Genomic DNA, 115,343 nt, shown 5'->3' on the forward strand with positions numbered 1-115,343 from the left:
TGCAACCTAATGTACTCCAGCATTATGGATTTGTTCCCTTGGTGGTAAACCTTGCTTCGGAATTTTTGGTAAATATTGTGCCGGAATGTCAGCTTAAAAAAGCACAGTTCCATCTTCAAAAACCCTAATCAATCAGAAAAAATGTAAATTTTTGCCCTGATTATTCTGGTAAACTATACTCAGGAATCAGTGGTAAACATTGCTTCGGAATCGGTGGTAAACATTGGCTCGGAATGGTGGTAAACTTTGGGTCGGAATATCCAATTGAAAGAGGGGGGTGGCTATTTCGGAGTGATGGTGCCACCTGTTTCGGTCAAACAGTGCCACTTTGAAAAATCTTTCAATTATACAAAAAAAATGTGTTAAGCGTTTTTTAAAATTCCCTTTCTTAAGCTTTCCCCCTCTTTATGTAAAGCTTTACATAAAGAGGGGGAAAGTCTAAGAAAAAAACTGTAATATTGTCATTGTCTTATCTTTTTGACCAAAATCCTTGAGGGGTCAGTATGCCCAGTACGAGGGGTCAGCATCACCAGTATATCCATATTAAGGGTAAATCGAATTACTTCTTTGACTTTAATAGAATGAAATAGAACAAATCAGCATCTTCATTTTTTAAGTGTGAACCCTGTATTTTTGGATTATGAATTTTCGCATCGGATATAATATACAACCTTTTGTTGGCGTTTAAATCAATACTTTTTGGATATCCATATAGCCAGTGATGTGAGGGCATTGGTCGGGCAATAGAAGTGTTTAGGGTATATGCTTTAGAATTCTTTAAAACCGATTTAACTGGTTGAGTATAGATTCTTATGCTGTTTTCTTCGTTCTTCTTAGTTTGGTATAGATACCGAGAATTTACTACAACTTCCAACATTTTATCAGATTCAGAATAGGTTAACGAAACTGGACTCCGAACCGAATATTCGAAATCATCAAATATGTTTGTTGGGCCATCGTATTTATAGTCTATTCCATTTTTTGAACTGAATTGAAAAAAGGAAGGCTCACCTTTTCCCCCCTTACCGTTTCTGCATAGAAGTATACTTTCGTTGTTGTCTAGTAAAACCTCAAAAGGTTCTTGAAGATTTTTGTCTGGCGAGTTGATTATGGTTTTCTCTAAGATGTTAGCAACGAAATTGTCATTTGAAAGGTATTTTTTTATGATACCGTTTCCATATGCCATTAAAAAAGAATTCGTTTTACCATTTTGGCTGATTATTCCAAATGGTTGGTTAAAGACGTCCTCAGTATTACTTATTGGTTTGTAATTGCCCCAATCAAGACCATTTTTACTTTTAATATAGCCAGCGTCTACGGTTTTTTGTGTTTGATCATCAAATCTTCTAAAAACAACTATAACTTCACCAGAATTTAATTGACCCACTACAAGGTTTCGGTCATCATACTTGCTATTATAGACAGCAAACTCATGTCCCCAGCTATTGCCATTGTCCCTAGACAATTTACCCATTATTTCTCCAGAATTGCTAACATGAGAAAAACTGGGGTCTTTTCTATACAAAACCAATATATTGCCATTGTGTAACCTTACAAGCCCTCCCTCTGCGGTATGCCCTTCAGAAACTAGATTTTTATGGTCGCTTATTTCGTATTTTCCGGTATTTTCTATGGCCTTATGATTTACCCTGTGACAAGAAAAAAAGAAGGCCATACAAAAAAGCATACAAAGACTATAATAATTCATTTAGGTATCTATTGCATTAGTGTAAATTGCTTTTAAGCACTTAAAGTTTTTCTGTTGATTAAATATCTGATTACATCGATCGACTGAATTCTTCCCCATTTCCAATAAAATATCTTTTTGGTGGCGAAGCAAGTTTAAATGCTTAATAAAACATTGTGCATCATCGCATAAAAAGCCGTTATAACCATTTGTAACTGCGTCCTTATTGCCAACCACATTTGTTGCAATTATTGGTTTGGATAGCGCCATAGATTCAATTATGGTAAATGGCAATCCTTCCCATAATGATGTTTGAATATAAACATCAAAGGTGTTGACCAACTTCATAGCCTCCTCATGAGTCTTCCAACCGGTTACAATGATATTTTTTGAAGTTAACTCACTCTGTAATTGCCCTGCACCAATCCATATAAATTCAATTTCTGGCAACTCCTTGGCAATTTCATTAAAAAGCGTGGGGTTTTTCTGTGGACTTAATCGCCCCATGGTACCCACCTTGAATTTCTTCTTTTCAATAACAGTGTTATACTTTAACAATTGCTTTGGTGAGACACCATTTCTTACTAATTTGGCTTTTCCAATTCTTTTGGCATGTTCATATTCTGTGTCTCCACAGGCAATGGTTGTGCCTCCGAACAATTTAGGGGTCCACTTTTCAACTAGATAGAAAAACCTTTTTTTCCCTTTCCCGATATCTTGGCGTAAAAAGGAATACCCATTGGGAGTATAGTAAACCTTGGCTTTTCTGTAAAAAACGGATGCTACCCGACCTAAGATGCTTGCCTTTGAAGAATGAAGGTGAATAACATCCGGTTGTATTTTTTTGATTTCCTTTATAAGGGAAACAATAGCCCGATAATCAGATTTAATATCTATTTCCCTGGACATGGGAACTTGCTTCAAAGTAGTACGCTGGGAAAAATCCCTCTTTATTTTTTCAAGGTCTGTCCCATTTCTGTTGGGACTATATATTACATAACTTTCAAATCTGGATTCCTCATCAAAAAAGCGGCATATTTCCTTAACATAATTATAGACACCTGCAGCAAAGGGTTCGGTTATATGTAAAACTCTAATTTTTTTCATATAGACAAAAATAAACTATTTTTAACCTCAAAATTCGAACATGAAAAGCAAAACGGCAATAATTATTGGAGGCTCTGGCTATATTGGAAGAAACCTGCTTAAATATCTACTGGCGAATAACAGATTTGAGCATTGCATAGTAATGGACATCAAGCCTTTAAAAGGGTTTGAAGGTGAAGTCAGTTCTGGTAGATTGGAGTATATGTTTGCCGATGTTAGGAAAGAACTACCAAATCCAGATAGGGTTTTTGATGGCAGGGAGTCGTGGATTTTCAATTTTGCGGCCGTTCATCGGGAACCGGGTCATGAATTTAGAGAATATTTCGACACCAATGTCCCAGGAGCGAATCATATAAATGCGCTTGCAGAACGATTGGGCATAAACAATATATTTTTTACAAGTAGTATAGCTCCTTATGGTAAGTCACCAAAACAAAGTACTGAAAAAACAAACCTTTATCCTGAAACTGGGTATGGGATTTCTAAGGCCTTGGCCGAACAGATACATCAAAAATGGCTTGAACGTAACAAGGAGAATAGAAGGTTAATCATTGTTAGACCAAGTGTGATATACGGTCCAAACGACCCTGGAAATGTTTATCGAATGATTAAGGCGCTGAAGAGAGGGGTCTTCATCTTACCTAATGGTGGAAATGTGATTAAGGCCTATGGTTATGTTCACGGTCTTGTGGAAAGTATGTTATTCACAATGGACACCATGAACGAGCCGCTGATTATTTATAATTATACAGAAAACCCACTTGTATCATTAAAGGAAATGACACAAGTAGTTAAAGGGAAGCTAGGCTATTCTAAACCTACACTTTCGGTTTCAACCACTATTTTGGCTTTTGTTGCTGGCATTTATCAAATACTCGTAAAACTTATAGGAAAAAAATCTGCTATTCATCCGGTTAGGGTCAAAAAGGCTGGTTTTCCCACTAACATAAAACCCCAGTATTTAATAGATAATGGCTTTGAATTTAAATATGGATTTGAAAAATCTTTGGAGCATTGGAAGTCAGTCGCCCCAGAGGATTTTTAATTATCCCTTATTTGAGTTAACCTCAAGTATTATGGTCTAATTTTATTGATATAAAACAACTTTTAATTTGTTCTTTAGCAACCATAGATATTCTGGACTAATAGTCCCTGTTTCCCTACTAATCGACTTGATGGTAATCAACCTATTGGCCTACTACCTACCGCTTCAATTTAAGTATCCCTTACTTTTTCACTCCTACATAATAATCGCCTGGACAATTATCGCATTAAAGGTTCAGTTTTATTCAATTTATAGATACAGCAAGGTTACTCATCTTTTGGTGCTTTTGTTTCGGCAATTTTTCTTCTTCTTTTTAATTCAATATGCGTTCATTGGATTTTTTAAACAACCCAGTATGAGTCGTTTGGCCATTGCCGAATACCTTTTGATTTCACTCGTTCTAGTTTCTATCATTAAGTTTTTGAACTATTACGTACTGATGAAATATCGGGAAAGAATAAAAGGCAATATTAGAAATGTGGTTGTCTTGGGCAAGAACAAAAAGACAGACCAACTGATTTCAGTATTCAAGGAACACCCTGAATATGGCTACAATTTTGTGAAACAGTTTTCCTTGAAAGATGAAGATTGTAATATTGAGACATGTTTTGGATATATTCTAAACAATAGAATTGATGAAATATACTGTTCGGTTTCAGAGGTTAGTAATAGTCTTACAATAAAAATCATCAATTTTGCTGATAACAATTTAAGAACAGTAAAGTTCTTGCCCGACAATAAAAACATATTCTCCAAAAAACTTAAATTCGAATATTACGATTATATTCCAGTTCTTTCCTTAAGGGATATTCCATTGGACAATCCAATAAACGCCTTTATTAAAAGGACATTTGACATTGTTTTTTCGTTATTGGTCATTTTGGGTTTATTGTCATGGTTGACCCCTATTTTGGCACTCCTGATTACACTGGAATCCAAAGGCCCCGTCTTTTTTAGACAGACAAGAAACGGAATCGATAATAGGGAATTTTATTGCTATAAATTCAGGTCGATGGCGCCCAACAAAATTGCCGATGATATTCAGGCCACCAAAAACGACATGCGGGTTACCAAGATTGGGAGGTTCATTAGAAAGACAAGTATCGACGAACTTCCCCAATTTTATAATGTATTGTTCGGAACCATGTCCGTAGTGGGCCCGCGCCCCCACATGGTAAAGCACACCAATGAATATGCCAGTAGTGTTGACAAATACATGGTCCGTCATTTTGTAAAGCCAGGTATAACGGGTTTGGCCCAAGTAAGGGGCTATAGGGGAGAGGTGGAAACAGAATCTGATATCCAAAATCGCATCAAATTTGATATATTCTATATTGAGAACTGGTCTATTTTCTTGGACTTCAAGATTATTGTACAAACAATTCTAAATGCCCTCAGAGGTGAAGAGAAAGCTTATTAAACCTGAAATCTTGTGTGCTTGACAATAAAAACTTTTATTCCGTGTTTGTAAAGACTATGTTTGTAAAGTTGAAGATTACAATTGACATTAAAATAAATGAAAAGAACTCTAATTACCGGAGCAGCAGGTTTTCTTGGTTCCCATCTTTGTGACAGATTTATTGCAGAAGGGCACGAGGTTATTGCAATGGATAACCTTATTACGGGAGACCTTAAAAACATAGAACACCTATTCCCCTTGGAACGCTTTACGTTCTATAATCACGATGTAACCAACTTTGTACATGTACCTGGAAATCTGGATTATATCCTTCATTTTGCTTCGCCTGCAAGTCCCATTGATTATTTAAAGATTCCCATTCAAACGTTAAAAGTAGGAGCATTGGGAACTCACAACTTGTTGGGCCTTGCCAAGGAAAAGAACGCTCGCTTCATGATAGCCTCTACATCGGAAATATATGGTGATCCCTTGGTGCACCCACAAACCGAGGAGTACTACGGTAACGTTAATACCATAGGACCAAGAGGCGTATACGATGAGGCCAAACGCTTTCAAGAATCCATCACCATGGCCTATCACCGGTTCCACGGGTTGGATACAAGGATTGTAAGGATATTCAACACCTACGGCCCTCGAATGCGGTTGAACGATGGTCGTGTAATCCCTGCTTTTATGGGACAGGCACTCCGTGGTGAGGACTTGACCGTTTTTGGAGATGGTTCACAAACCCGTTCTTTTTGCTTTGTAGATGATGAAATCGAAGGAATCTATCGCTTGCTGATGAGCGACTACACACTTCCTGTAAATATAGGCAACCCTAATGAAATCACCATTAAGGATTTTGCCGAGGAAATTATCAAGCTAACAGGCACCGACCAAAAAATCATTTACAAACCATTGCCCAAAGATGATCCCATGCAGCGCCAACCCGATATTACCAAAGCAAAGGAAATTCTGGGATGGGAACCCAAAGTGGGACGTGAGGAAGGCATGCGCAAAACGTTTGAATTTTTCAAAGGCTTATCCAAGGGCGAACTTGAAAAAACGGAACACAGGGACTTTTCAAACCATAACAAAAAGTAATTTTTTGTCATTTCTGTAAATGAGGGGCGAAGCTACGATTGAGAAATCCTACCTACGGATTCTTTTGGGCATTCGAAAATAAAGAATTAACATTCATGGGAACTGGTGATGTTCGTGCCCAAAGGATTACCTCGATAAGAGTATTGTGCCGATGGATGGACAAAAAAGTTTGTCGACGAATTAGTTGACCGTTACAATTTCGAAGTAGTGAAGCGAATGAAAAACCTACCTGAATTTCAGATTTCTCGCATACGCTCGAAATTGACAACTACGCTCCATAATGACTTAGTGGGAAATTGCGCAATCGGTGTCGAGCAGTAAACACAGATCATTTGCAAATAACGCCTAAATTATATTTGAATTGCGTTATTTTTGCCAAAACTTGAATCATGAACATCCTGGTCTTGGGTTCTGGTGGTCGCGAACATGCCATTTCCCTTAAAATTTCACAAAGCCCCAAAACATCCAAATTGTTTGTAGCGCCCGGTAATGCGGGAACTTCCCAAATCGCCACAAATGTTGAGGTAGGTGTGAACGATTTTGAAGCCATTAAACAATTGGTGTTGAAAGAAAGCATCAATTTGGTGGTAGTGGGACCAGAAGACCCCTTGGTAAAAGGGGTACACGATTTTTTCTTGAATGATGAGGCACTAAAATCTGTTCCTGTAATCGGACCAGAAAAAGCAGCGGCAGAACTCGAAGGAAGCAAGGAATTTGCCAAAGAGTTTATGATGCGGCACAATATTCCAACGGCAGCCTATCAAAGTTTTACCAGTGAGACCTTGGAAGAAGGGTATAGTTTTTTGGAAACCCTAAAACCGCCCTACGTCCTTAAGGCGGACGGACTTGCCGCTGGCAAAGGTGTGTTGATTCTTCAGGATTTGCAAGAAGCCAAAGACGAGTTAAAATCCATGTTGCTAGACTCCAAGTTTGGCAACGCAAGTGCCACGGTGGTCATCGAGGAATTCTTGGACGGCATTGAACTGAGCTGTTTTGTACTTACTGATGGTACCAACTATAAAATTCTTCCAACGGCCAAGGACTACAAAAGAATAGGCGAGGGCGATACTGGCCTCAACACGGGAGGTATGGGAGCCATTTCCCCGGTTCCATTTGCCGATTCCATCTTTATGGATAAGATAGAGCGTCAAATTGTAAAACCTACCGTAGACGGCCTTAAAATCGATAATCTGCCCTATGTCGGTTTTATTTTTATCGGCTTGATAAAAGTCGGTGACGAACCCAAGGTAATCGAGTATAACGTTAGAATGGGCGACCCCGAGACCGAAGTGGTAATCCCAAGACTGAAAACCGATTTGGTCGAGGTGCTTTTGGCCATGGCCAATGGAACCTTGGATCAAGTAAACCTTCAAATTGACGAAAGGGCGGCAACGACCGTGATGGCAGTATCGGGCGGTTATCCCGAAGCCTACGAAAAAGGCAAGGAAATTTCAGGAACCCAAAACATAACAGATTCCATTGTTTTCCATGCGGGAACAAAGCTGTCCAACGGAAAAGTGATAACCAATGGAGGGCGGGTAATAGCCATCACTTCCTTTGGAAAAGATTTTAGGGAAGCGTTACGGAAATCCTATCAAAATATGGAAAAACTCCATTTTGATGGCATGTACTACCGAAAGGATTTAGGGTTCGATCTATAGGTAGGAGTGAGAGCTGATACTCTTATCTTCCTCACCACTTTCATTGAAAATTTTCAATTGGCCCATCCAATAAACCATGGCCACAAAGCCAATGATCATAAAAATCCAGTTAATGGAGTTGGCACCCCACCAGCTGTCCATAAAACGGAAAAAATCCAATGGTGCGAAAAGGTAGTTTACAAATAAGTCCTCTATACCGTAAAAAAACTTGCTCATGTTGGCTATATTTACCTTACAAAAGTAGCAAAAGATAAGATGATTTCAAGCTTTTTCGGAAAAACTAAACCTATAAATCACATTGTCCTTGCCATCATTTTGTTTCTTTTTTACTTCACCAATGTCTTTTTTCAGTTAGGGGAACAAAGAATCAATGAGGTTATTGCCTTGGAAATCTTGTTGTTCGCAGCCTTGTTGTTGTCCATTTTTATTGTCAACCAGATTGTAAGGACCGAAAAGGCCACGGAATCCAACTCCTATGCCATGCTGTTTTTTTTGCTTTTGATTATCACTTTTTCTGATGAGTTCGTCCTTCAAAATGCGGTTTTCGCCAACTTTTTCTTGGTTTTGGCTTTTTGGAGGATACTGTCCATCAAATCCATAAAAAATGTAAAGCACAAAATCTTTGATGCCTCCCTGCTGATTGCCCTTGCAAGTTTATTTTACGATTGGGCCCTGGCATTTATGTTTCTTGTATTTCTTGTAATCTTGGTTTATGACAGAAAGACCCTGAAAAATTGGTTGATACCCTTATTAGGGCTTGCCGCTATTTTTATTTTGACATTTACCGTGCTAAAACTGAAGGGCTCTTTGGGCTTTTTTAAGGAACACTATCAGTTCTCATTGGGGCTTTTTACCACCAAATCATTCTTTCAGGTACTGAACATAAAGACCTTGGTTTACCTTATTTTAACGATTGTTGTTTCCATTTTGGTGTTTGTGCGCCTGCGCAATGTGAGCGGCGGTAAATTGCTTTTGCTCAGGATAGTATTCTTGATCTTTGTTTTGGGAACGGGCATTATTCTTTTTACCCCGGCCGATGCTTCTCCCGTGTTGATCACCTTTTTCCCCGTAACCGTTTTTTTTACCAACTATTTCGAGGGTATAAAAAAACGCAGGCTTCAAGAAATGGTCTTGATTCTAAGCATGGTCGTGGCCTGCTCGCTTTTTGCCATTCATCTTGAGTAAATATGGCATAAAGCAATATCTTTGAACAAATTTATTTGAATTATGTTCAGCGACTTTGCCTTCAAGATATTTCAGGAAAGTATAGATGCCTATCACATTAAGGACGATGTGTACCAAGAATTCATCAACCCTTATCCAAAGGATAAAGTAGAGCACCTGCTTTATAGAAAAAACTGGATCGATACCGTACAATGGCATTACGAGGACATTATCCGCGACCCAGGGATCGACCCGGCGGCGGCGCTGGACCTTAAACGGAAAATCGATGCGAGCAACCAAAACCGTACGGATTTGGTGGAATATATCGACAGTTATTTTTTGCATAAATACCAGTCGGTACAAGTAAAGGATGGCGCCACTATCAATACCGAGAGCCCTGCATGGGCCATTGATCGACTTTCCATTTTGGCATTGAAAATTTATCACATGCAAGAAGAGGTGAACCGAACGGATGCCTCACCACAGCACATCCAAAAATGCAATGATAAACTTACCGTGCTTTTGGAGCAGAGAAAGGACCTTTCCACAGCCATAGACCAATTATTGGCCGATATTGAAGCTGGAAACAAGTACATGAAAGTCTACAAACAGATGAAAATGTACAACGACAATGAACTAAACCCTGTGCTTCGTGGACAAAAAGGGTAAAGAAACCCATATTTTGTTGATTCGGTTGTCGGCCATGGGCGATGTGGCGATGACCGTACCCGTTATCCGTGCGCTGACCGAACAATATCCACAAATACAGCTTACCGTACTTACCAAAAAACCGTTCATGCCTATTTTTAATGGGTTGAGGAACGTTCAGGTAAAAGAAGCCGACGTAAAAAAACGGCACAAAGGCTTGATGGGGCTATGGCGACTCTACAAAGAGCTGAAATTGTTGCAATTTGATGCCGTTGCAGACCTTCACAACGTATTGCGAAGCCGTGTGCTCAAAAAGTATTTTGCTTTGGAAAGCACTCCATTTGCCCAGATTGACAAGGGACGAAAGGAGAAAAAGGCGCTCACCCGCCCCAAAAACAAAGTTTTTGGGCAATTAAAGAGCACCCACCAGCGATATGCTGATGTTTTTGCCGATCTCGGTTTTCCCATTGATTTAACCACTGCCAAACCATTGGAACGTGTCCAACTTTCAGAAAAAGTATTGGAACTTGTGCAGCAGGGCACCAAAAAATGGGTGGGAATAGCACCTTTTGCCGCCCACGAAGGCAAAATGTATCCGTTGGAATCCACGGAAGAGGTTATTAAAACCCTCAACGATACCGATAAGTATAAAATCTTGTTGTTTGGAGGCGGAACCCATGAGGTGGAGGTACTGGAACGGCTTGCAGCTACCTACAAAAATACCCTGTGCATGGCGGGCAAGTTAAATCTATCCGAAGAACTGCAGCTTATTTCCAATTTGGATGTGATGCTGTCCATGGACAGCGGTAACGCGCACATGGCCACCAACTATGGTATTCCAGTAGTTACCCTTTGGGGTGTAACCCACCCTTATGCCGGGTTTTATCCGTTTGGGCAGCCTTTGGAAAACGCAGTTATGGCCGACCGTGAAGCCTATCCTTTGATTCCAACCTCGGTATATGGCAACAAGGTACCCGAGGGTTACGAAAATGCCATGAAAACCATTCACCCTCAAGAGGTTTTGGAAAAGTTGTTGGGGGTTTTGGAGCCATCTGTCATTTCATAAGGGGCATTCATGGATTATCAAGTGCCAATGATCAAGTCTATCTTGTTCATGGCCTCTAAATCTACCATCTTTAAGTATTCGAAGCAAAAGCGCATATCAAACTCCATTTGGAAATATAAGTGAATCCATTTAAAAAATAAATCCGAAAATAGGATTGTTAAAAGATACAACGAGCCCTTTTTTTGGCCGATATCGCTTAGAGTTTAATCAAGTGTGTCCTTTTAGTGAACCTTTTGTATACTTCTTTGAAAAATGATTAAGAGTAGGGAGATACGAGCGTGACACTGACATAGGCAGGCTCGCACCAACGGCAAATCATTGGTACGCCCCGTACATTTAGTTAAAAAGTACGTGTTTAAGTACTTTTTTGGCATATTTGCACTATGGAAACAGTAAACTATACAGGCTTTAGATCAAACCTAAAACATTGGTTCGATAAGGTTGTCAACGATGTAAGCGAGGTCATCATCAAGCGCAAGGGCGGCAAGGATCTTGTTTTGATATCATTGGACGAATACAATTCATTAAAGGAAACCACCTATTTGTTGACGGGCAAAAACAGGGATATTCTCTTGAACTCCATCAAAGAACTGGAAGCGGGAAACGGTATTGAAAGAGATATGATGGAGTAGATGAAGCTGACCTGGTCCACATCTTCAAGGGAAGATTATCTGTATTGGCAGAAAGTCGACAAGAAAATAGTAAAACGAATAAACGAGCTTATCAAAAGCTATATGCGCACCCCTTTTGAGGGCATTGGAAAACCCGAAGCCTTAAAAGGGGATTTACAGGGCTATTGGTCAAGACGGATAACATCGGAACACCGATTGGTCTACAAATATGAAAATGATAGGTTATTGATTGCAGCTTGCCGATATCATTATGGAAAGTAAAGTCCCGCTCGTGCGAGCGCGGTCGTTCCTGCCGTAGAAGACGTCTTAAGCCACCGAACCTTGGCAACTACTTCCCGCTCCCGCGGTGCAGCCATAGCAATGTTGTGAGATAACGATGTCCCGATTGCTCAGCACATCATCATTGTAATCCTTAATGTGTCTTACTGGGCTTGCTACCTTTAGGTCCAGCATTTGGTTAAAGTCGCAATCGTAGAGCCAACCGTCCCAACTTACGGAAATGGTATTGGTACACATTACATTTTCTACCGCAGCCGGATTATAGGCTTCCACCAAGGAGTACATATAATCCTCATAATTGTCCGACGCGATGAGATAATCCAAAAACCTTGAAATCGGCAAATTGGTAATGGCAAAAAGGTTGTGGAAATCAATGTCAAAATCGGCTTTCAGTGCTTTTTTAAAATCGTGTTCCATAGCAGCTTGGTCGGCAGGCAAAAATGCCCCCGAAGGATTGTACACCAAATCCAAACGCAAACCGCTATCTGGCATCCCATAGCCCACTTCGTTGAGCATTTGCAAGGCTTTTATTGATTTATCAAAAACACCGTCCCCACGCTGTTTGTCGGTTTTTCCACGGGTATAGTGCGGCATGGACGATACAACGTGCACATTGTGCTTTTTAAAAAATTCAGGCAGGTTGTGGTACTTTTTGTTAGCCAAAATAATGGTGAGATTGGAACGCACAATAAAATCTTGGATGCCCGCTTTGGAGGCTTCCTCCACAAACCATCGAAAATCGGGGTTCATTTCAGGTGCACCGCCGGTAAGGTCCAAGGTGTGGGCCCCAGTATTCCGAATCACCTCCAGACATTGCTCCATGGTCTCCCGGGTCATGATTTCCTTCCGGTCCGGTCCGGCATCCACATGGCAGTGCCCACAAACCTGGTTGCACATGTACCCCACATTGATCTGGAGCACCTCCAGTGTTTTGGGCCGTAATGGAAAATGGCCTGTTTCTGCAATCTTATCTTTAAAGTAGGGCAGCTCACCATCCGCAAAAAGCTCCCCATTTAGAACCTCTAGCTGTGTTTGGGTATTGGCAAGTGCATCTTTCTGTGCCTTTAAGGATTTTTTCGCTGCTTTTTTTAGGTCTGTAAGTATGCTTTGTGCCATTAATCTAAAATAGGTTTACATGGAAAGTTTGTCGTACTTGTTCATCATCTGTACCCCATGTACCAAGGTGGCGCCACTTTCTATGGCGGCCCCTGCGTGTACGGCTTCCATCATTTCTTCTTTGGTGATTCCCCGTTGCAGGCCATCTTTGGTGTAGGCATCAATGCAGTACGGGCATTTAACCACGTGCGATACGGCCAGGGCGATTAAGGATTTTTCCCGGGCGCTCAGCGCTCCCTCCTCAAAAACCTTTCCGTAGTAGTCAAAAAACTTGTTGCCCAGTTCTTCGCTCCATTCGGTGATCTTACCGAATTTTCTCAAGTCTGCTGGGTCGTAATATGATTTGGCCATGTTTCTTTATTTAATGTTTCACCTAAACATACAACAAATATCACTATTCATTTTGGTCGAAAGGATATGGGATGGATTACATCTTTTGATCGATAAATTGTTGGTTTTCTAAAATAAGCAAGCTTACATCTGATTATGAGGCTTTTAAAATGAAAAAGAGCGACAAATGCCGCTCTTGTGCTCATTCAAATATAAACCGACCTAAACTATTTGGCCGAAGGAAGTACCACGGTGTCCACAACATGGATGACCCCATTGGATTGGTTCACATCGGCAATCGTTACGGTGGATACATTACCATTGCCATCCTTGATCATAATAGTGCCTTCACCCATCATTGCGGTCAATTTGTCCCCGTTTACCGTAGTAAGCTCTGTCCTTCCATTGCCTTTTTCGATCCATTCCATCAAATCACTGGCATTGTACTTTCCGGCCACTACGTGATAGGTAAGTACGCTTTGTAATTTTGACTTATTTTCTGGTTTGAGCAAGGTAGCCACGGTTCCTTCCGGTAATTTTTCAAATGCACTGTTGGTAGGTGCAAATACCGTAAAAGGTCCCTCTCCTTGCAATGTCCCTACCAGATCGGCGGCTTTTACCGCAGCTACCAAAGTAGTATGGTCCTTGGAGTTTACGGCATTGGAAACAATGTCCTTGCTCGGGTACATGGGGGCGCCCCCCACCATTTTGGTTTGGGAGAAGCCTGTTGTAATTGTCATAAATCCAACGCAGGATACTATCAGCATCAATGTTCTTAAAGATTTCATGTGATTTAAATTTTAGTTTATATAACCACTTACGGAGTTTTTGCGGGGAGGGTTTGGTTTTTGGTAAGATTGATGATCATTTGATCCAAATACAATCTAGGGGTAATGTATCCAAAGCTGCAATATGTTAACTTTGCAGCTTATTGATTTGCACAAATGCTTGAAAATAAATCCATAGGCCTCGTACTTTCTGGGGGAGGTGTCCGCGGAATGGCGCACATAGGCCTGATCAAGGCCATGCGCGAACACCATCTTGAGGCCAAAGTAGTGGCGGGCACAAGTGTCGGTGCCTTGGTGGGCGCACTTTACGCCAACGACAACTCTGTGGAGGAAATGCTCACCTTTTTTAAAGAAACACCTTTGTTCCAATATAGCTTCTTTGCCATAAAAAAGCCCGGCTTTATAGACACGGAACGCTATTTTGATATTTTCAAAGAATTTTTCCCGGAGAATAGTTTTAAAAGTTTGGAGCGGCCGCTTTTTGTGGTGGCCACGGATCTATTAAAAGGAAATGAAAAAGTGTTTTACGATGGAGAGCTCATAAAACCCCTTTTGGCATCGGCCGCCTTGCCACCCGTTTTCAGTCCGGTGGAGATTGATAATGTACTTTATGCAGATGGGGGCATCATGAACAATTTTCCAAAGGAATACGTCGATCACCTAACGGATTTTATTATAGGCAGCAATGTATCCATAACCGCACCCCTGGAAAAGAAAGATTTGCGAAATTCCTTTCAGCTTACGGCAAGGGTCACCAGTTTAATGATCCATGCTTCAAACAATGAAAAGTTGCACCAATGCGACCTTTTTATCGAACCAAAGGAATTGGATTCGATAGGGGTATTGGATAAAAAGGGTATCGAAAACGCCTTCAATATTGGCTATGAACATGGCAGCAGGGCCTTGGAGCAATTATTGTAAGCCACTAGTCCTGTTTTTTGTTGTTCACTTGCTTAGTTAATGGATTAGTTCATCCCGACATTTGAATACAGCCCACTAGGTTGTTGTCTTGTTCAGCGTTTCAGGTTTTAAGTTTGATGGCTGGACTTGAATTTGAACTTTCAACATCAAACATTGTCGTAATCCACCTTGATTTTTGATGTGATGGGATGCGACTGACAGGTCAAAACAAAACCTTCTTCGATTTCACCATCGGTAAGGATCTGGTTTTTTACCATTTCCACCTTTCCTTCCGTCAAGCGTGCAATACAACTACTGCAAACACCGCCCTGGCAAGAATAAGGAGCGTCTATATCCTGTTTTAAAACGGCATCGAGGACCAATTCTTTTTTATCCATTACAAAAGTGAAGGTCTCATCATCCAAGATTACCTCCACCTGGGTCTTGCCTTCCAATGTTCCGGCAAGTTCATCTTCGGTATCATCGCTGGTAAAAAGCTCAAAATGGATTTTATCCTCGGAAACACTGTTTTCTTTAAGTGTATCGGATACTTGTTGGATCATATCTTCGGGTCCGCAGAGGTAGAAGGCATCAAATTCAGTTCCCTTGAACTTGTTTTTGAGCACAAAGTTGACGGTGGATCGTTCAATCCTTCCAAAAAGGGCATCCTCCTCATTGGACCTACTGTACACATATTGTACAAAAAAACGTTCTCCGTATCGTTCTTTAAGAGACTGTATGGTTTTAAAATACATGGTCTCTTCAGGGGATTGATTTCCGAACACCAACACAAAGGTATTCTCCGGATTGTTTTCCAAAACGGTTTGGGCAATGCTCATGATCGGCGTAATACCACTGCCGGCAGCGAACGCGGCAATTTTTTTTGGGGAGGTTTCATCAAAGACAAAACGGCCCTCGGGAACCATTACCTCTATGGTATCACCGGCCTTTAGATTCTCATTGGCATAAACGGAAAAGGTACCACCTTCCATCTTTTTGATGCCAACCGTTAATTTACCCGAGGATGGCGGTGTGGAAATGGAATAGGCCCGGCGTAGTTCCTGTCCGTTCAATTTATGTTTTAAGGTAATGTATTGTCCAGCTTTGAAACGATAAGCTTCTTTAAGATTTTCTGGAACATCAAAAGTAAGGGCCACGGCATTGGGAGTCAATTGGTCCACCGCGGCTATGGTTAAAGCATGAAAATGGCTCATGTAATGAATTTTGCTGCAAAATTAAGCATTACACTCCTTTTGAGCAGCTATTTTTATAAAAAGCGTACCTCTTCTGTAACAAATCCAATAAATTGGACACCAACAAAAAAAACGCCAACCATGCTCAAGCATTTTATTGGACTCCAGTGGAAGTCATTTTTTAGGTCTGCAAGTTTTAAGACAGAGATTTGGTTTAAGATTTTGATGGCCTTGGGAGCGCTGTACTTTATTGTTGTGTTCCTGGGAATGGGCGTTGGGGCCTATTTTATTATCGAGGATATGGAAATTGGCGATCCGTTGCGGGTGGTCAACCGGTTTATGGTTTACTATTTTGCCTTTGACCTTGTATTTAGGTACATGTTGCAAAAAATGCCAGTAACCAATATTAAACCTTTGTTGTATTTGCCCATTGACAAAACCAAGGTGGTCAATTTTTCGCTGGGTAAAACTGTAATCTCGTTTTTTAACATGTCCCATGCGTTCTTTTTTATTCCCTTTAGTATTGTGTTGCTGGTTGAGGGATATCCACCCATACAGGTTATTGGATGGCATTTGGCTTTAATGGCCCTTTTTTACTGTAACAACTTCCTCAATGTTATGGTAAACAACAAAAATGCTGTTTTTTACGTATTTGCAGCACTTTTGATTCTAGCAGGGGCATCACAATATTATCAATGGTTTGATTTAACCCAATACACCCAACCCATATTCGATTTTTTCTATGACATGCCCTGGACGGCCATAATTCCTTGGTCGGTTTTGTTGGGAATGTACTACGGCGCTTTCTCCTATTTTAAAAAGCACATGTATCTGGACGGCGGGTTGGCCAAAAAACAGACCGAGGCCAAAACAGAGAACTTGGAATGGCTTGATCGCTTTGGCAATCTGGGCACCTTTTTAAAGAACGACATCAAACTCATTAAACGTAACAAAAGATCGCGAACGGCGGTGCTCATGGGCTTTTTCTTTATATTTTATGGATTGCTCTTTTTTACGGGCGCCCTGGAAGTATATGACGGGCCTTTTTGGAAAATTTTTGCGGGGATTTTTGTTACCGGAGGGTTCCTCTTCAGTTTTGGGCAGTATGTGCCCAGTTGGGACAGTAGCTATTACCCTTTGATGATGAGCCAGAACATTAAGTACCGCGAGTACCTATCATCCAAATGGTATTTGGTGATCATAGCTACCATCATCTCCACCATTTTGGCCACCTTTTATATCTATTTTGGATGGGAGGCCTATGCTGCTGTCTTGGTAGGTGCAATCTATAATATTGGAATAAACAGTTACTTGGTACTTTGGGGCGGTGCTTACGTAAAAACCCCGATAGACCTCACCTCCAACAAAAAGGCATTTGGAGACAAACAGGCATTCAATGCCAAGACACTCCTGCTCACTTTGCCCAAATTGGTATTGCCGATCGGGATTTATGCCATAGGCCATTTTTTGATCAACCCGACCGCAGGGTACATTTTTGTGGCCGTTTTCGGCTTACTTGGATTTGTTTTTAAGGAAAAGGTGTTCACCATGATCGAGGGCATTTACAAAAAGGAGAAGTACAAAACATTGCAAGCATACAAACAGAAATAACACACCATTAATAATAAGATACATGATCACAGTTCATAATTTAACCAAGATTTACGGAGAGCAGACCGTTTTGAACATTGAACATCTGGAAATACCAAAAGGCCAAAGTTTTGGTCTGGTCGGGAACAATGGGGCAGGAAAAACCACCTTGTTCAGCCTGTTGTTGGATTTGATCCAGCCCACGACCGGGCACATTATAAACAAAGATGTGCAAGTGGACCACAGCGAAGCCTGGAAACCGTTTACCTCTGCCTTTATTGATGAGACCTTTTTGATAGGCTACCTTACCCCCGAAGAGTATTTTTACTTTATAGGGGAACTGCGTGGCAGGAACAAGGCCGATGTGGATGCGCTACTGTCCAATTTTGATGATTTCTTCCACGGGGAAATTTTGGGCCAGAAAAAATATTTGAGAGATCTTTCCAAAGGAAACCAGAAGAAAGTGGGCATTGTGGCCAGCTTTATCGGAAATCCCGAAGTGGTGGTCTTGGACGAACCCTTTGCCAATTTGGATCCGACCGCCCAAATCCGGTTAAAGGGAATCATCAAGGATTTGGCCGCCAAAGAAGGCGTAACCGTATTGGTTTCCAGCCACGATCTGATTCACGTTACCGAGGTCTGCGAACGTATCGTAGTGCTGAACAAGGGTAAAATTGTGAAGGACATCCATACCTCTGCCGAAACCATGAAGGAGCTCGAAGCTTTCTTTGCGGGTTGATGTTTGAAAAAGCAGGTGTAAAAATTCTTGCATTTTATCGATAAGCCTTATAATAATCCGTTCTTTTTTGAGTTTAAGGTTACACAAGATTATCGATAATTTTGAAGCTTCATCACACATTTATAGGTGCCATGGTTTTGGGAGGACTTGTATTCAATGCATGTTCCACCCAAAAGGACAAGTTTATCAACAGAAATTGGCACGCCCTCAACACCGAGTACAACACTTTGTACAACGGCAATCTTGCCTTTCAAAAAGGATTGGAGGAAATCAACGCCAACTATCGTGATGATTATTGGGAAGTACTTCCCGTTGAGCGCCTTAAAGTTACGGATGAGGTAAAACTTGATTCTGAGGACAACAACCCCAACTTTTTAATTGCGGAGGAAAAGGCCACCAAGGCCATCCAAAAACATAGCATGGACATCAAGGACGAGGAACGCAATCCTCAAATTGATGAAGCATTTCTTTTGCTTGGAAAATCTCGTTATTTCGACCAGCGCTACATTCCAGCTTTGGAATCCTTCAACTATATCCTAAGGAAATATGTGGAGAGCGATAAGCTGAACGAGGCTACCATTTGGAGAGAAAAAATAAATATGCGTTTGGACAATCCCGAAGTGGCCATCAAAAACTTGAAGCGCCTGTTCAAGTACGAAAAGCTCAAGGACCAGGAGTATGCCGATGCCAATGCTGTTTTAGCACAGTGTTACATCAACCTGAATGCACCCGATACGGCCATACAGAAACTAAAAATATCACAGGCCTATACCAAAAAGAATCCCGAAAAGGGAAGGTATCTGTTCATCATCGGGCAGTTGTACGATCAATTGGGGCATAAGGATAGCGCCAACTACGCTTACAACAAGGTCATAGAGCTCAACCGTAAATCGCCTAGGGTGTACATGATCAATGCTCACCTAAAAAAAATCCAGAACACCGAACTTACTGAGGGCAACCGGGAAGAAATGCTGGAATACCTCACCGATTTGGAGGAAAACCGGGAGAATAGACCTTTCTTGGACAAAATTTACCGTCAAGTGGCCCAGTACCACATGGCCTACGAATCGGATAGTTTGGCCTTGGCCTATTACAACAAATCCATACAGGCAACGCAGGGAGAGCGCAAATTAAACGCCCTGAATTACCAAAGTTTGGCCGATTACCATTTTGATGGGGACGAATACAGAATTGCGGGCTCGTATTATGACAGTACCTTGACCAACCTGAATGAAAACACTAGAAAGTACCGAGATATCAAAAAGAGACTGGACAACCTCGAAGATGTTATCAAATACGAAGATATTGTACAGCATGCCGATAGCGTGATTACTTTATACCAGATGCCCGTAGCGGAACGCAAGGCCTATTTTGAGGATTTTATCGCTGAGATGAAGCGTAAGGAAGAGGCCGAAGCAGAGAAACAACAAGAACGCACCAATGCCGGGTTTGCTACGTTTGCTGACAGCAAGGGAGGAAAGGAAAATCAGGGCAAGTTCTATTTTTATAACATTACCAGTTTGGGCCATGGCAGAAACGATTTTAAAACCCGTTGGGGTACAAGGTCTCTTGAAGATGATTGGCGATGGAGCAATAGATCAAAAACCTTGGTTTCCGAGGCAACGGGCGAAGAGGTTGCAGGCAATGATGAGGTCTTGACGGAAGACCAAAAGTATTCCGTAGACTATTATTTGGAACAAGTACCGACTGATGTGACCGTTATTGACAGTTTAAAGGGAGAACGCAACTTTGCCAACTATCAATTAGGGTTGATCTATAAGGAGAAATTTAAGGACAATATGCTGGCCGCCGCCAAGTTGGAACGCGTACTTTCCTCAAAGCCCGAAGAACGTTTGATACTCCCATCAAAATACAACCTATACAAGATTTACGAAGAATCGGGCAGCCCTTTGGCTATGGATATGAAGCAGAACATCATCACCAACCACCCCGATACTCGCTATGCCGAGATTTTATTAAACCCGCAAGCTGTTCTCGACGGAGATTCGGACAGTCCCGATGCCAGATATGCAGCTTTGTTCAAACAATACCAAAAGCAAGAATTTTTAAGGGTGATCACGCAATCCGAGGAATACATCAACAAATTTACGGGCGACCCCATCGTACCCAAGTTCGAGATGCTAAAGGCCAACGCCATTGGTCGTTTACAGGGATTTGAGCCTTTTAAGGAAGCCTTGAACTATGTGGCGCTCACCTACCCCAACAAGCCCGAAGGGAAAAAGGCACAGCAAATGATCGATGAGCAACTGCCCAAACTGGAGAACAAGGAATTCTCACCAGAAACAGGTTCCACGGGCGCAGGAAACTGGAAGGTAGTCTTTCCCTTTACCATTGGAAATGATGAAAAGGCCACCAAACTTAAAGAGCGTTTGGCAGAAGTAATCAAAGAATTGAATTACAAGAACATTGTTTCCAAGGACATCTATAATCTGGAGGATCAATTTGTGGTGGTACACGGTTTTCCATCCAAAGATTTTGCTTTAGGCTTTGCGGAGCTTATAAAAAACAATAGGGACTACCTTATTAAAGATGAGAATTTTGTAATTTTATCCGATAATTATAAAATAATACAGGTCCACAAGAACCTAGAATCGTACAAAGCACAATTTTAATCCCCAAAACCCTAGAACACAATGTTTTCTGACAACAAAAAACCTCGACCCATGACTGAATTTGGCGGACAGCCCAATAGAATTGAAAAGAACACCAAGATCAAGGGCGAGATTACCTCCGAAGCCGATTTTAGGATAGATGGCAAATTGGAAGGCAACGTTACCACATCCGGCAAAGTGGTCATAGGAAAAGATGGCTACATCAACGGAAAGGTGGATTGTGTGAATGCGGATATTGAAGGGCGGTTCAATGGGGAACTTATTGTGAAGGATTTACTTTCCTTAAAATCCTCTGCAACCATTGAAGGCACCTTAAGGGCGGCCAAATTGTCCGTGGAGCCCGGAACTACATTAAATGCTTCCTGTATCATGGGCAAAGGAGGTGCTACAGCTACCAAACCGGAGTCCATAAAGAAAAATGAGCCAGCAAAAGCCTCTTAACAAACATAAAAAAACAATAAACACAGCAGCCCGTTTGTCTGGTTCGGCCATTCAAATGGGCATTGTTATTTATTTGGGCGTCTGGGGCGGAAAGTGGCTCGACGGCCATTTTGATACCGAAAAAGTGTTCTTGCCCATCTGTACAATAGTGGCCGTTGCGATTTCCATATATTTGGTGATTCAACAACTGAAAAAAATCAACGATTGAAAATCAGGTCTTACCCGATTGTTTTTATTTTAACCCTGTTTGTGGGGTTAATTGTTTCATTCTTTTCCCAATCTTGGCTTTTGGAAAACAAGGGTCACGACCCTTCTTCTTTTCAACTTGCAAAGAGCTATGTGCTCAACGCGATAATGGCCTTGATCGTTTTTTTTGCCATTTACATTTTTAGGAACAAATACCGGGATTTGCTTGGTTTCTTTTTTTTGGGAGGCAGCCTTTTAAAATTTGCGCTTTTCTTCATTTTTCTATACCCTGCCTTTAATCAAGATGGTGTATTGGAACGTTTGGAGTTCCTTGCGTTTTTTGTTCCGTACGGATATGCACTTGCCCTGGAAACCTTCTTTTTGGTGAAACTGCTTAATACTGTGTGACAAAGCGGTGAAATCAACCCGAAAAAACAAAGAAAAAAATAATACCTAAAAAAGCTTTTTTCTTTTGAAGGAGGAATGTATTTTTGCACCAATTTTTGAGGACCCATAGTTGGATCATATGCGATATTCTTTTTTCAGTAAAAAATTAGTTGCCGTAATTTTTTTGATTGCGGGATTTGTATCGGCCCAAAACCATGAGGGAGAAGAAGTTGAAACCGGTGCCCACGATTTAAAGACCCAGATCAAGGAATACATAGACCACCACCTTCTGGATTCCCATGACTTCAACCTTTATTCGTATACAACAGATCAGGGAGAGCATAAATATATTGGATTTCCGCTTCCTGTTATTCTTTGGGACAATGGGCTTAAGGTCTTTCTTTCTTCGGAGTTCGAGCACGGGGAAGCCGTGGCCGAGGTAGATGGAAATTACTACGCGCTTTATCACAATAAAATTTATAGGACGGATGCCGAGGGAACTATCAATTTTGGTGGGCACCACGGTGACGAAACCCACACTGAAGATGCTTTTGGAGAGGATTTGGTGGTGGATGACGCACACCCTGCCAATGAGAAACCATTGGATTTTTCGATTACCAAGAATGTGGTCTTTATTATTGCCGTATCACTTTTAATGTTTTTGGTGTTCCGTTCCATGGCCAAAAGGTATCAGAAGAGTACTATGCCAAGGGGCTTGGGAAGATTTTTGGAGCCTTTGGTGCTTTTTGTTCGGGATGAGATTGCAATTCCAAACATAGGTGAGCACAAATACAAAAAGTACATGAGTTACTTGTTGACGGTATTCTTTTTTGTGTGGATCATCAACCTGTTGGGTTTGACGCCGCTTGGGGTCAACGTAACCAATAACATTGCCGTTACCTTTGCCTTGGCAATGATCACCTATCTAATCACAACATTTACGGGGAACAAGAATTACTGGAAACACATTTTCTGGATGCCAGGTGTGCCCGTTCCCATGAAAATTATATTGGCGCCCATAGAATTGTTGGGAACGTTCATCAAGCCATTTTCATTGATGATTCGTTTGTACGCCAACATTACTGCGGGTCACGTGGTATTGATGAGTATTATCGGTCTTATGTTCATTTTTAAGAACTGGATAGGGAGCCCGTTGTCCTTTTTGTTGGCCTTTGCACTTTCCTTGTTGGAATTGTTGGTGGCCGCATTACAGGCATATATTTTTACCATGCTGTCCGCCCTTTATTTTGGTATGGCGGTAGAAGAAGATCATCATTAATTAGAACGTTTAATATTTAAATTCATATATCATGACAATTCCAAACATCGTAGGTGCTGGTTTGATCGTAATCGGAGCAGGATTGGGTATCGGTAGAATCGGTGGTCAGGCAATGGAAGCCATTGCCCGTCAACCAGAAGCTTCCGGTAAGATCCAAACTGCTATGCTTATTGCAGCAGCCCTTATTGAAGGTATCGGTTTCGCCGCTCTTTTTGCAGCTTAATAACCGTAAAAACATTGATGAAGGCCATAGCGGTTGGCTATGGCCCTTCATCGATTTAAAATGATATAGTTAAAAGATTTAATAGTTAAGATAAATGGAAAAGTTAATCGAACAGTTCTCCTTCGGGTTGTTTTTCTGGCAATTGTTGCTTTTTGTGGCCCTTTTGTTCTTGTTGAGGAAATATGCTTGGAAACCAATTCTCGGTGCTGTTGAAAAACGCGAAGAAGGCATTAAAGATGCTCTTGAAGCTGCCGAAGCTGCAAAAAAAGAAATGCAGAACGTTACTGCAGACAGTGAGAGACTTTTAAAAGAAGCCAGGGTAGAAAGAGATGCCTTGTTGAAAGAGGCCAGAGAAATCAAGGAAAGCATTGTTTCCGAAGCCAAAGAACAAGCGCAAGTCGAAGGCGATAAGATGATCAAGCAGGCACAAGCCACTATAGAAAGTGAAAAGAAAGCCGCCGTTGCCGAAATTAAGGCACAGGTAGCCAGCCTATCCCTTGAAATTGCAGAAAAAGTAATCAAAGAAGAACTTTCCCAAAAAGGCAGACAACAAAAGTTGGTTGAGGACATGTTGGGCGATATTAAACTGAACTAAGAGCATGAACCAGAACAGGGCAGCCATACGCTACGCAAAAGCAACCTTGGATTTCGCATTGGAAAAGAAAGCGGCAGAAGCCGTTGAAAAAGACATGCGGGAGATAGCTGGGACCATTTCCGGGAGTGAGGAGCTTCAGCACCTTTTGGAAAGCCCCATCATAAAATCAGAAGTGAAGAAGAACAGTTTGTTGGAAGTCTTTAAAGATGCCAACGAGATTACCAAAGGCCTTCTTCAAACCTTGATAAGCAACAAGCGTATTGCCATGCTACAGGAAGTTGCCTTCAAATACATCATTCTTCACGAGAAATTGAAGGGTGAGGAAGTAGCTTATGTGACCACGGCAGTTCCATTGACCGCTGAGCTGGAAAAGAAAATCTTGGCCACCGTTACCAAGGCAACGGGCAATACGATTACCCTGGAAAATAAAATCGATGAGAGCATCATCGGAGGATTTGTACTAAGGGTTGGAGATACCCAATACGATGCGAGCATCGCTAACAAATTGAACGGATTAAAAAGAGAATTTACAAATAGTCTATAAAAATGGCAGGAGTAAAAGCCGCTGAGGTATCAGCAATTTTGAAAAAACAGTTATCAGGTTTCGAAGCATCCGCTTCTTTGGATGAAGTAGGTACCGTATTACAAGTAGGTGATGGTATTGCCCGTGTGTATGGACTTGCCAATGTCCAATACGGGGAATTGGTGGAGTTTGACGGCGGAATGCAGGGAATCGTTTTGAACCTAGAGGAGGACAACGTGGGTGTTGTATTGTTGGGCCCATCGAAAGAGGTCGTGGAAGGCGCCACCGTTAAGAGGACCGAGCGTATAGCCTCCATCAACGTAGGTGAAGGAATTGTTGGCCGTGTGGTGGACACCTTGGGCAAACCTATCGATGGTAAAGGACCCATTTCTGGTGAAACCTACGAAATGCCCTTGGAACGAAAAGCTCCCGGAGTTATTTTTAGACAGCCTGTAAACGAGCCATTGCAAACAGGTATCAAGGCAATCGATGCCATGATTCCGGTCGGTCGTGGACAAAGGGAGTTGGTGATCGGTGATAAGCAAACCGGTAAAACCACCGTTTGTATCGATACCATCCTAAACCAAAAGGAATTTTACGATGCCGGTGAGCCCGTGTACTGTATCTATGTGGCCATAGGACAAAAAGCGTCTACCGTAGCCGCCATCGCCAATACTTTGGAAGAAAAAGGGGCATTGGCCTATACCACCATTGTGGCAGCCAACGCTTCCGACCCTGCTCCAATGCAGGTATATGCTCCGTTCGCCGGTGCAGCTATCGGGGAGTATTTTAGGGATACAGGGCGTCCGGCCTTGATCATCTATGATGATTTATCAAAACAAGCCGTTGCTTATCGTGAGGTATCCTTGTTGTTGAGAAGACCCCCGGGACGTGAAGCATATCCTGGTGACGTTTTCTTCTTGCACTCAAGATTATTGGAGCGCGCTGCCAAGGTCATTGCCGACGATGAAATCGCAAAGAACATGAACGACCTCCCAGAGGTGTTGAAGCCCATGGTAAAAGGAGGAGGTTCTTTGACAGCCCTACCAATTATTGAAACACAGGCAGGCGACGTATCCGCCTACATCCCGACCAACGTAATTTCCATTACAGATGGTCAGATATTCTTGGAGCAAGACTTGTTCAACCAAGGGGTTCGTCCTGCGATCAACGTAGGTATCTCCGTATCACGTGTTGGAGGTAATGCCCAAATCAAGTCGATGAAGAAAGTAGCAGGTACTTTGAAACTGGACCAAGCCCAGTTCCGTGAATTGGAAGCTTTTGCCAAGTTCGGTTCCGATTTGGATGCCGCTACCTTGAACGTCATTGAAAAGGGACGTAGGAACGTAGAGATCTTGAAACAAGGCCAGAACGACCCATTTACAGTTGAGGATCAGGTTGCCATCATCTTTGCAGGTTCCAAAAACCTGTTGCGCGATGTTCCTGTGAACAAGATAAAGGAGTTTGAAAAGGATTACTTGGAGTTCTTGAACGCAAAGCACAGAGATGTGTTGGATACCCTTAAAGCAGGTAAATTGACCGACGAGGTGACCGAAACATTGACGGCTGTTTGCAAGGATCTTTCAAGTAAATACAAGGCATAACAATTGTCATTCCCGTGAAAACGGGAATCCATAACCAAAAAGATTCCGCATCAAGTGCGGAATGACAAAGAAGCATATGGCGAATCTAAAGGAAATACGGAACAGGATAACATCCATCTCTTCAACGATGCAGATTACCAGTGCCATGAAAATGGTTTCCGCTGCAAAGTTGAAAAAAGCCCAGGATGCCATCACGGCCATGCGTCCCTATTCGGACAAGCTGACCGAGCTTTTGCAAGGGCTTAGTGCCAGCTTGGAAGGAGACGGAGGAAGCGAATACGCCGACAAAAGACCCGTGAACAAAGTTTTGGTGGTTGCCATCACTTCGAATAGAGGTCTTTGTGGTGGATTCAACTCCAACATCATCAAGCAGAGCAACAATTTGGTGTCCAACAAGTATCCGGGAAAACAAGTTGATTTCTACACCATTGGCAAAAAGGGAAACGACATCCTTCGTAAAAGGCATACCATATTGGGTGACCAAAGCAAGGTGTACGATGATTTGACCTTTGACAACGTTGCGGAAATCGCTGAATTGTTGATGCGTTTGTTCACCAAAGGTGATTACGACAAAATTGAATTGGTGTACAACAAGTTCAAGAATGCCGCTACGCAAATTGTGATGACCGAACAGTTTTTGCCCATTGTTGGAGCAGAAGGTGATCAGGCCATCGCAGCAGATTATATTTTTGAACCATCCAAAGTGGAAATCGTAAAGGAATTGATTCCTAAATCCTTGAAAACACAATTGTTCAAAGCGATCAGGGATTCCTTTGCAAGTGAGCACGGCGCCCGTATGACAGCGATGCACAAAGCAACCGATAATGCCGCTGAACTTAGGGATGAGTTAAAATTGACCTACAACAAAGCCCGTCAGGCTGCCATTACCAACGAAATCCTTGAAATTGTTGGTGGGGCGGAAGCGTTGAACAATTAGACCGAATGAAGATGAGGTCAAATTTTCCAACAGAGGCTCTGAACAATTAAGCCGAACCAAAGTGAGGCTAAATATTAAATAGCCGAGGCGTTGAACAGCTAAGATTCTACATTTAGATAATAGGAAAGGCTACCCATTCGGTGGCCTTTTTGTTTTTCTTGGGGCAATATGGTTTAGGTAATAATGGCTTTTGCGTAACTTGTAGCCACCTAATCAAGGTTTTTAAAGAAGCAACACCTATTGAATCCACTAAAGAGGCTTTTTAAACAAACATTTATCTATGGTTTGGCCACGGTATTGCCGAGGGTCATTTCGTTCTTCCTACTGCCGTTGTACACCGCAGTTTTCGAGAATGCATCAGGATATGGGCAGTACACCAACATATACGCTTGGATAGCCATTTTTAATGTGTTCTTGGCCTATGGAATGGAAACGGCCTTCTTTCGTTTCTATCATAAAAGCAAGGACAAGGCCAAAGTAATCTCCACATCGCTGATCTCTTTGTTGGGTTCTTCTTTGTTGTTTTTGATTTTGGCACTTTCCCTAAAAGATTGGCTTTCGGGAGTTACTAACATCAATGCGGATTATATAAAGTTCACCACCTATATTCTGGTGTTGGATGCCGTGGTGATTATCCCGTTTGCATTGCTCAGGGCTAATGAGAGACCCATGCGGTATGCCGTGCTAAAGACCATTAATGTGGCCATAAACTTGGCATTTAACGTGTTTTTCCTGCTTGTACTTCCACAGATGGTGAAAGGGTCAGGTTCAGGCTTCATGGCATCTATTTATAAGCCCAATTGGGAAATCCATTACGTTTTGATATCGAACGTTATTGCCAGCGGGCTAACATTGTTGATTTTGCTTCCCACCTATATCAAGGCGTCGTATAAATTCGACCTTGATATTTGGAAACAAATGATGAAATATGCAGGTCCCATCCTTGTGGCAGGAATAGCTTTTACCATAAACGAGGTATTGGATAAGATTTTGCTCACCGAACTACTCCCATCGGACATTGCAGAGAGCGAAGTGGGGAAATACGGAGCCTGCTATAAATTGGCACTCTTCATGACGCTGTTTGGAACCGCCTTCCGTATGGGAGTGGAACCCTTTTTCTTTAGTCATGCCAAGAGTGAAAAACCACAAAAAACCTATGCACAGATTACCAATTACTTTGTGATTCTGGGCAGCATCATTCTTTTGGGGGTTATCGTTTTTATCGATGTCTTGGGAAAATTGCTCCTCAATAACCCTGTGTATTGGGAAGCCTTGGATGTGGTGCCCATTATACTTTTGGCCAGTTTCTGTTTGGGCATCTACCACAACCTTTCCGTTTGGTACAAGGTAACGGACCGGACCAAGTTCGGGGCCTATATTTCATCCGTAGGGGCCATCATTACCTTGGTCATCAATATAAGCCTTATCCCCAAAATTGGATATATGGCATCCGCTCTGGCCACTTTGGCCGCTTATGGCAGTATGTTGCTCTTGTCCTATTACTTTGGGAGAAAATACTACCCCATACCCTACAACATGCGGAAGATAGTCTTCTACCTTTCCGTATCACTCATATTTTCAATACTATCATTCTATGTTTTTAATAGAAATTTAATAGCCGGTAGCATACTGTTTTTGTTATTTTTGGGGTTAGTGTATAAGATGGAAGGAGATAAATTACGAAGCATATTATTAAGACGTGAAGATTAAGATCATCAACAAATCGGGCCACAAGTTGCCACATTACGAGACGCTTGCTTCGGCAGGTATGGATTTACGGGCGGATTTGGAATCACCCATAACTTTAAAACCCTTGGAAAGGGCCATTGTACCAACAGGACTTTTTATGGAGCTCCCCGTAGGTTACGAAGCACAGGTACGGCCACGTAGCGGACTCGCCGCCAAAAAAGGCGTCACCGTTTTAAATGCTCCGGGGACCATTGATGCCGATTATCGTGGAAACGTTGGGGTAATCTTGGTGAACCTATCCAATGAAGACTTTACCATAGAAAACGGGGAACGTATCGCCCAATTGATCATCGCAAAGCACGAACGTGCCCAGTGGGAAGAAGTCGATACCCTTTCCGAAACCGACAGGGGCGAGGGCGGATTTGGGAGTACGGGGAGAAGATAAACATGAAAACGTTTTGTTGATAAAAAGCGGTCCAGCAAAACAGTTTTCAAGAAATAATCGGAATGTTCAAATTCCTTTTGCCCACCACCTTGAATCCAGAAAAAAAGTACGCAAAACAACCAAGGAGAAAGAAACCGTATTGAAAAAGTATTTGTAAGAAATGAAATTTTCCAAAGAGTTTAAGGAAGCACTGAGCAATTTGCCATCAAAAGAAAAGGACAAATTGATTTTTAGACTGTTAAGAAAAGACCTTGTCCTGGCAAATAGACTCTTTTTTGAATTGGTAAGCGACAAAACTGTTGATGAAGAGCGGGAAGTAGTAAAAAAAAGACTCTTTCACCAAATAAACCGGGTCACTGATGGATTTTATTCAATAGGCTATCTAAATATGGACGTTCGGTATATGAGCGGGGAAATCAATGATCATGTCAGGGTCACAAAGGATAAATTTGGAGAGGCATACCTAAATTTATATATGATCAACGAGGTATTGGATAGGAACAAGGAAAATATCCTTTCTGTCACATCTGGAAAAGCAAGGAAGTTTTGTACGGCCGTAATTGCAAGAGCCTTCAAAATTTTATTGTGCATTGAAAAATTACATGAAGATTACTTTATTGAGTTGAAGGAAGATTTGAAAAAACTGGGCCAATTGATAGGTGGAAACCCTTATTTAATGGATTGCGCCATCCACAACGGATTGGATGTGAATTGGTTGATTCTTGGAGAAATCCCTGAAGACATTGCGAAAATCCATAAGGATTTAAGGAAAAATGGATATCTGAAGTAAACCAATATGACCATTTTTTCAACTTTAAAAATGAAAACATGAAAATAATAGTTCCAATGGCGGGGAGAGGATCCCGTTTAAGACCACACACATTAACAGTTCCAAAACCTCTGATACCTGTTGCGGGCAAACCCATTGTTCACCGATTGGTGAGCGATATCGCCAAGGTATTGGGAGAACCCATTGAGGAGGTCGCCTTTATTCTCGGCGATCCGGCCTTTTTTGGGGATGATGTTGTGGAAAGCTTAATGGAACTGGCAAGTGAATTGGGGGCCAAAGGTTCCATTTACAGACAGGACAAACCGCTTGGAACGGGACACGCCATTATGAGCGCCAAAGAATCCTTGAGCGGGCCTGCCGTAATTGCCTATGCCGATACCTTGATTCGAGCCGACTTCGATTTGGATAAATCGGCCGACAGTGTTATTTGGGTAAAACAGGTGGAGCAGCCGGAAGCTTACGGAGTGGTAAAACTGAATGGCACCAATGAAATTGTTGAATTGGTCGAGAAACCTCAAGAGTATGTTTCCGACCTTGCTGTAATCGGTATTTATTACTTTAAGGACGTAGGTGTGCTAAAAAATGAATTACAGCATGTGTTGGACAACGACATTACCCATGGCGGCGAATACCAAATCAATGATGGCATAAAACGGATGATGGAAAAGGGCATGAAATTTGTTCCTGGTAAAGTGGATGAATGGATGGACTGTGGCAATAAAAATGTGACCGTGGAAACCAATCAGCGTATGTTGGGCTTTCTGGAAAATGAGGGTGAAAACATGATTGCCGATTCCGTAAAACAGGAAAATGCAAATATTATAGAGCCCTGTTTTATTGGCGAAAACGTAGTGCTTAAAAACACAACGGTCGGGCCCTATGTTTCGGTTGGTGCAAATACCGTTTTAGAGAATTCAACCGTAAAAAATAGTTTGATCCAGAGCAACAGTAAAATAAGCAACGCCAATTTGGACAATGCCATGATTGGCAACCACGTTGTTTATAATGGTAATTTTGAGACCATTAGTATTGGAGATTATTCCGTTTTGGAATAACTTTAGAATGGATTTTTAGTTTGGTGGGGACTTAGGATGTTAATATGAAAAAGAAACTTCTTGTTTATATGGTTTTGGGAGCATCAATAGTGATGCATTACGGTACCTATGCCCAAGAGGAACAGGAAAGTGCCGAAGTCTACCTCGAGGAATACACCGATGAGTTTCAAGAAAACTTCTTTGAGGCCTTAAAGCAAAAAGGTATCCAAAACTACGATAGGGCCGTGGATTTGTTTCTAAAATGCAAGCAACTGGAACCCAACAACAGCGTGGTGGACTATGAACTGGCCAAGGCCTATATGCACGACAAAAAATATGTGCAAGCGCAGAATTATGCCATTGAGGCCTTGCTTTCAGAACCTACGGATTATTGGTATTTGGACAATTTGCTCACTATTTTGGACAAGCAGGGGAGCCCTATCGAAAACGTAAAACAGCAAATACCTTACGGAAACAATAAACTCAAGCAAAATATGGCCGTCTCATTCTTTAAAATGAAGAAATACGGGGAAGCCTTAAAAGTGCTTGACGATCTGGAAAGCTCTCCATTGAAATCGGAATTGAACCAAAAAATAAACGACTCCCTCCAAAAAGGAAAACAGGAACAAATTACTTCAATTCCCCAGAAGGAAGTGGAAGTTTTGGATGACCCAGTAGCCCAGTTAAAATCACAGATGGAAAAACTGATTGCTGCAGCAGATTTTAAGGAGTTATTGAATGTTTCGAAAGAGGCTTTGGACAGGTATCCATTACAGCCCTATTTTTATTTTGCCTACGGGACAGCATTGAACAACACGGCAGATCCCAACAAAGGCATAGAGGTTTTGGAAAGTGGACTCGATTATCTATTGGATGATGAAGGGTTGAATAATAAAATCTACAAACAGCTTTCCGAGGGGTACTCCAAAATCGGAAATGCCCAAAAAGCAAACGAATATTTGAACAAAATCAATTCAGGATTATAATGCACCTACATAAAAACATAACTAAAATCGCCGTGTTGATGGCTTTCCTTCTCACCCTTGGATCCTGTAAGAGTACCAAGTCAATTACAGGAGGGGAAGTGGATTCAAGGATGTCGGCGAGGAATATCATCAATGCCCATTACTCCAATCAGCCGAAATTCAAGACCTTGAGGGGTAGGGTCAAGATTGATTATGCCAATGGAGATGAGTCTCAGGGCGTAAACGTGAGCCTCCGTATGGAAAAAGACAAGGTCATCTGGATGAGCGCGCCCTTGGGTGTGGTCAAAGCCCATATTACCCCGAACAGGGTTTCCTTTTACAACAAATTGCAAAACGAATACTTTGATGGGGATTTTAGTTACTTAAGTGACTTGCTGGGAACGGAACTCGATTTTGAAAAAGTACAGAACCTGCTTCTAGGAAATGCGGTCTTGGATTTAAGAAAGGAAAGATTCAATTCTGAAGTGTACAATGGCAACTACCAACTAAAGCCAAAAAAGGCTAGGGAGTTGTTCAAAATTTTATTTCAACTGGAGCCAAAAAACTTTAAAATAGCAACTCAAGAAATCTCCCAACCAGAAAAAATGAGACAATTGCAGGCAAATTATACCTATCAGAATATTTCTGGAAACGTGTTGCCCAATGAAGTGAAGATCGTAGCGGAAGAAGCAGGGGATTTGACCACGATAGATTTGAGCTTTCGCAACTTAGAAATCAATAAACCCATGAATTTCCCCTACAAAGTACCAAAGGGATATGATAAAATTACATTAAAGTAATATGAAAGATAGAATTTCATATTGTGTTTATTGTCTGATAGTTATATTATTCACTTCAGTAAGCTCCCATGCCCAAACCAGCGAGCAAAAGATGTTGGAGGCCAAACGGGAGCGATTGCAAAAGGAAATCAAGGAAATCAATAGGTTGCTCTTTGCCGAAAGGAAAGAAAAAGGTACTGTTTTGGACCAAATGGAAGCCTTGGACAATAAAATAAACGTTCGCCAAGAGCTCATTCAGGTCACCAATCAACAGTCGAATTTGCTCAATAGGCAGATCAATGTCAACATTAGAAACATCAGTAAGCTTCGGGAAGATTTAAAAATACTCAAAGAGGATTATGCCGAGCTCATTCAAAAAACCTATCAGAACAAATCGCAAAGCAACCGGTTAATGTTCCTGTTGTCCGCCGAGAATTTCTATCAGGCCTTTAAACGGCTTCAGTACATGCAGCAATATGCAAAGCATCGTAAAAAACAAGGAGAGGGAATCGTTGAAAAAACCGAAGAACTTAAAACCCTGAATCAAGATTTGGTGCGTCAACGAAAGGAAAAAGACCAGCTCATAGCCGAAAACCAAAAGGCAAAGGCCGAACTATCCAAAGAGATAGAGTCCCAAAGAAACCTTTTAAGGAGCATTAAACAAAACGAGGCCAAATACACCGCCGCCATAGCCGAAAAGCAAAAGGAGGCCCGTAAAATTGATCGTGAGATAGAAAGATTGATCAAAAGTGCTATCGCAAGTTCCAATAGAAGTTCAGGAAAATCGACCAGCAACGCAACCTTTGCCTTGACACCCGAGGCCAAGCTGTTGGCGGATAACTTTTCATCCAATAAAGGAAGGTTGATCTGGCCTGTGGAAAAGGGAGTGAAAAGCCAGGGATACGGGGTGTATGCGGATAAATTGTATCCCGGAATCAAGCACAGAAACAATGGGGTTACCATAACCACCGATGCGGGCAGCAAAGCAAGAGCCATTTTTGAGGGTGAGGTGATAGCCATTTTAACTGTGCCCGGTGGAAACAAAGGGGTGCAAATAAAACACGGAAACTACATCAGTACATATTATAACCTATCCAATCTCTACGTTAAAAAAGGGGATAGGGTCGCCGCCAAAGAAGTGCTCGGCGAAATAAATACCAATCGGTTGGATGGCACCACAAAATTGAAGTTTTATCTTTATAAGGACTCCAATCGCTTGAATCCCGAAGATTGGATCTATCAACTGTAACACTATGAAGCGAATAACAGATTTACAAGGATCCTTTGAACTGCACAACGGGGTCCAGATGCCCTATTTTGGATTGGGGGTATATCAATCCGAAGATGGAAGCGAAGTGATCAATGCCGTAAAAGTAGCATTGAACCATGGCTATAGGCATATTGATACCGCCGCCATTTACTACAATGAGGAGGGCGTTGGTACAGGAATCCGCGAAAGCAATGTGGACCGAAAAGACGTTTTTTTAACGAGCAAAGTCTGGAACACCGACCAAGGTTACGATGCCACCCTAAAAGCTTTCGAGGCCAGTTTGGAACGCTTGGGCACCGATTATTTGGACCTATATTTGATCCATTGGCCAAAAGGCGAAATTTCTAAACAAACTTGGAAGGCCCTTGAAAAACTGTATAAGGAAAAACGGGTGCGGGCCATTGGTGTGAGCAACTTTTTGCGGCATCATCTAGAAGATTTATTGAGCTCTGTGGAGATTGTTCCCATGGTGAACCAAATGGAGTTCCACCCCTATTTGGTACAACAGGATTTAGTGGATTTCTGCGACTCCAAAGGCATTCAATACGAAGCATGGTCCCCGTTGATGCAGGGTAACATCTTTGACCTCGATATCATGAAGGACCTGGCTTCAAAGTACAACAAAACAATCGCCCAGATTGTTTTGCGATGGGACCTTCAGAAAGGAGTGGTCACCATTCCAAAATCATCCAAAAAAGAGCGTATCATTGCCAATTCCGACCTTTTCGATTTTGAATTATCGGAAGAAGATGTAGAATTGCTTGATGGCTTGGACAAAGACAAACGATTTGGCCCAGACCCTGATAATTTTGATTTTTGATTCCTTCCAAACGGCGGCCTCTACTAATAGGATGGTTTTTAGCACGGGAATTTATTCAAATTAGAATTCCAAAGGCTCTTTTCTTGCATACCTCACCCTCAAAATATAGACTGTGTTTTCCTCAATAAGATAAGAGATTCGATAACGGTGTTTTTCATAGGCCCTGACATTTCCAGTATTGTTTTGCTTTAGCGCGTCTACTTTATAGATTTCGGGATCAGTTGCCAAAATATTGGTGGAAGCATGGATTTCTGTAATGACCCTAATGGTTGTTTCAATGGACTTTGACTCTTCCAGTAGAGATAAAAAGGCTTGGTTCAAGTCTGCTTCGGCCTTGTGTGTCCAGATTATTTTTCTGCCCATTTTTTGATGTGCTCTCCCACTTCCTTATGGGAGTATAGTTCCCCTTTCTCTATTTGGGCAATGGATTCGTTCAGTTCCTTGTTATATTGCTCCAGACCGATACGTTCGTCGTTATCGTCATTGTAGTTGTCGGCCATGGCCTTGACGAGTCTCAAGAACCTGTGATCGGCCTTCTTGACGTATTCCAGTACACTTTGTCTTAAATCCAAGGTTGCCATACTGTTCTGTGTTTGTTATAGTAAAGGTACAATTTTCATTCCACAGCTATCATGTTGACTGCAAAAAGGCTGGTTCCTAAGTAGTAAACAGCGCTTTAAGTTCCGTGGCATCGGCAGCTTTCATTTTGCCGGCAAGTACCAAACTCAGTTGCTTGCGGCGAAGCGCGGCAGCATAGCGTTCCTTTTCCAAATCGGTTTCAGGCTTCAATGGCGGAACTTCCGTTGGTTTTCCGGTATCATCTACCGCAACAAAGGTATAAATGGCCTCATTGGCCTTGGTACGCTCACCGGTAAAGCGATCCTCTATCCAAACATCTATAAAAATTTCCATGGAGGTATTGAATGCTCGGGAAACTGCCGCCTCCACAGTTACCACACTACCTAGCGGAACAGCCCTGTTAAAAGCTACGTGGTTTACCGAAGCGGTCACCGTAATCCTGCGGCTGTGCCTACGGGCAGCAATACTGGCAGCTCGGTCCATACGGGCCAAGAGTTCCCCACCAAAAAGATTGTTAAGGGGGTTGGTTTCACTGGGTAACACCAAATCGGTCATTACCGTGCGGGATTCACTAGGGGTTTTAGCGCGCATACCTTAAATTTTGCGCAAAGATATTGAAGTGTGGAATGGTTTTAAAGGAAAGCGTGATTATTTCTCGGAAAGTAACCAAGCATCTCTTGAATCCTCGGCTTTTACCTTCCTCAAAAAGGCAAGTGCTTCTTTGGGCTCGTCAAAGCTATCGTAGGCCACTTGGTGCAGCCCATATTTGTTTACACCCAAATAAAAAGCATTATATCCCTTTTCTTTGAGTTGATTTACCTTTTTATCCGCATTTTGCTCTTCGCGGAACGCCCCGGCGATTACATGGTGCTTGCCCAACTTTTTCTTGGTCACTTTTATGTTGATGGCGGGCAGTTCCAAGGGGGCACTTTCAAAAAAAGTAGCCTCTTGGATCAAGCGGGACACTTCTTGCTGGGCATCTTGTCGGGCTGCCACTTCCTTTTGTTGAAGGTCACCATAAGCGCGATATGATGTAACACCAAAGGAAACCGCCAATAAAATAACAGCGGCATACTTTAACCAAGGTCTAAAAGAAGTTTGTTCCCTTTTCTCAGGGGTGATGATAAACGGAATACGTTCTTCCAATTCTTCCACCTCTTCTTTGATTAGCTCACGCTGAATAGGGGTGGCAGCAAATGTGGACAGACCAAAGGAAGATGTTAAAAAATTGATTTTTTCCTCTGGTTGGAACTGGATGCGTTGTTCGCTATTGTGCCACAATTTTCCAATGCCAAAAAGTTCAATGCTATCGCCCTGAACCAACTTATTGTTCCATTCCTGTGCAATATTCTCCAATTCCCGAAGCATTTCCTCATATCCCAAATTCTTTTCTTTGGCAATATGGGACACCAACAGACCATCATTTTTGGAAAGTTGGGCGTTAAAGGAAATGACCTTGCTCGGCGGCATCAGAGTATTGGTGGTCAAATCGATTTCAGCGGACTTGCCTTGTGTCAAAAAAGCACCAAAACCAGGCACAACGACACAATTATAATCGAACAAGAGCTTTTCTATGTATGAATCAATCCGCATGAGCACAAATATTGCAAAAAAAGGGACAGCACAACATATGCAGGATAACTTTTTATCAACATTTGAAAAGCTGTATTTTGTGGACAACCTTGAGGCCCAGATCAAATGACTGAACCTGAAATTATTGCGGCTTTGCGGCTGCAAATACTCCCAATATAGGGGATGTTACGCCCAAAAAAATAATTGCCCATTGCGGAAGTCCAATGGGGTTTTTGTGGATAATCTGCACCAACTTCAAAAGATTGATGGCATTGGTAAGATGACCTTGAAAGGTCTTCATGATCCCATTCATCTTGAAGAGGCCAAAGAGAGATCTGGTTTTTGTCCCAAGAAGACATCGCGATATCCTTTTTTTTGGATGATGGGTATCCCAGCCGTTTGAAGCATTGCTTTGATGGGCCTATTTTGTTGTTCCAACAGGGCAACATCAATTTAGAACATCAAAAAATCATCAGTGCGGTCGGAACCAGAAACGTGACCAACTACGGAACCTCGTTTTGCAATCAATTTATTGAGGAATTGGCCCCTTTGAACCCAATGATTGTTAGTGGATTGGCCTAGGGTGTGGACATTGCCCTTCATAAGGTAGCAATGGACCATGTGCAGACCATCGCCTGTATGGCCCACGGACTCAATCAAATTTATCCCAAAGTGCAGGCTCCATACAATCCGAAGTAGAAGCAAATGGAGGTTTTATGACCGAATTATTGCCCGAATCAGTGAAGCCAGCATTGTAATGGAATCCGCCAAAAAAGGCGGTAGTTTGGTCACGGCGGATTTGGCCCATGGATATCACAGAGAGGTGTTTGCGGTTCCCGGAAGGACGACCGATAATTGGAGCAAGGGCTGTAACGGCCTTATCAAATACCAAAAAGCCCATTTGTTGACCTCAGCAGCCGAGCTTGTGTATCTTTTGGGATGGAAAATTCAGGGGAGGTAAAGCAAGAGGATGGCATGCTAACGCGGTGCTATTGATTCATTTTCCTTCGGAAAAGTCCATTTTCAGTGAACTTTTCGGAAATATTCATCTGCGGTATTTAAAGCATTTTTTTTACTGGAAAAGCCTCTCACCCCAGAGTGTAATCGTCGATCGGTTGTATATGCTGTTTGCATTTAGTGAGTGTCATTGACCCCACCTTATGGGTGTACAAGCACCCTCGAAAAATTTCTTGTTTGAGAACAAGGTCATCACCATTTCTCAGTTTTTTAAGCTTAATGTGTCAAAATCTTCACTCGCCCCTGCCCGAGGTTTGTCCGATCAAAAGGCGGACAGCACAAATACAAGAGCACTTGGGTGTATGCGTCAGCAAGTTGTATATGCTCTTTGCTTTTAGTGAGTGCCGTTGCCCCACCTTATGGGTGTACAAGCACCCTCAAATCAAATCACTAAGCTATGATCAGTTCAATGCCCGCTTTCTCGGCCTTATACTTTATTTTGGTCATCAAATCATAATAGCTCCAGTTCCTCAGCACGAATTTTTCTTCTTTGGCAATCTTGGTTTTATCTTCTTGATTTAATAAAATAAGGGTTCCCACTTGATGTTTTATGCAGAAATCAATGAGTTTTCTGCTATATACGTGTACACGTTGGCGAATATAATTGCTCTCCGTCGCGCGAAACCTCTCCACTGCCTTTAGTTTTCGATTGCGACCTTTTCCTGATTTGGTGTAGGTAGCACCAATCTGGGCCCGTTTTCGGGCCGCCTGAATCGCCAACCTTCGGTAGAAAAATTCTTCCTTGGTACCAATGGTGAGCTTAGTTTTACCAGTTTTGACCACAATGGGATATTCAAGGGACAATGATGCTTCAGCGACCTTATCCGGTTTTAGCGGATGTTCATCCTTTTCAATTTCAAAAGCTGCCAGCAAAAACGTTTTTCTGTCCGTTAATTTAATGTGCGAGGTGCGCAATTTGATATTCCCGTCGACCAAACGCTCCAAGAGCCTTCGTTTGTCGGTAAAATCTTTTCCCAAATATGTTTTAAATGGTATTGAGAATATGCGAAAGCAAAAGGCCTTTTTATCGGCAGTATGCGACAACCGGTACATACAATCCGGCGGGAACGGAATTGCCATGTCCTTTTTAAAATTGTCCAAGGAGCGTGCACCTTTCCAATATTCAGGCTTGTTTTTGTTGAAAGTAGCGCCTAAAGTATTATTCAGACTTGACAGGATATCGGTGGGAATCTCTCCCTTAAAGCGATTTGATAGCATTCGATATATGGTATTGACCTTGGAACATTTCAAAATACCATCTCCATCCTTTTTTTCGTCGGCCAGTTTATATTTGACCCCTTCCGAAAGATAAAGAAAGTCCTTGATCATTTCCTGTACATACATGTGGGATACAATAAGGTTCGATGCCCTAAAACATCTGTTCTGCCATCTGTAAAGAGTGTTCAGTGCTTCTTTCCGCTCTTCTTTAGTGGGCAGATCTATCAATATCTGGATCTTTCGGGTGAGTATGAGCGTTGATTTTTCCATGCTATGCGGATTCCAATTGTAGGTTATGTTTCTCTTGGATAAACTTATAAGCTGCAACAAATTCTTTGTGCACTTCCTTTTGGGACAAGTTCAGGATTTCGGCAATTTGCGTAAATGAGTACTTGTTGTACCTAAGTTCCAATACCTTTTCTTGTTCCTCGGTCATCAGATTCGGAGTTTTCATTTCATCAGAAAACTTTTGCTCAATTTCACGGTTGCCCCCTTGATGAATGATGGTTTTTATATCCTGAATGGCTTTTTTGATCTCGTTGGCGGTTTCGGTAGTGCTTGTTCCCATCACCTCGGCAATCGCTTTGTACTGGAATCCGTATTTCAAACAGAGTTCGATCAAATGCCTTTTTTTGGCATCCAATAAGGGCAATACACTTTTGACCATATCGAAGGATTTTTGTTCAGATTCCTGATCTTTTAGATTTTCTGATTCAAGTATGGGATCGTACCCTGCCATATAGTCCAGATAATTTTCGTAACTCTCCAAAGAATTGACCTTTCTAAAGAATTTATTTCTGGGCTTACCATAATATGAGATACATTCCCTTTTCATCACAAACCGTAGAAAAAAGAAAATATGCCTCGGTGATTCTATTGTGTCCCTATGGACCCATAATTTTAAAAAAGTATCCTGGACCAAGGATTCTATTACAAATTCATCATCAAGCCATCGCTTGCCCACCCAAAATATATTCCTGCTGAATTTGGCATGAATTTGTTCCATAGCGGAGGGGTCGCCTTTTTTTAAAAGTTCAAAATCATTGTATGACATGACAGACCTCGTTTAAGATGGTGATCGCACCATGATTAAAATTGATTATGCTTTATAGCTGATGCGAGTTCTTAAAGGGTATAAAGAGAAGATGGCTTTGAAAAGTTGAGCAGAACCCTTTTTATTTGATAAAGAGGGCGTGAAAACTTAACTTATAGCATCAAGGTACTGGTATACCGCACGACAATAAGTAAGCTCACGCCCGGGCCGTGAGCATTTGCACTTATCATCTCGTCGTTAAAAATTACCAGTTTTTGATGCGAGAATCAAAGCGAATGCTTCTAATATTATTAACTTAAGAAGTTTCGCAAATATGTTATTTCTGGGATAAATATAATAAAAAACCCAGAATGAGAGTGTACGCTCTCAAAAAAACTTCCCATAATTTTTTCATTTGTGTTAATGGCAAATAAGAGCACAAATAAAAGTAAAGTTTATTTTTCTGATAAATACGTATGCAAGTTTATCAGTGAGGAATGGTTGACCTTAAAAGACACGAGCACTAGAAAGTATGGAAAAATATATGGTGTCAACTATCATGTAATAGAAAAAATACAACAAGAAGATGGCTACAATATACCATTGTCCACTTTAAGCACTATCTGCTTCAATCATGGAATTAAATTATCGGATTTTTTTAAAATGGTAGAAAAAAAGTATGGTGAATTTTTGAACGATGGTTTTGAATACAAATAATCTGTAACTTAATTTTTTCTTAAGGCCAAAACACATCAATTGAAGGCCATTCCTGTTTCGCTCACTTGTCATTAAATTCTAGATTTGATTGGTTGAAAAACATCAAAATAAAGTGTGGCATATTTGATTTGACTTTCCAAAAGAGCGTACCAAACAACATAAAATTAAAAGACAGGTGATTTTCAAATCAGCATGTATTTATTCGGTCCCACTTTCTGGACTAAGGGAAAAGCAAGAGAAGACTGTGTCAAAACAGCTGTTCATCGAGTTGGATGAAACAGAACAGTCAATCTACCCTTACTTGCAGATGAACGGCTAACAATTGCTGGACACCGTTGCTTTGGAGTGCAATCCGCCCATTTTTAAGGTATCGTCCACACTTTTAAATATGGAAATAAAAGCTGTGATCCGACCATTGCCCGGTAAAGTGCTCGAGGCGATATAATAGATCAATAAGGGAAATCGCCAAGACAGCTCATACCGATTGGATTTTCCATCCAAACCCCCCTTTACGGCAATGGCATTTAACGTATTACTCAGTTGGTAAGGGTGGTGGCGTGTTGCCCCCCAAAAAGGATTTCAGTTCATCTACATCCTTTAATGCCGTCCATGTTGCCATGCCCTGTTTCCATACCAAACTATTGCGGTTAATGGTTCGCGAAGCAAATAGGGATTGCATTTGCTCAAAGGTAACGGGACCGTGTTGTGTACCATTTACTGCGTAAAAGTACATGGTTTGTTTTGGCATTGGGGGAGGGACGGCTCCAGGCGAGGGTTGGGCAGTTTGTTGTGGAGCAGTTTGGGGGTTTCCGCCCATCATGCTGCCCATTTGCTGGGCAAGTGCAAATCCCATACCCATGCCCATGCCTGCTCCGGCGGTACCCCCTTCATTTTGAGCAGCGGCCTCAATGGCTTTTGCAGTCTTGAATTTGGTCAATTTATCCAAATCCAGTTTATCGATTCGGCTATATTCAAAGATTTCCTTTTTAAGATCTTCGGGCATGGAAACGTTCTCGATATAGAATTTTTCCAAGGAAATGCCCACACTTTCAAACTCGGGGGCCATTACTTCCCGACAGGTGTCCGAAAGTTCGGTAGTGTTGGCCGCATAGAGTTCAATGGGCAGATTGGCTTGGCCGACCGTATTTGTAAATCGGGTGGCAATCAAGCTTTTTAAGTGCTCGTTGATTTCAAAATTGGTGAAGTTGCTGTCCGTGCCTACGATATCTTTGATGAACTTTCCGGCATCAGAAATTTTAAATGCGTATGTTCCGAACGCTCTTATCTCTACCAAACCAAAGCGATCATCACTTAAAGTGATGGGGCTTTTGGTGCCCCATTTCTCATCGGTGAACAAATGGGTGTTCACAAAATACACTTCGGCCTTAAAAGGGGAATTGAAGCCATATTTCCAACCCTTCAAGGTGGCCAAAATGGGCAGGTTTTGTGTGCTAAGGTCGTAAGTGCCGGGTCCGAATACATCGGCCAACTGCCCTTCGTTGATAAAAACGGCGGTCTGCCCTTCGCGAACAATGAGTTTGGCGCCGTTCTTTATTTCATTTTGATAACGCTCAAAGCGGTATGCAATGGTGTTGTCGGTGTAATCGAGCCACTCGACAATGTCGATAAACTCATTGCTGAGTTTTTCCTTGATCTTTCCAAAAATATCCATGGTAGTGTTTTTAGTTTTAATGATGTTTAATTTATGAAAAAAGAAGATTACTTCCGTTGGGTTAGTGTAAAATGCCAAGGGATTGTTACAGTTGGCTCACAATCAGTCCATTTTTTCAGCCTCTTTCAGCATTTTCAAGACTTGCTGCTTCGGAAGGGCCTCGATTTTGTGCCCATCCCGCCCAATCATCGTCTCCCCGGCAAAAAGGGAATTCAATATGGCTTCCTCGGTCGCTTCAATGGTAGCTAGAAACAAAGGCGTCATGGCGTTATTTCGCAAGGTTGTCATGGTTTGTGTCGGGTTTTCACTTTGATACGGTATTCGACATGCTTTTGCAGTGGAAACCGCAATCACATAATCACCGCTACCGTTACTGGCGATGCCCCCTGTTCGTGAAAGGCCCAACATGGCCCTTTTGGCCAAGCGCTCCAAGTTTCTGGAATCCAGCGGGGCATCTGTCAACACGACCATCATGCATGATCCATCCGCGGAATATTTAAGTGCCTCCGAATAGCGGTCGAGTTTCTTGTCCACCTCCACTCCGGCAATCTGCAAAACACCCCCAAAATTGGTTTGGACCATTACGCCCACGGTATAACCGCCCAATTTTTTGGGCAACACTCTGGATGATGTTCCCATGCCACCCTTGAACCCAAAACAGATGGTTCCTGTTCCGGCTCCTACATTACCTTCGGCAACAGGGCCCGATTTTGCATTTTCGATAGCTTCGAGCACATGTTCTTCCGTAATATGGCGCGCTCGGATATCGTTGAGGTAACCATCATTGGTTTCACCGACCACTGCATTTACGGAACGGACATTTTCGTTCCCGGGTTGGTTCAATGTATATCCAATGACAGCATTGACTGCCGTGGGAACGCTGAGCGTATTGGTTAGGATAATGGGGGTTTCCAAATTGCCCAATTCCCTTACTTGGGTGTAACCAGCGAGTTTGCCAAAACCATTGCCCACATAAATCGCGGCGGGCACTTTTTCCTGGAAAATGTTTCCGGGATGGGGAAGAATGGCGGTGACCCCTGTTCTAACGTTATCACCCTTAATTAGTGTGGAATGACCTACTTGTGCCCCGGGCACATCGGTGATGGCATTCAAGGCTCCGGGTTTTAAAACTCCGATTTCGACCCCATGGTCCCGAAGGCGGTTTTGGGATAGCATGAATAAAGGGACTATGAACAATAAAATACAAAAACTGTGATGCCGTTTATTCATATACCGATCCATTAACCTTTCAAAACACTTACCGTAACCAACAATTGCCCAACATGGCGCTGGCTGTGTTCGGCCGCATGGAAAAGTAATCCTATCACGGTGGTGGGGAGCTTCTTTCTTCCCACAAAGCGCTCGTTTGTAAGCGTTGTTTCCGGGATAGTTTTAAAACAGTCCAAAGCTTGGCCCACCTTTGTCTCAAAATCCGCTATCAGTTGCTGGGATGTTGGAGCATTTTCTCCATTCCCTTCGTTCTTTAAGTATTGGAACTGTGCATCTGTCAAGGTCTCCTCTTTTGCGTAGGTCAGTAACCGATCTAACACGCCTGTCAAATGTTTTAGGTGAAACCCGACCGAGGCCCTGCCAAATGGCTTTTCCCAAAGCTTGTTTTCGGGGAACCCGGACAAATACTCCTTTACTTCCCGCACAGATTGCAACAAGGCATGCGCTGCAGGTTGCAAAAGTGCGGGTACCTCTGGTATAGGACCACTTAGCCAATACTCTTGGGTGGATGACATAAAAATGTTACTTTTTAAAAATCCCTGTAATCACCGGCCAGATATTTGTTGGCCTTTTCTTCTTTGAATTGGGCGGTTTTTGCATCCCAATGCAAGGTTTCTCCCGGGAAGCGGCCTGCAATGGTGCCCAATAAAATGGTTTCGGTCAATCTTGCTGCATAATCAAAAGGTGCGGTAGTGGTACCCTTGCCCAAACAAGCATCTACAAATTGGTGGTAATGTTTAGGTCCTTCAGTGGCATAATTCCGGATGGGTTCCCCCAAGTTGTGTTCTTCGGAAACCTCGGCGATCTCTTTGGAGATGTCCACGTATTTTCCCCTTCTGATTTTCTTTGGCAATTGCATAAAGTGAGGTAGCAACAAACGTCCCTTTTCACCTACGAACATAGCTCCCTGTTCCGGTAATTCGTTCTCACCTGCTACTCCTGCATCCAAGGAAATACTGTTTTCATTATTCTTATCGGTGGACTTTTTGTTCTTTTTCATGTCCATGCCCGGCAACATAAGGTCTTCGTTCATTTCTGGAACGCCAGGCCCATCGTACCAAATCCATTTTAGGGATTTGCCCGTGTATTTGGTGCCGGGGAATTCATAGGTAACCGTATTTTTTTCTGGGAAACCAAATCCATTGGTAGGTCTACACTGTGTCATAATGGTTCTTGGAACATCCAGTTCCAAAGCGTTGTATGGGGTATCAAAAATATGCACACCCATGTCGCCCAAGGTGCCACAGCCATAATCCATGAGTTTCCTCCAATTTCCGGGATGGTACATTCCATCTTTATAAGGCCTTTCTTTGGAGGTGCCTAACCAAAGGTTCCAATCCAATTGGTCAGGAACGGGGTCTTTTCCTTCAGGTAATGGCCCATCATAGCCCCAGTTTTTGGGAGACCAGGCATGTACGGTGTGCACTTTACCGATAATACCGGACTGAATCAAAAGGGTGGCCAGTTTGTAATCGTAAAATGAATGTACCTGAATACCCATTTGCGTGACCAATCCTTTTTCGGCTGCCAATTTTTTCATTTCCCTGGATTCGGAAACGTAGTGTGTCAATGGTTTTTGACAGTAAACGGGCTTGTCCATGTTCATTGCCATTAACGAGGCTGGTGCATGGGTATGGTCGGGTGTTGAAACGATAACGGCATCAATTTCGTCGCCCATTTCTTCCAGCATGGCACGGTAATCAAAAAAGATACGTGCTCCCGGATGCATTTTATGGGCGGTGGATAGGTTGATGGCATCTACATCGCAAAGAGCGATTACCTCAACTGCTTCGTGGGATGAGACGGCCTTTAGGTCCTCCATCCCCATATTGCCGACTCCAATGTGGGCTGTTCTTAGTTTTTCTTTTGGGAAGCCTGCCTTTAAAATGGAAGGGGCAAACATGATTCCAAGTGCTCCCACACTACTTTTCTTGATAAATTCTCTTTTGTTCATGGTTGGAGGTTATAGTTTTTTAATTTTTATGTTTCTGAACCAAATAGGGCTCGCATGATCTTGAAGGGCAATGTAGCCCGTTTTGTATTTTCCGTAGTCGGGCGCGTTGTCCCATTTTCCAGAATTCTTTTTGGCTTTCCAGTCATCGGACCACGGTACAAATTCCAATAATTTTTTACCGTTGAGCCAGTGTTCCACCTTTTCGGGGGTGAACACGATTTTTGAAGAATTCCATTCACCTACCGGATTCAGTTGTTTTTGGGATTCGTCCGCGGTATGCATCGCGTAGTCGGCACCTGTTTTTTGCCAATCTTGAAGAAGTTCCGGGTGCTCTGCACCAAATTGCGAGTTGTACCCTGTCAAATCGTGTATGTCCGCATAGTTTTCATCGTCGATGATCTGATATTCCGGGGACACTACAGGAGGCCCATCATAACCTTCTTTTACATGGTAAAAAATTCCGCTGTTGGCCCCCTTGGGTATTTTCCATTCCAGATAGAGTTCAAAATTATCGAACTCTTCGGCTCCGTAAATAATATCTTTCCCGCCGGTATAATCCTGTTCCAGTCCCAGTTCGGTGTCAAAAGTGAGGATACTGTCCTTTATTGTCCATCCCGGAGGCAGGGAATCCATACCGTAACCGCGCCAACCTTCTAGACTGGTGCCGTCAAAAAGGTAGGTCCATTCAGATTTATTCTCTTCAGATGTGGGAGTTGTTGTTGTTTCGTTTTTTTTGTTTGATTGGTCTTTACAAGCAGCTATCGCCAAGATTAAAACGGCGAGCCTTAAAAATTTTAGCATGGTTTAGTTTTTGATTTTTTTATCTGCGAGGTTAAAGTACAAAATATTGGATAATTTTTTTGTGCCTTTTTCACTACTTTTAAGGCAGACTAACTCAACACTTTAAAAATGAAGACTTGCTTTTTCAAAATTGGTATGCTTTTGCTTACCGCAACATTGTTTATTGCCCCAATGCATTCCCAGCGCAGGAACAAAAAACAAAGCGCACCGGAATACCCCGAAAAATTATACTCAAGTTTGGAATATCGATTGATCGGTCCTTTCCGTGGAGGCCGTTCCGGAACAGTTGCCGGAGTACCGGGAGAACCTAATTTATATTATTTCGGAGCTACAGGTGGTGGTGTATGGAGAACTACCGATGGGGGTCGCTCTTGGGAAAACATTTCCGACGGTTATTTTGGAGGGAGTATCGGTGCCGTTGAAGTGGCGCAAAGCGACCACAATGTGATCTATGTAGGTGGAGGGGAGCAGACCGTTCGCGGCAACGTTTCCTCTGGCTATGGCGTTTGGAAAACCGAGGATGCCGGAAAGACATGGAAATCATTGGGCCTTGACAAAAGCCGGCATATTTCCCGAATGCGGGTACATCCCGAAAATGCCGATATTGTTTACGCCGCTGTAATGGGCAATTTGTACAAGCCCACCGAAGAAAGGGGCGTTTACAAAAGTACCGATGGTGGCGAGACATGGAAAAAAGTGCTTTTTGCCAACGATATGGCTGGAGCGGTTGATTTAACTTTTGACCCGAACAACCCACGGATTTTATATGCATCCACATGGAGAATTGAACGAACTCCCTATAGTTTGAACAGTGGCGGAGAAGGTTCTGCACTCTGGAAAAGTACCGATAGCGGGGAAACGTGGACAGAGATTTCCAACAACGAAGGTTTCGCGACCGATACTTTGGGAATTATCGGTGTGGCCGTTTCGCCCCAAAACAGCAATAGGGTCTGGGCCATGGTGGAAAACAAGGACAAAGGAGGGCTGTACCGCTCGGAAGATGCCGGTAAAACTTGGGCTCTTGTTAACAGCGACAGAAGTTTGAGACAGCGAGCCTGGTACTATACCCGGGTTTATGCCGATACCAATGATGAAGATGTGGTCTATGTGCTCAATGTAAGCTATCATAAAAGTACCGATGGAGGAAAGACCTTTGAATCTTCCAATGCCCCTCACGGTGATCACCACGACCTTTGGATCGCTCCGGAAGATTCCGATCGCATGATCATGGCCGATGATGGGGGTGCCCAGGTAAGTTATGATGGCGGGGAAACCTGGAGTACCTACCACAACCAACCTACGGCACAGTTTTACCGGGTTACCACGGATAATGCCTTTCCATACCGTATTTATGTGGCACAGCAAGATAATTCTACCCTTAGGATCAATTACAGAAGTGATGATGGTTCCATTGGGGAGGACGACTGGGAAGAAACGGCAGGAGGCGAGTCCGCCCACATTGCCGTGGATCCAACCAATGACGATATTGTTTATGGAGGTAGTTATGGCGGATTGTTGACCAGGGTGAACCATGCCAAAAAAACAACCAGGGCGGTGAATGTTTGGCCCGATAATCCCATGGGGCATGGTGCCGAAGGGATGAAGTACCGTTTTCAGTGGAACTTCCCCATCATGTTCAGCAAACATGATCCCAACAAATTGTACACCTTCTCCAACCATGTGCACATGACCACCAACGAGGGTCAGAGCTGGGAGTTGTTGAGTGGAGATTTAACTAGAAATGACCCTACAAAATTGGTGTCCAGTGGAGGACCGATCACACAGGACAATACCAGTGTGGAATATTACTGTACCATTTTTGCCGCCAACGAAAGTCCATTGAAAGAAGGATTATTGTGGGTGGGCAGTGACGATGGTTTGATTCACGTGACCAAAGACGGTGGTCAAACTTGGGAAAATGTTACACCCCCAAATATGCCCGAGTGGAACATGATCAACAGTATTGAGCCATCGGCTTTTGACGAAGGTACCTGCTACGTGGCCGCTACGCGCTACAAGTTGGGGGACTTTGCACCATATATCTATAAAACTACCGATTACGGAAAAACTTGGACCAAAATCACCAATGGAATCGAGGATGAGCACTTTACCCGTGTGGTAAGGGAAGACCCTAAAAGAAAAGGCTTGTTGTATGCAGGCACGGAAACCGGTATGTACATCTCCTTTAATGACGGAACCAATTGGGAGAAGTTTCAGTTGAACTTGCCCATTGTTCCCATTACGGATTTGACCATTAAAGACGATAACTTGATCGTAGCGACCCAAGGCAGAAGTATTTGGGTGATTGACGACCTTACCGTATTGCACCAATTGGATGCTGCCAAGAAATCGGCAGACGCTATTTTGTACAAGCCAAGAGATAGTTACAGAACCAAAGGTAGAGCAGCTAGAAAACCATCAAAAACAGAAGGTGAAAACCTGGCCAATGGTGTAATCACCCATTTTTACCTAAAGGATTTCTCCGAAAAAGACAGTGTGGCACTAACGTATACCAAAATGAACGGTGATACCTTGGCCACCTATAGCACTTATGCCAAGGAGAAGGACAAAAAACTGGAGGCCAAAAAAGGAGGAAACACCTATGTTTGGGATACCCGTGGCAAAGGTGCCGAAAAATTGGACGGCATGATTTTGTGGTGGGCCAACCTAAGCGGTCCCAAAGCGGTTCCTGGAACATACAAGGTTAGCCTGAATGTAAATGGGAACGACCAAACGGAGAACTTCACTATTCTTCCCGATCCAAGGGCAGAGGTTACGGTGGCCGATATGCAAAAACAGTACGATTTCATCACAGAGGTGAACCAAACCGTGGACAGAGCGCACCAATCCATCAAAAAGATCAGGGCGATCAATGGGAAGCTGGAGGAGTTCATCAAAAAGTATAAAGATGATGAAGCGACCAAAGCTTTGGTGGAAAAAGCCAAAAAGATGAAAGAGCAATTCAGTTCCATCGAAAAAGAACTGTATCAGACCAAGAACAGAAGTAACCAAGACCCATTGAACTTTCCAATCAAACTGACCAACAAACTGGCACACTTGAACAGTTTGGTTTCCATTGATGATTTCCCGCCGACGGAGCAGGACATCGCCGTCAAAAATGAAATGTCAGGCAAAATAAACGAGCAATTAAGGGCATTCGATAATTTGGTCGATGAAGGGATTTCCGCTTTCAATGCAGAGTTCAATCAGCTTAAATTGAATTATTTGAGTATCGAGGAATAAACGGAATGAGGGTGTATAAAAAGCAACAAAAGATTGAATTTGTCAGGTTGAGCGCAGTCGAAACCCATTGATTATCAAATTACTTTAGGTTCTCGACTACGATCGAACTGACAGATAAGGAGCTTTTCAGACACCCTCTTTTCATTGTGTACAGCACATATTCTATTATATAAACCAACCATCACCATGAAAAAAAGAGTATTTCTTCTGTTAGGCGCTTTATTTGGAACGCTGGCTTTTGCACAGACCGCCAACGATTATTTTGAACCCATGAAATTTAGGAACATTGGCCCTTTTAGGGGAGGACGTTCGGTAACCGCAAGTGGCGTCGTGGGCGACCCGCTTACCTATTATATGGGTACAACGGGCGGTGGACTTTGGAAAACCGGCAATGCAGGAGGCCAATGGGAAAACATTTCCGACGGATTTTTTGAAATGGGTTCCGTCGGGGCCGTTTCTGTATCACCATCCAACCCCAATATTGTGTATTGTGGTATGGGAGAGCATGCCCCCAGAGGCGTAATGACCTCTTACGGAGATGGCATGTACAAATCCAACGATGCAGGAAAAACATGGATCAAGCTAGGCTTGGAAAAAACGCAACATATTTCCCGTATCATTATCCACCCCACCAATCCCGATATTGTCTACGTAGCCGCCCAGGGAGCTTTATATGCCCCAAATGAGGAAAGAGGGGTGTACCGTTCCATGGATGGCGGTAAAACTTGGGAGAAGATCTTATATGTGGATAAAGGCACCGGAGCTGCCGAGCTTTCCATGGATGCAAATAATCCTCTGGTCTTGTATGCAGCAATGTGGGAGCACCAGCGCAAACCAAATAAGGTAATCAGTGGTGGACCTGGAAGCGGACTGTACAAGAGTACCGATGGCGGGGATACTTGGACGGAAATGACGAAGGGTCTTCCCGAGGAAAAAGGAAAAATGGCCATAGCGGTAAGTGCTGCCAATTCCGATAAAGTCTATGCCGTGATCGAAAGTGATTCCAATCAAGACAAGGGCGGTTTGTTCGTTTCCAATGATGCAGGTGATAGCTGGCAGATGGTAAGTGGCGATAACCGATTGGTGCAACGTGCCTGGTATTATATTGAAGTGTTTCCCGATCCCAATGATGAAGATACCGTGTATGTGCTGAGTGCTTCCATGTTTCGTTCCGAAGATGGGGGCAAAACATGGGAAACCATCTCAGTGCCCCATGGCGATACCCACGATTTGTGGATTAACCCTAACAACTCCAACAATATGGTTTTGGCAGATGATGGCGGGGCTACCATTACTTTTGATTACGGCGAAAACTGGACCTTACAGGACAATATGCCCACGGCACAGTTTTACCGAATCAGTACGGACAATCTCTTTCCTTATAATATTTATGGTGGCCAGCAGGACAATACTTCGGTCAAGATTGCAAGTCTTTCCATGGGTCGATGGAGCATCAACCAAGAGGATTGGCACTATTCCGCAGGTGGGGAGAGTGCTTTTTTGGCCTTTGATCCCGATAATCCCCGTTATGTGATGGGTGGAAGTTATTTGGGGACCATCGAACTGTTGGACATGGAATCCAAAATGTCGAGTAAGGTCATGGCGGCCCCTATCCAATATTTGGGTCGTGATGCACGGGATATGAAATACCTGTACAACTGGAATGCCCCCGTGATTTGGTCCAAGCACGAACCCGGTACGTTTTATCATGGAGCCCAATTGGTGCTTCGTACCCGGGACAATGGAGTGACTTGGGAAGAAATATCCCCGGACCTTACCAGAGACCAGGATGAATTGCAAGGAAAAGGCGGTGGCCCCTATACCAACGAGGCCGTAGGTGCTGAAAACTATGGTACCTTGGCCTACATTATTGAATCACCGCACGAAAAAGGAATTTTGATTACAGGCAGTGATGATGGTCTGGTGCATATCACCAAAAATGGAGGGGAATCATGGGAGAACATAACCCCAAAGGGCTTAAAGGAATGTTTGGTGAACGCCATCGAGGTATCGCCACATGACCCAGGCACCATCTACATTGCCACTACCCGATATAAATTCAATGATTATACCCCTGCCATATACAAAAGCAGCGACTATGGTAAATCGTGGACGAACATAAGTGAAGGGATTCCTTATGGAGCCTTTACAAGGGCAGTGCGGGAAGACGAAGAGCGAAAAGGACTGTTGTATGCCGGTACCGAGAAGGGGCTCTATGTTTCTTGGAACGATGGTAAAAAATGGGAACCCTTGCAACTGAATCTGCCCAAAACGCCGATTACGGACTTAAAGGTGCACCAAGGGGATTTGATCGTGGCGACATCCGGAAGAAGTTTCTGGATTTTGGACAACATTACCACACTATCACAGTACAAGGGAGTTGCCAAAGACCTGAAAATTTACAAGCCCGAAGAAGCCGTTCACGGTAATTGGGGAAGTCAGCTGAACAGTTCTTCCAAAAGTGTAACGGGAACCCATTCTTTTGAAGGAGTAAACCCGGCAAACGGTATGGTGATCTACTATAATCTTCCGGAAAAAATAGATTCCACCGAAGTAACCATGGAAATTTTCAACGGACAGGGCAAAGTGGTTCGCAGCTTCACTTCCCAAAAAGATGAAAGTTACATACCGCACAATGGCGGTGGTGCACCCCCAAAACCTGTTTTGGGAACCAACAAAGGGTTGAATCGCTTTGTCTGGGATTTAAAAACCCCAATAATGCCAGGTATCCCAGGGGTGTATATCGAAGCCAATTTCACAGGCCATAAAGTGCCGCCCGGAGAGTATACCATAAAATTAAAAGCAGGAGGGGAGACAGTTTCCACCGAGGGAACCATCATCGCCCCACCCAATACCAATGTTGACCAAGAACGTTTTGAGGAACACGATGCCATTATGACTGATTTTGAGGCCAAACTCACCGACATGCACAACAAGGTGAACAAGTTAAAAGAAGTGCAAGACCAACTGAAGAAGTTGTTGGAGGATTTGGACAATGATGAGCTGAAGAAAGAAGGTCAAGCCTTACTCGATAAATTAAAAACATGGGATGGCGAAATGGTGCAGCGCAAATCACAGGCGTATGACGATGTGGAGAACTTCCCAAACAAGTTTACCGCGGAATATCTTTTTGTAATGAACCACAGCAACAGTGCATTACCACAAATCAACCAACCGTCAAAAGATAGAAAGGCAGAACTGGATGCACAATGGATTGGACTAAAACAGCGTGCGGAGACCTTGATGAAAACAGAAATACCTAACTTTAACGCCAAACTATGGGAGCATGGCATTGGAGCCATTAGAATGTAACACTTAAAACGAAATAATTGCTGTACCCGTACATAAAATCGTTGCACTTAATATTTGTGGTGACCTGGTTTGCTGGTTTGTTCTATATTCCCCGGCTGTTCATCTACCATATTGAAGCATGGCAAAAACCATCACCCGATAGGGAAATCCTTTCCGATCAATTAAAGTTGATGACAAAACGATTATGGTACATCATTACATGGCCATCGGCAATCTTGTGTACCTTGTTCGCGATATGGTTGTTGATTTTGATGCCCGCATGGTTGCAGCAACCTTGGATGCACGTTAAACTGGCCTTTGTGGCGCTACTTTTTGTGTACCATTTTAAATGCCATCAAATTTTTAAGCAATTACAGCGCGATCAGGTAAAATACACTTCTAGATTTATGCGTATTTGGAACGAGGTGGCCACCCTTGTACTGTTTGCCGTGGTGTTTTTGGTCATACTTAAAAATGCTTTTAACTGGATCTATGGGGTGATAGGGATTTTTGTGCTTGCCCTATTGCTGATGCTGGGGATCAGGCTGTACAAACGTATCCGTGACAAGAACCCGAATGCTTAGAACACCCAATTTTAAGCTTAAATTGGTGTGTAAAGAGATGAGTGTAAGGCTGCATTTTTTTTGATTTAAACCTGTGTATATTACCGTATGCCCAAAAAATACCCGAAAGAGCGTATAAAAGTGCCCCGGTTCAACGAGGAATCAGGCTTCTACACTACTCCTGAGCGTTCCAAGATCATGGGAAAAATAAAGGGCAAGAACACCAAGCCAGAGCTTGCCTTCAGAAAGGCGTTGTGGCAATCGGGCTACCGCTACCGTATCGATTGCAAGAAGCTCATGGGTAGGCCGGATGTTGCCCTAAAAAAGTACAAGACCGTCATATTTATTGATGGCGAGTTTTGGCACGGACACAATTGGCAGGAGCGCAAAGAAAAAATCAAGACCAACCGGGAATTCTGGATTCCCAAAATTGAGCGTAACATACAACGAGATCAAGAGGTGAACCAAGCTTTAAAAGAAAAAGGGTACACTGTGTTTCGTTTTTGGGAAACAGAGGTGAAGAAAAACTTAGATGGGTGTTTGGAGAAAGTTTTAGTGCACTTGGACAAGGTCAAAGCTACTTTTTCAAGATCTTGAAGATTTGTAACACATCATCCAAAGGCAACCCAAAGTCCTGAAATTCGGGCGATGTATTCAAATTATGGCACAAAACCGTCTTATTTTCCCTGTTATACCCTGTAAGCTGTTTACAGATAATCCCATTCGCACAAACCAGTATAAATGATCGGTTTCAAAAGGTTTCATTATTGCAGGTTAACGATTCTCTTTTAATTTCCAACCCAAGTGCATAGGCCTCGTTTGGGATTGCCTCTAAGCTGGAATCGTTCATGGAATCGCCGGACACCTCAAATATGGGGTGGGCGATATTCTTTATCTGGGAAATTTATTGAAGCTCCAATCGCAACAACCAATCGGTTTGTTTATCGGTACCGATATAATAAGGGTGCTCGTTAAACTTTGTAAAACCATGTTTTTGATAAAAACGTATGGCTTTGGGATTGTGTTCCCATACCCCTAGCCAGATATAGTCTTTGTCCAGCCCCTTGGCTTTTGTGATGATCTCTTGGAGCATCCAAGCACCTATCTTTTTACCTTGATGCTCCCCAAGCACATAAATACGTTCAATTTCCAAGGCATTGGGGTCGTGCACATCGGTCTGGGCCGTTCCAATATTCAATTTAAAATACCCTACCAATGTCTCATCGTCATACACAAAATAAAAAAGGCAGTCCTTGTGGGCAAGTTCTTTGGCCAGTTTATCAGGATGGAACGCTTCTTGGATATAGGCTTCAAAATCCTTTGGGTCATTGTCTTTTTCAAAGGCGGCCCTAAAGGTCTCTTTGGATATGTGCACCAAAGTTTTTAAGTCCGCAGTAGTACATTTTAGATAGTGCAAGGCCATGGCGAAGAATTATGCCCAAAATTATCACAAAAAAAGAGCCTAACAAGATGTTGGCTCTATATTTTTCAGGGGGATAACTACTGATCTATAGCATGAAAAGCTTTTTGATCAAAAGCATAAAACCTGTGAAAAAATCGTTTCTGTAGACTTGGACACTTTCGTCCATCGTGGTTTTTGATTTTAGTGCCATGGTTAATTTGGTTTGTGGTGTTAATTTGGGTAAAAAATTCGATATAACCAAATATATAATCGATGAACGGTAATTTAAAACTATTGTTGTGTAATGGCTTGATTTTGTTGTAAAAATTGTATGGATATTTATCAAATGTTCATTTCGGGAATATCTCCTTCCACAATAAGTTTTCCTTCGGTTGCCTCTACGATTTCCTCAACGGTGGCCCCAGGTGCTCTTTCCATCAATTTGAATCCTTCGGATGTGACTTCCAATACGGCAAGGTTGGTGACAATTTTTTTTACGCAGCCTACACCGGTCAAGGGCAAGGTGCATCGTTTCAACAATTTTGACTCCCCGGCCCGGTTGGTATGCATCATGGCAACGATGATGTTTTCCGCAGAAGCCACCAAGTCCATGGCGCCCCCCATTCCCTTTACCATCTTTCCGGGTATCTTCCAGTTGGCGATATCCCCGTTCTCCGCTACTTCCATTGCCCCTAAAATGGTTAAATCCACATGTTGGCCCCTGATCATCCCAAAACTTAGGGCAGAGTCAAAAAAAGAAGCACCCGGCAAAGTGGTTATGGTTTGTTTGCCTGCATTGATGATGTCGGCATCCTCTTCCCCCTCGAAAGGGAAGGGCCCCATGCCCAAAACTCCGTTCTCGCTTTGGAATTCCACACTAATATCGTCCCGTACAAAATTGGCGACCAAAGTGGGGATGCCGATGCCCAGGTTTACGTAGTATCCGTCCTTGACCTCTTTTGCTATCCGTTTTGCTATTCCGTTCTTATCCAACATATCTATGCTTTCTGTCTAACTGTTCTTTGTTCAATTCGTTTTTCAAATTTTTCTCCTTGGAAAATGCGCTGTACAAATATGCCGGGAATATGGATCTGGTTGGGGTCCAGACTGCCCGCAGGAAGTAGTTCTTCGACTTCCGCTACGGTTATCGTGGCCGCTCCGCACATACAGGGGTTGAAATTCCGTGCCGTACCCTTAAAAATAAGGTTGCCGGCTTCGTCCCCTTTCCATGCCTTTACAAAAGCAAAATCGGCCTTGAACGCTGACTCCAACACATACATTTTCCCATCAAATTCGCGGGTCTCTTTTCCCTCGGCGACCTCGGTTCCGTATCCTGCCGGGGTATAGAATGCGGGAAATCCTGCCTGTGCCGCCCTGCATTTCTCGGCCAGGGTTCCTTGTGGTGTCAGCTCCACTTCCAGTTCCCCGCTCAGCATTTGGCGTTCAAACTCGTCGTTCTCACCTACATAGGAGGAAATCATTTTTTTTATCTGATGCTTCTGCAAAAGGAGTCCAAGACCAAAATCGTCGACCCCGGCATTATTGGATATACAGGTGATGTCCTTAACGCCTAACCGTACCAATTCATCAATGGCATTTTCGGGTATTCCGCATAGCCCAAATCCTCCCAGCATAAAGGTCATTCCATTCTTTACGCCCTCCAAGGCCTCTGTAACATTGGCAACTGTTTTATTGATCATGGCATTCGTATTTATATTGCCTGAAATTACGATTTAAATAAAAAAGCCCCAAGCAAATTACGATATGCTTGGGGCTTTATTTTGTCAAAGTGGGCTTGGACTAGAAATCCAGGTCGTCCAAATCGTCTTCTGTGTCAATATCTTCCTCTTCTTCCTGTTGTTGTTTGGAACAATCTATAATGATCGACATTTCCTCTGGCTCTTCAAAAGCATCCTTGGAAACGCCTATTTCCTCGTTGGCATAATTCTTCTTCATGTAAAGGGCCCATATGGGCAATGCCATGGATGCTCCCTGTCCATATAATAGGCGATTAAAGTGTATGGATCTATCTTCACCTCCTACCCATACACCTGTAACCAAGTTGGGGACCATGCCCATAAACCAGCCATCACTCTGGTTTTGTGTAGTACCTGTTTTACCAGCAATGGGATTGGTTAATTCATAAGGGTATCCCGTTATTATTTCCTTGTAAACAGCTTGGTTTTTGCCGTAGGTATGTCTTAATCTCCCCCCAGATCCGTATTCGGTAACCCCTTCCAAAAGGTTGATCATGGCATAGGCCACATCTTTGCTCAGTACATCCTTTGTTTTTGGTTTGTATTCAAAGAGCACGGTACCGTTTTTATCTTCGATACGGGTGACCATTACGGGTTTTACATATACCCCTTGGTTGGCATAGGTCCCAAAGGCTCCCACCATTTCATATACACTAACGTCGGGTGTGCCCAGGGCAATGGACGGCACTTCTGGAACATCCTTCGTAACCCCCATGCTTTTTGCTATGGAAGCTACGGAACCCGGACCTACCCTATCAATCAATTGTGCGGTGATGGTGTTTACGGAATTGGCCAACGCACTTTTCAGGGACATATCCTCTCCCGAGTACTTCCCATCCGAATTCTTTGGGCACCATGCCTCCATGTTCCCATGTTTTCCCGGTTCAATACAGTATTGGTTGTCTGGCAATGTGTAACATGGGGAGTAACGCAACTGGTCAATCGCCGCAGCATACACGAAAGGTTTAAACAATGAACCCGCTTGTCTTGATCCTTGAATTACATTGTCATATTGAAAATGCTTGTAATCTATTCCTCCGACCCATGCTTTTACATGACCAGTCTGTGGTTCCATGGACATCATGGCGGTACGTAGGAATGTTTTGTAGTACCGTATGGAATCCATAGGTGTCATAATGGTATCTTTTTCAAAGGAATCGCTGTTCCAATCAAAAACGGTCATTTCGGTTTTCTTGTGGAAAGTTGCTTCAATATCCTTTTCATCCAATCCTTCACGTTTAAGATGGCGCCATCTGGCCGATCGTTTCATGGCGCGCTCCATAATGGTATCAATAGCCCCGCTTGTCAAATCCAGAAATGGAGCTGTAGGGTTGCGCTCGGGCGTATTTTGGTGAAAGAACTCAGCTTGAAGGTTTTTCATGTGTTCCTGCACGGCCTCTTCTGCATTTTTTTGCATTCTGGAATCTATGGTGGTGTAGACCTTTAGCCCGTCCAAATAAATATTATACTTTTCGCCATCAGGTTTTGGGTTTTCACGCACCCAGTTGTTCAAATAGCGCTGCATGTACATTCTAAAATAGGTGGCCAACCCTTCCCGGTGGGATTCCGGGTTAAAATTGATCTTCATCTCCCTGCTTTGCAACGAATCTTTCTCCTTTTCAGAGATATAGCCATATTTGGCCATTTGACCGAGAACGGTGTTACGCCTGTTAAAAACCAACTCTTCACGGCGCATGGGATTGTAAAGGGACGAGTTTTTTAGCATGCCCACCAATACGGCGGACTCTTCGGTTTTAAGCTCTGCAGGCTCTTTTCCAAAGTAAATTCTAGATGCAGAACGGATACCGTCCGCATTGTACCCAAAATCATAAATATTGAGGTACATGGCGATGATCTCTTCCTTTGTGTAGTTGCGTTCCAAACGTGTGGCTATGACCCACTCCTTTATTTTTTGTGTAACTGCCTCCAAGAGGTTGCTCGATCGTACACCAACAAAAAGTTGGCGTGCCAGCTGTTGGGAAATGGTACTTGCCCCTCCCTTGGTTCCCAAATAGGCCAAGGCCCTTGCAAAGCCCCGGGCATCGATACCAGAATGGTCATAGTATCGTGCATCTTCTGTGGCTATTAAAGCATCAACAATGTTCTGCGGAAGCGCCTCATAATCCACCCAGGTTCTATTGTCATCTAAATAGAGTTTTCCCAATGTTTCCCCGTCCGAAGAGATAAACTCTGTTGCCAGATTGGTCTCTGGGTTTTCCAAACGTTCAAAGGTGGGCATTTCTCCAAGGGCTCCCCACGAAGCCAAAAGAAAGATCAGGGCAACGGAAAGTACCCCTGCTCCAAATAAGATCCAAAACCACTTAATGAAAGGAAGAAAATTTTGCTGCTGTTTTTTTTGACGCTTCTTTGCCATTATAATTTGGGTGCTTTTTCTATTTCCAAACCAACATCTGTTACTCCTTCTAAAATATGAAGGCCTTCCACATCGCCATTTTTGCGCATGGCGTGGGAAATATTCACTTTATATACGCCAGAATCGGGAAAATCGATCTTTTCCTTGTACCAAAGTTTGTTTTCCTTGACGCTTCCCATTCCTTTCCCGAGCCATTCGCCACTGGGTTTGGCCATTTTGTATTCCAATGTATCCTTAACGGTATTACCGCTTGGATATTCCATCTCGGTAATCAAAAATAAATTGCTAAAGGCAAAGGTATCATCATTTCTGATGTTGATGAACATATTGTATGTTTCCGTGGAATCCAGCTCGGAAAATTGAAAGTCGACCCCTTGGTCCATTTCCCACTTTCCTTCTTTGATGGGCTTATAGTCCGAATAGACCAACAGCTCATTGCAGGATGATAGGGCAAGTACCGCAAGAAGTGGAAACAAAAAATTATTTCGCATTGGGTGCTTTGGATTTTGGTTTTCTACGTTTTTTCTTTCTTCGCTTTTTGTTCTTGGGTCTATCAAAGCGGGTAAGGCTGTCTTGGCCCACTACATTTTCAAAGGTTGTTTTTTCCTCGTTCACATTATCGGCAGCATACTCCTCTAGGCTTGCAACCTTTTCGTTTTTCTTGTTCAGTTCCAAGATTTCCAGCACTTGGTCTTTGGACAAGGTATGCCATGTAGCGGGTTCATCTTTGTAAGAGAACCAAAGTGTTTCTTTAAAAATATCCGCTTTTTGACAAAAAGCTATTCCTTTCTGGGTTTTGAGCTTACAATCGGAGGGAGGAAAATTTTTGAGTGCTTCCAGATACATATCCAGCTCGTAATTGAGGCAGCACTTCAATTTACCGCACTGACCCGCCAATTTTTGAGGGTTCAGGGCCAATTGTTGATAACGGGCCGATGCTGTGCTCACGGACCTAAAATCCGTCAACCACGTAGAGCAACAGAGTTCACGACCACAAGAACCGATGCCGCCCAAGCGTTGGGCTTCTTGCCGGTAGCCGATTTGGCGCATTTCAATACGGATACCGAAAGCTTTGGCCATGTCCTTGATCAATTGCCTAAAATCCACGCGATCTTCGGCGGTATAGTAAAATGTGGCCTTGGAACCATCTCCTTGGAATTCGACGTCACTCAGTTTCATTTCAAGTTTTAGGGATATGGCGATTTCCCGGGAGCGCTTCTTTATTTCTTCTTCCCTATCCCTACATTTTTGCCAAATATCAATGTCCCGTTGGGTAGCTTTTCTGTAAATTTTAGGGATGGTCCTATCATCAGGTGCCACCTTTTTCTTTTTCATTTGTATCCGCACCAATTCACCGGTAAGGGTAACAACGCCGACATCATGGCCGGATTTGGCCTGGGTGGCCACGACATCGCCTATGGACAATGTGAGATTCTCCGTATTCCTAAAAAATTCCTTTCTACTATTTTTAAAACGTACCTCAACGCAATCAAAAGGTTTTTGACCGTTGGGCAACGACATATTGGAAAGCCAGTCAAAGACTGTTAGCTTGTTACAACCATCAGTGCCGCAAGTACCATTGTTCTTGCAACCACGCGGTTGTCCATCCTTGCCGGTTGAACAACTGCTACACGCCATATTTAATATCTTGATTGAGGTGCCGATAAAACGTGTCGGTTGGATTACAGTCACAAACTCCCTCAAGCATTGGGAAATTTAAAAACTCATCACGACTGTGCTCGATGTGACATGAAATTCCTTCCTATCCGTTTAAACAACCTCAATAGGGTTCATAAAAATTACTAATTGTAAATATAGTACAATTTGTTGCAGTAGTGAAATGCTACTTCTTGTATTTCAGCACGGGAGAACGTCCTTTTTTGAATATTTTGTTGCTGGCCCCCTTGCCTTTGCGCAAACGTTTTTGTTCTTCGTAGGGCAACGCGTGTATTTCCATGCAATCCACAGAGCAGCAATTGTTCATGGCCTCCGCACATTCATCACATTGGATAAACAACAAATGACATGCTTCATTGGCACAGTTTACATGCGTGTCACATGGTTTGCCGCATTGGTGGCAGTGTGCTATCACATCTTCGGAAATACGTTCGCCCCTCCTGTGGTCAAAGACAAAGTTTTTGCCCAAGAATTTATTCTCCAATTGCTTTTCGCGTACTTGTCGGGTGTATTCGATGATGCCTCCTTCCAGCTGGTACACATTTTTGAAGCCTTTGTGCTTGTAATAGGCGCTGGCTTTTTCGCAACGGATACCGCCGGTACAATACATTACCAGTTTTTTGTCTTCCTTGTGTTCGGCAAGGTCTTGTTCTATAATATCGAGTGAGTCGCGAAAAGTGTCCACATCGGGTGTAACTGCATTTTTAAAATGGCCTATCTCGCTTTCGTAATGGTTTCGCATATCCACCAAAACGGTGTTTTCGTCTTCAATAAGTTCGTTGAACTGTTCCGCACCTACGTGTATGCCTTTATTGGTGACATCAAAAGTGTTATCGTTCAGCCCATCCGCCACAATTTTTTTGCGGACCTTCACTTTTAATTTCAAAAATGATTTGTTGTCCTGTTCAATGGCGATGTTCAACCTCACATTTTCCAAAAATGTGATGCTGTCCAAATGTTCCTTAAAAGTATTGAAGTTTTCCGCGGGCACCGAAAGTTGGGCGTTTATGCCTTCGTGGGCCACATAAATCCGACCCAGAACCTCCATATCGTCCCAAGCCAAAAAAAGATGGTTCCTTAAAATCTGGGGATTGCCTATGTGTGCATATTTATAGAAAGAGATGGTGAGCCGTTCTTTACCGGCCTCCTCAATAAGGGCTTCCCTTTCTTTTGCACTTAATGTGTTGTACAGTTGCATGCTATACCTGATTAAGTTAAAGAATGGTTCTTAAAAATGTGGGGCAAAGATAAGAATTAAAGGACAAGTAAATCAAAAGGGCCTGTTAAGGGCCCCTTGATCCACTACTTCCTTTTCATAGCTAAATTTTCTTCCTCCTAGCAATGCGAGCTATAATTAGCTCTATGTAGATGAGTTAGTAACCTAAAGATGTATTGTTGTTAAAAAGGTTGCGTGGCCTTTGTGGCATGTTGAAAGAAATGGTATTTTAGCCTTCCTAACATTTTTTACCATGAGCAAAGAGAAAGAAGCAAAATTAAAGGCCTTAAAACTTACATTGGACAAGTTGGACAAGACCTACGGCAAAGGTGCTGTCATGAAAATGGGCGATAGTGTTGTTGAAGATGTGGAGGTAATTCCTTCCGGCTCGTTGGGATTGGACATCGCCCTCGGCGTAGGAGGATACCCGAGAGGGCGGGTGATCGAAATCTATGGTCCTGAATCTTCAGGTAAAACCACATTGACACTGCATGCCATTGCCGAAGCCCAAAAAGCTGGAGGCATTGCCGCTTTTATTGATGCTGAACATGCTTTTGACCGCTTTTATGCCAAAAAGTTAGGGGTTGATATTGACAATTTGATCATCTCCCAGCCCGATCACGGAGAGCAAGCCTTGGAAATAACCGAAAACTTGATTCGTTCCGGTGCTATTGACATTGTAATCGTGGATTCCGTAGCTGCCCTTACGCCAAAAAGTGAGATTGAGGGTGAAATGGGAGATTCCAAAATGGGATTGCATGCGCGTTTAATGTCACAGGCGCTGCGAAAACTGACTTCCACCATCAGCAAAACAAAATGTACCGTAATATTTATTAACCAGTTGCGGGAAAAAATCGGGGTAATGTTCGGAAATCCAGAAACAACCACCGGGGGCAACGCCCTTAAATTTTATGCATCCGTACGATTGGATATTAGGCGTTCCACACAGATCAAAAGCACCGATGGTGATGTCCAAGGAAACAAGACCCGTGTAAAAGTGGTGAAAAACAAAGTGGCACCGCCATTTAAAACTGCGGAATTTGACATTATGTACGGTGAGGGAATTTCCAAAATAGGAGAAATACTTGATTTGGGAGTCGCCTACGAAATTGTAAAAAAGAGTGGCTCTTGGTTCAGTTATGGCGACACCAAATTGGGACAGGGAAGGGATGCCGTAAAATCACTCCTCTTGGACAATCCTGAACTATCCGAAGAATTGGAAAGCAAAATCAGAGAGGCCATTGCAGCGGTAAGCGAATAACCCTTTTATCGATTTTTATGGGAGATTAACCTTTAGTTGTGAAAATCCTACGCAACCCTTGTATACACTGAACATCTAGGGAATAAAAGGATTTTTATTATGAAAAAAGCATTAGTGCCCTTTATGTTGATCGTGGCATGCTCATGGTTCGTCTCTTGTGAGGTGGATGATGATTCCCCCAATTTTTACTTTACAGCCTTAAAAACAGTTGAGGCCGATGTGCCCGAATCATTTGAGTATGGGAAAACCTACGACATTGAAGTAACCTACCAAAGACCAAACGGATGCACCTTTTTTGAAGGTTTTGATGTAACGGACACTGCGGAAACGGGCCGTGACATTGTTGTGGTCGGCTCTGTGCTAACCGATGAAGACCGAGCTTGCACCGAAGCCGTGGAAGAAGTTGTGGCCACGCTGAAATTCAATGTGATTTACACCAAGGATTATATCTTCCGATTTTATGCGGGTGATGATGCCGAAGGCAATGCAACTTATTTGGAATATACAATCCCGGTAGCAGAAGGGGAACAAACAAATTAAATAGCAACTATCCAAAATTGACCAACATTTGGATCTTGAAGAACTGATACATAACTGTAAAAACGGAAATCGAAAGGCCCAAGCCGAGCTATACCGGAGATACTCCGGTATTCTTTTCGGTATGTGCCTCAAATATTCCCGTAACAAAACGGAAGCGGAGGACAATCTGCACGACAGTTTTATGACCATATTCGACAAGGTCGACCAGTTCGGTTTCAAAGGGTCCTTTGAAGGTTGGATCAAACGGATAACGGTAAACACGGTACTCCAGAAATACAGAAAAGACCAATACCTCAACGTAGTTTCGGAAAATATTGAAGACGAGGTAGAAGTGGAAACGGAAGACACGGACATAGGCCTTTCAACCTTATTAGGTTACATACAAGAGCTGCCACATAAGTATAGGCTAACCTTTAACCTTTACGTATTGGACGGCTACAGTCACAAAGAAATCGGTGAGATGCTGGGGACATCCATCGGAACCTCAAAATCCAATTTAGCTAGGGCCAAGGCCATTTTGAGGGACAAAATAGAAAAAGCCAAAATAAACATTGCTTAAATAGAACTAACGATGGGGAAAAAGAATTTAGAGCAATTGTTCAAAGAAAGTTTTCAAGACTTTCAAGAAGTCCCGGACAAAAAGGTCTGGAACTCCATTGAAGCCTCTTTGGACAAAAAGAAACAAAAAAAGCGGGTCATACCTATTTGGTGGAGCCTGGGCGGGGTTGCCGCAGCCTTGGCAATACTCCTGTTGGCAATCAATCCGTTTGCCGAAGAACCAAAAGAAGAACAAATTATTACCGATCTGGAAAACATTGCTGTTCCGGATGAAACCGGTAATTCAGAAGAAAAGAGGAGTAAGGGCTTTAATAGTCCAGTGACTACTTCAGAAAAGCAAGGGGATGGTTTGGCAAATACATCCGATAGTGAAGACTTGGAGGAAGGGAACCATCAAACAACCGATAACGGCTTACATAAAAATAAGGTTTCGGCAATTGCCGAAAATGTTGCTTCCACCAATTCAAAAACAAATGACCCAGCGGGTAAAACTCAGGCCAAAAACAACGGTTTGATCGAATCTGAAGCACTTTCTTCTGAAAAAGACGGCGCAGAAAAAAACAGCGCCATTGCGATGAACGGTGATGAAGGCCAAAGACGAACCACCCAAACAGACGGGGATAACACCCAAGTTGCACAGCATACAGAAGAAAAAGCAGAGGCTGAAAAAAAATCCATTTACGATGCGATTGAAGAGCAAAAGGAAATAGAGGAAGCGGTGGCAGAAAACAAAACGGGAAAATGGTCCGTTGGTCCTTCTTTGGCACCTGTATATTTTGATGCTATTGGAGATGGCTCTCCTGTTGGAGCCGACTTTTCCTCCAACTCAAAATCGGGGAAGTTTAATTTAAGCTATGGTCTTACCGTAGCGTATGAAGTGGGTAAAAAATTAAAAATCCGCTCCGGAGTGCACAGGGTAAATTATGGTTACAATACCAACGATGTGGTTTTTTCCTCTACTTTACGGGCTGCTTCGGCCAATAGAATAGCAAATATTGATTATAACCCAAATTCCGAATCCATAATTGTACAAAGTAGGGAAAGTGCCAAAAATGCCCCTGCGATCAACTCCAAAGAGGTTCTGTTCAACGAAGCCCCCTCCCTTGATGGTAAAATGGTTCAACAATTGGGATATATCGAAGTCCCATTGGAAGTAAATTACGCCGTTTTGGACAAAAAGTTAGGCGTTGATCTTATAGGAGGTGTAAGCTCGCTTTTCCTTGTGGACAATTCAGTGTTGTTGGAATCCAATGAACTGGTTACCGAAATGGGCGAGGCGAACAACATAAACGCTTTAAACTTTAGCGCCAATGTGGGCATGGGCCTCAATTATAAATTTACGCCCAAGGTCAGGTTTAATATTGAACCTGTATTGAAGTATCAATTAAACACTTTTTCCAATGTGTCCGGCAATTTTAAACCTTATTCCATTGGAGTTTATAGCGGCATCAGTTTTAAGTTTTAATATGTAAGAAGTTGGTTAGGAAGATTGCTCCTTTAAGCAATCAATTAAGCGCCCCTTAAAACGGGCGCTTTTTTGTGCCAAAGACACTCACATATTCTCGTTATTTCCGGATTTATAAAACTAACCGGCCTTTTGACAATGTGAAAAATAATCAATTTGGGGATGTCCTCATTTACTTTTCAAAATCGCTTATGGGAAAGGAAAATGATATTCTCTGGGACGTGGCCAAGAACTGTCTTGGCCGATTCGGGTTAGTGGATTGTGTGATCTTCCACTAGACGATAATACTTGGTCCAAAGAGCTGCGTACGGCCCAAAAAACCCAAAGGACCAGACTATTGACAATCCAGTTCAAATTCCTATGGGCCAAGGAATATCGGGTTATGTGGCCCAAACGGCCCAAGCGGAAATTATTAACGATGCCTCTAAAGACCCAAGATATATTGAGGACGATGGCAAGACCATCGGAAATTTGTGTGCCCATTCCTGCTATGATATCGCCCTTTGGGCACCAAGGTGATTACAAAAATACCTATATGGGATTTTTACGGTTTGGTCAGTTCTTTTAAAATCACATCCCTTACCTCTTCCCTTAATGTAGAGGTATCCGAGGCACTCAAAATCCCAGTCTCGAAAAACTCGTGCACTTTGGCCCTTAGCCGTCCAGGTCCGCCACTAAAAAAGGTAAATGAAAAACGTGTTTTATTATCCAAAAAAGTCATCGGTACCACGGGGATTTTATGGGCAATAGCCATTTTAAAAGCCCCGTCCTTAAACTTGTCCAAAACAATGTCCTCCTCGGGTACGCCCCCTTCCGGAAAAATACAAATGCTCAGCCCTTGATCTAGTCTTCTTTGTGCACGACGGTAAACCCCGGTCCTACTACGAACGTTTTCCCTATCCACCATTATGCAGACCCTTTTATAGAAAAATCCAAAAATGGGAATGCCCTCCAATTCCTTTTTGCCTACAAAAACAAAAGGGTTTCCACTAATGACCAACATCAGCATAATATCAAGCATACTGGTGTGGTTGGCCACTAGCATATAGCTTTTTCCTTTCTTCATGCGCTGCTCTCGAACAATCTTGGGAAAACAGCCCATACCGTACAAAATAGGTCTGGCCCATAGATTCCGTGCCAACCAAAAAAAATGGGGGTAGGTTTTTTCGGAGATAGTAAAAATGAGCAAAATCGGAAAAAGTAATAGAATGGGAACGGTAACCAAGATATAGAACCAAACCCTATACACTACATGTCCCGCATTTCTGATTATTCCAAGCATCCATCAAAAGTAAAATTTTTGAATATCTTTATAGGACTAACCATTAAAATTTAGGACATGGGTATTTTATATGCTTTATTGATCGGTGCCCTAGCCGGATGGCTTGCGGGCAAAATCATGAAAGGGGGCGGCTTTGGCCTTCTTTTGAATATTATTTTGGGAATTGTTGGGGGCATTGTGGGCAATTGGCTTTTTGGCGCACTTGGGATCCACATAGGGTCGGGAATTATCGGCCATCTCATCACAGGTGTTATTGGTGCCGTAGTGATTCTTTTCATTGCCGGGCTGTTCAAGAAATAAAGCCTAATTAAATCAATTCCACGTTAAGCGGTACTGCCGCTTTTTTTATATGTACGGGATGCTTACTTTTACGGGCAAAAATTTAGCATGGCCCGAATTCTGACAGGAATACAAAGCACAGGCACACCCCACTTGGGTAACATTTTGGGAGCAATTGCGCCTGCCATTGAAATGGCGGAGGACCCCAGAAATGATTCCTTTCTGTTTATTGCCGATATGCACTCCCTTACACAGATCAAAAATGGGGAGCTGTTACGAAACAACACCTACGCCATAGCTGCGGCTTGGCTGGCCTTTGGCCTTGATATTGAAAAGACTGTTTTTTACAGACAGAGCGATATTCCACAAACGGCTGAATTGGCCTGGTACCTTAGCTGTTTTTTTCCGTACCAGCGATTAACATTGGCACATTCCTTTAAGGACAAGGCCGATAGGTTGGAAGATGTGAACGCAGGCTTGTTTACCTATCCCATGCTGATGGCCGCCGATATTTTACTTTATGATGCTGATATTGTTCCCGTAGGGAAAGACCAGCTCCAGCATTTGGAAATGACCCGAGATGTAGCCTCCCGCTTTCACAACCAGATGGGCGAAACCTTTGTGATGCCCGAAGCCAAAGTGCACGAGCAAACCATGTATGTGCCCGGTACGGATGGCGAAAAAATGAGCAAAAGCCGTGGCAATCTCATCAACCTGTTCCAACCGGACAAAAAACTCCGTAAGCAGATCATGGGCATTGTTACCGACAGCACGCCAATGGAGGATCCCAAAGACCCTAGCAAAGACAATGTATTCGCTTTATACAAATTATTGGCCTCTACGGAACAGATTGAGGAAATGAGCGCCAATTATTTGGCAGGTAATTATGGTTACGGACATGCTAAACAAGCCTTGTACGAACTTATTTTGGAAAAGTTTGAGGAACCCCGCGAAAAATTCGAATACTACATGCACCACAAGAACGAAGTAGACGAAGCCTTGGCCTTTGGTGCAGCAAAGGCCCGTAAAACAGCCGATGATGTGCTGACAAGGGTTCGTGAAAAGCTGGGGTATTGAGTTGTTTGATCAAAAAGAATTCCCCGTATGCTTGTATAGGGTTTCCATTGTAACCGTCATTCCCGTGAAAACGGGAATCCAATAATGGCATTTCGGTTTTTCGCCTTTGCTCAAAAAGGCAACAAGGTTTAACTGGGAAATTGCTGCAAGTCCCCGGGATATTAGCTCTGAATGAACGAACACTTATTGGAAGTTGTCAACTTTTCAATTGATGATGGGCAAATTGCAATTAAAACAATCCCATCTGTCCATCTTTGTATCGTTCATGAAGCTCCATGTTCAACCGCGGAAAGCTTTTATCTTTAAAGTATCGTTTCTTGGCCAAATGGGCCATTTCGTGTATTTGCTCCGCGATTTTGCCCTCTCCTTTTGTTCTTGTGCCAAATCGGCTATCATTTAACGTTCCCCCGTGGCAATCCTGTATTTGATGTAAGACTTTTTCAGCCCTATCTGGCATTGTTTTTTTTATCCAGTCCGAAAAAAGTTGCCCTATGGCCCCATTGAGTCGTACAACCGTTAAACCAAAGGAAAGGGCCCCATGGTCTGCCACTGCCTTGGCCAATGACAACAACTCGTGGGAATTTATTCCGGGAATCATGGGGGCCAGCATAGCATTAACGGGTATATTGTTCTCGGATAATGCCTGAATGGTCTTTAATCTTTTTTGGATGGATGCCGTTCTGGGCTCCAGTTTTCGTCTCGTTTTTTCTGATAATGAGGTAACAGAAATATTGACCCCGACCAATTGATGTTTGTTCAACTCCTTTAAAATATCGAGGTCGCGCAACACCAAAGCGTTTTTTGTGATAATGCCCACGGGATGCCGATACTTTAAAAAAACTTCCAGGCATTTTCGTGTAATCCCAAACCTTTGTTCTGCGGGTTGATAGCAATCGGTGTTTCCAGATAGAACAATGGTCTGTGCCTTCCATTTTTTATGTTTGATCTTGGTTTCTAAAAGCTTTGGAGCCGCTTCTTTGATCAATATGCGTCGTTCAAAATCCAAACCTGCACTATAGCCCCAATATTCGTGGGTGTTTCTGGCATAACAATAAATACAACCGTGCTCACAGCCTTGGTAAGGGTTCATGGAATATCCCATCCCTACATCGGGGCTATCCACTTTGTTGACAATCGTTTTTGGAAAAATAGGAATGTACTTCGTTTTGTTGCTTTCGGCTTCCTCTCCTTCCAAACGGCAGAATTCCAAAAAATCCTCCCGCATCTCATGCACATGCTGCAAAAACCGATTGCTCGTATTTTTCTGTGCTCCCCTTCCCCTTAAAAATTCTTTGGATGACATAATTGGATTTATTCCAAATATATGGATTATATCCTTTGTTTGAATATTTTGATTGATGAATTACTAGAGCGTTGGATAGCTTATAAATATTAATGGGGTTGGCACAAATGTCATGAATTTGTATCAAGGCACTCCGTCATTTCGAACGGGAACCCAACCTTGATTGGGTCTGGTGGGAGAAATACTAAAGTATCAGTATCGAATGGATTTCTCGATCGTCGTTACACCCCCCCATTTCGAAATGACATCACTTATCCTAACATTCCAAGGAAGATGAAGGATCGCTTCAAGGCCGTAAAGTTTGACAAGAATTGCACAGGTTCTCTCGAGTTTGTTTTTTTTCCCGACTGTTGTTATTCCGTACGGACAGACAGATGGCCATAAAGGGTACAATTGTTCTTGAGCTTGTCGGGAGTAGGATGCTCGAAGCACGAAGTCAGTTTGCAGTAAGCAGTAACTCCTGAACCTTGATACTTGAATTTGGACTTGTCAGAAGTCGGGAGTCAGTTGGTAGATTGCAGTAACTCAATAACTTGATCCGGTGCAAAAGTCTTGTCTCTTATGTCTTGGTTCTTGGCCCTCTTTTCTTTGAACTTGCGTTTGAGCTTGTACTTGGTGTTGATGAGTCTTGGTTCTTATTTAAAATCGACCTTTACCAATTGTTTTCTGCTTCCTTGCTTGGCGTAGAAGAGCATTTTGTCCTCCTCTTCGTCCTTAAGTGGTTTGGAGACCATGAGCGGTAATCTGGCCTCTTGCTGATCGATGATTTTCTCATAATCCATAACTCCGTTTTCATCCAAGGAAATCAGGAAAACGTTTCGGTTTCTGCTAAAACCTTGCTTAAATATCAATCGTTCGTTGTTTATGAGTTGTGGGTGTTCTGAAGAAGTACAGATAAAAAAATACGTTTTACCATTTTTGCAGTACGAACTGTAGGAGGCATAGGCTCCATCGCCTTGGGTAACTTCGGTCTTGTTGATATTTCTGGCCCATTTCATATCACCATTGGCCCCTAATTTAACGCTGACAATGTCATTATAATGATAGCGCTCGATTTTTACACGTTGTCCAGCTCCGGTAACTTCTAAGCCCGAAGTCACAAAATATTCTTCTGCATTGAACAAGATGTCTTGGTCATCGGTTATCTCAACTCCTTTAAAAACAAGGTTTTTGATATCGTGCTTTCCTGCACGTCCAAACTTGTCTTCCATAAATTGTTGCGAAAAGGGATTGTATTTTTGGGATTGGATGTCCAATGTGCCTTGGTTCATTTCAAAATAAGCAATACCGTTGTAACGGTTGTCCTTTCTATCGGCATAAAAGCCTAAACAGACCAGTTTGTTTTTAACCAAGATCGGATACAATGCTTCCGGATACTTGCCAGGATCTACAAAAGATTGTGTTTTGCTCCCGTATTGCGAGACTTTGATCAATTCGTATTGAAACTTTCTTTCATCAACCCTAAAACGTCTCTTTTTAAAGTAGGCCTTCCCTACAATATAGGCTGTTTGTAGGTCTGGCGAAAAAGCCACGTTCTCAAAAGCATAGTTTTTCTCCTCGATCTCATCGGAAAAATCATATTCGAACTTTTTGTTGAGCGCGGTATCGAACAAATGGATCATGTGTTTGTTGCTCTTCCCTTTTTTATGATGTGTGCTTATTACGAAGCCTGTCTTCTCCTCATTAAAAAGAACGGCAGTGGTAAAGCCACGGGAAAAGTCTCGGTTATAATAGTTTTTCCCTACGGGGTCTTTTACTTCTTCGGAAGCAATGGAGAGCAGTTTTTTGGGCCTGAAATTAAAATCGATTATGGGGCTGGTATGCACCCAGTATTCATATTCCCCTTTATTGGGATCATAATTTAGGAACAAAAGGTTCAACTGGCCATTTTTCAGGAATCCATTCACAAAGTCCAACCCTTTGAGTTTATAGTTGTACTCGGAAACCAGTTCCAAATCGCTGTTGTATTGCTCTATAAAGTATCCCTTGGGCTTAAGCACCAATCCTTGGTAATAGGCGCGCACCAAAACGTAACCTCCGGAATCATCTTCATCAATGGCCACGAGGTTGGAGTAGCGGTACTTGTCCCTGTATTTCTCACCAAAATCGTAGGAAACGGGCATTTTTTGGGCATTGACGGCGATGCCCGTCAATACAAGGCAAAATAATGGAAGTAGGTGTTTTTTCATGATCTGGCTTGGTTAGGCCAATGGTCACGATCCGGGGAAATCTGCTTTTCGTTTGTCCAAAAACGCGGAGGTTCCTTCTTTAAAGTCGTCCGTTCCAAAGCAATTGCCAAAGGCATCAATTTCCACCGAATAACCATCAGCGTCATATTTAAAACCAGCATTTATCGCTTTTATTGCATGCTTTATGGCGACACTGGAATTATTCGATATCCTGCTCGCAATTTTCATACAAAAAGGCAACAATTCTTCAGAGGATACCACATGGTTCACCAACCCATATCCAAATGCTTTGTCGGAATCGATCATTCCTGCGGTCATGATCATTTCCATGGCCCTTCCCTTGCCTACCAACTGTGGTAAGCGCTGGGTTCCGCCATATCCGGGAATTACTCCCAGCGATACTTCGGGCAAGCCCATTCTTGCATTGCTGCTGGCCACCCTAAAATGGCATGCCATGGCAAGCTCCAATCCGCCGCCAAGGGCAAAGCCATTAATTGCAGCTATTACCGGTGTGGACAGGTTTTCCACAAAATCGAACAGATGCTGCTGCCCGACTGCCGATAACTGGCGGCCTTCCTTTACCGAGAAATTGGCAAATTCGGAAATATCGGCACCCGCAACAAAGGCTTTTTCACCACTTCCAGTGATAATGATGACTTTTATGTCCCTGTCCTCGTCCAGCTCCTTAAAGGCCACGTGCAACTCTTCAATTGTTCTTTTGTTGAGGGCATTTAGCTTTTTGGGTCTGTTTATGGTTATGGTGGCCAAATTGTTCTCTTCTTCAATGTAAATGTTCTCGAAATCCATGTATACCTATGTTTGGGACGGGCTGTACAATGTCCGCCATTATTATTTATGTTCTTTTGGAAAATCAATGGTAAAAACGGTTCCTTTTCCAACTTTAGAAGTAAAGTTAATGGTTCCGCCATAGTTTTCCACAATGTTCTTTACCATACCTAGCCCCAAGCCCGTTCCGCTGGACTTGGTGGTAAACTTGGGCTCAAAAATTTGGTGTTTGTGCCCGTCCGCTATTCCAAGGCCGTTGTCGGCAATCGAAATTCTAACACGGTCGCCTACGGAGGCCACTGTTACCAAGATTCTCGGGGAGTCTACATCGGGCACAGCCTGAATGGCATTCTTTACCAAATTGGTGATTACCCTTATTAACTGGGTACGATCCAGCTTGGCCACAATTTCCTCTTCGTCGGCTATAAAATGAATATAGTCTTCATTAAAAATCTCCATGGCCAATTTTACCACCTTAACCACATTCAAAGTTTCGTTCTGCTGGGCGGGCATATCGGCAAAACTGGAAAATGCCGTGGCTATATTGCTCATGGTGTCTATTTGTTGTATCAAGGTTTTGGAAAACTCTTTGACCTTTTTCTGAATATCAGGGTCATTTGGGTCGAATTTGCGCTCAAAACTCTGCACAGTTAGCCGTAAAGGCGTTAGAGGATTTTTAATTTCGTGGGCTACCTGTTTCGCCATTTCACGCCATGCCTGTTCTCGTTCGCTACGTGCCAACTTTATGGCACTTTCTTCCAACTCATCGATCATTCGGTTGTAGGAGTCCACCAATTTTCCGATTTCCTCTCCAGGACCTTCCAAATAAATTTTTTCGTTTTGATGGGTCAAGTTGGTTCTGTTGATTTTGTCCGATATGGTCTGGAGTGATCTTGTAATGTATTTTGAAATAAAATATGCCAAGATAATGGCAACGACCAGCATTAAAACATAAACCATCCCCAGCCTGAAGAGAAATTCCCTCAATTCCATATTATTGAAGGTGTTATCTTCAAAATAAGGGAGGTTCATTATGCCTATGGGCTTAAATCTCAGGTCATAAATGTAGGTATAGGTGGATTGATAATTATCTCCGGCCGTCCTTTTTTCCTCCACAAACCGGGTTTCTCCGCTTTCCCTGAGAAAATTCAGCACTTCAGGGTCGAGACATGTGGCGATTGAGTTGGACTCAAAAGTTGGGCGAGAGCTTTTGATCAAATTGCCCTCCAGGTCGTAAATATTGAAGTTTACATTTTGTATGTTGGCTATCTCATAAATTTCCTCGCTGAATATAAGGTGAAGATTCTCTGTGGTTATGGGGTAGGTTGTCTCCTTAAGTGTGTAGTTAATGCTTTTAATGAGCTGCTCTTCCTTTCGCTCCAACCTTTCGTTATGATAGTCGTTGCCTTGTTCCTTGTACTGGTAAACCGTAACCCCGGCAATCAAGACAGAGGCGAGTACCACCAAGGTGATCATGGCAACAAATATGCGTGACCGTAAGGAAAATTTTCTTAACAAGCTCGCTTGATTTAGCCTTAAATTTAAGCAATTATCGAGCCAAATAAAGTGCAAGAGCAAAAATGAAGCTCGATAATTTCATTTACGTTGACGCTTTACGAAAAGTATTGTAGCTGTTTTATGAAATTCCTGCCTAAAGGAGGAAGGCGGGCATATTAAAAAATTGCATTTATTCTTTGTCAAAGAATATCCTTGGCCCAACAAAGAATGAATCTTTTGCATTGATTGTTATTCTAAGGGCCCAGAGCGAATAAAGGATATTTTGGTTTGTCCTGTACAAGGCAAGTGATCTTGACGCAAACCACACTGATTTTCACGAATATGTCACCCAGAATAGAATCAAAAGATAGCTAAGTTGTGGATGTGTCAGGTCGAGCGCAGTCGAGACCTCAAACATGGTCAGGATTGAACTTGTGGTGCAAAGCATTTCCGCATTATGATAATATTTGCAAAAGGTTTAGATTCCCACTTGCTAGGGCAAACCTCTTTTTGGCGCCCGACTTTTTGATTTTCTTTTCAAGATAGATGGCTTGCAATACATCATTTAATTCTTGTTGGAACATAAGTTGAAGGGGCCTTCTTCTTTAAGTAAAAGCTGATTGGTTTGTCCCGTTTTGATGTTCTGATAACCTACGGTTGATATTATCTGTAATGTCAGTTTAGGTTATTCCTTCGAAACATTTTAATATATAGGTTCATAGTTTGGTGGGTCTCGATTGCCCACTCTCTGGGCAAGGCAGGCGCTCGACCTAACACTACTTGGATTTCTTCCTAAAAACAAAAAACCCAAACTTCTATTGGAAATTTGGGTTTTGTATATTGAAATCCTATAAGATTTATCCCTTTAAAGAAGCGGATAAGTACTCGCGGTTCATACGGGCAATGTTGGTCAAGGAAATACCTTTTGGGCATTCAACCTCACATGCTCCCGTATTGGTACAATTGCCAAAACCTTCCAAATCCATTTGGCGAACCATATTTTGAACACGTTCTGTAGCTTCGATCCTTCCTTGTGGCAACAAGGCAAATTGGGAAACTTTGGCTGAGGTGAACAACATGGCACTTGCGTTTTTGCAAGCGGCCACACAAGCACCGCAACCAATACAGGTGGCGGCATCCATAGCTTCGTCCGCATCGTATTTGTTGATTGGAATTGAGTTGGCATCAATTGTGTTGCCAGATGTGTTTACCGAGATATACCCCCCAGCTTGCTGAATGCGGTCAAATGAGCTTCGGTCCACGATCAAATCCTTGATCACGGGGAATGCCTTGGCACGGAAAGGTTCAATTACAATGGTGTCCCCATCGTTGAATTTTCGCATGTGCAATTGGCAAGTGGTTACCAATCTATCCGGTCCGTGAGGTTCTCCATTGATTTGTAGGGAACAGGTTCCGCAAATACCTTCCCTACAATCGTGATCGAACTCAACAGGTTCTTCTCCTTTGGAGACCAATTCTTCATTTAAGATGTCCAGCATCTCTAGGAAAGACATATCCCCTTCTACACCATCAAGGGTATAATCAACTATTTTCCCGGGTGAGGATGCGTCCTTTTGACGCCAAATCTTTAGGTATAATTTCATAGTTATCTAGTTGTTAGTCGTTAGTTGCCAGTTGTTGGATCTTCCATTAACTGGCAACGTTCAACTATTTATAACTCCTTGTTTTTAATTCAATATTCTCGTACACCAAATCCTCTTTGTGCAATTCGGCATCTTTGGGCTCGCCCTTATATTCCCAAGCGGCCACATATTTAAAGTTTTCGTCATCACGTAGCGCTTCGCCTTCTTCCGTTTGGTACTCTTCACGGAAGTGTCCGCCGCAGGATTCGTTTCTGTGCAGTGCATCCTTTGCGAAAAGCTCGCCCAATTCCAGGAAATCGGCAACGCGTCCGGCTTTTTCCAGCTCTTGGTTTTTAGAATCGATGCTTCCGGGAATTTTTACGTTCTCCCAGAAATCTTTCCTTAGCGCCGAAATTTCCTTGATGGCTTCTTTCAGTTCCTTTTCGTTACGGGCCATACCACATTTGTTCCACATGATCTTGCCCAGTTTTTTGTGATAGTAGTCCACGGAATGGATTCCAGAGCCACCCATCAACTTTTCCATTCTATCACGGACCTGTTGTTCGGCTTCGTCGAATTCCTTGGTATCGGTTGGAATGGCCCCTGTTCTAATATCATGTGATAGGTAGTCGCCAATTGTGTATGGCAGTACAAAATATCCATCTGCCAGACCCTGCATCAAAGCGGAAGCGCCCAATCGGTTGGCACCGTGGTCGCTGAAGTTGGCCTCTCCGGCTGCGTAGCAACCAGGGATTGTGGTCTGCAGGTTATAATCCACCCAAAGGCCTCCCATGGTGTAGTGTACCGCAGGATAGATCATCATTGGGGTTTTATATGGATTTTGGTCTACGATTTTTTCGTACATCTGGAACAGGTTGCCATACTTGGCCTCCACAACCTCTTCACCTAATTTTGTGATAGTCGCTTTATCTGGATTTTTAAGTCCAGAGGTCAACGCCTTTTCTTTTCCGTAACGTTCAATGGCGGAGGCAAAATCCAAGAATACCGCTTCCCCGGTCTTGTTTACCCCATATCCGGCATCGCAACGTTCCTTGGCAGCTCTCGAAGCGACATCACGGGGCACTAGGTTACCAAAGGCAGGATACCTTCTTTCCAAATAATAGTCTCTATCCTCTTCAGCGATTTCCGTTGGCTTCAACTTGCCTTCGCGGATGGCGATGGCATCCTCTTTTTTCTTGGGAACCCAGATTCGACCATCGTTACGAAGTGATTCGGACATCAATGTCAATTTGGATTGATGGTCACCTGAAACAGGAATACAAGTTGGGTGGATCTGTGTGAAACATGGGTTGGCAAAGAAAGCTCCCTTACGGTGCGCTCTCCAAGCAGCCATTACGTTACTTCCCATGGCATTGGTGGAAAGGAAGAACACATTTCCGTACCCACCAGTGGCCAAAACAACGGCGTGTGCGCTGTGTCTTTCAATTTCCCCAGTCACCAAGTTTCTGGCGATTATTCCACGGGCCTTGCCGTCCACCAATACCAAATCCATCATTTCGTGGCGGTTAAAGGCCTGTATCTTGCCACGGTTTATCTGGCGGTTCATCGCGGAATATGCACCGAGCAACAATTGCTGACCGGTTTGTCCTTTGGCATAGAAGGTTCTGGATACCAGAACCCCGCCAAAGGAGCGGTTGTCCAACATTCCCCCATACTCACGGGCAAAGGGAACCCCTTGTGCCACACATTGGTCGATGATGTTGCCTGACACCTCCGCCAATCGGTACACGTTGGCTTCACGGGAACGGTAATCGCCTCCTTTTATAGTGTCGTAAAATAGGCGGTAGTTACTATCGCCATCTCCTTGATAGTTTTTTGCAGCGTTTATTCCCCCTTGGGCCGCAATGGAGTGCGCCCTACGCGGTGAATCTTGATAGCAGAATGTTTTTACGTTATAACCCAACTCGGCCAAAGTGGCTGCTGCGGCACCACCTGCAAGTCCTGTGCCTACAACAATGATGTCGATGTTCCTTTTGTTGGCAGGGTTAACCAGATTGATGTCGTTTTTATGCTTGGTCCATTTGTCGGCCAACGGCCCAGATGGAATTTTGGAATCCAATATGCCCATACTTAATGTGTTATTGGGTTAAGGTGGTGATATAGGGCGATAAAAGCAAAGCCCAATGGAATGACCACCGAAAATATTTTAGTGAAAGTCTTGATGGCTGGAGTGTACTTGTTGTTTACGCCCATGGTCTGGAAAGATGAGGCAAACCCGTGCCATAAGTGAAGACTCAGTAAGAAGAATGCCACCACATAAATGGCGGTTCTCCAAATGGGAGCGAACTTTTCTACGGTTTCTGCGTAGTAACGTGTCGGGTCCTCAGGGTTGGCCTCAATATATTTATAGGCCATTTCGTGTACCCAAAAATCGTAAAAGTGCAAGGCCAAAAAAGCAAGGATAACCAATCCGGAATAGATCATATTGCGGGACACCCATGGAGCATTGGCACTGCCCTTGTACTTTACATAGGCTGTGCCCCTGGCTTTTCTGTTCTGGATCTCCAAAACAAAGCCCATTACAAAGTGCACAATTACGCCAGCAATCAAAATAGGTTGTAGGACAAACTGTACCAAGGGGTTGTATCCCATAAAATGGGACCAGGAATTAAAAGTTTCGGGGTCTATTACCGAAGCAAGATTAATGGTAAAATGTTGTGTAAGAAAAACAACCAAAAAAAGACCCGAAAGTGCCATTATCACTTTTCGGGCAAGCGATGATTTTATCATTCCACTCATTAGTGCTGGTTTTTCAACAAATTTACGGCACGGATGAGTTTTTAACAAGCTTTCAATATCGTAAAACAGGTTATTTAGATTCATTTTAAGCTACTGGGATTTAATCCTTCAGGATTCTATTTTGGGAATTTTAACCGATATTACGATTGATTTTCAAACCAATGCAAAAAACATGGACATTGCCATTTTATCCGTAAGCCTCAATGTATATTCCACAGCTAGGATTGCAGAGGAATTTGAAAGGGCAGGCCATTATGTGGAGCATATTGACCATACCAAATGTTCGGTGCAGTTGGGCGATGATAAGCCGCAAATTTTTTTTGGAACGGAGAACATTACCGATGAGTTTGATGCCATTGTCCCGAGAATTGGCACAACGGTGACCCGCCACGGTGCGGCCATTGTAAAACAGTTTGAAATGAACCATATCTTCAGCACGGCGAAATCACTGGGGATCATCAGGGCCAGAAACAAGGTTTCTACCCTGCAAATGATGTCCAAAAAAGGAATACCTGTGCCAAAAACCCTGTTCTCCATCAACCCGAACAATGTAGCCGATCAAATAGAGTTGTTGGGCGGAGCCCCTGTTATTATTAAACTACAAGAGGGGACCCAGGGCAAAGGGGTCATTTTGGCGGAAAGCAAAAAATCGGCAAAATCCGTGATAGATACTTTGTATAATATGAACACGAGCATTTTGCTACAACAATATATAGAGGAGGCCAATGGGGAAGACCTTAGAATCATTGTTGTGGGCAACAAAATCGTGGCCAGTATGAAACGGACCAGCGGACTGGACGATTTTAGATCCAATGTGCACCGGGGAGCGGAAACCCAAAAAGTACAGTTAACGCCAAGGGAAAAATTTATAGCGGTAAATGCCACCAAACATTTGGGACTGGGTGTGGCCGGAGTGGATTTGATCCGATCCAAAAACGGCCCTTTGTTGATAGAGGTAAATGCATCGCCAGGGTTAAAGGGCATTGAGGCGGTAACGGGGGTAAATGTGGCCAAGCACATTGTTCAATATGTAGAAAAGCACAGTGGAAGGAACAGAAAATGAACCCGTCTGGAGTTGTTAAGTCCAAGCCGATAGGCCAATTTTTTCCATTGACCTAGGCCAAGCTCCACTTTATGGCATCTTCCAAGTTTGCAAATTGGCGTATTTCGTTTCTAAAGAACATTTTTTCCAGAACAAGGCTGGCCAAACCGCTTTTGTTGCAAGCGATAACCGAATAAAGCTCCAATTGGTGCCGATGTTCGTAAAACGTTGGCCAATCGGTGGGGACTACCGAGTAGTTATGAATGCGATTGCTGATGTAGGCGATAGGTTTGTCTTTTCCCAGGACCTCATAGGCCACGGATATTATTTTTTCGGCAATGGACCAGTTAAAAACTTCACCTTCTTTTATTTCCGATATGACCAATCCATCAAAAAAGCAGAAAATTCCAAATCCTTAACGCGCTGCATATATCCTTTCAGGAAGATGAGTCAAATTGTATGCATCAAAAGTAGAAGCAAGCAACGGTTATTTTTGAGCTGATTTTACCAATGCCCCTGTAGGATTGGTGCAACTGCCTTTTCAATTGACAACTCATTTTTTCGGATATCAACCAAAAAGAGGTATTCCTACATAAGCCGGTATAAAAACCGATTATTTTTCCATGTTCTTTAATTGGATTCCCAATGCCTTTGTGGATAATTGCACCTCCAATAGAGAGAGCACCAAGGAAACCATAAGGAACACCAAACTAATACCAAAAATAACATTGGCCCAGACACGCATTTCCACATAGATCAAGAACATGGTTACTGCTGCCAACAAAAAACTGATGATTGCAGTTGCCTGCATGTTTTTTATAATGCCCAAACGGGTGCGCAATTGGTTGATCTGTTGTTTTAAGGGCTGGGCGGCGGTTTCCTCAAACTGTTTGTGCAATTGCCTGATCAAAGCCGCAATGGCCAAATAACGTGCGTTATAGGCCAACATGGTCAATGAAATGGCAGGAAAAAGGAGTGCGGGAATACTTAGGTTGAGCTGCATGTTTTCAATTTGAAATTGAAGGTAAGGATTTGTCTTCGGTAACGCAATTGGCTACATTTGGGCAAATCAAATTAAATTTATGAAATACGCTCAAATAGACAGCAATCTTTTTGTAAAGAACCGTAAGAAATTCATGGCTCAAATGAAGCCGAAAAGCATTGCGGTTTTCAATTCCAACGATATTTATCCCATCGGTGCGGATAGTACTTTACCCTTTGAGCAGGACCGTGATATTTTTTACCTGAGCGGAGCGGACCAAGAAGAGACAATTTTATTGTTGTTCCCCGATGCCATTGATCCAAAGCATAGGGAAATCCTTTTTGTGAGGGAAACCAACGACCATATTGCGGTTTGGGAAGGAGCAAAGCTCACCAAGGAAAAAGCGACCGAAGTATCGGGCATCGAGACCGTTTATTGGCTCACGGAGTTTGATAAAACCTTTTTTGATTTGATGACGGAGGCGGACACGATTTATTTCAATACCAACGAGCATTACCGCCAAGCAGTGGAAACCCAAACACGGGAAGCACGGTTTATTGAAAAGTGCAAAAAAGAATACCCGGCGCACCAATGGGCCAAGAGCAACCCTATTTTGCAAAATATCCGTGGTGTTAAAGAACCGGAGGAAATCGAGTTGATGCAGAAAGCCTGCGATATTACCGAAAAAGGGTTCAGAAGAATCTTGGAGTTTGTAAAGCCAGGGGTTTGGGAGCACGAAATTGAAGCAGAATTTTTGCACGAATTTGTTCGCAACCGTTCCAGAGGTTTTGCATATCCCCCTATTATCGCAGCGGGCAGCAACGCCAATGTACTCCACTATTTGGAAAACGACAAAGAGGTAAAGGACGGTGACATGATTTTGTTGGACCTTGCTGCCGAGTACGCCAACTATTCCAGTGATATGACCCGCACCATTCCTGTAAACGGGAAGTTTACCCAGAGGCAGAAACAAGTGTACAGCGCGGTGCTTCGCGTTAAGAACGAGGCGACAAAAATGTTGGTGCCCGGAACCATCTGGGCCGAGTTCCATAAAGAAGTGGGCAAGCTCATGACCGCCGAACTTATAGGTTTGGGCTTGCTGGACAAAGCCGATGTGCAGAACGAAAACCCTGATTGGCCAGCATACAAAAAATACTTTATGCACGGAACCAGTCATCACATAGGCCTGAACACCCACGATTATGGTGAGTTGAAAAAACCGATGAAAGCCAATATGGTATTTACGGTAGAACCCGGGATTTATATTCCAGCCGAAGGAATGGGAGTTCGTTTGGAAGATGATGTGGTCATTCAAGAAAAAGGAGAGCCTTTCAATTTGATGCGCAACATTCCTATCGAAATTGAAGAGATCGAGGAATTGATGAACAAGTAAACTGTTGTGCTGAAGAGCAAAGTGGCGAAGTATCCCAGTGTCCCAAGCTCCTAAGAATGGCAGAAAAACATACACATGAACCTTATTTGGTTAATTCAACAATCCAATATTGAAAAAAAGATGGAGGAAGCTCCCGACAGTGCCTACGAAATTGGCGTGGTTATCGGGAGCTATCTCCCTTTTGTGGCATTGGCCGCCATCGCTTATGCCATTTTCTACTACACTAAAAAGAACAAGGGTTCGGAATAATTTCCTCGGACCGTGTAACCTGTTTCAATAAAGTACCGTCATACCTTACAAATCAAAAAATGTAAGGTAAAATGAAAAACGGACTAAACACGAGGCTTCGACGGTTTCTGTTGATTGCTTTTATAGTAGGGCTTCAACCCTTGCTGAAGGCACAGGACATAGAGGCCCGGATAAACGATAAGCTTAAGCAAAAAATAGCTGAAAACGGACCCGGTGCTGTTTTTTTGGTGGCAAAAAAGGGCAATGTCGTTTATAAAAAAGCGTTTGGTTTGGCCAATCTCGAACTTCAAGTGCCGATGGAATCCAACAATGTCTTCGAAATCGGTTCCATGACCAAACAATTTACTGCTGTCTCCATTTTAATGTTGATGGAAGAGGGAAAGTTGCAATTGGATGATGAGATAACCGAATACATTCCCGATTATCCCACACGCGGCCATGTAATCACCATTCACCACTTATTGAACCATACTTCAGGAATAAAAAGCTTTACAAGCGTGAAAGGACTCGACGCCATTGCGAACAATAACATGGAACCGTTGGAGATGATTGATTTTTTTAAGAACGAGCCCATGGACTTTCATCCCGGAGAAAAATTTAAATACAACAATTCGGGCTATATCATTTTAGGCTATATTATTGAAAGAGCATCGGGTATGGAGTATGCTGATTTTGTGGAAAAGCATATTTTCAAAAAACTGGGAATGTCGTCGTCCTATTATGCAAGACGTTCAAAAGTGATACCGAACAGAGCTTCCGGCTATCATGAAAGAGAAGACTATATCAACGCTAGGCATATCAATTATTCCATCCCTTTTGCATCGGGATCCTTAATGTCCACTGTGGATGATATGTTAAAGTGGGAACAAGCGATCAAGAACCATATATTGCTCGGTAAGGAAAGCACAAGAAAGGTTTTTACGAATTATACCTTGAACAATGGGGAACTTACCAATTATGGCTATGGGTGGCATGTCAAAACCATGAATGGCAGCAAGAGTCTTGAACACGGAGGGTCTATTTTTGGGTTTAAATCCATGGGGGTTTATTTGCCCGAAGAGGATATTTATGTGATAGGCCTAAGTAATTGCGATTGCAACTCCCCAACACAAATTACCCGGGAAATAGCTGAAATGGTCTTGAACAACAACGATTTTGGCGGATGATTGCCAATTTGTTTGATTTTTATCCCGAAATCTCGGAAATTGGAGAGGTCTAAAAAGAAAGCATGTCTAAGACGTTTTCAATGATTCAGGATAAAAAACTTTACCGGATTGCCTTTGCACTGGCCCTGTTCACCATCTTTTACAACATTGTCGAAGGGATTATTTCCACTTATTTGGGTTTTGAAGATGAAAGCCTTGCGCTATTTGGGTTTGGAACAGATAGCTTTATCGAGGTGATTTCTGGACTGGGCATTGCACACATGGTTTTGCGTATACAAAAGAACCCACATAGCAATCGCGACAATTTTGAGCGAACTGCCCTAAGGGTTACAGGAGTGGCTTTTTATCTTTTGGTGGTTGGATTGGTCATTTCCAGCAGTTATAATATTTGGACGGGGCACAAACCGCTGACGACCTTTTGGGGAGTGATCATTTCAGCAATATCCATACTTGTGATGTGGATTTTGGTCTGGTGGAAACGCAAAGTGGGTCGTAAACTGAATTCAGCACCAATATTGGCCGATGCCAATTGCACACTGGTCTGCGTGTATATGTCCATCATTTTACTGGTGAGCAGCGGGATCTACGAACTTTTTAAGATTCCTTATATAGATAGTATTGGTACTCTGGGATTGGCCTATTTTGCTTTTTCCGAAGGAAAGGAATGTTTTGAAAAGGCCAGGAGCAATAAACACTGTGGTTGTACAGAATAGATTGGAATATGGAGCAGGATAGAAAAAATCATTGGGAAACCGTTTACGGAACCAAGAATCCAGATCAGGTAAGTTGGACCCAGGAAGTGCCGCAGACCTCTCTGGATTTTATTCATTTTTTTAAACTGGACAAAACTGCCAAAATTATTGATGTGGGCGGTGGTGATAGTAAATTGGTGGATTTTCTGTTGGATGAAGGTTTCGAAAACATTACCGTGCTCGATATTTCGGGCAAAGCCATGGAAAGAGCCAAAAAAAGGTTGGGAAATAGGGCCCAAAAGGTAAAATGGATTGAAAGTGACATCACCGAATTTGAAACTAAAGAAACTTATGATGTTTGGCATGATCGCGCAGCGTTTCATTTTTTGACATCCCCTGAGCAGATACAAACCTATGTGGAATTGACCCAAAAAGCTGTTGACAGCTATATGATTCTGGGAACCTTCTCCGAAAATGGACCAAAAAAATGTAGCGGTCTCGACATCAAACAATATAATGAAGAGCAAATGGAAACTGTTTTCAAACATTTTGAGAAATTGGAATGTAGAACCGAAGACCATACTACTCCATTTGGTACTACACAGCATTTTATCTTTTGCAGCTTCAAAAGAAAACAAGATTAGCTTGAAGCAGCTGTTTCTTTACCATTGATGATGTTCGAAGCAATGAATGCGACCAATGCTGGAAGCACCCAGCCCATCTGATGCTGGCTCAACGGAACCCAATCGACATAGGGAGAAATTTGTTGGCCAAACCCAATGCTCCCCAAAAAATCGGGAATACTGAACAGAATGGTCACTCCAATTACCCGTTGAAACACCTTGGGCGAACCCCATTTTTCTGGAACCACATTCAGTAAAATCAAAATTATGGTGATGGGATAAATAAACATGAGCGACGGAACGGCTACGGTAATAATGTAGCCAACATCAAACTGACCCACCAACACACCCAATAGGCACCCCAAAAATGCTGTGATTCGGTATGCTGAAATTGAATCGTTGAACCTTCCTTTGATAAAATCGGAAGTTCCCGTCACGATTCCTACCGCTGTGGTAAAACAGGCCAAGCTCACCAAAATACTGAGCAATATATTGGCCGTTTGCCCCAAGGTTTTTGTGCTGACCCCCCTTAGAAGTGCGGTTCTGGAAATATCGGCATCAAAAGCATCCCCGAACAATGCGCCTGTGAGGATTAGGCCTCCGTACACCAATAACAGTCCTATTCCCGCCCACAGCCCTGCTTTTCCAATGAGCCTTCTTTTTTCTTCAAACGAGGCGTACTTTTCCTTTAGGTTGATGGATATGATGATTACCGCACCCACTACTACAGCTCCGATGGCATCAAACGTTTGATAACCTTCCAAAATCCCCGAACTAAAAGCTTGCCCCATTGCTGATGGTACAAAATCAAAGTCCAATGCAAAGACTGCCGTTGCCATCATTATGAATAAAATAATCAAGATGCCCGGGGTTAATAGCTTGCCCAATGCATCCAAAACTTTGGAACGATTGAGGACAAAGACAAATACCAACATAAAATAGATTAGGCTGGTCAGCAACGATGGGGAATCCCAAAAAGGCTGAATGGCCATTTCATGTGTTACCGATGCGGTCCTGGGCGATGGCAAAGCGATGGCGATGGCATAAATTAAATAACAGTACACCACACTAAATGTGGGAGAAACCTTTTTGGCAAAATCGAATAATGTACCCTGTAATTTGGCATGGGCAATAATGCCCAAAATTGGGATAAGAACACCCGAAATGCAAAATCCCAGGGTGACCAACCACCATAAATCCCCTGCTCTAAATCCCAATAATGGAGGCAAGACAAGGTTTCCCGCACCGAAAAAGAGCGAAAAAAGGGCAAAAGATGTAATTATTAAAGATTTCTTGCCGGTGGATTGTTGATAATTTGTTTTCAATATGGTATATTACAAAAGCGTTTTTGAGCGAAAAAAAATAGCTTTTTGTCGATTTTATTGCATTTCATCGAAAAAAATACTTTATCGGTGCAATCGTAAAATAAAAAGTTATCAACACCCGTTCCTATTAAAAGTTGAACCATTTAAAAATATTTTTATAACACAAAATTACTATTCACCAATTTAAGCATTTTCGAAGCTCCATATCGTAAATCATTGCTTTTCTCCAAACAAAACCAGCTTATGAAAACAACTACTACACAGCATGGCAACAAATTCTCTTCTTTCTTTTGCAGTCTGTTTGGGCACCACTACACGGTTTCCAAAAAAGTGACCCAGCACATAAAAGAATACAAATGTATTCATTGCCATAAACAGGTTACCACGGACGTTACTGGTAAACTTTCTGCGCTGACTCCGCAAATGCAAGAGATCAACAGTACATTGGAAGATATGTACCGAAAACGAAAAAGTAGGGTAGTGCACCAAGTGGCATAACCCTTTTTTATTTTAGAAAAGGCCCAAGTCTTATCCCGGAAACTTAAGTAATTGCCTACTGCCAATGGTTGCGTGCCCCAATACCATGACGTAGGGATGCCCTTGATTTTCGGGATTTTTTTATTATCCGGTGAAAGATTAAAACCCGGTTTCCGGGATTTTTGGGACTGTATTGTCATACCGCACTCGATACGGAAGCCATAAAAATATACCTGCGTTTAATGGATTCTTGCTTTCGCGGGAATGACAAGCCGTTTTTTGAAAACCGACAATTTCCAGCTATGGTGTTTCATTTTGGTTCATGGAATGAATTCCATCCCTGGGCCGTAATCGGAATTTTGGTCTCTGCCCGGGTGATAAGATGAATGCCTTCAGTCTTTTCGGTCATGTGGCCAATTACAGTTAAGTTCGGGTTCCCTTTTATTTTTGGAAAATCGGCCTGGTCAATTGTGAACAATAGTTCGTAGTCTTCACCGCCGCTCATGGCAATCATGGTGCTGTCCATCTTAAATTCTTCGGAAGCGGAAATCACCGTGGGGTCCAACGGGATCTTCTCCTCAAAAACATTGCACCCAATGGCGCTGTGCTTGCACAAATGCATTATTTCGGAAGAAAGCCCATCACTGATATCGATCATAGAGGTTGGTTTTACTTCCAGTTTTTTGAGCAGATCTACAATATCCTTTCGGGCTTCGGGCTTCAACTGTCGTTCCACGATATAGGAATAGGGTTCCAGGTCGGGTTGACTGTTGGGGTTGACCTTAAAGACCTCTTTTTCCCGTTCTAAAACCTGCAAGCCCAAGTAAGCGCCACCTAAATCGCCGGTAACTACCAGTAAATCATTGGGTTTGCTTCCTTTTCGGTAAACGATGTCGCTTTCATTGGCAGCTCCAAGGGCGGTAACGCTAACAATCATTCCCCGGGTGGAAGATGTAGTGTCGCCACCGACCAGATCAACATTGTACAGTTTGCAGGCCAAGGCCACACCTTCATAAAATTCTTCGAGCGCTTCCAAAGGGAACCTGTTGGAAATGGCCAGTGAAACGGTAAGCTGTGTGGCCAAGGCGTTCATGGCATAAATATCCGATAGGTTGACCATCACCGATTTGTATCCCAAATGCTTTAGGGGCATATAGCTCAAATCAAAATGAACACCCTCGACCAACATGTCGGTGGACACAATGGTTTTTTTGCCATGGTAGTCCATTACCGCAGCATCATCACCAACCCCGATCAAGGATGAGGGTTGATTGAGTTTGAAGTTTTTGGTAAGGTGGTCGATCAGGCCAAATTCACCCAATTCTTCCAACGATGTACGTTCTTGATTCTTGTCTTCTAGCATTTTGCAAAAATAATGAGGATAATCGTAAAATCCGGTGTCGAAAGGAACATAAAATTTTTTCATGGGAAACCAAGTTGGATAAACAAGGAAAACCATGGGATTTCAAGCTATACAGGCTTTGTGGCCAAACAGGTCGGTTTTCCATAAGAAACACCTATGGAATCATTCGTTATAATAATGTTAGTTGCCATGGTAAAACCCTACATATAGAGTATATTTGTGGGCTATTTAGATTAAATTCAAGTAAGATGATTAAGGTTTCAGAATCAGCAAGGCACAAGGTGGTGTCGCTCATGACCGAAGAAGGTTTTAACGCGACCACGGATTATGTGCGTGTTGGCGTAAAGAGCGGAGGGTGCAGTGGATTGTCTTATGAGTTGACGTTTGACAATGCTGCAACAGATACGGATAAAGTTTTTGAAGATAATGATGTGAGAATCATCGTGGACAAAAAAAGCTTTTTGTATTTGGTGGGCACCACATTGGAATATTCTGGAGGTTTGAACGGTAAGGGTTTTGTGTTCAACAACCCCAATGCGCAACGAACCTGCGGATGTGGAGAAAGTTTTTCACTATAAACATTGACAAAAAGCCTGTAATTGGCTAACTTAAAGATATATGGCTTATACAGAGGAAGAATTAAAAAAAGAACTGGAGACCAAAGAGTACGAGTATGGTTTCTATACGGATATTGAATCGGACACCCTTCCCAAAGGGTTGAACGAGGATATTGTTATTGCCATTTCCAAAAAGAAGGAAGAACCGGATTGGATGACGGAGTGGCGATTGGAGGCTTTTCGTGCCTGGAAGGAAATGGAAGAACCAGAGTGGGCAAACGTGACCTACAAAAAACCTGACTTTCAGGATATTTCTTATTACTCGGCTCCCAATAAAAAACCGAAGTACGATAGTTTGGACGAAGTGGATCCAGAATTACTGGATACGTTTAAAAAGTTGGGAATCTCGGTAGATGAGCAGAAAAAGTTGGCAGGTGTTGCGGTGGATATCGTAATGGATTCCGTATCCGTGGCCACCACTTTCAAAAAAACATTGGCCGAAAAAGGCATTATTTTCTGTTCCATTTCAGAGGCCATAAAGGAACATCCGGAATTGGTAAAAAAATATTTGGGAACCGTAGTTCCGCAAAAGGACAATTTTTACGCAGCATTGAACTCAGCGGTATTTTCCGATGGTTCTTTCTGCTACATTCCAAAAGGGGTAAGGTGTCCCATGGAACTTTCCACCTACTTCCGAATCAACCAAGCAGGAACGGGGCAGTTCGAAAGAACTTTGGTGGTTGCCGAAGAAGGCAGCTATGTAAGTTACTTGGAGGGGTGTACCGCGCCCATGCGTGATGAAAACCAATTGCACGCAGCCGTCGTGGAGTTGGTTGCCTTGGACAACGCGGAAATCAAATATTCCACAGTTCAGAACTGGTTCCCTGGCAACAAGGAAGGAAAAGGAGGCGTTTACAACTTTGTGACCAAACGTGGACTTTGCGAAAAGCACGCCAAAATTTCTTGGACACAGGTGGAGACAGGCTCGGCCGTAACATGGAAATATCCATCCTGTATTTTGAAAGGGGATTATTCCATTGGCGAGTTTTATTCCATAGCAGTGACCAACAATTTCCAGCAAGCCGATACAGGGACCAAAATGATCCACTTAGGGAAAAACACCAAGAGCACCATTATCTCCAAAGGTATTTCCGCAGGCCAGTCACAAAACAGTTACCGCGGATTGGTACAGGTGAACAGCCGTGCCGAAAACGCGAGGAATTTTTCCCAATGTGATTCCCTATTGATGGGTAACCGTTGCGGGGCGCACACGTTCCCTTACATAGAGGTCAAGAACAAAAGCGCACAGATAGAGCACGAAGCCACGACCAGTAAGATTGGTGAGGATCAGATTTTCTACTGTAACCAAAGAGGAATTGATACCGAAAAGGCCATTGCCTTGATCGTAAACGGATTTAGCAAGGAAGTATTGAACAAACTACCAATGGAATTTGCCGTAGAAGCTCAAAAACTATTGGAAATCAGTTTGGAAGGCTCCGTAGGCTAGAGATAAGACCAAACCTGACAATTTTTATGGACAAGTTCAAAACCAAGAATGGAAAGGCGCAACATCTTGCGCCTCAAAACAAGATAAAACAATGCTAGAAATCAAAAATTTACACGCAAGCGTAGACGATAAAGAAATCCTGAAAGGAATCAACCTAAAGGTAAACGCAGGAGAGGTACATGCCATTATGGGCCCCAACGGTTCGGGAAAAAGCACCTTGGCCGAAGTAATCGCAGGTCAAGAGGAATTTGAGGTAGGTGAAGGAAGCATCCTCTTGGAAGGAGAGGATTTGGAAGAACTTTCCCCAGAGGAAAGAGCTCACAAGGGTGTTTTTCTTTCGTTCCAATACCCTGTTGAGATCCCGGGGGTGTCGGTAACCAATTTTATGAAGACCGCCATCAACGAATCAAGAAAAGCACAAGGTCTGGAAGATATGCCGGCCAACGAAATGCTTAAAAAGATACGGGAGAAGTCCGAAATGTTGGAAATCGACAGAAAATTCCTTTCCCGTTCTTTGAACGAAGGCTTTTCTGGAGGGGAAAAGAAGCGTAACGAAATCTTCCAAATGGCAATGATGGAACCCAAATTGGCCATTTTGGACGAAACCGATTCAGGCTTGGATATTGATGCCCTTCGTATCGTGGCCAATGGTGTGAACAAATTGCGCGGCAAGGACAACGCCATCATCGTGATTACCCACTACCAGCGATTGCTGGAATACATTGTTCCCGATTTTGTTCACGTATTGCACGATGGCAAGATCGTAAAATCCGGAACCAAGGAATTGGCCTTGGAACTGGAGGAAAAGGGATACGACTGGTTAAAAGAAGAAACGGCGGTATAACCGGTTTTTTGTCATTCCCATGAAAATGGGAATCCAAATAAAAAGAATCATAAATTAGATTCCTGCCAGAGTTGATGCTGAGTTAAACCAAGCGCAGGAATGACAACGAAAAACAACGAATGGATTTAAAGGATAAATTAGTCTCCTCTTTCTTGGCTTTTGAAGATGGCTTGGATCTAGACCATCCAGTACATGAAGAACGAAATAATGCCATAAAGAACTTTGAGACAAAGGGCTTTCCCACCAAAAAGGACGAAGCTTGGAAATATACCTCGTTGAAAGGGTTGCAAAAGGTAGACTTCAGCATCTTTCCAAAGCAGGAAACCACATTGGAGTATAAGGACGTGAAGAAATACTTCCTTCACGAAATAGATACTTATAAAATTGTTTTTGTGGATGGTGTATACAGTTCATACCTTTCGGAAACTACCCACGATGGTGTAGATGTCTGTTTGATGAGCTCCGCTTTCAGCAAACCGATGTTCCAACCGGTCATTGAAGTATATTTCAACAAAGCGGCCTCTAAGGATGAGTCTTTGACCTCTTTGAACACCGCATTTTGCAAAGAAGGGGCATACATTTACATTCCAAAGAACAAAATGCCCAAAAAGCCTATTCAAATCCTGCATTTGGCCACGGGCAACGAGGCAGCCTTGATGCTACAGCCCCGTAACCTGATTGTTGCGGAAGACAACGCTGAGGTGCAAATTATAGAACGTCACCAAAGTTTGACCGGCAACGAAGTCTTCACCAACTCCGTGACCGAGATTTTTGCAGGCAAGGACGCCATTGTGGACTATTACAAGGTTCAGAACGATGAGCCTACCGCTTCTTTGGTGGACAACACCTATATTTCGCAAAAAGATAGCAGTGTTGTAAGGGTACATACCTTCTCCTTGGGCGGAAAACTGATTCGCAACAACCTGAACTTTTATCAGAACGGGGAGCGCATCGACTCTACCTTGAAAGGAATTACCATCCTTGGGGATAAACAGCACGTGGACCATCATACGTTGGTGCACCACGCGCAGCCCAATTGTGAGAGCCATCAAGATTACAAAGGAATTTTTGGCGACAGCTCCACGGGGGTTTTCAATGGTAAGATCATTGTGGACAAGATTGCCCAGAAAACGGATGCCTTTCAGCAGAACAACAATATTTTGTTGAGCGACAGGTCGACCATCAACTCAAAGCCCCAATTGGAGATCTTTGCGGATGATGTAAAGTGTTCGCACGGATGTACCATTGGTCAGTTGGATGAAGAAGCACTCTTTTACCTTAGATCAAGGGGAATTCCAAAGAAAGAGGCCAAGGCCCTATTGATGTACGCTTTTGCCAATAATGTGTTGGAAAGTGTTCGTATTCCCGAACTAAAGGCACGAATCAACAAAATCATAGCCAATAAACTCGGGGTTCGTATGGGTTTTGACCTGTAGTTTATGAGGTGTCATTTCGAGCTTCAGTCCTGAGAGGGAATCGAGGGAGGGGCGAGAAATCCCCCTTATAGTTTAGGTTTTTCACTTCGTTCAAAATGACAGAAAAAAGTATTCCAATAGAGAAGTTTGATGTAAATACCATTCGCAAAGACTTTCCCATCCTCCAAAGAGAGGTCAATGGGCATCCTTTGGTGTATTTGGACAACGCTGCCACCTCGCAGACACCACAGCAGGTAATTGATACGATCGTCGAGTATTACCAAGGCTACAACGCCAATATCCATCGAGGTGTGCACACCCTATCGCAAGAGGCCACCGACGCCTACGAAGCAGCACGGCATAAAATCCAAAAACACTTTGATATTGCCCATCCCCATGAGGTGATCTTTACTTCAGGTACCACGGACAGTATCAATTTGGTCGCCAATGGATTTACCTCGTTTTTGAAAGATGGGGACGAGATTCTGGTTTCCGCCATGGAACACCATTCCAATATTGTGCCTTGGCAAATGCTTTGTGAGCGAACTGGAGCGGTCCTCAAGGTAATTCCAATGAATCTGGAAGGCGAGTTGGTGATGGAGGAATATCACAAGCTGTTGTCCGATAAGACCAAGTTGGTGTTCTGCAACCACGTTTCCAATGCCTTGGGAACCATCAACCCAATAAAAGAAATCGTTGATGCCGCCCACAAAGTGGGAGCGGCTGTTTTAATAGATGGCGCACAGGCAGCGGCACATATCAAAGCTGACCTGCAAGCTTTGGATGTTGATTTTTACACCGTTTCTGCCCACAAAATGTGTGGGCCTACAGGTGTTGGAATGTTATACGGAAAGGAGGATTGGCTCAAAAAATTGCCGCCCTACCAAGGAGGTGGCGAAATGATAGCAGAGGTCACTTTTGAAAAGACCACCTACGCAGATTTACCGCATAAGTTTGAAGCAGGAACCCCGAACATCTGTGGAGGAATAGCCTTTGGTGCTGCTTTGGATTATATGAACAATATTGGTTTTGATGCCATCGCCCAATATGAAGATGAGCTGGTGGAATATGCCACCGAACAATTGCTCACCATTGATGGGCTAAAAATCTACGGAACTGCAGCGAACAAAACTTCGGTGATATCCTTCAATATTGATGGAATCCATCCCTACGACATCGGCACCATTGTGGATAAATTGGGCATCGCCGTGCGTACAGGGCACCATTGCGCGCAACCTATCATGGATTTTTACAGGATTCCGGGTACGGTAAGGGCCAGTTTTAGCTTTTACAATACCAAAGAAGAAGTGGATAAATTGGTCGGAGCCGTAAAGCGGGCCAGGAATATGTTACAGTAGCCGAAGCGTTATCTTTATCATAAAGACTTGAATTGCAGTCCGCCGAGTTGTACTTTTGAACAAAAACACAGCATGACCATAAAAGAAATACAGGAAGAGATAATAGATGAGTTTTCCATGTTCGACGACTGGATGCAGCGTTACGAATATATGATTGAACTCGGAAAATCACTTCCGTTGATAGCCAAACAATACAAAACGGATGACAACCTGATTAAAGGTTGCCAGAGCAAGGTATGGGTGCATGCCGAACTGGATGATGACAGATTGGTTTTTACTGCCGATAGCGATGCCATTATCACGAAAGGGATCATAGCCATTTTGGTCAGGGCGTTCAGCAATCAAAAACCACAGGACATTATTGATGCCGATACAGGTTTTATTGATGAAATTGGTCTTAAAGAACATTTGTCGCCAACCCGCGCCAACGGATTGGTAAGCATGATCAAGCAATTGAAATTGTACGCAGTTGCCTATCAAACACAGTTAAAATAGCATAAGATGAGCGAAGAAACCACAATAGATACACAAGAACTGGGCGAAAAGATCGTAAAGGTGCTCAAGACCATTTATGATCCAGAGATTCCTGTGGACATTTACGAACTGGGCTTGATCTACGATGTATTTGTCAATGAAGAATACGAAGTAAAAATTCTCATGACCCTTACATCGCCCAATTGCCCTGTTGCCGAAACCCTGCCCGTTGAGGTAGAAGAGAAAGTAAAATCCATTGATATGTTGAAGGATGTAGAGGTGGAAATCACTTTTGATCCCCCTTGGACCCAAGAGTTGATGAGCGAAGAGGCCAAATTGGAGCTGGGTCTCTTGTAAAAACCGGTCGTTCTGAACTTGCCTGCCTGCCGGCAAAGGCAGGTTTCTGAATCTCTGTAGTTACATATGGATTCCGCATCAAGTGCGGAATGACACTCTAAAGGTATTTTATCAAGAATTCTGTCATTCCTGCGAAAGCAGGAATCCATAAATGAATATTCTTATTTTGGTAGGAGCAATCCTGACTTGGTCAAGCACTTGGAACAAAAATATATATGATCTCAGACTTCTGGATATTATGGAAAAGGAAATCGTAAACAGAGTGGCCCAAAGCAAGTTGATTACCTTCAACCTAGAGGATTATTATCCAAAAGGGGAACGTTTGGTACTGGACATTAAAAATTGGCTGTACGAGGGCTTTATTTTGCGTGAAAAGGAGTTCCGTGCCCATGTGGAAGAACACGACTGGACAGGGTATCAAGATGCCTATGTGGCCCTGCAATGCTCTTCGGATGCCATTGTACCAGGTTGGGCCTTTATGTTGATTGCATCCAAGCTACAGCCTTATGCCAAAAAGGTGGTTCAGGGAAGTCTGGAAGATTTAGAAACCGCACTATATCAAACCATTTTAGAAAACTTGGATGTAGCTGGTTTTATCAATAAACCTGTTATCATAAAAGGCTGCTCCAACAAACCCGTTCCCGAAAATGCCTACCTTATGGCCGTTACAAAAATCCAAGAAGTGGCCAAAAGTGTCATGTACGGGGAGGCTTGTTCCTCGGTACCCTTGTATAAAAGGAAAAATTGATTTTTTGTTTGAAAAAAATACCTGTGGCGACTCTGTTGACAATGCTCTTCACCATAGCTCGTGGTCGTTGCCTACAATTTAAGAGATGCGGAAGTCTTTATAATTTTAGCTTTAATTGCAATTTCTTGCAAGGTACAAACCGAGAAATATAATCGGACTGAAAAGCCGAACCTGAAACTTTTTAAGGGCTTTTGTTTTTAGGACGGACTTTGCAACTGGAATTTTGGGTGGTTCACAAGGGCGACATTTCTTACATTTGCGCTTACTAAACAGTAAACTCCATACTATGAAAAAATTACTTTTTACCGCTATGGCTTTCTTTACTCTAATGTCAGCTACTGCGCAGACCGAGGAAGAATTAAAAGCACAGATTGCCCCAAAAAAAGATTCTATTGCCGCTATACAGTCGCGAGTCAATGCCCTTCAAGCAAAACTGGATGCGCTTCCAGGTTGGAAAATTGGCGCATTCGGAACCATTGGCGGAAGTATATCCCAGTTCAATAATTGGTTTGCCCAAGGAATTCCCAATAACTCATCGGGCAATATTGGATTTACCGTAAATGCTTTTGCCAATCTTCAAGAAGAAAAATTCTTTTGGAGAAACGCCGCCAATTTGAACCTGTCCTGGGTCAAACTGGACGATAAGGACGACCCTACAGACAATGATGGTTTTCGCCAAGCTACGGACGTGTTCAATATTTCATCCTTGTACGGTAGAAAGCTGAGCGAGAAATTTGCAATTTCTGCTTTGGCGGAATACAGGACCACCATTTTGAGCAATTTTAACGACCCAGGGTATCTCGATCTTGGTGTGGGAGCCACTTGGACACCCATACCCGATCTTGTGGTGGTGATGCACCCACTCAACTACAACTTTGTTTTCAGTAAAGAGGATACCATTTTTGAATCTTCCATGGGTGCGAAGATTGTGGCGGACTATACCAAGCAAATTGGTGCGATTAGCTTTAAAAGCAACCTATCCTTGTTCCAAAGCTATGAAAGTAGCAATTTGAGCAACTGGACATGGACCAACTCTTTTAGCTACAAGTTATGGAAAATGATCGGTGTAGGTTTTGACTTCGGATTGAGAAACAACAAGCAGGAAACCTTGAATTACATTGTAAACAACGCTCCAACTACAAACCCGGATGCTACGTTCGATACTATTGATAACGAGTTGCAAACATATTGGACCTTGGGATTGAGCTATAAGTTTTGATCGAGCAAGGTTACATAAACAAAAAAAAGCCCTCGATTCGAGGGCTTTTTTGTGGGGTGAAAAATGTTTTTCTGTGTTTTTAAGACCATGGTCTAAGTAGGTTAAGATCTGTAAAATCTGTGTGTGACACTAAAATGACTTAAAAACAATGTGAAAGTAGGCCTAATGTGGCGACCCCCTAAATTTTTGTTGTGAACTGTCCGAAAAATGTTGTGAGGCACTTGATTTTTTGCTGTATATCCAAGAAGAAAGCACTTAATTGGGACTGCTTTTAATACTCATCCAAATGTTCTGGATACAAAAAGTTGTTGTATGGGAAACGGGTGACATGGATATCGCGCACCGCATCGTAGACGCGCTTTCTGAATTCGTCCATGTTTTCCTTGTTCAATGCAGAGATAAATAGCGCTTTGTCCCCGAGCTTATTAAAATAGGTTTTCTTCCATTCCTCCAATGTAAAATGAGCGGTTGTGCGTTCGGTAACCAAATCGTCTTCATCAATAGTTTCTGGGCGGTATTGGTCTATTTTGTTGAAGACCATGATGCAGGGTTTTCCAGAACTATCAATTTCATCCAAAATTTGATTTACCGAGGCAATATGCTCTTCAAAATTAGGATGCGAAATATCTACCACATGCAGCAGTAGGTCAGCCTCGCGAACCTCGTCCAAGGTACTTTTAAAACTCTCAACCAATTGGGTCGGCAACTTTCTGATGAATCCCACTGTATCACTCAATAGAAAAGGAAGGTTTCCGAGTACCACTTTGCGAACAGTGGTGTCCAGCGTAGCAAAAAGTTTGTTCTCCGCAAACACATCGCTTTTGCTGATCACGTTCATTAAGGTAGATTTGCCAACGTTGGTATATCCCACCAAAGCAACCCGAACCAAAGAGCCACGGTTACCGCGCTGGGTTTCCATTTGGCGGTCTATTTTGGCAAGTTTCTTTTTGAGCAAGGCAATGCGGTCACGAACAATACGTCTATCCGTCTCAATTTCCGTTTCACCGGGACCACGCATACCAATACCACCCCGTTGCCGCTCCAAGTGCGTCCAAAGACCGGTCAATCTTGGTAAAAGATATTCGTATTGGGCAAGCTCTACTTGGGTTCTGGCATAACTTGTCTTGGCCCTTTGGGCAAATATGTCCAGAATCAAACTGGTTCTATCCAGCACTTTACAGCGCAGTAGTTTTTCAACATTGTTCTGTTGTGCAGGCGATAGTTCATCATCAAAGATTACGGAACCTATTTCATTTTCCTTTACAAATTGGCGTACCTCTTCCATTTTACCGCTTCCAATGTAAGTTTTGGGATTGGGCACATCAATGCGCTGCACAAATCTTTTCTCAACTTCGCCACCGGCAGTGTATGTCAAAAATTCAAGCTCGTCCAAGTACTCTTTTACCTTGGCTTCGTCTTGGTGCTGATTCATTACACCAATCAGTACCGCCTTTTCATATTCAATTGACTTCTTTTCTAGCATCGAACTGGTTTAGAGTACAAATTTACGCAATGTTTTGGAAGCTATTTTTGTACTTTGTCATTTCTATTGAATCATTGGAAAAAGAAACAGGGATCTTGCATAAAAAGAAAAACAGATATACGATAGCATTTTATAATCTCGAAAATTTCTTTGACACCAAAGATGATCCGTATCTGTTGGATGATGATTTTACCCCAAAGGGGTTTAAAAGGTGGAACAAATCCAAATTTTGGAACAAAACCAATAAAATTTCCAGGGCTATTTCTAGAATTGGATTGGAAGAAAGTAATCATCCCCCGGTTTTGGTAGGTATGGCCGAAGTTGAAAATAAAGGAGTAATTAAATCGCTTTTACGATCAAAACAATTACGGGATGTGGATTATGGAACCATACATTTTGATTCCCCCGATGAGCGGGGAATAGATACGGCCCTGATTTACCATAAAGAACATTTTGAGGTGCTCGATGCCGAGACCATTCCTTTGATGGTACAAAATACAAATGGCGATAGAGACCTTACCCGGGATATTTTATATGTACACGGCAAGTTGCATCAAGAAGAAATCCATGTTTTTGTGAACCATTGGCCATCCCGTAGGGAAGGAGCTGAGGAAACCAGCTATAAGCGCATCAAGGCAGCGGAAACCATTCTTCAAAAACTTGATGCCATACAAGGGAATGGTTCAAACATTATTGTTATGGGCGATTTTAATGACGACCCTAATTCAAAAAGTATCCAAACACTTATGGACACTGGAAAGTTCATTAACCCTATGAAGAAATTATTGTCCCCTGTATCGGGCAGTGCCAATTACAAAGGGGAATGGAGTTTGTTCGATCAAATATTGCTCTCGCACAGTTTTTTGAACTACGAAAAGGACACCCACAATTTTGTGGAAGCAAAAATATTTTCACCTAGATTTTTAAAACAATGGAAGGGCAAATACAAAGGAAATCCTTTCAGGACTTTTGCTGGAAAGAAATATTTGGGTGGCTATAGTGATCATTTTCCTGTATATGTTGTAATGGATGAAAGCAAGAAATGATTATCAGAAAAAAATTACACCACGTAAAAGTGAATTTTCACAACATAAAGAAGTAAAACGCTATGCATTTCATCGAATAAAGTAGGAATTTTATCGATAAATAGTACATATCAACATATATTCGTAGTCCAAATCTTACCATAAACTCAATTATGGACTATCGTTTTCCTACAGGGGTTAAGGGAGTGATTTTCTCCATTTTATTTTCGCTTTTAGGCGCAGTGTCCATATTTGCCCAATCCAAAAGTTCAAAAGAGCAAATTCGTTTTTCCTATGATCAAGGGAAAATATCCTCTTTTATTTCCGAAATGGAAATTGATCACCAGTCCAAGCTTAAAAAAATAGGCGAGCTGATAAAAACCAAAGGACTTATAGCTTCAAAAAGCAACAATGGTACACAAATAGCTTTAAAGGATATTGGTACCGATGGAACACCACTTTACTATACTACCTTAAACGATTACGCATCCCAAACTTCAAGGGCTCATACGCTTTATGATAAAGGGCTGCTGAATTTAGGTTTAACAGGTAGGGGCATGGAAGTAGGTGTTTGGGATTCCGGTGTGGCTTTGTCCTCTCACCAAGAGTTTGATACCAGGGCAAAGAATGCCGATAATGCAAATGAGATAAGTCTGCATGCCACTTTGGTGACAGGCAACCTTATATCTGCCGGTGTGGAACCCAGTGCCAAAGGTGCCGCCTATGGCGCAGAAGCCTTGACCCACGATTGGAGTCGCGATAAAATTGAAGTGGCAGAGGCCGCTGCCAATGGCCTTTTGTTGAGTAATCATTCCTACGGAATTTTGTCCGACAGGGTGCCTGATTGGTATTTTGGCGCCTATATTAAAGTAACCCAAGACTGGGACAGGATCATGTACAATGCTCCTTATTATTTAATGGTGACCGCAGCGGGGAACGCACAAAAATCTCACGACAACGAAACACCGAATTTTGGTAAAACCGCCGATGGCTTTGATCTTTTATTGGGGTTTACCACAACTAAAAACGGATTGACCATTGCCGGTGCCAACACGGAAATTGATGGCAGCGGTGATTTAAAAAAAGCTTCTGTTGCGGGATATAGCAGCTTTGGACCTGTAGATGATGGTCGCGTAAAACCCGATTTGGCAGGGGATGGTGGGGATATTCTTTCCACAAGTTCGGCCACCAACAGCAGTTACCAGGTTTCTGCGGGGACTTCCATGGCCGCACCTGGGGTTACTGGCTCACTTTTGTTATTGCAACAATATCACGAAGAGCTTTTTGGTTCCTATATGAAAGCGGCTACCTTAAAAGGACTTGCGCTTCATACTGCCGATGATGTGGATGCCAAAGGGCCGGATTATAAAATGGGGTGGGGTATAATGAATGCAAAATCCGCGGCAGAGGTGCTTCAGAATAAAGAGTATACCACTTTGATAAACGAAGAAACGCTATCAGACGGAGAAACCTACTCCATAACGGTTTTGGCCATGGAAAATGAACCATTGATGGCCTCCATATCTTGGACCGATCCAGAATCCGAATACATAAACCGGGGAGAGCTTAACAGTACCCGAGCCGCTTTGATAAACGATTTGGATATTAGAATAACCAAGGACGGAGAAACCTACTTTCCGTGGAAATTGAACCCTGCCAAGGCCAATGATGTCGCTACTAAAGGAGATAACACGGTTGATCCCTTTGAGCGTATTGAGGTAGCAAATGCAAGAGGTACTTACACCATTACCATTTCGCACAAGGGAGGGTTGAAAAATGGTCTTCAAGATTTTTCCTTGATTGTTTCCGGGGCACAAGTGTCCAATTGTTCCATAGCACCTCCTTCGGATGTGGATTTGGAAGGTTCCTCCAGCGAGGGCACAACCATTTCTTGGGACGATGCTGAAGAAACCTTATTTGAAGTGCAATACAAGAGCATTGATACGGACAATTGGGAAAGTGAATTGATCTGGGAAAACAACTTTGAGCTTACCGCTTTGGAAGAAGGCAAAGTGTACGAAGCCCGTGTTCGTTCTATCTGTACCGAGAATGTCGTATCCGAATTCTCCGAGACTATTGCCTTTGCGTTTAAAGGTGCAAAAACAGTGCTGATACAAAGTGCCCCGATGTTCGTCCCTCAAGAATTGAACATAACCATTTATCCGAATCCCGCTGTTGATTATTTAAACGTGGAGGCGGACTTGTCCAAAGATGCCGAGTTCTCCATCGTGACCACTTCTGGCAACGTGATTAAAAAAGGAAAGACCGAAGGTTCCATCAATGTGTCCTCTTTGTCTTCTGGATTATATGTACTGGTGGTTCAGGATTATTCGGGAATCAAAAGCACGAAGTTTTATAAGAACTAGTTATTGATGCCTTCCGCACGGATGCTGAGCATAGTCGAAGTACGATGCGGAATCCATTGGGCTTTTTAAAGTGGATTCCTGCTTTGGCAGGAATGACACGGCTGCCATGGCCAACTATGGATTGATAACTTCGACTCCTGATTAAACTTTCTTAATCTCTTCATCGGCCAGAAGTGCTTCATTTCGTAACCGTAAGAATACTTGTGCGGTCGTCACCACGTCCAATTCACAATACCTGATGATTCTATCAATATCGTTTTCCTTATAAAACACATCTTTTACCATACTGCCATCCATATCATCTTTAGGAGATGGAATGCCCAGTACATGTGCCAACAGTTTTAAGGAGGTGTAATGTTTGTAGTCGCCAAACTTCCAGAGTTCCATGGTATCCAAATGGGGGACCTCCCAAGGCTTTTTACCGAAGAGATCCAGTTTGTAGGGTAGATTGATGCCGTTTATCACCATTCTGCGGGCGATATAGGGGAAATCGAACTCCTTGCCATTATGGGCGCACAAAAGATGCTTAACTTGGCTAAAATGATCTTTAAGAAGTTGTTTGAATTGTTTAAGGATTTGTATTTCCTCACCATAAAAGGAAGTGACCCTAAAGGTTCTCAAATCGCCTTTACTATTAAAATACCCAACGGAAATGCAAACAATTTTCCCAAACTCGGCCCAAATCCCCGCACGGTCATAAAATTCCTCGGCGGTAAACTCGTCTTTGCGCTGGTACTGCGTTTTCTGTTCCCATAAAAGCTGGGCGGTTTCATCCAAGTCGGTGAAATGTTGCTGTTGGGGTACGGTCTCGATATCCAAAAAAAGGATATACTCCAGGTTAAGTTTATAAAGCATGGCAACTAATTAAAAAAGAGCCGTCTGCTTGGCAGGACTCTCGTGTTCCAATAACCATTTTTTTCTATGCAGTCCACCTGCATATCCTGTGAGGTCTCCGTTGGTTCCGATTACGCGGTGACAAGGAACCACAATCCAAAGTGGATTTTTACCATTGGCCGAGGCTACTGCACGAATGGCTTTTACATCACCGAGCTGCTTGGAAAGTTCCAAATAAGAAATGGTTTTTCCAAATGGGATTTCAAGAAGAGCGTTCCAAACTTTTTTCTGAAAATCCGTTCCGGTGGGGTTTAGTTTTAGGTCGAATACCTTTCGGTCTCCATCAAAATATTCTTGAAATTGCTTGGCGGCATCCTGTAAAGTCACGGGAATTGTACCATTTGGTTTATTATTGTCCAAGACAGTGATAGAGGCAAGGCCATTTGCATCACCTTTCAACTCTGCTGTTCCAATAGGAGTCTGTAAATAAGCAGTTTCCATTATTCTAGCTCATCTTCACCTTCAATGATTCCCAATCGTTTTGCACGGGCTTCCCAGTTTTTTCTGGCGAGTGTTTGTAGGTTTTCCACATTGTCGCTTTCGTCCATAATTTCCAATCCGAGCAGGGTTTCGATCACATCTTCCATGGTGACCAACCCGCTTACCGAGCCATACTCGTCCACTACCAAAGAAATGTGTTCTCTTTTCTGCACAAATTTTTTGAAAAGGTCATTTATGGACTTACTACGATTTGTTACCAGTATTTCCCTTCTGATCGTAGATAGGTTTTCATTGCCCTTTTTATTGATGATGGCCTCCAACAACTCATCCTTTAAAAAGAAGCCCGTAATGTTGTCCATCCGATCTTTGTACAACGGAATTCTTGAAAAGCGCAAGGGTCTGTTTTTTTCAAAAAATTTCTTTATGGTAGTGTCTTCGGATGCCACTTTCATTACAGTTCTCGGGGTCATTACATCGCGTGCCAAAATCTCATCAAAATAAAGCAGGTTTTTTATCATTTTGGATTCCGATTCCTTGAAAACACCCTCTTCATGGGCAATTTCGGTCATAGCGCTAAAATCCTCCCGATTCAACACACTGCCATGTTCGGCTTTTGCCCCCACCAATTTGGTGAAAAGCTGCAACAACCATAGCAATCCAGTCCATTTAAGCACAAATACCATAATGTTAAGTGCCTTACTGGTAAAGTTGGCCAACTGTTTCCAGAAAGTGGCGCCAATGGTCTTTGGAATGATTTCTGAGGCGACCAAAATCAATATGGTCATCAAGGTGGATACGATTCCGACCATAAGATCTTCGGTAAGGGAAAACCCAAAAAGGGTGCGCTTGGTGCTTCCATACATTTCTGCATAAGCTACTTTTGCCTGTACCCCTACCAAAATGGCACCGACGGTATGCGCAACGGTGTTTAGGGTGAGGATGGCGATCAAAGGTTTGTCCACATCCTTTTTAAGCTTTTCCAAAGAGCTTGCATAATCTTTGCCCTCTTGCTTTTTTATATTGATAAAGGTAGGTGTGACGCTCAACAATACTGCTTCCAAAATGGAGCACAGGAATGAGAAGAAAATGGAAATAAGGGCATAAAATATAAGTAGTCCCATAAAATGGTAGAATCTTTAGTACCAAGATAGGGATTTGGAATTAATTTTGAATGGCTAATCCCCCCGCTTTATAAAAAACATCCTGCAAGGCCGTTCGGATGTTCAGATCGTATAGTTGGCGATGGTCCCTGGACGGATACACCCGGTTGGATAGAAAAATAAAAGTGAGCTTGTTTTCAGGGTCGGCCCAGACAAAGGTTCCCGTAAAGCCGGAGTGGCCAAAACTTTTTGGGCTTGCCAAAGGGGAGGGGTAGGCCTCTTCCAATGGTAGTTCTGCGTTATTGAGCAAAGGTTTGTCGAAGCCCAACCCCCTGCGATTTTCGTTTTCTGGGTACTGCACTTCGGTAAACTCTTTTACGGTTTTGGTCGAAATAAGCTGTTGGTCATCTACCTCGCCATAATTTTGATAAAATAGCATCAATTTCGCCAAGTCATCTGCCGTTCCGAACAATCCCGCGTTGCCAGAAACCCCACCTTTGAGCGAAGCATTTTCATCGTGCACCCAACCTTTTACCAGCGTTTTCCGGAAAAGCGAATCCACTTCGGTGGGCACAATGGCGTTCACGTAGTTATTTTCTTTGGGCAGGTATCCCAAGGTATGACACCCCAAAGGTTGATAGAAGTTTTCATGCAAATAGGTTTGATAGTCGGTTCCTGAGAGCTGTTCAATCAATCTAGGGAAAATAAGAAAGGTGAGCCCGGAATACACGTATTTCTTCTGATCGGAAACTTTAGACCGGTTGATGATACGGCTCATTTTTCGCTCGAACCGATTGTTGATATAGAGCCCATCATACACTTGTCCTTGAAATCTTTTATGGGATGAATTCCGAACAAAGCGTTTTTTGATTTTACCATTCTTACGCAACACTTTCTGCAAAAAAACAATGTAGGGCACCAAACCGGCCTGATGCGCCAAAATTTCGCGTAAAGTGAGGTCTTTCTTGTCCTTTCGGTGTCTCCAAGGCTTCCAATAGTTGCTAAAAGGTTGGTCCAAATCGAGTTTGCCCTCGTCCACCAACTTCATCAGGGCAGGCAAGGGCCCGGAAATCTTGGTAATGGAAGCTAAATCGTACAGGTCGTTCAAGGCTACAGCTTGAACGCTATCGTAGGTATGGAATCCGTAGGCTTTGTGAAAAATTACGGTATCGTTCTTGGCGACCAAAAGTTGGGCGCCCGGGAAAGCCATGCTATCGATGCCCATTTCCATAATGGAATCCACTTTTTGGTTGATGAAAGCTTCATCAAAACCCAATTTGGACGGGTAGGCATGGATGAGCTCCCGCTGGGCAAATCCAAAGGGCATCACTAAAGTGATGAAGAGCAACGAAGCCGCAATTTTTTTCATTTTTGTCGGGGTTTAGCCCAAAGTTCTAATAAAATCCTTGGCAAAATAACTGGCGATAATATCCGCACCGGCCCGTTTTATGGCCGTCAATTGCTCCAAGACCACAGCATCATGGTCCAACCAGCCTTTCTCGGCGGCGGCTTTTACCATGGCGTATTCTCCAGAAACCTGATATACGGCAACGGGAACTTCCACTTCATTTTTGATTTCCCGAACAATGTCCAAATAGCACAAACCGGGTTTAACCATCACGATGTCGGCTCCTTCGTCAATGTCCATTTGGGTTTCTTTTATAGCTTCATGCCGATTGGCATAATCCATCTGATAGGTATTTTTGTCTTTGGGCACATTGGCAATATCAACAGGTGCAGAGTCCAGGGCATCGCGGAAGGGACCGTAAAATGCGCTTGCATATTTAGCGGAATATGCCATAATACCTGTATTGATTAAGCCCTCGTCCTCCAAAGCTTCTCGAATGGTCAAAATTCTACCGTCCATCATATCGCTGGGGGCCACAAAATCGGCTCCTGCCTTGGCGTGGGATACGCTCATTTCTGCCAGAACCTCAGCGGTTTCATCATTCAGGATTTGCCCTTCGGCCACAATGCCATCATGACCGTAGGACGAAAAGGGATCTAACGCGACATCCGTCATCACCAACATTTGTGGACAGGCGTTTTTCACCGTTTTTATGGCACGTTGCATCAGCCCGTTCGGGTTTAATGCCTCGGTTCCTTTATTATCTTTAAGCTTATCATCGACCTTCACAAAAAGGAGCACGGAACAAAGTCCCATTTTCCAAAGTTCCTTTACTTCTTTTTCAAGATTGTCCAAACTCAACCTAAAATAGTTGGGCATTGAAGCAATCCCTTCTTTCACTCCTTTGCCTTCCACTACAAAAAGAGGCACCAGAAAGTCATCTGGGGTCAAGGTGGTTTCCCGAACCAATCTTCTAACGGATTCGGATGCGCGGAGTCTTCTGTTTCGTATGAGTGGGTACATAGTTGATGGTTTTAGCTGATATTAAATATCAATTTCTCCTGTTAAATAAAGCGCGGCTTTTCCTGAAATCTTTACTCGTTCGCCCAAGTATTCACAGACCAAATCACCACCTCTTTTGGAAAGCTGTTTGGCGGTCATTTTGGATTTGCCCAAAACCTCTGACCAATATCGGCTAAGTGAAGTGTGCGCCGAACCTGTAACGGGGTCTTCGGGAATGCCACAAGCGGGAGCAAAAAAGCGGGATACAAAATCCACTTCGTCCCCCGGAGCAGTTACGATAACCCCCCGAACATCCAATTGCGCCAACAGATGGTGGTTGGGTTCAAGGGCCTCAATTTCCTTTTGGGATTGGTAGACCATCATGTAATCCGTTTTGCCCTTCAGGGTTTTAATCGGGCTTTGCCCTATGGCATTGTCCAACGCTTCCATATTTTGTATGGCTACGAGATTATCTGTCGGAAAATCCATGGTCAACCAACCATTGTCTGCCTTGTTCACGATTAGATTCCCGCTTCGGGGCGAATAGAATTGAATGGTATTTTTTTCAAATTCGTAAAAATGAAAGAGCACAAAGGCGGTTGCCAAAGTGGCGTGTCCGCAGAGATCGACCTCCACTTCCGGGGTGAACCATCGCAATTCGTACTGGTCATCTCTTTTGACGGCAAAAGCGGTCTCGGCCAAATTGTTCTCTTGGGCTATTTTTTGCATTAATTCTGGATTCAACCACGAATCCAAAATGCAGACCGCAGCGGGATTTCCGCCAAAAGTCTGGCTGGTAAATGCATCTATTTGGTAAATTTTCTGTCTCATAGGCTTGGTTTCAAGGCAAAACTACGCATTAAACCCAATCTTTTGGGCTTTGTAGTACTTCTATCAACTTATCTTCCTCACTTCCTTTTTCGGGATGATGGTCGTATCGCCATTGTACGTGTGGGGGCAGACTCATCAATATACTTTCAATACGGCCATTGGTTTTCAGCCCAAAAAGGGTGCCTTTGTCGTGCACTAGATTGAACTCCACATAACGTCCCCGTCTAATTTCTTGCCAATTGCGTTGATCTTCAGAGTAGGGTAGGTCTTTTCTTTTTTCTACAATGGGTGCGTAGGCCTCCAAAAAACTATCCCCGACCTCGGTTACAAAATTGTACCAGTCTTCCATGCTCGTTTCTTCGGTTGCTTTGCAATAATCGAAGAACAATCCACCTACCCCGCGAGCTTCATTCCGGTGGGTGTTCCAGAAATAATCGTCGCACTTCTTTTTGTAGTCCCGATAAAATTTTGGGTTATGGGCATCGCAGGCTTTTTTGCAAACTGCATGAAAATGGGCTGCATCTTCCTCGAACAAATAATAAGGGGTGAGGTCCTGTCCGCCACCAAACCATTGGTCCACGATCTTACCCTCCTTGTCGTACATCTCAAAATAGCGCCAATTGGCATGCACGGTGGGCACCATCGGACTTTTGGGGTGAATCACCAAGCTGAGGCCACAGGCAAAGAAATCGACATCATCGACACCAAAATAGTTTTGCATACTTTTTGGCAAGGGGCCGTGCACATTGGAAATGTTTACGCCACCTTTTTCAAAAACAGCTCCGTTTTCAATGACACGGGTTCTACCGCCACCGCCTTCTTCGCGTTCCCAAAGGTCTTGCTGAAACGTAGCGTTTCCGTCCAGTTCTTCCAGTTTTGAAGTGATGCTGTCCTGTAGTTGTTGAATGTATTGGTAAAACTTATCCTTCATTGTGCTAAAATATGTACCATTCGGTTTTTATGGTCAGAAAGGGTTGAACTCCCATCAATTTTGATGGATTCCAAAGCCATTAGCTTTAATACCTCGATGACCTCTTGTTCTGATTTTTCTCTGTTTTGCTCAAAAATGAAACGACCCACTTTGTTATTGTGCAAGTCCATTGCCTTTGGCAAACTTTTATTCGGAAATGAAGCCTCGTGCCAATCCGTCACCTTTTTTGCCCAAGCTAATACGACTTCCTCATTTTCTTGCCATTTAAAACACCGTTTTGCAATCAGATAATTCCAAAAAGCGTGTCTGAACGCATTGGCAGGGCCATTTTTATGGTGGAGTTTGCCGTAGTTTTTGGTCGATATGGATATGCAATCCTTGGTAGCTTTTATGGTTGGCCAAATAAAATGGGGACGGCTTAATCCAATACCTATAACTTTCAGTATATTTTTAAAATCAACCCGTTTTAGTACTGCAAAAAGGTTCACTCCTTGTATTCTTTTACGGCATCAATAAATGCTTTTGCATTCTCTACGGGAATATGTGGCAAAATACCGTGACCAAGGTTAACGATGTACTTGTCCTTTCCAAAATCCCGGATCATTTGGGTGACCATTTCCTTGATTGTAGCAGGAGGAGAAAGCAAGCGGGCCGGATCAAAATTACCTTGCAGCGTGACGTTTCCTCCGGTTAAATATCTTGCATTTTGAGGGGAACAGGTCCAATCGACCCCAACGGCCGAAGCTCCAGAGTTTGCCATTTCTTTTAAAGCGAACCAGCATCCTTTTCCAAAAACGATTACGGGCGTTTCATCTTTTAAGGCATCCACAATCTGTTGCATATATTTCCAAGAAAATTCTTGATAATCCTGAGGTGAAAGCATTCCGCCCCAAGAATCAAAAACCTGAACAGCATTTACTCCAGCTTTGACCTTTGCTTTAAGGTAGGCGATGGTGGTGTCCGTTATTTTTTGAAGCAATTCGTGGGCAGCTTCGGGTTGTGTAAAACAAAATCCCCTGGCTTTGTCAAAACTTTTACTACCCTGACCTTCCACACAATAGCAAAGTAAGGTCCAAGGGGAGCCTGCAAAACCGATCAATGGAACTTCATCGTTCAACTTTTCCTTGGTCATGGCAATGGCACCCATCACATAACCCAATGAATCCTGGATATCGGGAACAATCACCTTGTCCAAATCAGCTTGGGAGCGGATAGGGTTGGGCAAATAGGGCCCAAAGTTGGGTTTCATCTGTACCTCGATGTCCATGGCCTGCGGAATCACCAAAATATCACTGAACAAAATGGCGGCATCCATTCCGTATCGGCGAATGGGCTGTACAGTGATTTCGGAAGCCAGTTCTGGGGTCTGGCATCGGGTGAAGAAATCGTATTTTTTACGGAGTTCCATAAACTCGGGCAAATAGCGTCCTGCCTGTCGCATCATCCACACGGGTGGACGTTCAACAGTTTCACCTTTTAAAGCTTTTAGGAACAAGTCGTTTTTAATCATAGATTTTAATTTGTCATTCCTGTACTTCGTTTAAGTCAGCATAAACTCCATCAGGAATCTTTTTAAGGTTTTTTTTGATTTCGCATTGTACTTCGACTACGCTCAGCATCCGGGCGGAATGACAGTTCTTTTATCGCCTGTGCCAACACATTTTCCACTGTTGGTTTGTTGGCTACAATGATATGGTTTGAGTGTTTTTGGGCTTCAGCAGCAGTTGTTTCTCCAATACAGAACAAAGTGCTGTTTCCAATACTGTTTTCCAAAAGATAACTTCTAATCCCACTGGGACTAAAGAACAGAATGCCATCAAAATCCCTTTGAAATGCCTTTGGGTTTAGATGGGTATGATACAGCTCCACTTCTTTATACTGAACGTTATTTTTTGTGAGCATATCAGGAAGTTCATCTCTCCTTTTGTTGCCACAAAGGAATACAAATGTCTCATTTTGATATCGCTCTACAATATTTTTGGCCAATGCTGATGCATATTCGGCCATTTCAGCAATTTTCAGCCCATTTTCTACCAAAAGAGACGTTGTCTTTTCACCAACACAAAAGGCATTGAACTTGGATTTGTTCAAATGTTCAACTTGCCTTAAAAAGGCATTTACGGCATTCTTGCTCGTGAAAATGTAGTTAACGTAGTCCAAGGGAATTTTCACCTCTAAAAATTCAATTTTCAGGGCATCGTACTCCACCAATCCCAAACCGGAATTTAGAAAGAGCTCCTTTTGTGAAGGGGTCAGTATTTTAGTGGAGAGCACTGTTTTCATTTCTGATTTCCTGCATCAACTTATCGCCTCCTTTTTGCAAAACCTCTTCTGCAGAAATTTTCCCAAGGTCTTTGGCTTCGGACAGTCTTACTTCTTTTTTGATGTCGATTTTCTGTTTTCCGTCCAACGAGAAAACAACCCCTTCAAAATAAACCGTTTGATCTTTTATTTGGGCCAACGCACCAATTGGGGCGGTACACCCCCCTTCCAAAGTGCGTAAAAAATCACGTTCGATGGTAGTGGCGGTTTGCGAACTTGGGTGATTGAGTTTTACCAATGCTTCTTTGGTAAAGTCATCTTCTTCTTTGGCCACGACCAGCATGGCCCCTTGCGCTGGAGCGGGAACCATCCAATCCAGATACAGGGCATCTTTGGGCAACAATTTGATCCGCTGCAACCCTGCTTGGGCAAAAATGGCCCCTTGCCAATCGTTTTCGATTAATTTGAGCAGTCGGGTATTCACATTTCCCCTTAAATCGACCACTTTGTGGTTGGGATATTTGTTCAGCCATTGCGCTTTTCTTCGCAAACTACCCGTGGCAATGGTGGCGGGTTGGTCAGCATTTAAAAAAGCCAAACTTTTATGGACCAAAACATCATGGCTAACGGCCCGTTCCAAAACGGCAACCTGTACTATTCCTTTAGGGAGTTGCGTGGGCACATCCTTCATGGAGTGGACAGCAATATCAATTTGGTCTTTTAGTAAAGCAACATCCAAGGTTTTGGTAAAAATTCCCGTCACACCAAGTTCGTACAAGGGTTTGTCCAACACTTGGTCACCTATGGATTTAGTGGGGACCAAAATGGTGTCATACCCCAGTCCCTCCAGCTTTTGTTGCACGGTGGTAGCTTGCCACAGCGCGAGTTCGCTGTCGCGGGTTCCAATTCGGATGATTTTGCTCATTTGGAATGTAGTTCTAGCTGAAAAACTTTTTGTATAAGCTCCAGACTGTCTTCGGTATCTACCTCGTTGCTCTTTAGGTGGTTGGCAAACTGCTTGGTGATTTTTTGGATGATCCGGTCCGAGATGATTTCCGCTTGTATTTGGTCGAATCCCTCAATTTTCTTGGTCTGAAAATCGATTTCCTCGGTCTTCATGGTGTTCAGTTTGTCCTTAAGGGCATTGATCACCGGGGCAAACTTTCGGGTCTCCAACCATTTCAAGAAATCCTTTTTCACCCTTTCTATGATTGCTTCCGCTTTGGGGACATATTCCTTTCTTTTGGACAAGGTCTCGTCCGTGATTTGTGAAAGTTGGTCCAAATGCACCAAGGTCACATTGTCCAATTCCTTCACATCGTCCGACACGTTTTTGGGAACGGATAAATCCAAGACCAACAACGGTTTTTTGGTATAGATCAAGGCCTTGGAAACCGTGGGCAACTGCGCTCCGGTAGCCACTACAAGAATATCGGCCTTTCTAATCTCGGTTTGCAGGTCGCCATAGTCCTTTACGGTCAATTGGAACTTGCCCGCAATGTCCTCTGCTTTTTCCCTGGTCCTGTTGATCAAGGTGATGTGGGAATTGTCGGAGTGCTTCACCAGATTCTCGCAAGTGTTCCTTCCAATTTTTCCCGTTCCGAACAATAATATATTCTTGTTGGAAATATCATCAACATTGTCCAGAATATATTTTACCGAAGCAAATGCCACCGATGTGGCGCCAGATGATAGTTCCGTTTCGTTTTTGATGCGTTTGCTGGCCTGAATCACAGCATTGCATAAACGCTCCAAGAACGGATTGGCCATCTCAAGCTTTTTGGATCGATAAAACCCTTGCTTAATTTGGCTAATGATTTCAAAATCCCCCAAAATCTGACTATCAAGACCGGTACCTACTTTAAACATGTGCGAAATGGCATCATGGTTTTTGTACACATAGGCTACTTCTTGAAATTCTTCGACGGTACCATTGGTTTGGTCGCAAAGTAGTTTGATCAATTGATAGGGATGCTGTGCAAAACCGTAAAGCTCGGTTCTATTGCAGGTGGAAATGGCCAAAAGACCATCAATGCCGATTTCCTTGGCCTTGCCCAAGATATGGTCAATGGCGGGAACATCCAGACTGAACTTTCCTCTCACCTCTGCATCCGCCTTCTTATAGCTCAACCCAATGGCGTAGAAGGAATTATGTTTTGAAATATGGTAGTTCCTCATAAAGGATATAAATCGCAGGACAAAAATAATAGGGTTGTAGGCCAAAAAATAACGCTAGCGGAACTATAAATAACCGTCGCTGTAATTTTATGTTATTTTTTTGATGAAAATGATGGAAAGCATTGTTATTATTGATAAATTTGATGGTAATAAACACAATTTAGAGCGATTCTAAATTAAGTAAAAAGCAATACCGGATTGAAAACAAATATGAAAAATATCGCTAGAGGTTCGTATGACGAAATTTTGGTCGAGGACGGGATTTACATACTCAAGATCCAAAACGATGCCCAAGAACCAAAGCTTATTGAACGGGATATCGACAGTTCGTACATACAATTCCACTTTTGTTTAAAGGGGAGGTCAAAATTTAATTTTAACGAGGGCAACTATTATTTGGAGGTGAACGAGGAAAACTCCTTGCTCCTATACAATACCCAAAAGAATCTGCCTTTGGACCTGATTGTTTCGCCTGGTTCTTGGTTGCTTTCCGTTGTGATGACCATTAGAAAATTTCACTCCTTGTTTTCGGACGAAGCGGATTACATTCCTTTTTTAAGTGATGATAACAAGGAAAAGAAATATTATTCCCAAGAAATAGTGTCACCTGCAACCGCGGTTGTATTGAGTCAGTTGATGAATTTCAACCTTCACCCATCCATCAAAAAATTGTACTTGAAAGGCAAGGTATACGAATTGATTTCCCTGTATTTCAACAAAACCGAAGATGCAGATTTGGAACAATGCCCTTATTTGGCCGATGAGGACAATGTGCGCCGGATTCGGATGGCCAAGGAAATCATGATTTCCCGAATGGCAGAGCCACCCACTTTGGCCGAACTTTCCCAAGAAGTTGGGTTGGGCCTCAAAAAGTTGAAAGAGGGGTTCAAACAGATTTACGGCGATTCCGTTTTTGGCTTCTTGTTCGATTATAAAATGGAATATGCCCGAAAAATGTTGGAAACGGGCAAACACAATGTGAACGAAGTAGGATTGAAAGTGGGGTACAGTACCGCCAGTCATTTTATTGCTTCCTTTAAAAAGAAGTTCGGCACTACACCAAAAAAATACTTAACTTCAAACGTCTAAAACTATGACTATGAGATTTACCGTCCTGTTACTAACCTTTTGTTTTGTAGTTTGTGCTTGTGCCCAAGAGGAACCCGCAAAAGAAAACGAAGATGTAAAAATGCCGGAATTGGTGATGGTATTTACCAAAACCGAAGGCTGGAGACATAAATCCATTGAAAAAGGAGTGCAAACCCTTAGGGAACTTGGCAGGCAGAATGGCTTTGTTGCCTTGCAAACCGAGTCAGGTGAAGACTTTACATCCCAAAACCTTCAAAACTATAAATTGGTGGTTTTTTTGAATACAACCTTGGATGTGTTGAACGATGCACAGCAACGTGCATTTGAATCGTACATCAAAGGAGGGGGTTCGTTCCTAGGTGTCCATGCAGCCGCCGATACCGAATACGATTGGCCTTGGTACGGGAAACTGGTTGGCGGTTATTTTGTGAGCCATCCCAACGATCCCAATGTCCGAAAAGCAACCATTGATGTGGTAAGCAAAGCCCATCCATCAACAGCGCACTTACCAGATTCGTGGATAAGAACGGATGAGTGGTATAACTTCAAAAACCTGGGTTCCAGTACCACGGTTTTGCTCAATTTGGATGAGAGTACCTACGAAGGCGGAACCAACGGCTCCAATCATCCTATTGCGTGGTATCACGAATTTGACGGGGGAAGAGCTTTTTACACAGGCGGAGGGCATACCGAAGACTCTTATGACGAGCCCATGTTCCGAAATCATTTGCTGGGGGCCATTGAATGGTGCCTAAAGCGAAAGTAAAGTGGGCCTGGCCACAATAATACCAATATTGCTTTTGATGTTTTTGAGATAATCCGCCAAGGGCAAATCGGAGATTTCCACTTCGCCATTTTTACTGGAGGCATGCAATAAATGCAACCTTCCATCAGGTTGATGGATGGCAATTCCAGTGTGGGTCACATCCAACCCTTTTATAGAGGTGGCCAAGGCAAGAATATCACCTGATTTGATAAGATGTTCCCTGCTTTCAATTTGGTCTTGTGGCAAGTAGCAAAGCGCTTCTTTGGCAATTTCTTTTTCTACTGCCAACATCGCTTCAAAATTCTCGTCGCTGGCCAAAAAAGGATACAAGTTTCGGTGGGTACCCATAAAATTAATGGGTTTTTCTAGCTCAACACCATCCAATTCGGCAGTTATGTCCTTGACCAATCCTTTTTTCTCGTTGTTACGAATCCATTCCGTAAAATAATGTAAGCGAGAAGGATACCCATCCAACTTCCCATTTCTATACCGAACGGTCTCCAAGTTTTGAGTGAAGCTTTCAAAGTCTTTCTGTTGGTTTTGAAGCATCAAGCTCAAGGCCAGCACATTTTCCACAAAGGTGGTACAGTCCAGCCCTCCAAAATTCACGACCAGTGTTTCGGTATCACCAACTTCAAGGGTTTTTTCCACATAGGGCGTTCCCAAAAAAGATTGGCCCACCAAGGCTATGGTATCGCCTAGGTTGGAGGCTTTTGTTTGCTCTAAATCATTGATTTTGGTTTTAAAAAGGGATTTGTCCCCAGGCGAGCAAGTGATTTGTTGTGCATTGGCATGGATCGCCAAAATCAAAAGGGCAATTAAGGTTCTATTTCTCATTAAAATCGTTTTTATGTTCAACGGATAATCGGGTGGTCCTTGCAATACTTTCAGG

General features: G+C 42.9%; 117 protein-coding genes and 1 pseudogene (1 of these 118 running past the window's edge). 64 read left to right on the forward strand and 54 right to left on the reverse strand.

Annotated elements, in window-relative coordinates; translation table 11 throughout:
* Positions 1–559: 559 nt before the first annotated feature.
* Positions 560–1,708, reverse strand: a complete 1,149-nt coding sequence (locus AC13CC_RS12010; protein ID WP_482876649.1) for a sialidase family protein — start codon at positions 1,706–1,708, stop codon at positions 560–562.
* Positions 1,709–2,794: a glycosyltransferase gene (locus AC13CC_RS12015; protein WP_482876650.1), complete on the reverse strand. Its 1,086-nt coding sequence runs from the start codon at positions 2,792–2,794 to the stop codon at positions 1,709–1,711.
* Positions 2,795–2,834: 40 nt separating this feature from the next.
* On the opposite strand from AC13CC_RS12015, the gene AC13CC_RS12020 reads away from it, so the two are divergent.
* From AC13CC_RS12020 to purD, 4 genes are all read left to right on the forward strand, one after another.
* Positions 2,835–3,839 (forward strand): NAD-dependent epimerase/dehydratase family protein, encoded by a 1,005-nt coding sequence (locus AC13CC_RS12020; RefSeq protein WP_482876651.1) that lies wholly within the window; start codon positions 2,835–2,837, stop codon positions 3,837–3,839.
* 130 nt (positions 3,840–3,969) lie between these two features.
* On the forward strand, positions 3,970–5,259 hold the full coding sequence (locus AC13CC_RS12025; protein ID WP_482876652.1) for an undecaprenyl-phosphate glucose phosphotransferase: 1,290 nt from the start codon (positions 3,970–3,972) through the stop codon (positions 5,257–5,259).
* A 96-nt stretch (positions 5,260–5,355) separates the two neighbouring features.
* The gene (locus AC13CC_RS12030) at positions 5,356–6,342 is read left to right on the forward strand and encodes a UDP-glucuronic acid decarboxylase family protein (RefSeq protein ID WP_482876653.1); all 987 of its coding nucleotides are present in this window, start codon (positions 5,356–5,358) and stop codon (positions 6,340–6,342) included.
* A 389-nt stretch (positions 6,343–6,731) separates the two neighbouring features.
* Positions 6,732–8,003: a phosphoribosylamine--glycine ligase gene (purD, locus tag AC13CC_RS12035; RefSeq protein ID WP_482876654.1), complete on the forward strand. Its 1,272-nt coding sequence runs from the start codon at positions 6,732–6,734 to the stop codon at positions 8,001–8,003.
* Here the strand turns inward: purD and AC13CC_RS12040 are convergent.
* Complete coding sequence (locus AC13CC_RS12040) at positions 7,998–8,219, reverse strand: DUF6341 family protein (protein WP_293166338.1); 222 nt, start codon at positions 8,217–8,219, stop codon at positions 7,998–8,000. The genes purD and AC13CC_RS12040 overlap by 6 nt on opposite strands.
* 39 nt (positions 8,220–8,258) lie before the next feature.
* On the opposite strand from AC13CC_RS12040, the gene AC13CC_RS12045 reads away from it, so the two are divergent.
* From AC13CC_RS12045 to AC13CC_RS12065, 5 genes are all read left to right on the forward strand, one after another.
* Positions 8,259–9,188, forward strand: coding sequence for a DUF6427 family protein (locus tag AC13CC_RS12045; protein ID WP_482876655.1), 930 nt, complete (start codon positions 8,259–8,261; stop codon positions 9,186–9,188).
* Between the two features lie 42 nt (positions 9,189–9,230).
* Positions 9,231–9,836: a DUF4254 domain-containing protein gene (locus AC13CC_RS12050; protein ID WP_482876656.1), complete on the forward strand. Its 606-nt coding sequence runs from the start codon at positions 9,231–9,233 to the stop codon at positions 9,834–9,836.
* Positions 9,820–10,881 (forward strand): glycosyltransferase family 9 protein, encoded by a 1,062-nt coding sequence (locus tag AC13CC_RS12055; protein ID WP_482876657.1) that lies wholly within the window; start codon positions 9,820–9,822, stop codon positions 10,879–10,881. Before AC13CC_RS12050 ends, AC13CC_RS12055 begins: the two co-directional genes overlap by 17 nt.
* A 383-nt stretch (positions 10,882–11,264) precedes the next feature.
* A complete protein-coding gene (locus tag AC13CC_RS12060) occupies positions 11,265–11,513 on the forward strand; it encodes a type II toxin-antitoxin system Phd/YefM family antitoxin (protein ID WP_482876658.1) in 249 nt (82 codons plus the stop codon).
* Positions 11,514–11,774: a Txe/YoeB family addiction module toxin gene (locus AC13CC_RS12065; protein WP_326276665.1), complete on the forward strand. Its 261-nt coding sequence runs from the start codon at positions 11,514–11,516 to the stop codon at positions 11,772–11,774. It begins immediately after the preceding gene.
* A 45-nt stretch (positions 11,775–11,819) separates the two neighbouring features.
* On the opposite strand, the gene arsS is transcribed toward AC13CC_RS12065, so the two are convergent.
* The 3 genes from arsS to AC13CC_RS12080 form a co-directional block, all read right to left on the reverse strand.
* Entirely contained in the window at positions 11,820–12,908 is a 1,089-nt protein-coding gene (arsS, locus tag AC13CC_RS12070; protein ID WP_482876660.1) for an arsenosugar biosynthesis radical SAM (seleno)protein ArsS, read from the reverse strand.
* A 15-nt stretch (positions 12,909–12,923) separates the two neighbouring features.
* Positions 12,924–13,259, reverse strand: coding sequence for an arsenosugar biosynthesis-associated peroxidase-like protein (locus AC13CC_RS12075; protein ID WP_119607732.1), 336 nt, complete (start codon positions 13,257–13,259; stop codon positions 12,924–12,926).
* Between the two features lie 206 nt (positions 13,260–13,465).
* Positions 13,466–14,026 carry a fasciclin domain-containing protein gene (locus AC13CC_RS12080; protein WP_482876661.1) on the reverse strand — a complete coding sequence of 187 codons (561 nt, stop codon included), beginning with the start codon at positions 14,024–14,026 and terminating at the stop codon, positions 13,466–13,468.
* A 156-nt stretch (positions 14,027–14,182) separates the two neighbouring features.
* Between AC13CC_RS12080 and AC13CC_RS12085 the strand changes: the two genes are divergently transcribed.
* Entirely contained in the window at positions 14,183–14,947 is a 765-nt protein-coding gene (locus tag AC13CC_RS12085) for a patatin-like phospholipase family protein (protein ID WP_326276669.1), read from the forward strand.
* Between the two features lie 146 nt (positions 14,948–15,093).
* On the opposite strand, the gene AC13CC_RS12090 is transcribed toward AC13CC_RS12085, so the two are convergent.
* A complete protein-coding gene (locus AC13CC_RS12090; protein WP_326276671.1) occupies positions 15,094–16,140 on the reverse strand; it encodes a ferredoxin--NADP reductase in 1,047 nt (348 codons plus the stop codon).
* Between the two features lie 120 nt (positions 16,141–16,260).
* Between AC13CC_RS12090 and AC13CC_RS12095 the strand changes: the two genes are divergently transcribed.
* From AC13CC_RS12095 to AC13CC_RS12190, 20 genes are all read left to right on the forward strand, one after another.
* Positions 16,261–17,730, forward strand: coding sequence for a DUF5687 family protein (locus tag AC13CC_RS12095; protein ID WP_482876662.1), 1,470 nt, complete (start codon positions 16,261–16,263; stop codon positions 17,728–17,730).
* A gap of 22 nt (positions 17,731–17,752) precedes the next feature.
* Positions 17,753–18,448: an ABC transporter ATP-binding protein gene (locus tag AC13CC_RS12100; protein ID WP_482876664.1), complete on the forward strand. Its 696-nt coding sequence runs from the start codon at positions 17,753–17,755 to the stop codon at positions 18,446–18,448.
* A 101-nt stretch (positions 18,449–18,549) separates the two neighbouring features.
* Positions 18,550–21,081, forward strand: coding sequence for a type IX secretion system periplasmic lipoprotein PorW/SprE (gene porW, locus AC13CC_RS12105; protein WP_482876665.1), 2,532 nt, complete (start codon positions 18,550–18,552; stop codon positions 21,079–21,081).
* A gap of 21 nt (positions 21,082–21,102) precedes the next feature.
* On the forward strand, positions 21,103–21,522 hold the full coding sequence (locus AC13CC_RS12110; RefSeq protein ID WP_326276674.1) for a bactofilin family protein: 420 nt from the start codon (positions 21,103–21,105) through the stop codon (positions 21,520–21,522).
* Entirely contained in the window at positions 21,500–21,730 is a 231-nt protein-coding gene (locus AC13CC_RS12115; protein WP_482876666.1) for an AtpZ/AtpI family protein, read from the forward strand. The genes AC13CC_RS12110 and AC13CC_RS12115 overlap by 23 nt, the downstream gene beginning before the upstream one ends.
* A complete protein-coding gene (locus AC13CC_RS12120) occupies positions 21,727–22,116 on the forward strand; it encodes a DUF6168 family protein (RefSeq protein WP_482876667.1) in 390 nt (129 codons plus the stop codon). The genes AC13CC_RS12115 and AC13CC_RS12120 overlap by 4 nt, the downstream gene beginning before the upstream one ends.
* Before the next feature lie 118 nt (positions 22,117–22,234).
* Entirely contained in the window at positions 22,235–23,374 is a 1,140-nt protein-coding gene (atpB, locus tag AC13CC_RS12125) for a F0F1 ATP synthase subunit A (RefSeq protein WP_482876668.1), read from the forward strand.
* Positions 23,375–23,405: 31 nt separating this feature from the next.
* Positions 23,406–23,597, forward strand: a complete 192-nt coding sequence (gene atpE / locus AC13CC_RS12130) for an ATP synthase F0 subunit C (protein ID WP_053970734.1) — start codon at positions 23,406–23,408, stop codon at positions 23,595–23,597.
* Between the two features lie 94 nt (positions 23,598–23,691).
* Positions 23,692–24,192, forward strand: a complete 501-nt coding sequence (locus AC13CC_RS12135; RefSeq protein ID WP_326276680.1) for a F0F1 ATP synthase subunit B — start codon at positions 23,692–23,694, stop codon at positions 24,190–24,192.
* Positions 24,193–24,196: 4 nt separating this feature from the next.
* Complete coding sequence (gene atpH / locus AC13CC_RS12140; protein ID WP_326276681.1) at positions 24,197–24,736, forward strand: ATP synthase F1 subunit delta; 540 nt, start codon at positions 24,197–24,199, stop codon at positions 24,734–24,736.
* 2 nt (positions 24,737–24,738) lie between these two features.
* Positions 24,739–26,319, forward strand: a complete 1,581-nt coding sequence (gene atpA, locus AC13CC_RS12145; RefSeq protein WP_293166391.1) for a F0F1 ATP synthase subunit alpha — start codon at positions 24,739–24,741, stop codon at positions 26,317–26,319.
* 76 nt (positions 26,320–26,395) lie between these two features.
* On the forward strand, positions 26,396–27,256 hold the full coding sequence (atpG, locus tag AC13CC_RS12150; protein ID WP_326277114.1) for an ATP synthase F1 subunit gamma: 861 nt from the start codon (positions 26,396–26,398) through the stop codon (positions 27,254–27,256).
* A 240-nt stretch (positions 27,257–27,496) separates the two neighbouring features.
* Entirely contained in the window at positions 27,497–28,966 is a 1,470-nt protein-coding gene (locus AC13CC_RS12155) for a lipopolysaccharide biosynthesis protein (RefSeq protein ID WP_482876669.1), read from the forward strand.
* A complete protein-coding gene (gene dut, locus AC13CC_RS12160; RefSeq protein ID WP_482876671.1) occupies positions 28,956–29,390 on the forward strand; it encodes a dUTP diphosphatase in 435 nt (144 codons plus the stop codon). Before AC13CC_RS12155 ends, dut begins: the two co-directional genes overlap by 11 nt.
* Positions 29,391–29,550: 160 nt before the next feature.
* On the forward strand, positions 29,551–30,180 hold the full coding sequence (locus AC13CC_RS12165) for a hypothetical protein (protein ID WP_482876672.1): 630 nt from the start codon (positions 29,551–29,553) through the stop codon (positions 30,178–30,180).
* A 38-nt stretch (positions 30,181–30,218) separates the two neighbouring features.
* Positions 30,219–31,235: a sugar phosphate nucleotidyltransferase gene (locus tag AC13CC_RS12170; protein WP_326276684.1), complete on the forward strand. Its 1,017-nt coding sequence runs from the start codon at positions 30,219–30,221 to the stop codon at positions 31,233–31,235.
* Between the two features lie 44 nt (positions 31,236–31,279).
* Entirely contained in the window at positions 31,280–32,200 is a 921-nt protein-coding gene (locus AC13CC_RS12175) for a tetratricopeptide repeat protein (RefSeq protein WP_482876673.1), read from the forward strand.
* On the forward strand, positions 32,200–32,979 hold the full coding sequence (lolB1, locus tag AC13CC_RS12180; RefSeq protein WP_482876675.1) for a lipoprotein insertase outer membrane protein LolB1: 780 nt from the start codon (positions 32,200–32,202) through the stop codon (positions 32,977–32,979). Before AC13CC_RS12175 ends, lolB1 begins: the two co-directional genes overlap by 1 nt.
* Position 32,980: 1 nt before the next feature.
* Positions 32,981–34,207, forward strand: coding sequence for a murein hydrolase activator EnvC family protein (locus tag AC13CC_RS12185; RefSeq protein WP_326276688.1), 1,227 nt, complete (start codon positions 32,981–32,983; stop codon positions 34,205–34,207).
* 4 nt (positions 34,208–34,211) lie between these two features.
* Positions 34,212–35,048, forward strand: coding sequence for an aldo/keto reductase (locus AC13CC_RS12190; protein WP_326276689.1), 837 nt, complete (start codon positions 34,212–34,214; stop codon positions 35,046–35,048).
* Positions 35,049–35,108: 60 nt separating this feature from the next.
* Here AC13CC_RS12190 and AC13CC_RS12195 read toward each other — a convergent pair whose 3' ends face one another.
* The 5 genes from AC13CC_RS12195 to AC13CC_RS12215 form a co-directional block, all read right to left on the reverse strand.
* Positions 35,109–35,411: a type II toxin-antitoxin system RelE/ParE family toxin gene (locus tag AC13CC_RS12195; protein WP_326276690.1), complete on the reverse strand. Its 303-nt coding sequence runs from the start codon at positions 35,409–35,411 to the stop codon at positions 35,109–35,111.
* On the reverse strand, positions 35,396–35,629 hold the full coding sequence (locus tag AC13CC_RS12200; protein WP_326276691.1) for a hypothetical protein: 234 nt from the start codon (positions 35,627–35,629) through the stop codon (positions 35,396–35,398). The genes AC13CC_RS12195 and AC13CC_RS12200 overlap by 16 nt, the downstream gene beginning before the upstream one ends.
* A gap of 76 nt (positions 35,630–35,705) precedes the next feature.
* Positions 35,706–36,218: an acyl-CoA thioesterase gene (locus AC13CC_RS12205; protein WP_326276692.1), complete on the reverse strand. Its 513-nt coding sequence runs from the start codon at positions 36,216–36,218 to the stop codon at positions 35,706–35,708.
* A gap of 57 nt (positions 36,219–36,275) precedes the next feature.
* Positions 36,276–37,220 carry an HU domain-containing protein gene (locus AC13CC_RS12210; RefSeq protein WP_482876677.1) on the reverse strand — a complete coding sequence of 315 codons (945 nt, stop codon included), beginning with the start codon at positions 37,218–37,220 and terminating at the stop codon, positions 36,276–36,278.
* 121 nt (positions 37,221–37,341) lie between these two features.
* Positions 37,342–37,500 carry a hypothetical protein gene (locus AC13CC_RS12215; protein ID WP_482876678.1) on the reverse strand — a complete coding sequence of 53 codons (159 nt, stop codon included), beginning with the start codon at positions 37,498–37,500 and terminating at the stop codon, positions 37,342–37,344.
* A 128-nt stretch (positions 37,501–37,628) separates the two neighbouring features.
* Here AC13CC_RS12215 and AC13CC_RS12220 point away from each other — a divergent pair.
* Both AC13CC_RS12220 and AC13CC_RS12225 read left to right on the forward strand, forming a co-directional pair.
* Positions 37,629–37,898: pseudogene (locus tag AC13CC_RS12220) on the forward strand (DNA-processing protein DprA).
* Positions 37,819–38,160, forward strand: a complete 342-nt coding sequence (locus tag AC13CC_RS12225; RefSeq protein ID WP_482876679.1) for a DNA-processing protein DprA — start codon at positions 37,819–37,821, stop codon at positions 38,158–38,160. Before AC13CC_RS12220 ends, AC13CC_RS12225 begins: the two are co-directional and overlap by 80 nt.
* Positions 38,161–38,606: 446 nt before the next feature.
* Here AC13CC_RS12225 and AC13CC_RS12230 read toward each other — a convergent pair whose 3' ends face one another.
* A complete protein-coding gene (locus AC13CC_RS12230) occupies positions 38,607–39,704 on the reverse strand; it encodes a nuclease/transposase family protein (RefSeq protein ID WP_482876681.1) in 1,098 nt (365 codons plus the stop codon).
* A 1-nt stretch (position 39,705) separates the two neighbouring features.
* Positions 39,706–40,488 carry an RNA polymerase sigma factor gene (locus tag AC13CC_RS12235; protein WP_482876683.1) on the reverse strand — a complete coding sequence of 261 codons (783 nt, stop codon included), beginning with the start codon at positions 40,486–40,488 and terminating at the stop codon, positions 39,706–39,708.
* A gap of 402 nt (positions 40,489–40,890) precedes the next feature.
* Here AC13CC_RS12235 and AC13CC_RS12240 point away from each other — a divergent pair, with 402 nt between their 5' ends.
* Entirely contained in the window at positions 40,891–41,184 is a 294-nt protein-coding gene (locus AC13CC_RS12240) for a hypothetical protein (protein ID WP_326276699.1), read from the forward strand.
* A gap of 315 nt (positions 41,185–41,499) precedes the next feature.
* On the opposite strand, the gene AC13CC_RS12245 is transcribed toward AC13CC_RS12240, so the two are convergent.
* The 6 genes from AC13CC_RS12245 to AC13CC_RS12270 form a co-directional block, all read right to left on the reverse strand.
* Entirely contained in the window at positions 41,500–41,685 is a 186-nt protein-coding gene (locus tag AC13CC_RS12245; RefSeq protein WP_482876685.1) for a hypothetical protein, read from the reverse strand.
* A gap of 31 nt (positions 41,686–41,716) precedes the next feature.
* Positions 41,717–42,856: an SPFH domain-containing protein gene (locus AC13CC_RS12250; protein ID WP_326276701.1), complete on the reverse strand. Its 1,140-nt coding sequence runs from the start codon at positions 42,854–42,856 to the stop codon at positions 41,717–41,719.
* A gap of 102 nt (positions 42,857–42,958) precedes the next feature.
* Complete coding sequence (locus AC13CC_RS12255; RefSeq protein ID WP_482876686.1) at positions 42,959–44,032, reverse strand: DmpA family aminopeptidase; 1,074 nt, start codon at positions 44,030–44,032, stop codon at positions 42,959–42,961.
* Positions 44,033–44,097: 65 nt separating this feature from the next.
* On the reverse strand, positions 44,098–44,601 hold the full coding sequence (locus AC13CC_RS12260) for a DinB family protein (RefSeq protein WP_326276703.1): 504 nt from the start codon (positions 44,599–44,601) through the stop codon (positions 44,098–44,100).
* A gap of 14 nt (positions 44,602–44,615) precedes the next feature.
* Complete coding sequence (locus tag AC13CC_RS12265; protein ID WP_482876687.1) at positions 44,616–46,040, reverse strand: Gfo/Idh/MocA family protein; 1,425 nt, start codon at positions 46,038–46,040, stop codon at positions 44,616–44,618.
* A gap of 9 nt (positions 46,041–46,049) precedes the next feature.
* The gene (locus tag AC13CC_RS12270) at positions 46,050–46,841 is read right to left on the reverse strand and encodes a 3-keto-disaccharide hydrolase (protein ID WP_326276706.1); all 792 of its coding nucleotides are present in this window, start codon (positions 46,839–46,841) and stop codon (positions 46,050–46,052) included.
* 108 nt (positions 46,842–46,949) lie between these two features.
* Here AC13CC_RS12270 and AC13CC_RS12275 point away from each other — a divergent pair, with 108 nt between their 5' ends.
* From AC13CC_RS12275 to AC13CC_RS12290, 4 genes are all read left to right on the forward strand, one after another.
* The gene (locus AC13CC_RS12275; protein ID WP_482876689.1) at positions 46,950–50,084 is read left to right on the forward strand and encodes a VPS10 domain-containing protein; all 3,135 of its coding nucleotides are present in this window, start codon (positions 46,950–46,952) and stop codon (positions 50,082–50,084) included.
* Between the two features lie 186 nt (positions 50,085–50,270).
* On the forward strand, positions 50,271–53,396 hold the full coding sequence (locus AC13CC_RS12280) for a VPS10 domain-containing protein (RefSeq protein WP_482876691.1): 3,126 nt from the start codon (positions 50,271–50,273) through the stop codon (positions 53,394–53,396).
* Between the two features lie 17 nt (positions 53,397–53,413).
* On the forward strand, positions 53,414–53,959 hold the full coding sequence (locus AC13CC_RS12285) for a CopD family protein (RefSeq protein ID WP_482876692.1): 546 nt from the start codon (positions 53,414–53,416) through the stop codon (positions 53,957–53,959).
* Between the two features lie 87 nt (positions 53,960–54,046).
* Complete coding sequence (locus AC13CC_RS12290; RefSeq protein ID WP_482876693.1) at positions 54,047–54,535, forward strand: very short patch repair endonuclease; 489 nt, start codon at positions 54,047–54,049, stop codon at positions 54,533–54,535.
* Between the two features lie 307 nt (positions 54,536–54,842).
* On the opposite strand, the gene AC13CC_RS12295 is transcribed toward AC13CC_RS12290, so the two are convergent.
* From AC13CC_RS12295 to trhO, 7 genes are all read right to left on the reverse strand, one after another.
* The gene (locus AC13CC_RS12295) at positions 54,843–55,361 is read right to left on the reverse strand and encodes a GNAT family N-acetyltransferase (RefSeq protein WP_482876694.1); all 519 of its coding nucleotides are present in this window, start codon (positions 55,359–55,361) and stop codon (positions 54,843–54,845) included.
* A 321-nt stretch (positions 55,362–55,682) separates the two neighbouring features.
* The gene (locus AC13CC_RS12300; protein ID WP_482876696.1) at positions 55,683–56,336 is read right to left on the reverse strand and encodes a 3-oxoacid CoA-transferase subunit B; all 654 of its coding nucleotides are present in this window, start codon (positions 56,334–56,336) and stop codon (positions 55,683–55,685) included.
* Between the two features lie 2 nt (positions 56,337–56,338).
* Positions 56,339–57,040 (reverse strand): CoA transferase subunit A, encoded by a 702-nt coding sequence (locus tag AC13CC_RS12305; protein WP_482876697.1) that lies wholly within the window; start codon positions 57,038–57,040, stop codon positions 56,339–56,341.
* A 100-nt stretch (positions 57,041–57,140) separates the two neighbouring features.
* Complete coding sequence (locus AC13CC_RS12310) at positions 57,141–59,471, reverse strand: penicillin-binding protein 1A (protein WP_482876699.1); 2,331 nt, start codon at positions 59,469–59,471, stop codon at positions 57,141–57,143.
* Positions 59,471–59,962, reverse strand: a complete 492-nt coding sequence (locus AC13CC_RS12315) for a gliding motility lipoprotein GldH (RefSeq protein ID WP_482876701.1) — start codon at positions 59,960–59,962, stop codon at positions 59,471–59,473. Before AC13CC_RS12315 ends, AC13CC_RS12310 begins: the two co-directional genes overlap by 1 nt.
* The gene (locus tag AC13CC_RS12320; protein WP_326276716.1) at positions 59,952–61,109 is read right to left on the reverse strand and encodes a PSP1 domain-containing protein; all 1,158 of its coding nucleotides are present in this window, start codon (positions 61,107–61,109) and stop codon (positions 59,952–59,954) included. The genes AC13CC_RS12315 and AC13CC_RS12320 overlap by 11 nt, the downstream gene beginning before the upstream one ends.
* Before the next feature lie 205 nt (positions 61,110–61,314).
* The gene (gene trhO, locus AC13CC_RS12325; RefSeq protein WP_326276717.1) at positions 61,315–62,346 is read right to left on the reverse strand and encodes an oxygen-dependent tRNA uridine(34) hydroxylase TrhO; all 1,032 of its coding nucleotides are present in this window, start codon (positions 62,344–62,346) and stop codon (positions 61,315–61,317) included.
* Between the two features lie 271 nt (positions 62,347–62,617).
* On the opposite strand from trhO, the gene recA reads away from it, so the two are divergent.
* From recA to AC13CC_RS12350, 5 genes are all read left to right on the forward strand, one after another.
* Positions 62,618–63,625 (forward strand): recombinase RecA, encoded by a 1,008-nt coding sequence (gene recA, locus AC13CC_RS12330; protein WP_326276718.1) that lies wholly within the window; start codon positions 62,618–62,620, stop codon positions 63,623–63,625.
* A 99-nt stretch (positions 63,626–63,724) separates the two neighbouring features.
* On the forward strand, positions 63,725–64,165 hold the full coding sequence (locus AC13CC_RS12335) for a hypothetical protein (protein WP_482876703.1): 441 nt from the start codon (positions 63,725–63,727) through the stop codon (positions 64,163–64,165).
* A gap of 28 nt (positions 64,166–64,193) precedes the next feature.
* Positions 64,194–64,724: an RNA polymerase sigma factor gene (locus AC13CC_RS12340; protein WP_482876704.1), complete on the forward strand. Its 531-nt coding sequence runs from the start codon at positions 64,194–64,196 to the stop codon at positions 64,722–64,724.
* Positions 64,725–64,736: 12 nt separating this feature from the next.
* Complete coding sequence (locus AC13CC_RS12345; protein WP_482876705.1) at positions 64,737–66,188, forward strand: hypothetical protein; 1,452 nt, start codon at positions 64,737–64,739, stop codon at positions 66,186–66,188.
* 360 nt (positions 66,189–66,548) lie between these two features.
* Positions 66,549–66,707, forward strand: a complete 159-nt coding sequence (locus AC13CC_RS12350) for a hypothetical protein (protein ID WP_326276723.1) — start codon at positions 66,549–66,551, stop codon at positions 66,705–66,707.
* Between the two features lie 25 nt (positions 66,708–66,732).
* Here AC13CC_RS12350 and AC13CC_RS12355 read toward each other — a convergent pair whose 3' ends face one another.
* The gene (locus tag AC13CC_RS12355; RefSeq protein WP_482876707.1) at positions 66,733–67,470 is read right to left on the reverse strand and encodes a lysophospholipid acyltransferase family protein; all 738 of its coding nucleotides are present in this window, start codon (positions 67,468–67,470) and stop codon (positions 66,733–66,735) included.
* Positions 67,471–67,527: 57 nt separating this feature from the next.
* Here AC13CC_RS12355 and AC13CC_RS12360 point away from each other — a divergent pair, with 57 nt between their 5' ends.
* Together AC13CC_RS12360 and trpS are read left to right on the forward strand one after the other, a co-directional pair.
* Entirely contained in the window at positions 67,528–67,770 is a 243-nt protein-coding gene (locus AC13CC_RS12360) for a GlsB/YeaQ/YmgE family stress response membrane protein (RefSeq protein ID WP_326276725.1), read from the forward strand.
* A gap of 87 nt (positions 67,771–67,857) precedes the next feature.
* Positions 67,858–68,826, forward strand: coding sequence for a tryptophan--tRNA ligase (gene trpS, locus AC13CC_RS12365; protein WP_482876708.1), 969 nt, complete (start codon positions 67,858–67,860; stop codon positions 68,824–68,826).
* A 229-nt stretch (positions 68,827–69,055) separates the two neighbouring features.
* On the opposite strand, the gene AC13CC_RS12370 is transcribed toward trpS, so the two are convergent.
* From AC13CC_RS12370 to AC13CC_RS12400, 7 genes are all read right to left on the reverse strand, one after another.
* Positions 69,056–70,129 carry a PA0069 family radical SAM protein gene (locus AC13CC_RS12370; RefSeq protein ID WP_482876709.1) on the reverse strand — a complete coding sequence of 358 codons (1,074 nt, stop codon included), beginning with the start codon at positions 70,127–70,129 and terminating at the stop codon, positions 69,056–69,058.
* Between the two features lie 635 nt (positions 70,130–70,764).
* A complete protein-coding gene (locus tag AC13CC_RS12375) occupies positions 70,765–72,318 on the reverse strand; it encodes a hypothetical protein (RefSeq protein WP_482876710.1) in 1,554 nt (517 codons plus the stop codon).
* 24 nt (positions 72,319–72,342) lie between these two features.
* Positions 72,343–73,125 carry an enoyl-CoA hydratase/isomerase family protein gene (locus AC13CC_RS12380; RefSeq protein ID WP_326276730.1) on the reverse strand — a complete coding sequence of 261 codons (783 nt, stop codon included), beginning with the start codon at positions 73,123–73,125 and terminating at the stop codon, positions 72,343–72,345.
* A gap of 42 nt (positions 73,126–73,167) precedes the next feature.
* A complete protein-coding gene (locus AC13CC_RS12385; protein ID WP_482878275.1) occupies positions 73,168–74,580 on the reverse strand; it encodes a sensor histidine kinase in 1,413 nt (470 codons plus the stop codon).
* An 878-nt stretch (positions 74,581–75,458) separates the two neighbouring features.
* On the reverse strand, positions 75,459–76,205 hold the full coding sequence (locus tag AC13CC_RS12390) for a succinate dehydrogenase/fumarate reductase iron-sulfur subunit (RefSeq protein WP_326276731.1): 747 nt from the start codon (positions 76,203–76,205) through the stop codon (positions 75,459–75,461).
* Positions 76,206–76,269: 64 nt separating this feature from the next.
* Complete coding sequence (locus tag AC13CC_RS12395) at positions 76,270–78,273, reverse strand: fumarate reductase/succinate dehydrogenase flavoprotein subunit (RefSeq protein ID WP_326276733.1); 2,004 nt, start codon at positions 78,271–78,273, stop codon at positions 76,270–76,272.
* Positions 78,274–78,275: 2 nt separating this feature from the next.
* The gene (locus AC13CC_RS12400) at positions 78,276–78,944 is read right to left on the reverse strand and encodes a succinate dehydrogenase cytochrome b subunit (protein ID WP_326276734.1); all 669 of its coding nucleotides are present in this window, start codon (positions 78,942–78,944) and stop codon (positions 78,276–78,278) included.
* Positions 78,945–79,116: 172 nt separating this feature from the next.
* On the opposite strand from AC13CC_RS12400, the gene AC13CC_RS12405 reads away from it, so the two are divergent.
* Positions 79,117–80,007, forward strand: a complete 891-nt coding sequence (locus tag AC13CC_RS12405; RefSeq protein ID WP_326276735.1) for a RimK family alpha-L-glutamate ligase — start codon at positions 79,117–79,119, stop codon at positions 80,005–80,007.
* 52 nt (positions 80,008–80,059) lie between these two features.
* On the opposite strand, the gene AC13CC_RS12410 is transcribed toward AC13CC_RS12405, so the two are convergent.
* On the reverse strand, positions 80,060–80,371 hold the full coding sequence (locus AC13CC_RS12410; RefSeq protein WP_326276736.1) for a hypothetical protein: 312 nt from the start codon (positions 80,369–80,371) through the stop codon (positions 80,060–80,062).
* A gap of 228 nt (positions 80,372–80,599) precedes the next feature.
* Positions 80,600–80,989, reverse strand: a complete 390-nt coding sequence (locus AC13CC_RS12415) for a DUF2721 domain-containing protein (protein WP_293166504.1) — start codon at positions 80,987–80,989, stop codon at positions 80,600–80,602.
* A 79-nt stretch (positions 80,990–81,068) separates the two neighbouring features.
* On the opposite strand from AC13CC_RS12415, the gene AC13CC_RS12420 reads away from it, so the two are divergent.
* The 5 genes from AC13CC_RS12420 to AC13CC_RS12440 all read left to right on the forward strand — a co-directional run bounded on the left by AC13CC_RS12420 (position 81,069) and on the right by AC13CC_RS12440 (position 85,112).
* On the forward strand, positions 81,069–82,361 hold the full coding sequence (locus tag AC13CC_RS12420) for an aminopeptidase P family protein (RefSeq protein ID WP_326276738.1): 1,293 nt from the start codon (positions 81,069–81,071) through the stop codon (positions 82,359–82,361).
* A gap of 75 nt (positions 82,362–82,436) precedes the next feature.
* On the forward strand, positions 82,437–82,610 hold the full coding sequence (locus tag AC13CC_RS12425; RefSeq protein ID WP_326276739.1) for a hypothetical protein: 174 nt from the start codon (positions 82,437–82,439) through the stop codon (positions 82,608–82,610).
* 71 nt (positions 82,611–82,681) lie between these two features.
* Complete coding sequence (locus tag AC13CC_RS12430; protein ID WP_326276740.1) at positions 82,682–83,776, forward strand: serine hydrolase domain-containing protein; 1,095 nt, start codon at positions 82,682–82,684, stop codon at positions 83,774–83,776.
* Positions 83,777–83,838: 62 nt separating this feature from the next.
* Positions 83,839–84,489: a cation efflux transmembrane domain-containing protein gene (locus tag AC13CC_RS12435; protein WP_482878040.1), complete on the forward strand. Its 651-nt coding sequence runs from the start codon at positions 83,839–83,841 to the stop codon at positions 84,487–84,489.
* An 8-nt stretch (positions 84,490–84,497) separates the two neighbouring features.
* Positions 84,498–85,112 (forward strand): class I SAM-dependent methyltransferase, encoded by a 615-nt coding sequence (locus AC13CC_RS12440; protein WP_482878112.1) that lies wholly within the window; start codon positions 84,498–84,500, stop codon positions 85,110–85,112.
* Here the strand turns inward: AC13CC_RS12440 and brnQ are convergent.
* A complete protein-coding gene (gene brnQ / locus AC13CC_RS12445) occupies positions 85,109–86,416 on the reverse strand; it encodes a branched-chain amino acid transport system II carrier protein (RefSeq protein ID WP_482878041.1) in 1,308 nt (435 codons plus the stop codon). The genes AC13CC_RS12440 and brnQ overlap by 4 nt on opposite strands.
* 243 nt (positions 86,417–86,659) lie before the next feature.
* On the opposite strand from brnQ, the gene AC13CC_RS12450 reads away from it, so the two are divergent.
* Positions 86,660–86,914, forward strand: a complete 255-nt coding sequence (locus tag AC13CC_RS12450; protein ID WP_482878042.1) for a hypothetical protein — start codon at positions 86,660–86,662, stop codon at positions 86,912–86,914.
* Between the two features lie 289 nt (positions 86,915–87,203).
* Here the strand turns inward: AC13CC_RS12450 and thiL are convergent, their stop codons facing one another.
* On the reverse strand, positions 87,204–88,256 hold the full coding sequence (thiL, locus tag AC13CC_RS12455) for a thiamine-phosphate kinase (RefSeq protein ID WP_326277118.1): 1,053 nt from the start codon (positions 88,254–88,256) through the stop codon (positions 87,204–87,206).
* Positions 88,257–88,504: 248 nt separating this feature from the next.
* Here thiL and AC13CC_RS12460 point away from each other — a divergent pair, with 248 nt between their 5' ends.
* The 9 genes from AC13CC_RS12460 to AC13CC_RS12500 all read left to right on the forward strand — a co-directional run bounded on the left by AC13CC_RS12460 (position 88,505) and on the right by AC13CC_RS12500 (position 96,735).
* Entirely contained in the window at positions 88,505–88,834 is a 330-nt protein-coding gene (locus AC13CC_RS12460; RefSeq protein WP_326276744.1) for a HesB/IscA family protein, read from the forward strand.
* A gap of 40 nt (positions 88,835–88,874) precedes the next feature.
* Entirely contained in the window at positions 88,875–90,320 is a 1,446-nt protein-coding gene (sufB, locus tag AC13CC_RS12465; RefSeq protein WP_326276745.1) for a Fe-S cluster assembly protein SufB, read from the forward strand.
* Positions 90,321–90,411: 91 nt separating this feature from the next.
* Positions 90,412–91,164 (forward strand): Fe-S cluster assembly ATPase SufC, encoded by a 753-nt coding sequence (gene sufC / locus AC13CC_RS12470; protein WP_326276746.1) that lies wholly within the window; start codon positions 90,412–90,414, stop codon positions 91,162–91,164.
* A 119-nt stretch (positions 91,165–91,283) separates the two neighbouring features.
* Positions 91,284–92,600 carry a Fe-S cluster assembly protein SufD gene (gene sufD / locus AC13CC_RS12475; protein WP_293166526.1) on the forward strand — a complete coding sequence of 439 codons (1,317 nt, stop codon included), beginning with the start codon at positions 91,284–91,286 and terminating at the stop codon, positions 92,598–92,600.
* Positions 92,601–92,695: 95 nt separating this feature from the next.
* The gene (locus AC13CC_RS12480) at positions 92,696–93,937 is read left to right on the forward strand and encodes an aminotransferase class V-fold PLP-dependent enzyme (protein WP_482878043.1); all 1,242 of its coding nucleotides are present in this window, start codon (positions 92,696–92,698) and stop codon (positions 93,935–93,937) included.
* 72 nt (positions 93,938–94,009) lie between these two features.
* Positions 94,010–94,432, forward strand: a complete 423-nt coding sequence (locus AC13CC_RS12485; protein WP_482878044.1) for a SufE family protein — start codon at positions 94,010–94,012, stop codon at positions 94,430–94,432.
* A 6-nt stretch (positions 94,433–94,438) separates the two neighbouring features.
* Positions 94,439–94,768 carry an iron-sulfur cluster assembly protein gene (locus tag AC13CC_RS12490; protein WP_108245524.1) on the forward strand — a complete coding sequence of 110 codons (330 nt, stop codon included), beginning with the start codon at positions 94,439–94,441 and terminating at the stop codon, positions 94,766–94,768.
* Positions 94,769–95,006: 238 nt separating this feature from the next.
* Positions 95,007–95,516 (forward strand): DUF2480 family protein, encoded by a 510-nt coding sequence (locus AC13CC_RS12495; RefSeq protein WP_482878045.1) that lies wholly within the window; start codon positions 95,007–95,009, stop codon positions 95,514–95,516.
* Positions 95,517–95,802: 286 nt separating this feature from the next.
* Positions 95,803–96,735, forward strand: coding sequence for a DUF3078 domain-containing protein (locus AC13CC_RS12500; protein ID WP_482878046.1), 933 nt, complete (start codon positions 95,803–95,805; stop codon positions 96,733–96,735).
* Between the two features lie 271 nt (positions 96,736–97,006).
* Here the strand turns inward: AC13CC_RS12500 and hflX are convergent, their stop codons facing one another.
* Positions 97,007–98,218: a GTPase HflX gene (hflX, locus tag AC13CC_RS12505; protein ID WP_326276755.1), complete on the reverse strand. Its 1,212-nt coding sequence runs from the start codon at positions 98,216–98,218 to the stop codon at positions 97,007–97,009.
* A 29-nt stretch (positions 98,219–98,247) separates the two neighbouring features.
* Here hflX and AC13CC_RS12510 point away from each other — a divergent pair, with 29 nt between their 5' ends.
* Together AC13CC_RS12510 and AC13CC_RS12515 are read left to right on the forward strand one after the other, a co-directional pair.
* Positions 98,248–99,264, forward strand: coding sequence for an endonuclease/exonuclease/phosphatase family protein (locus AC13CC_RS12510; protein ID WP_482878047.1), 1,017 nt, complete (start codon positions 98,248–98,250; stop codon positions 99,262–99,264).
* Positions 99,265–99,416: 152 nt separating this feature from the next.
* Positions 99,417–101,609: a S8 family serine peptidase gene (locus AC13CC_RS12515; RefSeq protein ID WP_482878048.1), complete on the forward strand. Its 2,193-nt coding sequence runs from the start codon at positions 99,417–99,419 to the stop codon at positions 101,607–101,609.
* A 141-nt stretch (positions 101,610–101,750) separates the two neighbouring features.
* Here AC13CC_RS12515 and AC13CC_RS12520 read toward each other — a convergent pair whose 3' ends face one another.
* The 12 genes from AC13CC_RS12520 to hemA form a co-directional block, all read right to left on the reverse strand.
* Positions 101,751–102,464 carry a 3'-5' exonuclease gene (locus AC13CC_RS12520; RefSeq protein WP_482878049.1) on the reverse strand — a complete coding sequence of 238 codons (714 nt, stop codon included), beginning with the start codon at positions 102,462–102,464 and terminating at the stop codon, positions 101,751–101,753.
* 9 nt (positions 102,465–102,473) lie between these two features.
* A complete protein-coding gene (locus AC13CC_RS12525) occupies positions 102,474–102,944 on the reverse strand; it encodes a methylated-DNA--[protein]-cysteine S-methyltransferase (RefSeq protein WP_482878050.1) in 471 nt (156 codons plus the stop codon).
* On the reverse strand, positions 102,944–104,065 hold the full coding sequence (locus tag AC13CC_RS12530; protein WP_482878051.1) for a CNNM domain-containing protein: 1,122 nt from the start codon (positions 104,063–104,065) through the stop codon (positions 102,944–102,946). Before AC13CC_RS12530 ends, AC13CC_RS12525 begins: the two co-directional genes overlap by 1 nt.
* A gap of 40 nt (positions 104,066–104,105) precedes the next feature.
* The gene (locus tag AC13CC_RS12535) at positions 104,106–105,413 is read right to left on the reverse strand and encodes a serine hydrolase domain-containing protein (protein WP_482878052.1); all 1,308 of its coding nucleotides are present in this window, start codon (positions 105,411–105,413) and stop codon (positions 104,106–104,108) included.
* Between the two features lie 12 nt (positions 105,414–105,425).
* Entirely contained in the window at positions 105,426–106,415 is a 990-nt protein-coding gene (gene hemB / locus AC13CC_RS12540) for a porphobilinogen synthase (protein WP_326276766.1), read from the reverse strand.
* Between the two features lie 21 nt (positions 106,416–106,436).
* Complete coding sequence (locus AC13CC_RS12545; RefSeq protein WP_482878053.1) at positions 106,437–107,225, reverse strand: PhzF family phenazine biosynthesis protein; 789 nt, start codon at positions 107,223–107,225, stop codon at positions 106,437–106,439.
* A gap of 28 nt (positions 107,226–107,253) precedes the next feature.
* Positions 107,254–108,156 (reverse strand): oxygen-dependent coproporphyrinogen oxidase, encoded by a 903-nt coding sequence (gene hemF / locus AC13CC_RS12550; protein WP_482878054.1) that lies wholly within the window; start codon positions 108,154–108,156, stop codon positions 107,254–107,256.
* Positions 108,153–108,644, reverse strand: coding sequence for a DUF6973 domain-containing protein (locus AC13CC_RS12555; RefSeq protein ID WP_326276770.1), 492 nt, complete (start codon positions 108,642–108,644; stop codon positions 108,153–108,155). The genes hemF and AC13CC_RS12555 overlap by 4 nt, the downstream gene beginning before the upstream one ends.
* Positions 108,641–109,666, reverse strand: coding sequence for a uroporphyrinogen decarboxylase (hemE, locus tag AC13CC_RS12560; protein WP_482878055.1), 1,026 nt, complete (start codon positions 109,664–109,666; stop codon positions 108,641–108,643). The genes AC13CC_RS12555 and hemE overlap by 4 nt, the downstream gene beginning before the upstream one ends.
* A 62-nt stretch (positions 109,667–109,728) precedes the next feature.
* On the reverse strand, positions 109,729–110,439 hold the full coding sequence (locus AC13CC_RS12565) for a uroporphyrinogen-III synthase (protein WP_482878056.1): 711 nt from the start codon (positions 110,437–110,439) through the stop codon (positions 109,729–109,731).
* On the reverse strand, positions 110,417–111,343 hold the full coding sequence (gene hemC, locus AC13CC_RS12570; protein ID WP_326276775.1) for a hydroxymethylbilane synthase: 927 nt from the start codon (positions 111,341–111,343) through the stop codon (positions 110,417–110,419). Before hemC ends, AC13CC_RS12565 begins: the two co-directional genes overlap by 23 nt.
* Positions 111,340–112,596 carry a glutamyl-tRNA reductase gene (gene hemA, locus AC13CC_RS12575; RefSeq protein ID WP_326276776.1) on the reverse strand — a complete coding sequence of 419 codons (1,257 nt, stop codon included), beginning with the start codon at positions 112,594–112,596 and terminating at the stop codon, positions 111,340–111,342. Before hemA ends, hemC begins: the two co-directional genes overlap by 4 nt.
* Before the next feature lie 210 nt (positions 112,597–112,806).
* Between hemA and AC13CC_RS12580 the strand changes: the two genes are divergently transcribed.
* Positions 112,807–113,685 (forward strand): helix-turn-helix domain-containing protein, encoded by an 879-nt coding sequence (locus AC13CC_RS12580; RefSeq protein WP_293166566.1) that lies wholly within the window; start codon positions 112,807–112,809, stop codon positions 113,683–113,685.
* Positions 113,686–113,695: 10 nt separating this feature from the next.
* Positions 113,696–114,451, forward strand: coding sequence for a ThuA domain-containing protein (locus tag AC13CC_RS12585; RefSeq protein WP_482878057.1), 756 nt, complete (start codon positions 113,696–113,698; stop codon positions 114,449–114,451).
* Here AC13CC_RS12585 and AC13CC_RS12590 read toward each other — a convergent pair.
* Complete coding sequence (locus AC13CC_RS12590; RefSeq protein WP_482878058.1) at positions 114,437–115,288, reverse strand: N-acetylmuramoyl-L-alanine amidase-like domain-containing protein; 852 nt, start codon at positions 115,286–115,288, stop codon at positions 114,437–114,439. The genes AC13CC_RS12585 and AC13CC_RS12590 overlap by 15 nt on opposite strands.
* Positions 115,278–115,343, reverse strand: partial view of a mechanosensitive ion channel family protein gene (locus AC13CC_RS12595; protein WP_482878059.1) — the 3' end only. It continues 1,005 nt past the right edge of the window; only the last 66 of its 1,071 coding nucleotides appear in the window; its start codon lies beyond the right edge, outside the window; the stop codon is at positions 115,278–115,280. Before AC13CC_RS12595 ends, AC13CC_RS12590 begins: the two co-directional genes overlap by 11 nt.

The sequence above is a fragment of the Flagellimonas sp. L-11 genome, from assembly GCF_056857735.1.

Bases quoted from the DNA above. Each gene is read 5' to 3' on its own strand.
- AC13CC_RS12010 (WP_482876649.1), bottom strand. From the start codon at position 1,708: ATGAATTATTATAGTCTTTGTATGCTTTTTTGTATGGCCTTCTTTTTT.
- AC13CC_RS12015 (WP_482876650.1), bottom strand. From the start codon at position 2,794: ATGAAAAAAATTAGAGTTTTACATATAACCGAACCCTTTGCTGCAGGT.
- AC13CC_RS12020 (WP_482876651.1), top strand. From the start codon at position 2,835: ATGAAAAGCAAAACGGCAATAATTATTGGAGGCTCTGGCTATATTGGA.
- AC13CC_RS12025 (WP_482876652.1), top strand. From the start codon at position 3,970: ATGGTAATCAACCTATTGGCCTACTACCTACCGCTTCAATTTAAGTAT.
- AC13CC_RS12030 (WP_482876653.1), top strand. From the start codon at position 5,356: ATGAAAAGAACTCTAATTACCGGAGCAGCAGGTTTTCTTGGTTCCCAT.
- purD (WP_482876654.1), top strand. From the start codon at position 6,732: ATGAACATCCTGGTCTTGGGTTCTGGTGGTCGCGAACATGCCATTTCC.
- AC13CC_RS12040 (WP_293166338.1), bottom strand. From the start codon at position 8,219: ATGAGCAAGTTTTTTTACGGTATAGAGGACTTATTTGTAAACTACCTT.
- AC13CC_RS12045 (WP_482876655.1), top strand. From the start codon at position 8,259: ATGATTTCAAGCTTTTTCGGAAAAACTAAACCTATAAATCACATTGTC.
- AC13CC_RS12050 (WP_482876656.1), top strand. From the start codon at position 9,231: ATGTTCAGCGACTTTGCCTTCAAGATATTTCAGGAAAGTATAGATGCC.
- AC13CC_RS12060 (WP_482876658.1), top strand. From the start codon at position 11,265: ATGGAAACAGTAAACTATACAGGCTTTAGATCAAACCTAAAACATTGG.
- AC13CC_RS12065 (WP_326276665.1), top strand. From the start codon at position 11,514: ATGAAGCTGACCTGGTCCACATCTTCAAGGGAAGATTATCTGTATTGG.
- arsS (WP_482876660.1), bottom strand. From the start codon at position 12,908: ATGGCACAAAGCATACTTACAGACCTAAAAAAAGCAGCGAAAAAATCC.
- AC13CC_RS12075 (WP_119607732.1), bottom strand. From the start codon at position 13,259: ATGGCCAAATCATATTACGACCCAGCAGACTTGAGAAAATTCGGTAAG.
- AC13CC_RS12080 (WP_482876661.1), bottom strand. From the start codon at position 14,026: ATGAAATCTTTAAGAACATTGATGCTGATAGTATCCTGCGTTGGATTT.
- AC13CC_RS12085 (WP_326276669.1), top strand. From the start codon at position 14,183: ATGCTTGAAAATAAATCCATAGGCCTCGTACTTTCTGGGGGAGGTGTC.
- AC13CC_RS12090 (WP_326276671.1), bottom strand. From the start codon at position 16,140: ATGAGCCATTTTCATGCTTTAACCATAGCCGCGGTGGACCAATTGACT.
- AC13CC_RS12095 (WP_482876662.1), top strand. From the start codon at position 16,261: ATGCTCAAGCATTTTATTGGACTCCAGTGGAAGTCATTTTTTAGGTCT.
- AC13CC_RS12100 (WP_482876664.1), top strand. From the start codon at position 17,753: ATGATCACAGTTCATAATTTAACCAAGATTTACGGAGAGCAGACCGTT.
- AC13CC_RS12110 (WP_326276674.1), top strand. From the start codon at position 21,103: ATGTTTTCTGACAACAAAAAACCTCGACCCATGACTGAATTTGGCGGA.
- AC13CC_RS12115 (WP_482876666.1), top strand. From the start codon at position 21,500: ATGAGCCAGCAAAAGCCTCTTAACAAACATAAAAAAACAATAAACACA.
- atpB (WP_482876668.1), top strand. From the start codon at position 22,235: ATGCGATATTCTTTTTTCAGTAAAAAATTAGTTGCCGTAATTTTTTTG.
- atpE (WP_053970734.1), top strand. From the start codon at position 23,406: ATGACAATTCCAAACATCGTAGGTGCTGGTTTGATCGTAATCGGAGCA.
- AC13CC_RS12135 (WP_326276680.1), top strand. From the start codon at position 23,692: ATGGAAAAGTTAATCGAACAGTTCTCCTTCGGGTTGTTTTTCTGGCAA.
- atpH (WP_326276681.1), top strand. From the start codon at position 24,197: ATGAACCAGAACAGGGCAGCCATACGCTACGCAAAAGCAACCTTGGAT.
- atpA (WP_293166391.1), top strand. From the start codon at position 24,739: ATGGCAGGAGTAAAAGCCGCTGAGGTATCAGCAATTTTGAAAAAACAG.
- atpG (WP_326277114.1), top strand. From the start codon at position 26,396: ATGGCGAATCTAAAGGAAATACGGAACAGGATAACATCCATCTCTTCA.
- AC13CC_RS12165 (WP_482876672.1), top strand. From the start codon at position 29,551: ATGAAATTTTCCAAAGAGTTTAAGGAAGCACTGAGCAATTTGCCATCA.
- AC13CC_RS12170 (WP_326276684.1), top strand. From the start codon at position 30,219: ATGAAAATAATAGTTCCAATGGCGGGGAGAGGATCCCGTTTAAGACCA.
- AC13CC_RS12175 (WP_482876673.1), top strand. From the start codon at position 31,280: ATGAAAAAGAAACTTCTTGTTTATATGGTTTTGGGAGCATCAATAGTG.
- lolB1 (WP_482876675.1), top strand. From the start codon at position 32,200: ATGCACCTACATAAAAACATAACTAAAATCGCCGTGTTGATGGCTTTC.
- AC13CC_RS12185 (WP_326276688.1), top strand. From the start codon at position 32,981: ATGAAAGATAGAATTTCATATTGTGTTTATTGTCTGATAGTTATATTA.
- AC13CC_RS12190 (WP_326276689.1), top strand. From the start codon at position 34,212: ATGAAGCGAATAACAGATTTACAAGGATCCTTTGAACTGCACAACGGG.
- AC13CC_RS12195 (WP_326276690.1), bottom strand. From the start codon at position 35,411: ATGGGCAGAAAAATAATCTGGACACACAAGGCCGAAGCAGACTTGAAC.
- AC13CC_RS12200 (WP_326276691.1), bottom strand. From the start codon at position 35,629: ATGGCAACCTTGGATTTAAGACAAAGTGTACTGGAATACGTCAAGAAG.
- AC13CC_RS12205 (WP_326276692.1), bottom strand. From the start codon at position 36,218: ATGCGCGCTAAAACCCCTAGTGAATCCCGCACGGTAATGACCGATTTG.
- AC13CC_RS12210 (WP_482876677.1), bottom strand. From the start codon at position 37,220: ATGCGGATTGATTCATACATAGAAAAGCTCTTGTTCGATTATAATTGT.
- AC13CC_RS12215 (WP_482876678.1), bottom strand. From the start codon at position 37,500: ATGAAGACCTTTCAAGGTCATCTTACCAATGCCATCAATCTTTTGAAG.
- AC13CC_RS12225 (WP_482876679.1), top strand. From the start codon at position 37,819: ATGTGCAGACCATCGCCTGTATGGCCCACGGACTCAATCAAATTTATC.
- AC13CC_RS12230 (WP_482876681.1), bottom strand. From the start codon at position 39,704: ATGGAAAAATCAACGCTCATACTCACCCGAAAGATCCAGATATTGATA.
- AC13CC_RS12235 (WP_482876683.1), bottom strand. From the start codon at position 40,488: ATGTCATACAATGATTTTGAACTTTTAAAAAAAGGCGACCCCTCCGCT.
- AC13CC_RS12240 (WP_326276699.1), top strand. From the start codon at position 40,891: ATGGCAAATAAGAGCACAAATAAAAGTAAAGTTTATTTTTCTGATAAA.
- AC13CC_RS12250 (WP_326276701.1), bottom strand. From the start codon at position 42,856: ATGGATATTTTTGGAAAGATCAAGGAAAAACTCAGCAATGAGTTTATC.
- AC13CC_RS12255 (WP_482876686.1), bottom strand. From the start codon at position 44,032: ATGCTATCCCAAAACCGCCTTCGGGACCATGGGGTCGAAATCGGAGTT.
- AC13CC_RS12260 (WP_326276703.1), bottom strand. From the start codon at position 44,601: ATGTCATCCACCCAAGAGTATTGGCTAAGTGGTCCTATACCAGAGGTA.
- AC13CC_RS12265 (WP_482876687.1), bottom strand. From the start codon at position 46,040: ATGAACAAAAGAGAATTTATCAAGAAAAGTAGTGTGGGAGCACTTGGA.
- AC13CC_RS12270 (WP_326276706.1), bottom strand. From the start codon at position 46,841: ATGCTAAAATTTTTAAGGCTCGCCGTTTTAATCTTGGCGATAGCTGCT.
- AC13CC_RS12275 (WP_482876689.1), top strand. From the start codon at position 46,950: ATGAAGACTTGCTTTTTCAAAATTGGTATGCTTTTGCTTACCGCAACA.
- AC13CC_RS12280 (WP_482876691.1), top strand. From the start codon at position 50,271: ATGAAAAAAAGAGTATTTCTTCTGTTAGGCGCTTTATTTGGAACGCTG.
- AC13CC_RS12290 (WP_482876693.1), top strand. From the start codon at position 54,047: ATGCCCAAAAAATACCCGAAAGAGCGTATAAAAGTGCCCCGGTTCAAC.
- AC13CC_RS12295 (WP_482876694.1), bottom strand. From the start codon at position 55,361: ATGGCCTTGCACTATCTAAAATGTACTACTGCGGACTTAAAAACTTTG.
- AC13CC_RS12300 (WP_482876696.1), bottom strand. From the start codon at position 56,336: ATGTTGGATAAGAACGGAATAGCAAAACGGATAGCAAAAGAGGTCAAG.
- AC13CC_RS12305 (WP_482876697.1), bottom strand. From the start codon at position 57,040: ATGATCAATAAAACAGTTGCCAATGTTACAGAGGCCTTGGAGGGCGTA.
- AC13CC_RS12310 (WP_482876699.1), bottom strand. From the start codon at position 59,471: ATGGCAAAGAAGCGTCAAAAAAAACAGCAGCAAAATTTTCTTCCTTTC.
- AC13CC_RS12315 (WP_482876701.1), bottom strand. From the start codon at position 59,962: ATGCGAAATAATTTTTTGTTTCCACTTCTTGCGGTACTTGCCCTATCA.
- AC13CC_RS12320 (WP_326276716.1), bottom strand. From the start codon at position 61,109: ATGGCGTGTAGCAGTTGTTCAACCGGCAAGGATGGACAACCGCGTGGT.
- trhO (WP_326276717.1), bottom strand. From the start codon at position 62,346: ATGCAACTGTACAACACATTAAGTGCAAAAGAAAGGGAAGCCCTTATT.
- recA (WP_326276718.1), top strand. From the start codon at position 62,618: ATGAGCAAAGAGAAAGAAGCAAAATTAAAGGCCTTAAAACTTACATTG.
- AC13CC_RS12335 (WP_482876703.1), top strand. From the start codon at position 63,725: ATGAAAAAAGCATTAGTGCCCTTTATGTTGATCGTGGCATGCTCATGG.
- AC13CC_RS12345 (WP_482876705.1), top strand. From the start codon at position 64,737: ATGGGGAAAAAGAATTTAGAGCAATTGTTCAAAGAAAGTTTTCAAGAC.
- AC13CC_RS12350 (WP_326276723.1), top strand. From the start codon at position 66,549: ATGGGCCAAGGAATATCGGGTTATGTGGCCCAAACGGCCCAAGCGGAA.
- AC13CC_RS12355 (WP_482876707.1), bottom strand. From the start codon at position 67,470: ATGCTTGGAATAATCAGAAATGCGGGACATGTAGTGTATAGGGTTTGG.
- AC13CC_RS12360 (WP_326276725.1), top strand. From the start codon at position 67,528: ATGGGTATTTTATATGCTTTATTGATCGGTGCCCTAGCCGGATGGCTT.
- trpS (WP_482876708.1), top strand. From the start codon at position 67,858: ATGGCCCGAATTCTGACAGGAATACAAAGCACAGGCACACCCCACTTG.
- AC13CC_RS12370 (WP_482876709.1), bottom strand. From the start codon at position 70,129: ATGTCATCCAAAGAATTTTTAAGGGGAAGGGGAGCACAGAAAAATACG.
- AC13CC_RS12375 (WP_482876710.1), bottom strand. From the start codon at position 72,318: ATGAAAAAACACCTACTTCCATTATTTTGCCTTGTATTGACGGGCATC.
- AC13CC_RS12380 (WP_326276730.1), bottom strand. From the start codon at position 73,125: ATGGATTTCGAGAACATTTACATTGAAGAAGAGAACAATTTGGCCACC.
- AC13CC_RS12385 (WP_482878275.1), bottom strand. From the start codon at position 74,580: ATGATCACCTTGGTGGTACTCGCCTCTGTCTTGATTGCCGGGGTTACG.
- AC13CC_RS12390 (WP_326276731.1), bottom strand. From the start codon at position 76,205: ATGAAATTATACCTAAAGATTTGGCGTCAAAAGGACGCATCCTCACCC.
- AC13CC_RS12395 (WP_326276733.1), bottom strand. From the start codon at position 78,273: ATGGGCATATTGGATTCCAAAATTCCATCTGGGCCGTTGGCCGACAAA.
- AC13CC_RS12400 (WP_326276734.1), bottom strand. From the start codon at position 78,944: ATGAGTGGAATGATAAAATCATCGCTTGCCCGAAAAGTGATAATGGCA.
- AC13CC_RS12405 (WP_326276735.1), top strand. From the start codon at position 79,117: ATGGACATTGCCATTTTATCCGTAAGCCTCAATGTATATTCCACAGCT.
- AC13CC_RS12415 (WP_293166504.1), bottom strand. From the start codon at position 80,989: ATGCAGCTCAACCTAAGTATTCCCGCACTCCTTTTTCCTGCCATTTCA.
- AC13CC_RS12420 (WP_326276738.1), top strand. From the start codon at position 81,069: ATGAAATACGCTCAAATAGACAGCAATCTTTTTGTAAAGAACCGTAAG.
- AC13CC_RS12425 (WP_326276739.1), top strand. From the start codon at position 82,437: ATGAACCTTATTTGGTTAATTCAACAATCCAATATTGAAAAAAAGATG.
- AC13CC_RS12430 (WP_326276740.1), top strand. From the start codon at position 82,682: ATGAAAAACGGACTAAACACGAGGCTTCGACGGTTTCTGTTGATTGCT.
- AC13CC_RS12435 (WP_482878040.1), top strand. From the start codon at position 83,839: ATGTCTAAGACGTTTTCAATGATTCAGGATAAAAAACTTTACCGGATT.
- AC13CC_RS12440 (WP_482878112.1), top strand. From the start codon at position 84,498: ATGGAGCAGGATAGAAAAAATCATTGGGAAACCGTTTACGGAACCAAG.
- AC13CC_RS12450 (WP_482878042.1), top strand. From the start codon at position 86,660: ATGAAAACAACTACTACACAGCATGGCAACAAATTCTCTTCTTTCTTT.
- thiL (WP_326277118.1), bottom strand. From the start codon at position 88,256: ATGCTAGAAGACAAGAATCAAGAACGTACATCGTTGGAAGAATTGGGT.
- AC13CC_RS12460 (WP_326276744.1), top strand. From the start codon at position 88,505: ATGATTAAGGTTTCAGAATCAGCAAGGCACAAGGTGGTGTCGCTCATG.
- sufB (WP_326276745.1), top strand. From the start codon at position 88,875: ATGGCTTATACAGAGGAAGAATTAAAAAAAGAACTGGAGACCAAAGAG.
- sufC (WP_326276746.1), top strand. From the start codon at position 90,412: ATGCTAGAAATCAAAAATTTACACGCAAGCGTAGACGATAAAGAAATC.
- sufD (WP_293166526.1), top strand. From the start codon at position 91,284: ATGGATTTAAAGGATAAATTAGTCTCCTCTTTCTTGGCTTTTGAAGAT.
- AC13CC_RS12480 (WP_482878043.1), top strand. From the start codon at position 92,696: ATGACAGAAAAAAGTATTCCAATAGAGAAGTTTGATGTAAATACCATT.
- AC13CC_RS12485 (WP_482878044.1), top strand. From the start codon at position 94,010: ATGACCATAAAAGAAATACAGGAAGAGATAATAGATGAGTTTTCCATG.
- AC13CC_RS12490 (WP_108245524.1), top strand. From the start codon at position 94,439: ATGAGCGAAGAAACCACAATAGATACACAAGAACTGGGCGAAAAGATC.
- AC13CC_RS12495 (WP_482878045.1), top strand. From the start codon at position 95,007: ATGGAAAAGGAAATCGTAAACAGAGTGGCCCAAAGCAAGTTGATTACC.
- AC13CC_RS12500 (WP_482878046.1), top strand. From the start codon at position 95,803: ATGAAAAAATTACTTTTTACCGCTATGGCTTTCTTTACTCTAATGTCA.
- hflX (WP_326276755.1), bottom strand. From the start codon at position 98,218: ATGCTAGAAAAGAAGTCAATTGAATATGAAAAGGCGGTACTGATTGGT.
- AC13CC_RS12510 (WP_482878047.1), top strand. From the start codon at position 98,248: ATGTTTTGGAAGCTATTTTTGTACTTTGTCATTTCTATTGAATCATTG.
- AC13CC_RS12515 (WP_482878048.1), top strand. From the start codon at position 99,417: ATGGACTATCGTTTTCCTACAGGGGTTAAGGGAGTGATTTTCTCCATT.
- AC13CC_RS12520 (WP_482878049.1), bottom strand. From the start codon at position 102,464: ATGCTTTATAAACTTAACCTGGAGTATATCCTTTTTTTGGATATCGAG.
- AC13CC_RS12525 (WP_482878050.1), bottom strand. From the start codon at position 102,944: ATGGAAACTGCTTATTTACAGACTCCTATTGGAACAGCAGAGTTGAAA.
- AC13CC_RS12530 (WP_482878051.1), bottom strand. From the start codon at position 104,065: ATGGGACTACTTATATTTTATGCCCTTATTTCCATTTTCTTCTCATTC.
- AC13CC_RS12535 (WP_482878052.1), bottom strand. From the start codon at position 105,413: ATGAAAAAAATTGCGGCTTCGTTGCTCTTCATCACTTTAGTGATGCCC.
- hemB (WP_326276766.1), bottom strand. From the start codon at position 106,415: ATGTACCCACTCATACGAAACAGAAGACTCCGCGCATCCGAATCCGTT.
- AC13CC_RS12545 (WP_482878053.1), bottom strand. From the start codon at position 107,225: ATGAGACAGAAAATTTACCAAATAGATGCATTTACCAGCCAGACTTTT.
- hemF (WP_482878054.1), bottom strand. From the start codon at position 108,156: ATGAAGGATAAGTTTTACCAATACATTCAACAACTACAGGACAGCATC.
- hemE (WP_482878055.1), bottom strand. From the start codon at position 109,666: ATGATTAAAAACGACTTGTTCCTAAAAGCTTTAAAAGGTGAAACTGTT.
- AC13CC_RS12565 (WP_482878056.1), bottom strand. From the start codon at position 110,439: ATGAAAACAGTGCTCTCCACTAAAATACTGACCCCTTCACAAAAGGAG.
- hemC (WP_326276775.1), bottom strand. From the start codon at position 111,343: ATGAGCAAAATCATCCGAATTGGAACCCGCGACAGCGAACTCGCGCTG.
- hemA (WP_326276776.1), bottom strand. From the start codon at position 112,596: ATGAGGAACTACCATATTTCAAAACATAATTCCTTCTACGCCATTGGG.
- AC13CC_RS12580 (WP_293166566.1), top strand. From the start codon at position 112,807: ATGAAAAATATCGCTAGAGGTTCGTATGACGAAATTTTGGTCGAGGAC.
- AC13CC_RS12585 (WP_482878057.1), top strand. From the start codon at position 113,696: ATGAGATTTACCGTCCTGTTACTAACCTTTTGTTTTGTAGTTTGTGCT.
- AC13CC_RS12590 (WP_482878058.1), bottom strand. From the start codon at position 115,288: ATGAGAAATAGAACCTTAATTGCCCTTTTGATTTTGGCGATCCATGCC.